The sequence below is a fragment of the Sporosarcina sp. G11-34 genome, assembly GCF_026931025.1.
Genome location: NZ_JAHNZW010000012.1, coordinates 1 through 104,347, shown reverse-complemented (window position 1 = coordinate 104,347; position 104,347 = coordinate 1). Strand labels below are relative to the sequence as shown.

General features: G+C 38.1%; 102 protein-coding genes, 17 tRNA genes, 2 rRNA genes, 1 other RNA gene and 2 pseudogenes. 99 read left to right on the top strand and 25 right to left on the bottom strand.

From position 1 onward, the window contains the following. The 22 genes from KSU66_RS16480 to ytxJ all read left to right on the top strand — a co-directional run. Window positions 1–136, top strand: a 23S ribosomal RNA gene (locus KSU66_RS16480); the annotation flags it as partial. 173 nt (window positions 137–309) lie between these two features. Further along, window positions 310–425 (top strand): 5S ribosomal RNA (rrf, locus tag KSU66_RS16475). A gap of 52 nt (window positions 426–477) precedes the next feature. Then, window positions 478–552, top strand: a tRNA-Asn gene (locus tag KSU66_RS16470). Window positions 553–555: 3 nt separating this feature from the next. After that, window positions 556–647 (top strand) — tRNA-Ser (locus KSU66_RS16465). 31 nt (window positions 648–678) lie between these two features. Continuing rightward, window positions 679–753, top strand: a tRNA-Glu gene (locus tag KSU66_RS16460). Between the two features lie 12 nt (window positions 754–765). Then, window positions 766–841: transfer RNA gene (locus KSU66_RS16455), tRNA-Val, on the top strand. 97 nt (window positions 842–938) lie between these two features. Next, a tRNA-Met gene (locus tag KSU66_RS16450) sits at window positions 939–1,013 on the top strand. A 37-nt stretch (window positions 1,014–1,050) separates the two neighbouring features. Then, window positions 1,051–1,125, top strand: a tRNA-Met gene (locus tag KSU66_RS16445). A gap of 4 nt (window positions 1,126–1,129) precedes the next feature. Beyond that, window positions 1,130–1,205, top strand: a tRNA-Asp gene (locus tag KSU66_RS16440). Between the two features lie 62 nt (window positions 1,206–1,267). Beyond that, window positions 1,268–1,343: transfer RNA gene (locus KSU66_RS16435), tRNA-Phe, on the top strand. 34 nt (window positions 1,344–1,377) lie between these two features. Next, window positions 1,378–1,462 (top strand) — tRNA-Tyr (locus tag KSU66_RS16430). A gap of 79 nt (window positions 1,463–1,541) precedes the next feature. Then, window positions 1,542–1,612: transfer RNA gene (locus tag KSU66_RS16425), tRNA-Trp, on the top strand. A 24-nt stretch (window positions 1,613–1,636) separates the two neighbouring features. Beyond that, window positions 1,637–1,712 (top strand) — tRNA-His (locus KSU66_RS16420). A 23-nt stretch (window positions 1,713–1,735) separates the two neighbouring features. Then, window positions 1,736–1,811: transfer RNA gene (locus KSU66_RS16415), tRNA-His, on the top strand. A gap of 10 nt (window positions 1,812–1,821) precedes the next feature. Continuing rightward, a tRNA-Gln gene (locus KSU66_RS16410) sits at window positions 1,822–1,893 on the top strand. A gap of 8 nt (window positions 1,894–1,901) precedes the next feature. Further along, a tRNA-Gly gene (locus KSU66_RS16405) sits at window positions 1,902–1,976 on the top strand. A 9-nt stretch (window positions 1,977–1,985) separates the two neighbouring features. Then, a tRNA-Cys gene (locus KSU66_RS16400) sits at window positions 1,986–2,059 on the top strand. 41 nt (window positions 2,060–2,100) lie between these two features. Continuing rightward, window positions 2,101–2,181: transfer RNA gene (locus tag KSU66_RS16395), tRNA-Leu, on the top strand. A 1,097-nt stretch (window positions 2,182–3,278) separates the two neighbouring features. Further along, the gene (locus KSU66_RS16390) at window positions 3,279–4,631 is read left to right on the top strand and encodes a sugar porter family MFS transporter (RefSeq protein ID WP_269052546.1); all 1,353 of its coding nucleotides are present in this window, start codon (window positions 3,279–3,281) and stop codon (window positions 4,629–4,631) included. A 443-nt stretch (window positions 4,632–5,074) separates the two neighbouring features. Then, entirely contained in the window at window positions 5,075–5,335 is a 261-nt protein-coding gene (locus KSU66_RS16385; protein WP_269052545.1) for an SHOCT domain-containing protein, read from the top strand. A 62-nt stretch (window positions 5,336–5,397) separates the two neighbouring features. After that, window positions 5,398–5,886, top strand: a complete 489-nt coding sequence (locus tag KSU66_RS16380) for a CueP family metal-binding protein (protein WP_269052555.1) — start codon at window positions 5,398–5,400, stop codon at window positions 5,884–5,886. Window positions 5,887–6,083: 197 nt separating this feature from the next. Continuing rightward, a complete protein-coding gene (ytxJ, locus tag KSU66_RS16375) occupies window positions 6,084–6,410 on the top strand; it encodes a bacillithiol system redox-active protein YtxJ (RefSeq protein ID WP_269052544.1) in 327 nt (108 codons plus the stop codon). Between the two features lie 276 nt (window positions 6,411–6,686). Here ytxJ and KSU66_RS16370 read toward each other — a convergent pair whose 3' ends face one another. Together KSU66_RS16370 and KSU66_RS16365 are read right to left on the bottom strand one after the other, a co-directional pair. Then, complete coding sequence (locus KSU66_RS16370; RefSeq protein ID WP_269052543.1) at window positions 6,687–7,202, bottom strand: hypothetical protein; 516 nt, start codon at window positions 7,200–7,202, stop codon at window positions 6,687–6,689. Between the two features lie 28 nt (window positions 7,203–7,230). After that, window positions 7,231–7,923, bottom strand: coding sequence for a B3/B4 domain-containing protein (locus tag KSU66_RS16365; RefSeq protein WP_443029002.1), 693 nt, complete (start codon window positions 7,921–7,923; stop codon window positions 7,231–7,233). A 57-nt stretch (window positions 7,924–7,980) separates the two neighbouring features. Here KSU66_RS16365 and queG point away from each other — a divergent pair, with 57 nt between their 5' ends. Both queG and trmL read left to right on the top strand, forming a co-directional pair. Further along, entirely contained in the window at window positions 7,981–9,189 is a 1,209-nt protein-coding gene (queG, locus tag KSU66_RS16360) for a tRNA epoxyqueuosine(34) reductase QueG (protein WP_269052541.1), read from the top strand. After that, entirely contained in the window at window positions 9,156–9,629 is a 474-nt protein-coding gene (trmL, locus tag KSU66_RS16355; RefSeq protein ID WP_269052540.1) for a tRNA (uridine(34)/cytosine(34)/5-carboxymethylaminomethyluridine(34)-2'-O)-methyltransferase TrmL, read from the top strand. The genes queG and trmL overlap by 34 nt, the downstream gene beginning before the upstream one ends. Window positions 9,630–9,968: 339 nt before the next feature. Here the strand turns inward: trmL and KSU66_RS16350 are convergent, their stop codons facing one another. After that, complete coding sequence (locus KSU66_RS16350; protein WP_269052539.1) at window positions 9,969–11,270, bottom strand: NCS2 family permease; 1,302 nt, start codon at window positions 11,268–11,270, stop codon at window positions 9,969–9,971. A gap of 159 nt (window positions 11,271–11,429) precedes the next feature. Between KSU66_RS16350 and KSU66_RS16345 the strand changes: the two genes are divergently transcribed. After that, a complete protein-coding gene (locus KSU66_RS16345; RefSeq protein ID WP_269052538.1) occupies window positions 11,430–12,251 on the top strand; it encodes an aldo/keto reductase in 822 nt (273 codons plus the stop codon). 57 nt (window positions 12,252–12,308) lie between these two features. Here the strand turns inward: KSU66_RS16345 and KSU66_RS16340 are convergent, their stop codons facing one another. The 5 genes from KSU66_RS16340 to KSU66_RS16320 all read right to left on the bottom strand — a co-directional run bounded on the left by KSU66_RS16340 (window position 12,309) and on the right by KSU66_RS16320 (window position 16,461). Next, window positions 12,309–13,145: an RluA family pseudouridine synthase gene (locus KSU66_RS16340; protein WP_269052537.1), complete on the bottom strand. Its 837-nt coding sequence runs from the start codon at window positions 13,143–13,145 to the stop codon at window positions 12,309–12,311. Between the two features lie 31 nt (window positions 13,146–13,176). Then, a complete protein-coding gene (locus KSU66_RS16335) occupies window positions 13,177–13,647 on the bottom strand; it encodes a thioredoxin family protein (RefSeq protein WP_269052536.1) in 471 nt (156 codons plus the stop codon). Between the two features lies 1 nt (window position 13,648). After that, window positions 13,649–14,074, bottom strand: coding sequence for a disulfide oxidoreductase (locus tag KSU66_RS16330; protein WP_269052535.1), 426 nt, complete (start codon window positions 14,072–14,074; stop codon window positions 13,649–13,651). 84 nt (window positions 14,075–14,158) lie between these two features. Next, the gene (locus KSU66_RS16325; RefSeq protein WP_269052534.1) at window positions 14,159–15,064 is read right to left on the bottom strand and encodes a cation diffusion facilitator family transporter; all 906 of its coding nucleotides are present in this window, start codon (window positions 15,062–15,064) and stop codon (window positions 14,159–14,161) included. A gap of 56 nt (window positions 15,065–15,120) precedes the next feature. Beyond that, a complete protein-coding gene (locus KSU66_RS16320) occupies window positions 15,121–16,461 on the bottom strand; it encodes a hemolysin family protein (protein ID WP_269052554.1) in 1,341 nt (446 codons plus the stop codon). A 605-nt stretch (window positions 16,462–17,066) separates the two neighbouring features. On the opposite strand from KSU66_RS16320, the gene KSU66_RS16315 reads away from it, so the two are divergent. Next, entirely contained in the window at window positions 17,067–18,806 is a 1,740-nt protein-coding gene (locus KSU66_RS16315; protein WP_269052533.1) for an ABC transporter ATP-binding protein, read from the top strand. 1 nt (window position 18,807) lies between these two features. Continuing rightward, entirely contained in the window at window positions 18,808–20,565 is a 1,758-nt protein-coding gene (locus KSU66_RS16310) for an ABC transporter ATP-binding protein (RefSeq protein WP_269052532.1), read from the top strand. A gap of 42 nt (window positions 20,566–20,607) precedes the next feature. On the opposite strand, the gene KSU66_RS16305 is transcribed toward KSU66_RS16310, so the two are convergent. Then, window positions 20,608–20,742 carry a hypothetical protein gene (locus tag KSU66_RS16305; protein WP_269052531.1) on the bottom strand — a complete coding sequence of 45 codons (135 nt, stop codon included), beginning with the start codon at window positions 20,740–20,742 and terminating at the stop codon, window positions 20,608–20,610. 126 nt (window positions 20,743–20,868) lie between these two features. Here KSU66_RS16305 and KSU66_RS16300 point away from each other — a divergent pair, with 126 nt between their 5' ends. Continuing rightward, window positions 20,869–22,128: an MFS transporter gene (locus tag KSU66_RS16300; RefSeq protein WP_269052530.1), complete on the top strand. Its 1,260-nt coding sequence runs from the start codon at window positions 20,869–20,871 to the stop codon at window positions 22,126–22,128. A 57-nt stretch (window positions 22,129–22,185) separates the two neighbouring features. Beyond that, a complete protein-coding gene (locus tag KSU66_RS16295) occupies window positions 22,186–22,419 on the top strand; it encodes a hypothetical protein (protein ID WP_269052529.1) in 234 nt (77 codons plus the stop codon). 52 nt (window positions 22,420–22,471) lie between these two features. Here the strand turns inward: KSU66_RS16295 and KSU66_RS16290 are convergent, their stop codons facing one another. Then, on the bottom strand, window positions 22,472–22,675 hold the full coding sequence (locus tag KSU66_RS16290; RefSeq protein ID WP_269052553.1) for a YheE family protein: 204 nt from the start codon (window positions 22,673–22,675) through the stop codon (window positions 22,472–22,474). Between the two features lie 72 nt (window positions 22,676–22,747). Here KSU66_RS16290 and KSU66_RS16285 point away from each other — a divergent pair, with 72 nt between their 5' ends. From KSU66_RS16285 to KSU66_RS16275, 3 genes are all read left to right on the top strand, one after another. Beyond that, entirely contained in the window at window positions 22,748–23,137 is a 390-nt protein-coding gene (locus tag KSU66_RS16285) for a ferritin-like domain-containing protein (protein WP_269052528.1), read from the top strand. A gap of 76 nt (window positions 23,138–23,213) precedes the next feature. After that, window positions 23,214–24,362, top strand: coding sequence for a DUF445 domain-containing protein (locus KSU66_RS16280; protein WP_269052527.1), 1,149 nt, complete (start codon window positions 23,214–23,216; stop codon window positions 24,360–24,362). A gap of 11 nt (window positions 24,363–24,373) precedes the next feature. Next, window positions 24,374–24,721, top strand: coding sequence for a YlbF family regulator (locus KSU66_RS16275; RefSeq protein WP_269052526.1), 348 nt, complete (start codon window positions 24,374–24,376; stop codon window positions 24,719–24,721). 166 nt (window positions 24,722–24,887) lie between these two features. Here the strand turns inward: KSU66_RS16275 and KSU66_RS16270 are convergent, their stop codons facing one another. Beyond that, window positions 24,888–25,169 (bottom strand): protoglobin domain-containing protein, encoded by a 282-nt coding sequence (locus KSU66_RS16270; protein WP_269052525.1) that lies wholly within the window; start codon window positions 25,167–25,169, stop codon window positions 24,888–24,890. A gap of 66 nt (window positions 25,170–25,235) precedes the next feature. On the opposite strand from KSU66_RS16270, the gene KSU66_RS16265 reads away from it, so the two are divergent. Beyond that, the gene (locus KSU66_RS16265) at window positions 25,236–26,744 is read left to right on the top strand and encodes a coproporphyrinogen III oxidase (RefSeq protein ID WP_269052524.1); all 1,509 of its coding nucleotides are present in this window, start codon (window positions 25,236–25,238) and stop codon (window positions 26,742–26,744) included. Window positions 26,745–26,815: 71 nt separating this feature from the next. Next, window positions 26,816–27,598, top strand: coding sequence for an enoyl-CoA hydratase (locus tag KSU66_RS16260; protein ID WP_269052523.1), 783 nt, complete (start codon window positions 26,816–26,818; stop codon window positions 27,596–27,598). Between the two features lie 110 nt (window positions 27,599–27,708). Here the strand turns inward: KSU66_RS16260 and mgsA are convergent, their stop codons facing one another. Both mgsA and KSU66_RS16250 read right to left on the bottom strand, forming a co-directional pair. Beyond that, complete coding sequence (gene mgsA / locus KSU66_RS16255) at window positions 27,709–28,113, bottom strand: methylglyoxal synthase (RefSeq protein WP_269052522.1); 405 nt, start codon at window positions 28,111–28,113, stop codon at window positions 27,709–27,711. Between the two features lie 35 nt (window positions 28,114–28,148). Beyond that, window positions 28,149–28,334 (bottom strand): YhzD family protein, encoded by a 186-nt coding sequence (locus KSU66_RS16250; RefSeq protein ID WP_269052521.1) that lies wholly within the window; start codon window positions 28,332–28,334, stop codon window positions 28,149–28,151. A gap of 181 nt (window positions 28,335–28,515) precedes the next feature. On the opposite strand from KSU66_RS16250, the gene KSU66_RS16245 reads away from it, so the two are divergent. The 5 genes from KSU66_RS16245 (at window position 28,516) to yhaM (ending at window position 35,856) form a co-directional block, all read left to right on the top strand. Continuing rightward, window positions 28,516–29,415 (top strand): ABC transporter ATP-binding protein, encoded by a 900-nt coding sequence (locus KSU66_RS16245; protein WP_269052520.1) that lies wholly within the window; start codon window positions 28,516–28,518, stop codon window positions 29,413–29,415. Further along, window positions 29,408–30,667, top strand: a complete 1,260-nt coding sequence (locus KSU66_RS16240) for an ABC transporter permease (RefSeq protein WP_269052519.1) — start codon at window positions 29,408–29,410, stop codon at window positions 30,665–30,667. The genes KSU66_RS16245 and KSU66_RS16240 overlap by 8 nt, the downstream gene beginning before the upstream one ends. Before the next feature lie 138 nt (window positions 30,668–30,805). Beyond that, the gene (locus KSU66_RS16235; RefSeq protein ID WP_269052518.1) at window positions 30,806–32,026 is read left to right on the top strand and encodes a metallophosphoesterase family protein; all 1,221 of its coding nucleotides are present in this window, start codon (window positions 30,806–30,808) and stop codon (window positions 32,024–32,026) included. A 9-nt stretch (window positions 32,027–32,035) separates the two neighbouring features. Beyond that, on the top strand, window positions 32,036–34,918 hold the full coding sequence (locus KSU66_RS16230; protein WP_269052517.1) for an ATP-binding protein: 2,883 nt from the start codon (window positions 32,036–32,038) through the stop codon (window positions 34,916–34,918). Further along, window positions 34,918–35,856: a 3'-5' exoribonuclease YhaM gene (gene yhaM, locus KSU66_RS16225; RefSeq protein ID WP_269052516.1), complete on the top strand. Its 939-nt coding sequence runs from the start codon at window positions 34,918–34,920 to the stop codon at window positions 35,854–35,856. The genes KSU66_RS16230 and yhaM overlap by 1 nt, the downstream gene beginning before the upstream one ends. A 50-nt stretch (window positions 35,857–35,906) precedes the next feature. Here the strand turns inward: yhaM and KSU66_RS16220 are convergent, their stop codons facing one another. Then, a complete protein-coding gene (locus KSU66_RS16220) occupies window positions 35,907–36,782 on the bottom strand; it encodes a peptidylprolyl isomerase (protein WP_269052515.1) in 876 nt (291 codons plus the stop codon). Window positions 36,783–36,926: 144 nt separating this feature from the next. Between KSU66_RS16220 and KSU66_RS16215 the strand changes: the two genes are divergently transcribed. Next, window positions 36,927–37,019, top strand: a complete 93-nt coding sequence (locus tag KSU66_RS16215) for a YjcZ family sporulation protein (protein ID WP_269052514.1) — start codon at window positions 36,927–36,929, stop codon at window positions 37,017–37,019. 114 nt (window positions 37,020–37,133) lie between these two features. Here KSU66_RS16215 and KSU66_RS16210 read toward each other — a convergent pair whose 3' ends face one another. The 5 genes from KSU66_RS16210 to KSU66_RS16190 all read right to left on the bottom strand — a co-directional run bounded on the left by KSU66_RS16210 (window position 37,134) and on the right by KSU66_RS16190 (window position 39,827). Beyond that, window positions 37,134–37,319 (bottom strand): hypothetical protein, encoded by a 186-nt coding sequence (locus tag KSU66_RS16210; RefSeq protein WP_269052513.1) that lies wholly within the window; start codon window positions 37,317–37,319, stop codon window positions 37,134–37,136. Window positions 37,320–37,398: 79 nt separating this feature from the next. After that, a complete protein-coding gene (locus KSU66_RS16205; protein ID WP_269052512.1) occupies window positions 37,399–37,971 on the bottom strand; it encodes an HTH-type transcriptional regulator Hpr in 573 nt (190 codons plus the stop codon). A 135-nt stretch (window positions 37,972–38,106) separates the two neighbouring features. After that, on the bottom strand, window positions 38,107–38,469 hold the full coding sequence (locus KSU66_RS16200) for a YtxH domain-containing protein (protein WP_269052511.1): 363 nt from the start codon (window positions 38,467–38,469) through the stop codon (window positions 38,107–38,109). A gap of 296 nt (window positions 38,470–38,765) precedes the next feature. Continuing rightward, window positions 38,766–39,290, bottom strand: coding sequence for a tryptophan transporter (locus KSU66_RS16195; RefSeq protein WP_269052510.1), 525 nt, complete (start codon window positions 39,288–39,290; stop codon window positions 38,766–38,768). Window positions 39,291–39,401: 111 nt separating this feature from the next. Beyond that, complete coding sequence (locus tag KSU66_RS16190) at window positions 39,402–39,827, bottom strand: HIT family protein (RefSeq protein ID WP_269052509.1); 426 nt, start codon at window positions 39,825–39,827, stop codon at window positions 39,402–39,404. A gap of 147 nt (window positions 39,828–39,974) precedes the next feature. Between KSU66_RS16190 and KSU66_RS16185 the strand changes: the two genes are divergently transcribed. The 17 genes from KSU66_RS16185 (at window position 39,975) to KSU66_RS16105 (ending at window position 58,373) form a co-directional block, all read left to right on the top strand. Next, window positions 39,975–40,724, top strand: coding sequence for an ABC transporter ATP-binding protein (locus KSU66_RS16185; protein WP_269052508.1), 750 nt, complete (start codon window positions 39,975–39,977; stop codon window positions 40,722–40,724). Next, window positions 40,708–41,913 carry an ABC transporter permease gene (locus KSU66_RS16180; protein WP_269052507.1) on the top strand — a complete coding sequence of 402 codons (1,206 nt, stop codon included), beginning with the start codon at window positions 40,708–40,710 and terminating at the stop codon, window positions 41,911–41,913. The genes KSU66_RS16185 and KSU66_RS16180 overlap by 17 nt, the downstream gene beginning before the upstream one ends. Window positions 41,914–42,054: 141 nt before the next feature. Further along, the gene (locus tag KSU66_RS16175; protein ID WP_269052506.1) at window positions 42,055–42,291 is read left to right on the top strand and encodes an IDEAL domain-containing protein; all 237 of its coding nucleotides are present in this window, start codon (window positions 42,055–42,057) and stop codon (window positions 42,289–42,291) included. Between the two features lie 146 nt (window positions 42,292–42,437). Further along, a complete protein-coding gene (gene uvrB, locus KSU66_RS16170) occupies window positions 42,438–44,420 on the top strand; it encodes an excinuclease ABC subunit UvrB (RefSeq protein ID WP_269052505.1) in 1,983 nt (660 codons plus the stop codon). A gap of 7 nt (window positions 44,421–44,427) precedes the next feature. Continuing rightward, window positions 44,428–47,301 carry an excinuclease ABC subunit UvrA gene (uvrA, locus tag KSU66_RS16165; protein ID WP_269052504.1) on the top strand — a complete coding sequence of 958 codons (2,874 nt, stop codon included), beginning with the start codon at window positions 44,428–44,430 and terminating at the stop codon, window positions 47,299–47,301. Window positions 47,302–47,368: 67 nt separating this feature from the next. Further along, a complete protein-coding gene (locus tag KSU66_RS16160) occupies window positions 47,369–48,574 on the top strand; it encodes a DUF4097 family beta strand repeat-containing protein (protein WP_269052503.1) in 1,206 nt (401 codons plus the stop codon). 298 nt (window positions 48,575–48,872) lie between these two features. Continuing rightward, a complete protein-coding gene (hprK, locus tag KSU66_RS16155) occupies window positions 48,873–49,823 on the top strand; it encodes an HPr(Ser) kinase/phosphatase (RefSeq protein ID WP_269052502.1) in 951 nt (316 codons plus the stop codon). 3 nt (window positions 49,824–49,826) lie between these two features. Further along, window positions 49,827–50,633: a prolipoprotein diacylglyceryl transferase gene (gene lgt, locus KSU66_RS16150; RefSeq protein ID WP_269052501.1), complete on the top strand. Its 807-nt coding sequence runs from the start codon at window positions 49,827–49,829 to the stop codon at window positions 50,631–50,633. 21 nt (window positions 50,634–50,654) lie between these two features. After that, the gene (gene ppaX / locus KSU66_RS16145) at window positions 50,655–51,308 is read left to right on the top strand and encodes a pyrophosphatase PpaX (protein WP_269052500.1); all 654 of its coding nucleotides are present in this window, start codon (window positions 50,655–50,657) and stop codon (window positions 51,306–51,308) included. Continuing rightward, on the top strand, window positions 51,305–51,838 hold the full coding sequence (locus tag KSU66_RS16140; RefSeq protein WP_269052499.1) for an acyltransferase: 534 nt from the start codon (window positions 51,305–51,307) through the stop codon (window positions 51,836–51,838). Before ppaX ends, KSU66_RS16140 begins: the two co-directional genes overlap by 4 nt. A 95-nt stretch (window positions 51,839–51,933) precedes the next feature. After that, on the top strand, window positions 51,934–53,457 hold the full coding sequence (locus KSU66_RS16135) for a tetratricopeptide repeat protein (protein WP_269052498.1): 1,524 nt from the start codon (window positions 51,934–51,936) through the stop codon (window positions 53,455–53,457). Window positions 53,458–53,531: 74 nt separating this feature from the next. Further along, window positions 53,532–54,482 (top strand): thioredoxin-disulfide reductase, encoded by a 951-nt coding sequence (gene trxB / locus KSU66_RS16130; protein ID WP_269052497.1) that lies wholly within the window; start codon window positions 53,532–53,534, stop codon window positions 54,480–54,482. A gap of 275 nt (window positions 54,483–54,757) precedes the next feature. Further along, on the top strand, window positions 54,758–55,240 hold the full coding sequence (locus KSU66_RS16125) for an 8-oxo-dGTP diphosphatase (RefSeq protein ID WP_269052552.1): 483 nt from the start codon (window positions 54,758–54,760) through the stop codon (window positions 55,238–55,240). Beyond that, window positions 55,237–56,127: an RNase adapter RapZ gene (gene rapZ / locus KSU66_RS16120; RefSeq protein WP_443029001.1), complete on the top strand. Its 891-nt coding sequence runs from the start codon at window positions 55,237–55,239 to the stop codon at window positions 56,125–56,127. The genes KSU66_RS16125 and rapZ overlap by 4 nt, the downstream gene beginning before the upstream one ends. A gap of 4 nt (window positions 56,128–56,131) precedes the next feature. Then, on the top strand, window positions 56,132–57,115 hold the full coding sequence (locus KSU66_RS16115; RefSeq protein WP_269052550.1) for a gluconeogenesis factor YvcK family protein: 984 nt from the start codon (window positions 56,132–56,134) through the stop codon (window positions 57,113–57,115). A gap of 24 nt (window positions 57,116–57,139) precedes the next feature. After that, window positions 57,140–58,087, top strand: coding sequence for a DNA-binding protein WhiA (gene whiA / locus KSU66_RS16110; RefSeq protein WP_269052496.1), 948 nt, complete (start codon window positions 57,140–57,142; stop codon window positions 58,085–58,087). Between the two features lie 28 nt (window positions 58,088–58,115). Then, complete coding sequence (locus KSU66_RS16105) at window positions 58,116–58,373, top strand: HPr family phosphocarrier protein (RefSeq protein ID WP_269052495.1); 258 nt, start codon at window positions 58,116–58,118, stop codon at window positions 58,371–58,373. A 163-nt stretch (window positions 58,374–58,536) separates the two neighbouring features. On the opposite strand, the gene KSU66_RS16100 is transcribed toward KSU66_RS16105, so the two are convergent. Continuing rightward, window positions 58,537–58,608: transfer RNA gene (locus tag KSU66_RS16100), tRNA-Arg, on the bottom strand. A 192-nt stretch (window positions 58,609–58,800) separates the two neighbouring features. On the opposite strand from KSU66_RS16100, the gene clpP reads away from it, so the two are divergent. Continuing rightward, window positions 58,801–59,400: an ATP-dependent Clp endopeptidase proteolytic subunit ClpP gene (gene clpP, locus KSU66_RS16095; protein ID WP_269052494.1), complete on the top strand. Its 600-nt coding sequence runs from the start codon at window positions 58,801–58,803 to the stop codon at window positions 59,398–59,400. A 62-nt stretch (window positions 59,401–59,462) separates the two neighbouring features. Here clpP and KSU66_RS16090 read toward each other — a convergent pair whose 3' ends face one another. Next, window positions 59,463–59,843 (bottom strand): SET domain-containing protein, encoded by a 381-nt coding sequence (locus KSU66_RS16090; RefSeq protein WP_269052493.1) that lies wholly within the window; start codon window positions 59,841–59,843, stop codon window positions 59,463–59,465. Between the two features lie 71 nt (window positions 59,844–59,914). Next, window positions 59,915–61,000 carry a CotH kinase family protein gene (locus KSU66_RS16085; RefSeq protein ID WP_269052549.1) on the bottom strand — a complete coding sequence of 362 codons (1,086 nt, stop codon included), beginning with the start codon at window positions 60,998–61,000 and terminating at the stop codon, window positions 59,915–59,917. Between the two features lie 187 nt (window positions 61,001–61,187). Here KSU66_RS16085 and KSU66_RS16080 point away from each other — a divergent pair, with 187 nt between their 5' ends. The 13 genes and pseudogenes from KSU66_RS16080 to KSU66_RS16020 all read left to right on the top strand — a co-directional run bounded on the left by KSU66_RS16080 (window position 61,188) and on the right by KSU66_RS16020 (window position 72,922). Continuing rightward, the gene (locus KSU66_RS16080; RefSeq protein WP_269052492.1) at window positions 61,188–61,496 is read left to right on the top strand and encodes a hypothetical protein; all 309 of its coding nucleotides are present in this window, start codon (window positions 61,188–61,190) and stop codon (window positions 61,494–61,496) included. 400 nt (window positions 61,497–61,896) lie between these two features. Then, complete coding sequence (locus KSU66_RS16075) at window positions 61,897–62,385, top strand: hypothetical protein (RefSeq protein ID WP_269052491.1); 489 nt, start codon at window positions 61,897–61,899, stop codon at window positions 62,383–62,385. A gap of 79 nt (window positions 62,386–62,464) precedes the next feature. Beyond that, window positions 62,465–63,958: a DUF2642 domain-containing protein gene (locus tag KSU66_RS16070; RefSeq protein ID WP_269052490.1), complete on the top strand. Its 1,494-nt coding sequence runs from the start codon at window positions 62,465–62,467 to the stop codon at window positions 63,956–63,958. Between the two features lie 96 nt (window positions 63,959–64,054). Next, window positions 64,055–64,732 (top strand): DUF2642 domain-containing protein, encoded by a 678-nt coding sequence (locus KSU66_RS16065; protein WP_269052489.1) that lies wholly within the window; start codon window positions 64,055–64,057, stop codon window positions 64,730–64,732. Between the two features lie 334 nt (window positions 64,733–65,066). Further along, window positions 65,067–66,425 carry an arsenic transporter gene (locus KSU66_RS16060; protein WP_269052488.1) on the top strand — a complete coding sequence of 453 codons (1,359 nt, stop codon included), beginning with the start codon at window positions 65,067–65,069 and terminating at the stop codon, window positions 66,423–66,425. 395 nt (window positions 66,426–66,820) lie between these two features. Then, window positions 66,821–67,165, top strand: coding sequence for an ArsR/SmtB family transcription factor (locus KSU66_RS16055; protein WP_269052487.1), 345 nt, complete (start codon window positions 66,821–66,823; stop codon window positions 67,163–67,165). A gap of 15 nt (window positions 67,166–67,180) precedes the next feature. Then, window positions 67,181–68,479 carry an arsenic transporter gene (locus KSU66_RS16050; RefSeq protein ID WP_269052486.1) on the top strand — a complete coding sequence of 433 codons (1,299 nt, stop codon included), beginning with the start codon at window positions 67,181–67,183 and terminating at the stop codon, window positions 68,477–68,479. 24 nt (window positions 68,480–68,503) lie between these two features. After that, window positions 68,504–68,923 (top strand): arsenate reductase (thioredoxin), encoded by a 420-nt coding sequence (gene arsC / locus KSU66_RS16045; protein ID WP_269052485.1) that lies wholly within the window; start codon window positions 68,504–68,506, stop codon window positions 68,921–68,923. A 205-nt stretch (window positions 68,924–69,128) separates the two neighbouring features. After that, a complete protein-coding gene (locus KSU66_RS16040) occupies window positions 69,129–69,770 on the top strand; it encodes a hypothetical protein (RefSeq protein ID WP_269052484.1) in 642 nt (213 codons plus the stop codon). Continuing rightward, a pseudogene (locus KSU66_RS16035) lies at window positions 69,771–70,554 on the top strand (cytochrome c biogenesis CcdA family protein). Between the two features lie 25 nt (window positions 70,555–70,579). Further along, the gene (locus KSU66_RS16030) at window positions 70,580–71,125 is read left to right on the top strand and encodes a TlpA disulfide reductase family protein (protein WP_269052483.1); all 546 of its coding nucleotides are present in this window, start codon (window positions 70,580–70,582) and stop codon (window positions 71,123–71,125) included. A gap of 39 nt (window positions 71,126–71,164) precedes the next feature. Beyond that, window positions 71,165–71,850: pseudogene (locus tag KSU66_RS16025) on the top strand (response regulator transcription factor). Then, window positions 71,834–72,922 (top strand): sensor histidine kinase, encoded by a 1,089-nt coding sequence (locus KSU66_RS16020; RefSeq protein WP_269052482.1) that lies wholly within the window; start codon window positions 71,834–71,836, stop codon window positions 72,920–72,922. Before KSU66_RS16025 ends, KSU66_RS16020 begins: the two are co-directional and overlap by 17 nt. Before the next feature lie 115 nt (window positions 72,923–73,037). Here the strand turns inward: KSU66_RS16020 and KSU66_RS16015 are convergent, their stop codons facing one another. Then, window positions 73,038–73,949: a helix-turn-helix domain-containing protein gene (locus KSU66_RS16015; RefSeq protein ID WP_269052481.1), complete on the bottom strand. Its 912-nt coding sequence runs from the start codon at window positions 73,947–73,949 to the stop codon at window positions 73,038–73,040. Then, window positions 73,950–74,813 carry a helix-turn-helix domain-containing protein gene (locus tag KSU66_RS16010; RefSeq protein ID WP_269052480.1) on the bottom strand — a complete coding sequence of 288 codons (864 nt, stop codon included), beginning with the start codon at window positions 74,811–74,813 and terminating at the stop codon, window positions 73,950–73,952. A gap of 752 nt (window positions 74,814–75,565) precedes the next feature. On the opposite strand from KSU66_RS16010, the gene KSU66_RS16005 reads away from it, so the two are divergent. From KSU66_RS16005 to KSU66_RS15870, 28 genes are all read left to right on the top strand, one after another. Continuing rightward, entirely contained in the window at window positions 75,566–75,847 is a 282-nt protein-coding gene (locus KSU66_RS16005; protein ID WP_269052479.1) for a DUF5776 domain-containing protein, read from the top strand. Window positions 75,848–75,858: 11 nt separating this feature from the next. After that, complete coding sequence (locus tag KSU66_RS16000; protein WP_269052478.1) at window positions 75,859–76,767, top strand: ATP-binding cassette domain-containing protein; 909 nt, start codon at window positions 75,859–75,861, stop codon at window positions 76,765–76,767. Then, the gene (locus KSU66_RS15995) at window positions 76,760–77,482 is read left to right on the top strand and encodes a hypothetical protein (RefSeq protein ID WP_269052477.1); all 723 of its coding nucleotides are present in this window, start codon (window positions 76,760–76,762) and stop codon (window positions 77,480–77,482) included. Before KSU66_RS16000 ends, KSU66_RS15995 begins: the two co-directional genes overlap by 8 nt. A gap of 34 nt (window positions 77,483–77,516) precedes the next feature. Continuing rightward, entirely contained in the window at window positions 77,517–78,077 is a 561-nt protein-coding gene (locus tag KSU66_RS15990) for a hypothetical protein (protein ID WP_269052476.1), read from the top strand. A 27-nt stretch (window positions 78,078–78,104) separates the two neighbouring features. Next, window positions 78,105–80,198, top strand: a complete 2,094-nt coding sequence (locus KSU66_RS15985; RefSeq protein WP_269052475.1) for an ATP-binding cassette domain-containing protein — start codon at window positions 78,105–78,107, stop codon at window positions 80,196–80,198. Next, on the top strand, window positions 80,182–80,580 hold the full coding sequence (locus KSU66_RS15980) for a thioredoxin family protein (protein WP_269052474.1): 399 nt from the start codon (window positions 80,182–80,184) through the stop codon (window positions 80,578–80,580). Before KSU66_RS15985 ends, KSU66_RS15980 begins: the two co-directional genes overlap by 17 nt. Before the next feature lie 9 nt (window positions 80,581–80,589). Then, window positions 80,590–81,063, top strand: coding sequence for a DUF6568 family protein (locus KSU66_RS15975; protein ID WP_269052473.1), 474 nt, complete (start codon window positions 80,590–80,592; stop codon window positions 81,061–81,063). An 836-nt stretch (window positions 81,064–81,899) separates the two neighbouring features. After that, complete coding sequence (locus KSU66_RS15970; RefSeq protein WP_269052472.1) at window positions 81,900–82,478, top strand: LemA family protein; 579 nt, start codon at window positions 81,900–81,902, stop codon at window positions 82,476–82,478. Beyond that, window positions 82,475–83,263 (top strand): TPM domain-containing protein, encoded by a 789-nt coding sequence (locus tag KSU66_RS15965; RefSeq protein ID WP_269052471.1) that lies wholly within the window; start codon window positions 82,475–82,477, stop codon window positions 83,261–83,263. Before KSU66_RS15970 ends, KSU66_RS15965 begins: the two co-directional genes overlap by 4 nt. A gap of 100 nt (window positions 83,264–83,363) precedes the next feature. Continuing rightward, window positions 83,364–83,591 (top strand): glutaredoxin family protein, encoded by a 228-nt coding sequence (locus tag KSU66_RS15960; RefSeq protein ID WP_269052470.1) that lies wholly within the window; start codon window positions 83,364–83,366, stop codon window positions 83,589–83,591. 144 nt (window positions 83,592–83,735) lie between these two features. Next, window positions 83,736–84,764 carry a sugar-binding transcriptional regulator gene (locus KSU66_RS15955; RefSeq protein WP_269052469.1) on the top strand — a complete coding sequence of 343 codons (1,029 nt, stop codon included), beginning with the start codon at window positions 83,736–83,738 and terminating at the stop codon, window positions 84,762–84,764. A gap of 52 nt (window positions 84,765–84,816) precedes the next feature. Beyond that, window positions 84,817–85,824, top strand: coding sequence for a type I glyceraldehyde-3-phosphate dehydrogenase (gene gap, locus KSU66_RS15950; RefSeq protein ID WP_269052468.1), 1,008 nt, complete (start codon window positions 84,817–84,819; stop codon window positions 85,822–85,824). 169 nt (window positions 85,825–85,993) lie between these two features. After that, window positions 85,994–87,178, top strand: coding sequence for a phosphoglycerate kinase (locus KSU66_RS15945; RefSeq protein ID WP_269052467.1), 1,185 nt, complete (start codon window positions 85,994–85,996; stop codon window positions 87,176–87,178). Window positions 87,179–87,193: 15 nt separating this feature from the next. Continuing rightward, window positions 87,194–87,955, top strand: coding sequence for a triose-phosphate isomerase (tpiA, locus tag KSU66_RS15940; RefSeq protein WP_269052466.1), 762 nt, complete (start codon window positions 87,194–87,196; stop codon window positions 87,953–87,955). Continuing rightward, entirely contained in the window at window positions 87,948–89,471 is a 1,524-nt protein-coding gene (gpmI, locus tag KSU66_RS15935; protein WP_269052465.1) for a 2,3-bisphosphoglycerate-independent phosphoglycerate mutase, read from the top strand. Before tpiA ends, gpmI begins: the two co-directional genes overlap by 8 nt. A 12-nt stretch (window positions 89,472–89,483) precedes the next feature. Beyond that, entirely contained in the window at window positions 89,484–90,779 is a 1,296-nt protein-coding gene (gene eno / locus KSU66_RS15930) for a phosphopyruvate hydratase (protein ID WP_269052464.1), read from the top strand. Window positions 90,780–90,964: 185 nt separating this feature from the next. Further along, window positions 90,965–91,192 carry a preprotein translocase subunit SecG gene (secG, locus tag KSU66_RS15925; RefSeq protein ID WP_269052463.1) on the top strand — a complete coding sequence of 76 codons (228 nt, stop codon included), beginning with the start codon at window positions 90,965–90,967 and terminating at the stop codon, window positions 91,190–91,192. Window positions 91,193–91,263: 71 nt separating this feature from the next. Then, on the top strand, window positions 91,264–92,010 hold the full coding sequence (locus KSU66_RS15920; protein ID WP_269052462.1) for an alpha/beta hydrolase: 747 nt from the start codon (window positions 91,264–91,266) through the stop codon (window positions 92,008–92,010). Between the two features lie 91 nt (window positions 92,011–92,101). Next, on the top strand, window positions 92,102–94,378 hold the full coding sequence (rnr, locus tag KSU66_RS15915; RefSeq protein WP_269052548.1) for a ribonuclease R: 2,277 nt from the start codon (window positions 92,102–92,104) through the stop codon (window positions 94,376–94,378). A 50-nt stretch (window positions 94,379–94,428) separates the two neighbouring features. Continuing rightward, window positions 94,429–94,896, top strand: coding sequence for an SsrA-binding protein SmpB (gene smpB, locus KSU66_RS15910; RefSeq protein ID WP_269052461.1), 468 nt, complete (start codon window positions 94,429–94,431; stop codon window positions 94,894–94,896). A 79-nt stretch (window positions 94,897–94,975) separates the two neighbouring features. Further along, window positions 94,976–95,336, top strand: a transfer-messenger RNA (tmRNA) gene (gene ssrA, locus KSU66_RS15905). 166 nt (window positions 95,337–95,502) lie between these two features. Continuing rightward, complete coding sequence (locus tag KSU66_RS15900; protein ID WP_269052460.1) at window positions 95,503–96,477, top strand: tyrosine-type recombinase/integrase; 975 nt, start codon at window positions 95,503–95,505, stop codon at window positions 96,475–96,477. Window positions 96,478–96,640: 163 nt separating this feature from the next. Further along, complete coding sequence (locus tag KSU66_RS15895; protein ID WP_269052459.1) at window positions 96,641–97,909, top strand: hypothetical protein; 1,269 nt, start codon at window positions 96,641–96,643, stop codon at window positions 97,907–97,909. A 225-nt stretch (window positions 97,910–98,134) separates the two neighbouring features. Further along, a complete protein-coding gene (locus KSU66_RS15890) occupies window positions 98,135–98,308 on the top strand; it encodes a hypothetical protein (protein WP_269052458.1) in 174 nt (57 codons plus the stop codon). Between the two features lie 530 nt (window positions 98,309–98,838). Further along, window positions 98,839–99,804 (top strand): ParA family protein, encoded by a 966-nt coding sequence (locus tag KSU66_RS15885; RefSeq protein ID WP_269052457.1) that lies wholly within the window; start codon window positions 98,839–98,841, stop codon window positions 99,802–99,804. A gap of 22 nt (window positions 99,805–99,826) precedes the next feature. Further along, window positions 99,827–100,165, top strand: a complete 339-nt coding sequence (locus KSU66_RS15880) for a hypothetical protein (RefSeq protein WP_269052456.1) — start codon at window positions 99,827–99,829, stop codon at window positions 100,163–100,165. Then, the gene (locus tag KSU66_RS15875; protein ID WP_269052455.1) at window positions 100,162–100,818 is read left to right on the top strand and encodes a hypothetical protein; all 657 of its coding nucleotides are present in this window, start codon (window positions 100,162–100,164) and stop codon (window positions 100,816–100,818) included. The genes KSU66_RS15880 and KSU66_RS15875 overlap by 4 nt, the downstream gene beginning before the upstream one ends. Window positions 100,819–101,433: 615 nt before the next feature. Next, on the top strand, window positions 101,434–102,363 hold the full coding sequence (locus tag KSU66_RS15870) for an HNH endonuclease (protein WP_269052547.1): 930 nt from the start codon (window positions 101,434–101,436) through the stop codon (window positions 102,361–102,363). 160 nt (window positions 102,364–102,523) lie between these two features. Here KSU66_RS15870 and KSU66_RS15865 read toward each other — a convergent pair whose 3' ends face one another. Next, window positions 102,524–104,047: a glycine betaine uptake BCCT transporter gene (locus KSU66_RS15865; protein WP_269052454.1), complete on the bottom strand. Its 1,524-nt coding sequence runs from the start codon at window positions 104,045–104,047 to the stop codon at window positions 102,524–102,526. Between the last annotated feature and the right edge of the window lie 300 nt (window positions 104,048–104,347).

The window sequence follows — 104,347 nt, the reverse complement described above, 5'->3', positions numbered from 1 at the left end:
AAGCCCCCTTCAAGATGAGATTTCCCATTACGCAAGTAAGTAAGATCCCTCAGAGAAGATGAGGTTGATAGGTCCGGGGTGTAAGCACGGCGACGTGCGTAGCTGACGGATACTAATTGATCGAGGACTTAACCTACTAAAGTTAAAAAGGTAAATGTACGATCTATAATTTCAGGTCTTGATTACCCTGAATTGTGAACATCAATGTCCAATTTATCCGGTTTTGAACGAATGAAATACAACAATTTACAAAAACACTTGATATTTTAATTATGTTTGGTATAATTAATCTTGTCTTGCTAAATACAGTCTAGTGACGATAGCGAAGAGGTCACACCCGTTCCCATCTCGAACACGGCAGTTAAGCTCTTCAGCGCCGATGGTAGTTGGGGGATTCCCCCTGCAAGAGTAGGACGTTGCTAGTCTTTATTCCGCAATTATACGCTGATGGTATAGCGCATTTGTGAATAGTGTTATTCCGCAGTAGCTCAGTGGTAGAGCAATCGGCTGTTAACCGATCGGTCGTAGGTTCGAATCCTACCTGCGGAGCCAATTGGAGAGCTGTCCGAGTGGCCGAAGGAGCACGATTGGAAATCGTGTAGGCGGTTTACGCTGTCTCAAGGGTTCAAATCCCTTGCTCTCCGCCAGATTTACTTCTATACATACTTTTTTTAGTAAGGCCCCTTGGTCAAGCGGTTAAGACACCGCCCTTTCACGGCGGTATCACGGGTTCGAATCCCGTAGGGGTCACCATTTATTTACCCAGGAGGATTAGCTCAGCTGGGAGAGCACCTGCCTTACAAGCAGGGGGTCGGCGGTTCGAGCCCGTCATCCTCCACCAAGTTTTTTAAAACATGTACTCTGTGTTTTAAAGAAACATCATCTAATAACACTCTTAGAGATACTAAAAACACATAAAGTAAGCTATATAATATTGTCGCGGGGTGGAGCAGTGGTAGCTCGTCGGGCTCATAATCCGAAGGTCGCAGGTTCAAATCCTGCCCCCGCAACCAATTTCAAAATATAATAAAATAACTATGATAATATTGTCGCGGGGTGGAGCAGTGGTAGCTCGTCGGGCTCATAATCCGAAGGTCACAGGTTCAAATCCTGTCCCCGCAACCAAAAAGGTCCCGTGGTGTAGCGGTTAACATGCCTGCCTGTCACGCAGGAGATCGCGGGTTCGATTCCCGTCGGGACCGCCATTTTTATTAAACTTATGATTTGAGTTAGATTGAGAACTTCTCAATCGACCCAAATTGACAGTGGCTCAGTAGCTCAGTCGGTAGAGCAAAGGACTGAAAATCCTTGTGTCGGCGGTTCGATTCCGTCCTGAGCCACCATTACAATTTTATTTTACTAGTATGTAAATACTTTGGTGGGGTAGCGAAGTGGCTAAACGCGGCGGACTGTAAATCCGCTCCCTCTGGGTTCGGCAGTTCGAATCTGCCCCCCACCACCATTTTTCTTCAAAGAATTATCAGCACGTATTTCATGTTGGAAACAACATAACAAATGTTTCAAAGTAATATTGTTATTCTAGGGGTATAGTTCAATGGTAGAATAAAGGTCTCCAACACCTTCGATGTGGGTTCGAATCCTACTACCCCTGTTATTTTTATTGTAATTTATTGTGGCGGCTGTGGCGAAGTGGTTAACGCATCGGATTGTGATTCCGACACTCGGGGGTTCAATTCCCCTCAGCCGCCCCATTTTTTCTAAATATTATATTACGGCGGCTGTGGCGAAGTGGTTAACGCATCGGATTGTGATTCCGACATTCGGGGGTTCAATTCCCCTCAGCCGCCCCATTTATATTTTTGGGGTATAGCCAAGCGGTAAGGCATCGGACTTTGACTCCGTCACTCGTTGGTTCGAATCCAGCTACCCCAGTTGTTTTTGCGGAAGTAGTTCAGTGGTAGAATACGACCTTGCCAAGGTCGGGGTCGCGGGTTCGAATCCCGTCTTCCGCTCCATTTTCTTTAGGCGGCATAGCCAAGCGGTAAGGCAAGGGTCTGCAACACCCTTATCACCGGTTCGATTCCGGTTGCCGCCTCCATTAATTTTCTTATTACGAATATAAATAAATATATATCTTTCGCCCGAGTGGTGGAATGGCAGACACGTCGCACTCAAAATGCGATGCCGCAAGGCGTGCCGGTTCAAGTCCGGCCTCGGGTATCAATAGTTCTTATACTTTTAAGTTAAATAAGTCCTAAAACATCTACAAATGTTGAAATAACAACATTTGTAGATGTTTTTTTATTTGGTTCTATAATATTTGTTGGGGTATTGATACAACTCGTGCATATAAATCTTAACATGAATATTCCAGGATTAAAAGATGTAATCATTGAAAATATTGAGGAAGTTGGCGATTGGACTTTTCTTTATGTATCGCTTCATAAGAAGCCACATACTTGTCCAGACTGTGGCCCAAATCCTTTAGGTAAGTTCTTTGCAAAGCCCCAAGTCTGTTCTAGTAAGTACCACAATCTGACCAAAACCCATACCTGTAGATAGAGCAAGTAAAACAATACGTAGTAGTCTAAACCCTTATCTAAACGGCTGACAAGCTCGTTAAATAGCTAAGGTCTTTCTCTTATGATTGCTTCGCTTGAATATTCCACGTTAAAGTAACTTTCCTTGTAAAGTCAAAGTGAATAATCATGTCTTCTACTGCATTACGTATACAAGACCTACAATGATAATTTAATTCCTCCACTGTTTCTTTACTTCGAGTGCTGCCCTAGTAATTAATAAATGCTTGATAATCTTGCCGAGTGATTTTTGGCAGGGGGATATCTTTAAAGTACGCTTCTACTATTTCTAGAGATCGCCCATAATGATATTTTGTTTGACCTTTATATTCATTTTACATAAATCTATCCACTTCTTGAAGTACCCAGCAAAAGGTTGCTCCAAGAAGTTAACTAGAATTCCTTTCCATAAACTTGTTTCAACTTCTACTACTCCCAGAAAGAAGTAGCAAAATCTATGTCGACTCGTCGAATTACTTAATCACGTATGCGAAACTAGTGCAGCTAAATAAGAAAGTTACAGAAATTTTAATATACTGGGTTATTCTTAAATTAAATGTATAGTAAAATAACTATTAATATGGTAAAATTAGTTAGATAATAAAATTAATTAACTAAGTGGAACGAGTACATAATAACGTTATTTATTTTATTAAAAAATCAAAAGACAATTGCAGTTAAATTGACTAATTGGAAACATATTCTGTGATTAATACAAGGCGAGAAGGGGTTAGGTTAATGGGTGGTAATGTTAATAATAAAATAATTTTTATCTTTGGAGCATTAGGAGGCTTACTCTATGGATTTGACATGGGCGTTATTTCAGGGGCATTGTTGTTTATTAAAAATGATATTCCTCTAACAACCTTCACTGAGGGGTTGGTAGTGAGTTCCATGCTATTCGGTGCGATTATTGGTGCAGGATTTAGTGGTCCTTTATCCGATAAATTCGGACGACGTAAGATGGTGTTCATGATATCTATTATCTTTGTAATTGGTTCAATTGCCCTGGCGCTTGCTCCAAATATGGAAATGCTTGTTATCGGCCGATTCATTATTGGTTTGGCTGTCGGGGGGTCAACTGCAATTGTACCAGTATACTTAGCTGAAATGGCGCCAACAGATCAGCGTGGGTCACTTGGTTCACTAAACCAGTTGATGATTACGGTTGGTATTCTTTCCTCTTACCTAGTGAACTACGCTTTCGCAGATGCGGAAGCATGGCGGTGGATGGTAGGTTTAGCTGTTGTTCCTTCATTTATTATGATGATTGGTGTGCTATTTATGCCAGAAAGTCCAAGATGGCTATTGGAGAACCGTAGTGAAAAGGAAGCACGTAAAGTAATGAGGTTAACCAGAAAACCTGAGGATATTGATAAAGAAATTCAGGAAATGATTGAGATTAATAAAATGTCGGAAAGCGCATGGAGTGTGTTGAAATCTGCATGGTTGCGCCCAACGCTCGTAATTGGTTGTGGATTTGCTTTATTACAGCAGATTATCGGTATCAATGCGATTATTTACTATACACCATCAATCTTAAGTGAAGCGGGATTAGGTAGTTCGGCTGCCATTCTTGGCACGGTGGGTATTGGTATAGTAAACGTGGTTGTAACAATCTTTGCAATCATGATTATTGATAAAGTTGATCGTAAAAAGTTATTGGTTATCGGAAATATTGGTATGGTTGCTTCCTTACTGACTATGTCAGCGCTGATTTGGACAGTTGGATTAGATACAAGTTTTGGGGCATGGATTATTGTGGGGTGCCTAAGTATGTTTATTGTATTCTTTGCATTTACTTGGGGACCAGTTTTATGGGTCATGCTTCCAGAATTATTCCCAATGCGTGCTCGTGGAGCAGCAACAGGTATCGCAGCACTCTCGTTATCAGTTGGTAGCTTGCTTGTAGCCCAGTTATTCCCAATGATGTCAAAGGCATTCGGAATTGGGCAGGTATTCTTGATCTTTGCTGCAATTGGTATCGTAGCCATGATATTTGTTATCAAATACCTACCTGAAACCCGTGGAAGAAGTCTTGAGGAAATTGAAGTAGATTTACGTAGACGGGCATCGGCCAAAGGAGTTTAGCTCGTAAAAGACATAGTTAAAAATTGAAAGTATATCTAAATGGCCTTAGCCCCAGATTTAATTGGGCTAAGGCCATTTAATTATTCTCCCCTGACATGGCAAGTAGTGCTACTATAGGAAAATGATACAACCATAATATTCTTTATCCTGTTCATTCTTATTAGGAGCGGTACGTCATTATTATTTTAAAAAGAGCTCCAGTGCAGCACCGGCGCTCAGTAATTACTATAATTATTCCCATGTGTTAAGCTAGCCGTATAGAACCTTCCTGATATAATTAATAAATAGGCGCTTACCCGACATGAATAATAAAGTCCGAAGTTTACAAAGGAATTTAAAGTAAGGGCTAGAGCTAGAATGATGACCAGATATTGGTGAGCAATAGGCAATGTTTTCTTTAATGAACGGGACGGGTCTAAATTATAAATAGAGGAGTGAATTTAATGGGGTTTCGGCATGGACCAGGATCACAACACATGATGGGCTATGGAAATTACGGTTTCTTTTGGATTGTGATTACAGTCGTTCTTCTGTTAATCATTTTTGTGTTAGTTTATAAACTATTTAAAAATAATAAAGGTTTACCAATGGAAATTGAAAAGAGTAATAAGGCACTAAATATTTTAAAGGAAAGATATGCCGGAGGTGAACTGACCGACGAAGAATTCACACGGAAAAAAGATTTATTGGACAAAAACAACTAAAATAATACAGATAGGTAGTGAAAAAAGTGGGATTCAAGAGAATTTCAATACTAGTATTTATTATGGCTTTATTGGTAGGATGTAGCAGTGGAAATAATGAAACAGAGTATGGCAACACAACAGACATTAAGAAATTAGTTAACGATTATACGGTGGGCAACGTAGAAGCTGCATCCGCATCAATTACATCTTCTGAACTTATCGTGACAGATGAAAATGAAGAAGTAACAACATACGAGCTTGAGGGCGAAGAATTCTTTGTATCGATTGCTCCGTTTATCAAACAAACACATCCATGTGATATTCATAGTTTAACTGGGTGTCAGGGCGAGCTTGTTCAAGAAGATTTTAATGTGCATATAGAAGATTCAAAAGGCAACATTATTCTTGATGAAAAGAAACGAACAGAAGCTAATGGATTTATCGATTTATGGCTACCCCGTGATGAGACTTTTAATGTGATTATCACACAGGGTGATAAAGAATCAACATCCAAAATTTCGACGTTTGATGGCGATAACACTTGTATCACAACTATGCAATTAGGATGAGAAAATAAATTTTACACAAGTACTAGAAAAGCAGATGGTTATGGGCTACGAGAATATATCATTGAACTTAAAGGCCGGGAATTAGTATGGGGAAGGGGTTCGGGATAATACTATCCCGATCTCCTTTTCCCTTTTATAGAGTATGCTAGGGGAGTTAGATGTAAAAATAGGATATAATTTTGGAGGTTGAGTACATATTGAAACGTATAAGTTCGGTCGAAGCTTGGCGGGAGTTATTGGAAAAGTCGAATGAACAACCTTTTCTTCTATTTAAATTCAGTATGACATGTGTAAGTAGCTTGTCTGCTAAGAAGGAATTGCAATCACTTGAAACGGAACTACCTATATATATGGTCGTTGTGCAAATGGATAGACCTGTTTCAAATGTGATTGAAACAGATTTAGGTGTAAAACATGAATCGCCTCAGCTATTAATTTTGAAAGACGGAAAAGGAATTTGGCAAGCTACTCACTATAAAATCAAGAAAAAACTTTTACAAGATGCAATTAATACCTACATTTAATGAACAGGATTCTATAGGCTAAATTATGTTCAAATAAAATTTACCAACATCAAAAATAATTCAACCAAAAAAATCGCTCCTAACCGTCGAAACGGAAGGAGCGATTTTCATAGAGGGAGACCAGATGAAGCTACTAAGTGTTTTTATACAATTGCCATGTATGGTTATTAGTAATCGGTCACAAAATAAATGGTAATAGGTCATTGGTTTACCAGCATTTATATATGATTGGTCCCCACTCTACGCCTTGGTGAGGAGTCTCACCTAACCAAGGGGTTAAAAATACTGACTATCATCAAAGGCTAGTGTGACCGAATAGTTTTTAGCATTAATCAAATTAGATAATCGGTGTGCATCCTTTTCAGCTTGTAAGGATTTGACACGATATTGTTCGGGATCAAATAGTGCAACCTGATAGACAGTTGTGTTGTCTGCATAGCCGTATTGGATCTCTTCTTTTTCGGCAGTTGAGAGCTCTTTATAAAAATGAGCTTTTGCTCGAAGTTGAGTTGCCAGTTCAATCGCTTCGACAATAGGAAGTTTTTGATTTTGGAATTCAATTTCATTGTCGATATTTGCACGATACATGAGGCGGTCCAGTACACGATTATCTAAGCGTACGCCGTCTAATTCCATATCTACGACTTCAAGTGTGCGCGTACCTCTAACCGGTGACATTCCCTTTTCAACTGTGGCGAAGGCAACTCGGCGCATTTCTTCTTCAAGTTCGTGAATCCGTGTTCTTAATATGCTTTTTAATTTAACAGCTTCTGCCAGTGTTATGTTAGCCATCTATTAATTCCCTCCAACGAAAAAGATATTAGTTTACTTTAATAGAAACCATCTCGTTATTCAAGACATATGAGTGAACGTCCCCACCGCTTACATTAGTAAACATATTGCCGGCCGCTGTTGTTAATTCAAGCGCTTCGTCAGCATCAAGTGATGGGCGTAGGAAGAACACTTGAAATATATTAGCCGTTTCCTCTGTCACTGCGGTGCGTGTAGAATCGATGTATGGACTTCCAAAAGGACCTGTTTCATCTGAAAGGACAAGCATGTTTTTTAATGAATTAAAACGACCATTTAGCCCATCGTAGCCTGTATCTTCGTTTCCAAGGCTGAGCGTAACGTTACCATTAAGCTTGTCTGCGTCGTAAATACCAATGGGCATTTCATATTGCAGTGAAAAAAAGCTATTTAGATCCACCGCTAAGTGATAGGGTTCTAAGTAGTTTAGCTTTTTAATTCGGCGCATGAGTGCTTCTAGGGAGTGACGATGGCGACTTGGGTCTGAACCGAAGGCTTTCCAAACATCTCGCCATTCCTTAACACCTGGAAAATCGGTAAGTGGTTTATCCGCAAGATCGAAATAAAGGTATTCCTGAAATAATTGTAAACGTCCTTTAATCATTTGAGGCGATTCTGAGACGATAGTTTTGGTATAATGGTTTATACCCAATTTTAAGTTGGGAACTGTTTCAAAAAGTACTGGATCCATTTCAAATTTCACTGTCATCATCCTTTGCATAATATTACTTCATTTTAACATAGAGAAAGGTGATTCTGTATGAACACAATCGAATTACAACAAGCAATAAAAGAGTATGCAGAATCAATTGGTATCGACAAGATTGGTTTTACGACTGCAGCACCGTTTCGAGAGCTAAAAAATCGTTTGGTACGCCAACAGGAGCTTGGTTATCAGTCCGGATTTGAAGAAAAGGACTTGGATAAACGAACGGAGCCCGCGCTACTTCTAGATCAGGCGGAGAGTATCATTGCAATTGCTATCGCCTACCCATCGCGCATGGAAAATTCACCGAGAGGGAAGAAAGGGGAGCGCCGGGGCATCTTTTGCCGAGCTTCCTGGGGAACTGATTACCATACGGTCCTAAGAGCAAGGTTGAGGCTTCTAGAGGCCTTTATCATAGAACATGTGCCGACCGCGAGAGTGAAGTCCATGGTGGACACAGGTGAGCTTTCTGACCGGGCCGTGGCAGAACGAGCTGGCATTGGCTGGTCTGCAAAAAACTGTTCGATAATTACACCTGAATTTGGTTCATATGTCTATCTAGGTGAAATGATTACGAACATACCATTTGAGCCAGACGAGCCAATGGAAGATGAATGTGGAGATTGTACCCTTTGCCTCGACGCATGTCCAACAGGTGCACTTATAGTAGGGGGACAGCTGGATGCAACGCGATGTATTGCATTTCTAACACAAACTAAAACAACAATCCCAGAAGAATTTAGGGATAAAATAGGGAATCGAGTATACGGTTGTGATACGTGTCAGACGATATGTCCAAAGAATCGAAAAAAGCATAATTTACATCAAGAGGTATTTAAACCAGATCCAGAACTTGCGAAACCACTTTTACAACCGATTCTTAGTTTGTCCAATCGCCAATTTAAAGAGCGATTTGGTGAAGTGTCGGGCTCATGGCGTGGAAAAAATCCGATTCAGCGTAACGCGATTATTGCACTTGCTCATTTCAAAGAAGAAGCTGCGGTACCAGAACTTGTTGGAATGCTTCAGAATGATCCAAGACCAGTAATGCGTGGTACAATTGCTTGGGCACTTGGCAAAATAGGGACAGAGGAAGGCTTTGTCGCAATGGAAAAATCTCTTGTGACAGAAGATGATAGTGACGTACGGATTGAACTTGAAAAAGCATTAGATGGATGGAAAAAAAAACAACTGAGTAAATACCAACCTATAATAGAGGACGTGCTGAAATGGCGATACATGTTGCATTATTTGAGCCGGTAATCCCGGCGAATACAGGAAATATAGCACGGACGTGCGCAGGAACAGGAGTTAAGCTACATCTGATTAAGCCATTGGGATTTTCGACAGAAGATAAAATGTTGAAAAGAGCCGGACTTGATTATTGGAGTAGTGTTGATCTTGAGTACCATGACGGGATTCGTGATTTATTTACAGCATACCCAGACGCGGTCTTTTATTTCGTGACGAAGTTCGGTAAGCAACCATATTCTGACTTCGATTATTCTAATGAATCGACGGATATATTTTTCGTTTTTGGGAAAGAAACGACTGGTTTACCAGACGATATCATTGCTGAAAATGAAGAACGGTGCTTGCGTATTCCTATGAATGACAATATCCGTGCACTCAACTTATCAAATACAGCAGCAATACTTATTTATGAAGCACTTCGCCAACAATCATTTCTAGAATTAAGTTAATATCATTTAAAAAGTAATTCTGTTGTGATATATTTTAAAAGTGTTTCTTAATTATTACGTATGCTATTGATGAAAATAAAAAGAGAGAACAAGCCTAGGCTTGTTCTCTCTTTTTTTATTTATGTTGATTGATGACCTTTTTTACTCTTTTGTTTAGTACCAGGCTTGTCTTCGTATCCGCCTGTAAAAATTGCTGTTAGGAATGCAACACAGACACCTAAAACTAATATAAGATTCATTACGCATACCTCCTATTGATTCCATAGTTGATACCTCTAGTATACCTTAATTCAATTGAAATTGAAATGCCTTGCCTTAATCATTAGCCAGAATTTCATTTTAATGAGGCAAGAAAAGTAACTGGTACGTAAACAATATTGCGAAAATGTATAAAAGTAGTGGGACCTTTCTCCATTGCCCTTTTACTACTTTCAAAATAGGATAAGTAATAAATCCAAGTGCAATCCCAGTTGCAATGCTTGATGTTAGGGGCATTGTTAAAATAATAAGGAATGCAGGGAATGCCTCATCAAAGGAATCCCAGTCAATCTCCTTAACAACACTGATCATTAAGCTCCCCACGATAATAAGCGCAGGTGCGGTAATCGCAGATACACCAGATAAAGCAAAGACAAATGGACCAAAAAATGCTGCGACCATAAACAAAATTGCAACGGTCAATGTTGTTAACCCGGTACGCCCTCCAACAGCAACACCCGAAGAAGATTCAATGTAGGCCGATGTAGGACTTGTCCCGAACATTGCACCGACTGATGTTGCAACAGAATCAGCAAGGAGAGCATGACGTGCGCGTGGCAAAGTATTCCCACGCATAAGTCCCGCTTGCTTAGCGACGCCAATCATCGTTCCAGTTGTATCAAACAACGTAACGATTAAAAATGCGAACACGACCCCGTATAGGCCGTGAGAAATAACATCACTCATCGCATTGATAGGGTTCCAAACAAGAATGCCCTCAGGTAAACTAGGCACTGCCCAGAAGCCTTTGGGGAAGGCAAGTTGTTTTGTGAAGACTGCCAGAATTCCGGTTAAAAACATCCCGATAAAAATCGACCCATAGATATTTAATGTCATTAGAATAACCGTTACAATTAACCCGAATAAGGCGAGCAGGACAGGCGGCGAAGTAAGATCCCCAAGTTGAACGAGATTCGTTTCGTGAGCCACAACAATGCCTGAAAGTTTTAACCCTATAAAGGCAATGAATAATCCAATTCCAGCTGTGATCCCGTGTTTTAAATTGTTAGGAATAGATTTAATCAGTTTTTCTCTAAATGGTGTTAATGATAAAATAATGAACAATATACCAGCAATAAACACGGCAGAAAAAGCCGTCATATAATCTAATTGCCCATCAGAGGCGAGGACAACGGATGTGAAATAAGCATTTAACCCCATCCCAGGTGCAATTGCGATTGGATAGTTAGCAAAAAGAGCCATCCAAAGCGTACCAACAGCTGCCGCGATAATTGTTGCAAGGAATACCTGATCGAACGGTACACCAGCTTCCGCAAGAATAAGCGGATTTACAAAAACGATGTAAGCCATCGTTAAAAAAGTAGTCATTCCAGCCAATACTTCAGTTTTAGCTGTTGTTTTATTTTCTTTTAAATGAAACAAGGTAACGCTCCTTTCAATACACGAATAATAATGAGACCACCCTTAATAATATTCGGTTTCCAGTAAAACTGCAACCCTAAGCGGCAAACAGAGAATTAGTCAAATAGCCTTACTACTTGTACAATTAAACTGTATAAACCGAAAGGGGAGACTTGAAAAATGAGCGTATATAATGAGAAAATAATGCTTGCTAATGGGATTGAAATGCCACAGCTTGGTCTTGGTGTTTATAAGATGACCAATCCAGAAGAAACTGTTGAAGCGATAACCTATGCAATTAAGGCTGGATATAGAGCAATTGATACGGCTACCGTATATGAAAATGAGAAGGAGACGGGAGAAGCAATCCGACATTCAGGTTTACAAAGAGAAGACTTATTTATTACGTCAAAAGTGTGGAATACGGATCAGGGCTATGATCAGACGTTGCGCGCATTTGAAACGTCACTCGAAAAGTTGGGCTTAGATTATCTTGACTTATACTTAACGCATTGGCCCGTCAAGGAGAGTTATGTAGAGACGTATCGAGCAATTGAAAGGCTTTATGATGAAAAGTTAATACGTGCAACTGGCGTATCTAATCATCATGCCCATCATCTTGAAAAAGTTCTCGTAAAAGCGAATACACCCCCGATGGTTAACCAAATTGAAGTTCATCCAAGATTGACGCAAGAACCATTACGGACATTTTGTAAAGAACATAATATAGCAGTTACTTCCTGGTCACCACTTGCGCGTGGCGGCCTGTTATCTGAACCAACGCTTCAGAATATAGGAAACAAATACGGAAAAACAGCTGCACAAGTTATTATTAGGTGGCATTTACAAAGTGATCTTATCGTTATTCCAAAATCAGTGACGCCCGAACGAATTTCGGAAAATATTAACGTAGCAGATTTCGAATTGACACTAAGTGATAAGCATGCGATTGATGCGCTTAATTTGAATGAAAGATCAGGTTCAAATCCAGAAGACTTTTAAACGCTACTTTACAAAGATAAAAAAATGCCACGGAGAATTTTATCCATGGCATTTTTATTATTGTTCGATGTTCAGCTGTTCACCGGTTAAAGGGTGAGTAAATGACAACGCTGTTGCGTTGAGGCGGAAATATCCATCTTTTGTTCTACTGCCGTCGTAGAGAACGTCTCCAACGACTGGATGTCCAAGATGTGCTAAATGAACACGAATTTGGTGCGTGCGGCCAGTTTCAAGTTCAGCCTCGACGATTGTCGTATCGGTCTTACGTTCAAGTACTCGGAAATGCGTTACTGCGGATTGTCCGGAAATCGAAACAAGTCGTTTCGAGGGTTGATGACGATCTTTACCGATTGGTAGGTTGATAGTTCCTTTTGGTCTTTTCATCAATCCGTCAGTCTCTGCCTGGTATTTACGAACGATTTCATTACGCTCAATCATTCGGTCAAAGAGCGTTTTTGCGATTGGGTGCTTTGCAATAAGAATGACGCCGGCCGTTCCTTGATCGAGCCTGTGAATATGTTCAGCATACTCACCACCATTTTCTTTTACATAGGCCATGACGTAGTTCATCAATGTCCCAGTTTGATTAGAGTCATTTGGATGTGTCGCAATGCCTGCCGGTTTAAAGACAACCAGAATATGTTCGTCTTCAAATATTACTTTTAGGTTCATCTTTTCTGGTGTATAAGTAGAATGTGCATCAGGAACAGTGAAGGTTAACTCAGTTCCTGCTTTTTGTGGAAACTTCCACTCAACCGGTTCCCCGTCAACACCTGTTACACTTTTTGACATTCTCATGAAATGGACAGTCTTTTTTCCAGCCTCCCATTGTTCACGTAGTAAGTGTTCAATCGTTAAACCATCTGTTGGTACTGTATATTGAAACGAAGTCATTAGTTTTCATCCTTCCAAAAATATCTCTCTGTCAATCTGATTCGTATTCATTAAAAAATGCGCGAATGTTTTCTTCCGGATGGGCACCGACCAGACGGCCTACTTCTTTACCATCCTTAAATTGAACAAGTGTAGGTGTTGATTCAATACCATAAGGTGCTGCTTGCTGAGAATATTCTAGCAAGTTGTATTGTTGTACTGTTACGTCCATATCTTTGGCAATTGGCATAAGTATTGGTGTCATTTCCAAACAGTAAGAACACTCAGGACTAAAGAAATAAGCGGTTACTGATTCGCCGTCTTCAACTTTTTTAGCAAGTTCATCGGGCAAGATAATATTGCTGTAATTTTCATTACCGATTAGGTTCACGGTCGATTGTTCTAATTTGTCCGTATCGTACGGGTTGTCTTTAAGTTTTGATTCGTCAGCTTTGTTGGAAAGCACGATAATCAGAACGAAGATAGCAATAATGACGCCACCAATTAGTAATAATTTTTTCAATTTACTTCTTCTCCTTTTGCCATTTCATCATGAAAAGGCTTGTTATTCCGATAAGTAGAAACGCAGTCAGTGCAAGGAAGGGAATTGTGATGAATCCCAAGTAATTAATATACTCCCCTGTACATGATACACCTCCACAAGATGGTGCACTGTCACTTAGGAACCTAAGTTTTTGAAGTCCATAATGATAAAGGGAGATACCACCGCCAATAAAAGCAAATACAGCTATTGTTAGGGCGATTCTTGCATTTTTTTGAAATAATGCCACACCGGAAATCAGCACGATTGGATACATCAAAATCCGTTGGTACCAACAATAAGTACACGGTTCAAACCCACGTACAATTGAGAAGTATAAAGAACCCAAAGTAGCAACAAGCGAAACAGTCCAAATGAAAATAAGTCCATTTTCTAAGCGTTTTTGCATAAAGTCATCTCCTACGCTGCATATCGGTTATGTCTTTGATTATAAGGTGAAATCGTAAGCAAGTAAATTATTGACCATCACATGTCATTTATTGTCCGTGATATGTGAAGAAGATATGTCAATCAGAAAATCTGGTTCAATGTGAACTAAGATAACGGAGTGTGGAGTACGTGCTCCAATCTTACGTTCGATCTCTTCAGTGATTCGGTGGCTCTCGATGACATTGAGCATTGGATTTACAGTGACGGTTAAATCGACGAACATAAGGTTACCGTGCATCCTTCCCTTGAACTCTTTTAGACTTACAACGCCTTCTACATGGCATACAAGTAAAGATAAGGCCTCAACTTCATCCTCATCAAATCCATCTGTAAGTGCGTGAACACTAGGGTGGAAAATTTTCCACGCCGTATAAATGACAAGAATGCCTATTACGAAGGCAGTAATCGCATCAATGATTGGTAATCCAAGAACCGCCCCACCAATCCCAATTGCAGTCCCCACACTGACGAGCGCATCAGAACGGTTATCATAAGCGGCGGCACGAACAGCTTGACTGCCAATTCGTTGCGACAGTTTCAAGTTATACCGATAGACAAAGTACATGATAATAGCACTTAGGATAGCGATGACAGCCGTAATTATAGAAGGGGACGTTTTGATTGGATTTAGTATTGATTTCCCAGCATTGATTAATATTTGAAAACCGACGAAAGCCATGATGAATGCCGCCACGAGCGAAGCAACTGTTTCCGCCCGCATATGGCCATATTGGTGGTCTTCATCTGGTGGTTTTTGTGAAATACGCAACCCGATAAGAATGGCGATTGATGCGATAATATCAGTGGTATTATTTAGGCCATCTGCTTTCAGGGCTTCCGATGATCCAAGGAATCCGACAGTCAATTTTACGGCACTCAATATCAAATATGTCCAGATACTGAGCCAGGCTCCTTTTTCACCGTCTTTTAAATTTGAATAGAGTTCCATTGGTACACCTTCTTTCCGAAGAAAAGCAACCCTCAGAAGTAGAGAGTTGCTTTAGTTTAGGATTCCACCGATATCTCCAAAAGTTCTTTGGCTTCTTCCTCTTCATGTTTTAATACTTCTAAGTACAGTATATGGTGTCCTTCCATATCCTTAATCATAAACTCATACCCTTGTTCGATTATTTTTTCACCTGACATGGCCTCGAAACGTTCAGTCATAAACCAACCGCCAATTGTGTCAATATCTTCTTCATCAATCGAAATACCCAGTATCCCATTGACATTTTCAATGAGAAGTTTAGCATCGAAAATATAATGATCTTCTCCAACTTTTTGAATTTCAGGTATTTCATCCATATCGAATTCATCTTGAATATCTCCGACAATTTCTTCTAAAATATCTTCGATTGTCACAAGGCCCGAAGTACCTCCGTATTCATCCATAAGGACAGCCATATGAATGCGTTCGCGTTGGATTTTCAACAGTAATTCACCGATTGGAATTGTTTCAATCACACGAATAATCGGCTGCATATACTCGATAACGAGTTTCTCGCCTGTTGTTGGGTCTTTTATATATTCGGTTAATAGATTTTTCATATTAATAAGTCCGATAATATGGTCTTTATCGCCATCGGTAACAGGATAGCGTGTAAATTGCTCAATGCCAATTAAATCAAACACTTCGCGTGTTGTCATTTCTTTGTCAATTGTGACCATTTCCGTACGCGGAGCCATAATTTCTTTTGCGATACGGTCATCGAATTCAAAAATCTTATTAACATATTTATATTCAGCCTGGTTGATTTCTCCGCCTTTTAAACTGTCAGACAAAATCATTCGTAGCTCATCTTCAGTATGTGCAACATCTGAATCAGACATTGATTTAAATCCGAGTAATCTAATTAGAATGAGCGCGGAGCCATTCATACCTTTAATTACTGGATACATTAATTTGTAAAATAAAATAAGCGGTTTTGCGAACAGCAGCGTAATTTCCTCGGCCTTTTGAATTGCAATTGTTTTTGGAGCCAACTCACCTACAACAACATGCAAAAATGTAACGAAAGTGAAAGCAATAATAAAGGAAAGTATGCTTGCTACACTTGGGGTAACTTCAAAATAAGCAAATACTGGTTTTAGCATGAGTTTGACTGTCGGTTCCCCGAGCATACCTAAACCAAGGGCCGTAATCGTAATGCCTAATTGGCATGCGGATAAGTACTCATCTAAATTACTCAGTATTTTTTTGGCGCTTTTGGCGCGTGGGTTACCTTCAGCGACAAGCTGATTAATACGTGTGACCCTTATCTTTACAATTGCAAATTCACTCGCAACAAAAAATGCGGTGAGGGCGATCAAGACAGCAAATGCTGTCAATCGTATGGGAATGTCCAAATAATTACTTTGTTCCAAACCCTAAATGGGCGAGGAGCAAAGTATCCACCTCCTATAATGGTAAAATCGTTAGTTAAGTCTATGATAAATTATAAACAAGAGAAACACAATTAGTTACACCTATTTATATAGTATGAAAATATAAATGGGAAGCGTCATACTATTCATTTCTGCGTAATATACAGATTATACAAGACGGATAAATTTACTTTTCGAAATGTATTGACAATACGGAAAGGTAAATGGTAATCTGATATTATTCGGAAGTCGAAATAGATTGGGAGGTGCGGAGGATGATTAAAGTTCAGGGAGCTTATAAGAAACTTCATAGAATACCGTGCCTAATCGATTATTATCGATAATAACTTAATTTTACGGAAGGGCACAAATGCCGTTCCTATATTATGAGCACACGCTTATGTAAAGGAGGCGTGTGCTTTTTTGTGCCCAAAAAAGTTTTAAAATGATTGAAGTTTTCAAAGTGATTAAAAAATGAAAAGAAGTTCAGACGATGTTTAACAGAAAACAGCCAAGAAAAATATTGAGGAAGGAATCCCTAGAAAGTAGTTAGTGAATTTTGAAATGGAAAGAAGGTATATTGACTTATGTTTTCTGTTTTATTTAAATTAAAATGGTTTTTCAAAGAAAATAAAAAAAGGTATACAGTTGCAATAGTCCTATTAATGTTTACGACTCTCCTTGTTGTTATTCCACCTTGGTTAATCGGTGAGGCGATAGATTCAATCTATACGCAAACGTTAACGGCGAAACTGCTATCACTTATTATCGGGGCCATGGTTTTGATTATAGTTGTCAATTATGTAAGTAACTATGTTTGGCAATACCAGTTGTTTGGTGGGGCTTATGTCGTGGAGCGCCAATTACGGGGAAGGCTCATGCGTCACTTTCTAAAGATGACGCCAACATTTTATGAGAAAAATAAAACGGGCGATTTGATGGCAAGGTCAACGAATGATTTACGTGCAATTTCAGAGACTGCTGGGTTTGGGATAATGACACTTGTCGATTCCACGGCTTACTTACTAACACTCATTTTGACGATGGGTTTTCTAGTGTCGTGGAAATTAACGCTTGTGGCAATTTTGCCACTTCCGATTTTGGCGTACATTATGCAAGTGTTGGGAAAGAAGATTCACAAAAGATATGTAGTGGCTCAACAGGCGTTTGGAGATTTGAACGATAACGTGCTAGAAGCAGTGGCTGGTGTGAGAGTAGTTCGTGCCTACGTTCAAGAGCGTGAGACCGAAAAAAGGTTCGCTGACATGACAGAAGATGTGTATCAGAAAAACATGCATGTTGAGAAGATTGATGCGCTGTTCATGCCTGTATCAAAGATACTTACAGGGCTGACGTATATGATAGGGCTTGGTTACGGAGCATACCTTGTGTCAATTGGTGATATGACACTTGGAAAACTTGTTACTTTTAATGTCTATTTAGGGATGATTGTTTGGCCGATGTTTGCAATCGGTGAACTGATTAACGTTCTACAACGAGGTAACGCCTCGCTCGACCGTGTGATGGAGACGCTTGACTACGCAGAGGATGTGAAAGATCCTGAACGACCGTTACAAGTAGTGAAACCAGATAGTCTAGGTTTTCAAGATGTTACCTTTACGTATCCTACTTCGCAAACGGTTAATTTGGACAAAATTCAACTTCACTTGAAGCGTGGAAGTACTCTTGGGATTGTCGGCAAGACGGGAAGTGGGAAAACCACGTTTGTCAAACAGCTCCTACGAGAATATCCGCCAGGTGCAGGAGAAATTGTATTTTCAGATGTTGCACTGCAGTCGCTGACAAAAGACCAAGTTCGTAATTGGATTGGCTATGTGCCGCAAGATCATATCCTATTTTCAAGATCAATTAAAGATAATATCTTATTTGGGCGACCTGATGCGACAGAGGCGGATATAGTGGAAACCATTCGTCTGTCCGATTTTGAGAAAGATCTTGAAATGCTTCCGGAAGGATTGAATACGCTTGTGGGAGAAAAGGGTGTCGCGTTATCCGGTGGACAGAAACAGCGGATTTCGATTGCGCGTGCACTAATAAAAGATCCAGAAATACTAATTTTAGATGATTCACTTTCAGCGGTCGATGCAAAAACGGAAGCAAAAATAATAGAAAATATTCAAGCGGAACGTTCTGGGAAGACAACAATTATTACAACTCACCGCCTGTCAGCGATTCAGCATGCTAACTGGATTATTGTTCTTGATGATGGCCTAGTTATTGAAGAGGGAACGCATGAGAATCTATTATCTGAAAATGGCTGGTACAAAGAGCAATTCGACCGTCAGCAGATTGGGGAGGTTGAATAATATGAGTACCGGTAAACGATTACTTCATTACGCACTTAGTTATAAAAAGTTACTAATCACAGGTCTTGTTCTTCTAAGTTTTGCAGTAGCAGCAGATTTAATGGGGCCACTCATTGCAAAGAGAATTATTGACGAGCATATCGCTGGCGCTGCGTATGGGGGCATTGATTTTGAGCCCATTATTACATTACTTGCGATTTTCTTCGGTCTTTCCGTTGTGACAGCAATATTGAGGTATTTCCAGTATCTTTTATTACAAACTGCAGCAAACCGCGTCATTCAGAAAATGCGAAATGATTTGTACGAACATATACAAACGCTGCCGATAAGCTATTTTGATAACTTACCTGCTGGGAAAGTCGTTGCGCGTATTACAAATGATACTGAAGCAATTCGAAATATGTATGTTACAGTTCTTTCGCAATTTGCAATTAGTGGAATGTACATTTTAGGAATCTTTATCGCGATGTTCTACTTAGATCCAAAAATGGGGGCAGTTGTTCTGTTCGTCTTGCCAATTCTTTATATTTGGATGAAGACCTATAGAAAATATGCTTCGAAAGTGAACCATATTATTCGCGGTAAGGTGAGCGACATGAATGCAATGATCAACGAGTCCATTAATGGGATGACCATCATTCAGGCATTCCGCCGTGAAAAGCAAATGGAAAACGAGTTCGCCGAATTAAACGATGAATATTTTCGCCAACAAAACAAACTGTTGAAAGTGGAAGCGGCAACGTCCCATAATCTTGTCGATGTCATTCGCTCGCTGACATTTGTACTATTCATCTGGTATTTTGGCGGGGCATCACTTTCCACTGAAAGCGTGATTTCAGTCGGAATGCTTTATGCATTTGTTGACTATATTACAAGATTGTTCAATCCAGTAACTGGTATCGTAAATCAGTTTGCACAGCTTGAACATTCACTAGTTGCGGCGGAACGTGTTTTCAACCTGATGGACCGTGAAGGTGAACCAGTAAGCGATGAAAAACTAGCACGCTATGAGGGAAATATCCAATTTGAAAATGTATGGTTTGCTTATAATCATGAAGAATATGTCCTAAAAGATCTGTCATTCGAGGCGAAAAAAGGTGAGACCGTTGCACTTGTTGGACACACAGGTTCAGGAAAAAGTTCGATTATGAACTTGTTGTTCCGCTTTTATGATGCTTCTAAAGGGATAATAACGATTGACGGGATGAACATAGCTGACATGCCGCGCCAAACCGTGCGAGGTCATATGGGCATTGTTTTACAAGATCCCTATTTATTCAGTGGGACAATTGAATCTAACATTAGTTTAGGAGATCCACGAATTACACGTGAAAAAGTCCAACAGTCACTGGATGCTGTCGGTGGAGATCGTGTGCTAAAGAATTTATCCGGAGGAATTGATGAGCCAGTCGTTGAGAAGGGCAGCACACTCTCATCTGGACAACGTCAGCTCATTTCATTCGCACGGGCGCTAGCGTTTGATCCAGCGATTCTAATTTTGGATGAAGCGACATCCAACATCGATACAGAGACAGAAGAAATAATCCAGCACGCGATGGAAGTATTGAAGAAAGGGCGAACAACATTTATCATCGCCCACAGACTATCCACAATTAAAAATGCGGACCGCATTTTAGTAATGGATCGCGGTGAAATTGTTGAACAAGGGTCTCACGATGAATTACTTGCGTTAGACGTTCAATATGCACAAATGTATAAATTACAAGCGGGAACGTCCTTCAAACCAGATATTGGTTGAGGGGAGTTCCCTTTTTGGTTAAGAAGTTTGAAGGGGGGAGGGTCAAAGGTCCCGACTTGCAAGCAAACTATTTGTAAGTGCAAGCAAATGGCCAGCGAGTGCAAGGAAACTCCCACTGAGTGCAAGCAAATCCATAACCAGTGCAAGGAAACCGACAACGAGTGCAAGCAAATCCAATCCCTCACAGAATTAAAATATTTACTCATCATTAGCTAATTAAAACTTCGCAAACACGTTGTAAAACTATTCTGATACACGTATAATTCGAGTAACGAAGTATTAATGCGTGAAAGTAGGAATGCTATGGGGAAGTGGTTGGCAGATTGGAAGAAAAAGATTCTTTCATTCAATAAGAACGTAAGATTATTCATGCTGGCGAATGTGCTTATCCAAATAGGGATGGGCGTTTTTATGGTGATGTATAATCTATACATAAAAGAACTTGGCATGCCGGAAACAATTAATGGAAAAGTTATATCCATGACTGCGATGGCCACGGCAATTATGTTAATTCCGGCGGGATTTCTAAGTGATAAGTTTGGCCGAAAGTGGATGATTGTCGGCGGTGCGGTATTTGGTGGCATGACGCTATTTTATAGAAGTATTGCTGTCGCTGAAACGCCAATTATCTATGCAGCATTTTTAACGGGCTTATTTATGGCGTTTGTTCAAGTTTCGGGAGTGCCATTTCTAGCGGAAAATTCAAATGTTAAAGAGCGCGTGCATATGTTTAGTATCCACTTTGCGTTAATGACTATCGCGAACGTCATCGGGAGCTTATTTGGAGGAGTTATAGCAGATGTGCTTGAGGTTGGGTTTTCAATCGGGGCAGAGGAATCAATTCGATGGGCATTACTAATAGGAGCTGCAATCTTTACTGTGGGGTTAATCCCATTATTTAAATTGCAAAATAACCCACCTGTGCCTGTCCAAATAAGGGATTTGGCTTATGATCCACAGCCGAAAATGGATAATAGTTTACGACGAAACTTAATACTTATTTTCCACTTTTCGTTTGCAGCGCTTCTCATTGGGCTTGGATCGGGACTTGTTATTCCATACTTGAATTTGTACTTCTCAAACCGGTTTGACGCTTCTAATGCATTTATTGGACTCATTTTGTCGCTAGGGTCCGCGATGACCGCGGTGGCAATGATTATAGGGCCAGTTCTAGTTAAAAGAGTTGGAAAAGTGAAAGCTCTTATTTTATTTCAACTTTTATCGATTCCATTTTTAGTTCTCACTGCTTTTACATCATCCTTATTGCTTGCTTCAATTGGTTTTTTGATGCGACAAGCGTTAATGAATGCCGGAAATCCAATACAAAGTGCCATCGCGATGGAAATTGTTGCGGACAAATATAAAGGCTTAGCGAATTCTGTGAACCAAATGGTATTTAATGTTGGATGGGCTACAATGGCGCCTGTTGCAACTGGTCTTGTCATTACGTTTGGTTCTTATTGGGGTTATGCCTATGCATTTTCGATTACCGGGGGGCTTTATGTCTTGGCGTCAACATATTATTACTTTATTTTTGGGAAAAAAGAACTTCTGGAAGAATAAGTAGACTCTATAAATTGGAGACGCAATGATATACTAAATATAAAGAGGTGTACTCACATGTGGCAAGGTAGTCTGATCATAATATTTGGGCTTGGTATGTTACTGCTAATCGGATTTTCCATGTACAGAGCACTCCGCAGTAAAAAGGATTTAGGGGAAATATATACACCGTATGACGACATGACACGAGGAACGAATGATGCAAATACCGATAAATCCTTGAAAGAGGATACGCGGCATAGAATTCCTTTCGAACAAACACAAGAAGTTGAGGAAGAAAATAAATTGTGAATTTATTAAAAGGGACTAAAACCTATGTGGTTTTAGTCCCTTTTGATATTTCTTAATCGTAGACGTGGAAAATCATTAATTCATGAATCATCTTTTTCAATTTGTCCTCTTCGGGCGGCGTGTCTCCTGTCCACTTAATATCGCCGTCTGGTAAATATTCACCTGTGTACCTTTTGTTTTTAAAGAAAAAAGAGAATGTCCAGCCAGGTAACTGCGTATTTTCGTACATTGATTTATAACTAAAATGTTGTAACAATTGATTAACCCCTCTCATAAGACGCAACCCTCCCGCATAAAATTGGGCAAAGACGAGCGAAAGGATGCTGACTTGTTTATTGATAATTTAAAGCAGGCCATCGAAGATGAATACAAAGATTATTATTTTTATAAATCTATGTATGATTTAACGAATGATCCGCTTTGGAAAGATTTCATAAAACATGCTTATGAAGATGAAAAAAGTCACTATGAAATGTTTCAACAACTCTATTATATGCTGACTGGGACATTTGTACAAAATCCGAAGAAACGACTACCGTGTTACGAATTAAAAGAATGTGCAAAGCTAGCGTTATTAAATGAGCTCGATTCCATTGAATCGTATAAAGTTATGTTGTTAACCATCCCGATTCAACAGGCATATAACCCAATATTTATCGCGCTACATGATGAAATGGAGCATGCCATTCGTTTTTCAACGATCTATAATGCACTTTGAAAATGCACCTGGTTTTTCGGTTTGATACTGTTCTGTTATAATAGGGACAGAATCAAACGAGAAAAGGTGAAGCGATTTGGATTTTATATGGACATTAGCATTTATGGCGTTTATTGGCGCATTAATTGGAGGGTTTACAAACCACCTAGCCATAAAAATGCTTTTCAGACCTCATGAGGCAAAATATATTGGCTCGTGGCGTGTACCCTTTACGCCCGGACTTATTCCGAAGAGACGTGATGAATTAGCAGTCCAATTTGGAAGAACGGTCACGAACTACCTCTTGACCCCTGAGACATTTAAGAGAAAGTTATTAACCCCCGAAGTAGAGGCTAAGGCTGAGACTTTTCTACAAGAAAAACTAGATGAACATATCTTGCGTTCAGATAAAACATTGAACGACTGGCTAGCAGTCGCAGGGGCTACGGGTGTTGCTGACAAAGTGGAACTGCAAGTATTGGGTGTACTTGATGATCAACTAGATCGTCTGCGTATAAAAGTAACCACAGGCACAGTTGATGAAGTGTTGCCTGAAAAATGGCGTGCAGAAGCGGCGGAGCGCATACCGCAAATAACGGGATACATTCTGAGTCAATCAGAAAACTACTTCGAATCTGAAGAAGGAAGAGCCATGTTCCGAAAGCTTATCGATGATTTTCTTGCTTCGAAAGGAACACTAGGTAGTATGGTGAACATGCTATTCGGTGAATCGGAATCACTCGTTAGTAAAGTACAACGGGAAGCATTAAAGTTTATCGGGGCCCCCGGTACTTACGATCTGGTTAACACGATTATACTAAACGAATGGGAGAAACTTCAGAAACGACCAGTCAATGAACTACTCTCAGAATTTGATTGGGACGGACTATTTCATTCAGTTAGGTCCTATGCCAAAAGAGAGATTGCAATCGAATCGCGACTGGACAAAACATTATTTGATTATTGGCCTGATGGTGTAAATTGGACAGCCGTTAACGTGACACCGGCATTAACTAGTTTTGCATTTCAACAAGCGGAAGTACAATTAGAGAAATCACTTCAAAAATTAAAAATTGGTGATATGGTTAAAGAGCAAGTCGATTCATTTCCAGTATCAGTTTTGGAGGATCTTGTGCTCGGCATTTCCAAACGCGAGTTTAAAATGATTACCGTACTTGGTGCTGTACTCGGGGGCGTAATTGGAGTCGTGCAAGGTCTAATCGTATTTGCAACAAACTTATCTTAGGAGGAATTCACATGACAGTTAATATTTATGACGATTTAAACAAATTGGAATCCACATTCAGAAAGACAGCAGAATTTGCAGAGGTTCAGGAAGCAGTTTCGGTTGTTATCGCGGACGAAGAAGCTCTAGCACTATTCAAGAATTTCCGTAAAATCCAATTAGACATGCAAGAGAAACAAATGGCTGGAGAAGAAATAAATCCAGAGGAACTTGAATATGCACAAAAAACAGCCCAACTTGCACAAACGAACGAGAAGATAATGGGGATGCTCGAATCGGAAATGAAGTTAAGTGGACTAATCGAAGAAGTTAATCGTGTCCTTATGAAACCTGTACAAGAAATTTATGAATCGATTTAACTTAATAAACGGCCTACGGCCGTTTTTTTATTTTTGCATATTTGCTATATCATTCGCCGAAGCTGAGACTTCTTCGGTACTTTGGTGAATAGAGTTGAAGTTTAGAAAAACTCTTCGAACATCCTCACGTAATTCACTATTACTCACTCAACCTCAACCAAGTCGTTCATTTCCTAATAACACTGTTTGTATTGAGGATTATCGATAGCAACGATTCATTTTCGAGATTTACATAAAAATTTGCTACAATAGACTTCACATTCTCTTGTAAGTGAGGAATAGGTTCGGGTAACACTGATAGGTCATCTTCAGTGAATCCAATCATGGGTAGTTGTTTTTCTATATCCTTGTCTAGGTCATTTAAAATCTGGACATTTGGCTTTTCTTTCATGGCCAATGTTGTAAGCGGTGGCAAAACAGCTTTTTTTCTTTTAAATAAAATGGTCAATGTAAAAATCCTCCTAGTACCCATAGTATCGGGGGTCAATTATAAAATGGAAAGTTGGAAAGAAAAATGCAGAAAATAAAGATTGAAAATACATTTGCCGAGGACTGGATTCGGATGTTCGCTCATCTAGCTAATCTCTTCTTTGAACAATGTGAAATTGTTACGGAAGACGAACCAGGTGCGATAAAAGCCGATTTCACTTTGGAGAAAAGTGAAGCAGGCGAACTACTTGGGAAAGTACAACTTTCACATGAAGGAAATAATTATAGTGCAACGTTTTCTGAACAGGAAGAAAACGGGGACGAAAAAGTAAAATCTCGTCAAATTAAGCGGATTTATTCACACGTCTTCCTGGAAGTACTTGAACAGGCAACGGGAATGGAACAATCATGGGGTATCTTAACAGGCATAAGACCAATGAAGCTCTATCATAAGTATCGACAGGAAGGGCATAGTTCTTTAGAGGCAATCGAAAATATAATGAAAAAGTATCGCGTATCTCAAGAAAAAAGTGAACTTTTAGCGAAAATCGCTGCGATACAACTACGATCTGTCCCGGACTTATACGATTTAAGAGATGAAGTAAGTATATATATCGGGATTCCATTTTGCCCAACAAAGTGTGCGTATTGCACGTTTCCCGCATTTGCAATTCGACGGAAAAGCGGTCGGGTCGAATCATTTTTAGACGGCTTACACGAAGAAATTCGTGAAATGGGTAAATGGCTTACTGAACGCAATATGAAAATTACCACAATATACTTTGGTGGGGGAACTCCGACGAGTATTGAGGCTGAAGAGATGGACGAATTGTATGAGACGATGTACGCTTCGTTTCCTAATATGAAAGATGTTAGGGAAGTTACCGTTGAAGCGGGGCGTCCGGATACAATTACACCTGCGAAAATTGACGTGTTGAAAAAATGGGATATTGACAGAATAAGTGTCAATCCACAGTCTTATACGGATGAAACATTGAAAGCAATCGGGCGCCATCATACTGTTCAAGAGACTGTGGATAAGTTTTGGTTGTCCCGCAACATGGGCATGAAAAATATTAATATGGACCTTATAATAGGCCTGCCAAATGAAGGCGTGGAAGAGTTCAGACATTCACTAGCTGAAACTGAAAAAATGCAGCCGGAATCACTTACAATCCATACGTTATCCTTTAAGCGTGCATCTGCGATGTCTCAAAACAGAGATAAGTACAAGGTCGCGGACCGGAAAACTGTTGAACAGATGATGAAACTGGGAGAAGAGTGGAATGTGACGAACGGCTATGATCCCTATTATTTGTACCGTCAGAAAAACATTTTAGGAAACTTGGAGAACGTCGGGTACGCAAAGCCAGGTGAAGAAAGTATTTACAACATCATTATGATGGAGGAAGTCCAGACAGTGATTGGTGTTGGGTGCGGGGCTTCTAGCAAATTTATTCATCCAGAAACAGGTAAAATTAAACAGTTTTACAATCCCAAAGATCCAGCAGCGTATATAATATCCTATGAAGAATCAATTGAGAAAAAGTTAGCGCATCTTAATGCAATATATCCTGCACCCATTACTAAATAAAGGAGTTACGACAAAAGCGTCGAATAAGAATAAGTGAATGGCAATTCATTTATTTGGAAGAGGTGGCAGTTATGTCGTATCAAACAGTGAAATTGGAAAAAGAGGGACGTCTCGCACGTCTAACACTAAACAGACCCGAAGCAATGAACTCAATGGATGGCGTTATGATGGGGGAACTTGCAGATGTCTTTGAATCATTGAAACAGGACATTACCGTACAAGTATTATTAATTCAAGGAGCGGGGCGCGCATTTTCCGCAGGCGGAGATATAAAAGCTATGCTAGATCCTAATAATCCAATGGAAATCGGAGATGTAATGGGGGATGTGTCACGCTTGGCAAGAGCGCTTTACACATTGCCACAAATAACAATTGCAGCCGTTCACGGCGCAGCAGCAGGGCTAGGATTCAGTTTAGTACTAGGTTGTGATTACATTATCGCTGAAGAGGACAGTAAGCTAGCGATGAATTTCATTGGCATAGGTCTTGTACCTGACGGTGGAGGTCACTTCTTCTTGAAAGAGCGAGTTGGGATTCCAAAAGCGAAGAATCTTATTTGGTCGGGGAAAGTAATGAACGGCAATGAGGCATTGGCAATTGGGCTCATTGAAGAGGTAGTTACAATCGGTAGGGCCGCCGAATATGGAAATGCTTTTGCAGATAAACTACTTAGCTCTCCAATTGCGACTATGCTCGCATCTAAAAAGATCTTGCATGATCAGAAAACGAAAGAACTTGATCGCATCCTAGAATTGGAAAGTGAAACACAAGTGGCAATGCATAAAACGGCCGATCATCAAGAGGGCATTCAAGCATTTGTTGAAAAAAGAAAGCCTGTGTTTACTGGAAAATAATAATAATGAAAAATAATTATTTTGGCCGAAGTATTCCTTTCTAAACAAGTTCCATAATTAAAAAACTAAGCGCCTACTTAATGTCAAATTAAGTAGGCGCTTAGTAATTATTAAATATATTTTTTCGCGGTTTCACGCCAGGAGAAATAACCTTTTTCAACAGAGCGAATTAAAAGTTCAGCCGTAGCGATATTCGTTGCGAGTGGAATCCCGTAGACATCGCAAAGTCGAAGTAGAGCACTAACGTCTGGCTCATGGGGCTGTGCAGTTAACGGATCGCGGAAGAAAAGAATCAAATCCATATCCCCTGTTGCAATCATTGAGCCTATTTGCTGGTCGCCGCCTAGAGGTCCTGACATAAGTCTTTCGATAGACAGATTTGTTTCTTCCATAATTCGCTTACCTGTTGTACCTGTTGCGTATAAGGAATGCTGGGCAAAAATATGTTCATAAGCGATGCTGAAGTTTACCATTTCATTTTTCTTTTCATCATGTGCAATTAATGCGATTTTCATTCTACGCACCTCATCCATTCGTATAAAATCATTTTTTATGAGTGAAATAATAATAGTTTTCCAGCGGGTGAAGCAAGGCGGTGTGTTGTTTCAAGCAGTTTTTTTTCTTCCAAAATAGCAAGTCCTTTTACTTTAGCTTCCTCGTCTGTAGAAGCCTCTAGAATGTCATCTATGATTACTTTTCCTTTGGGTTCATATGCAGTCAATTTGTACACTCTCATGTCGATTCTCCTCTAGTATGTATTTGATTCATTATACTATGAAAACTCTGGGAAGTGAAATTAATAATGACTGTCTAATTAGGTTTGAAGACCGGTTTAATCAGAAAAATAAATTTAAATGAAACTTCATTGATTCAGGCTCGTATAGACTAGTAGTAAGAAAGAGGAAAGGGGAAACAACATGGCTTTAATACTTGAAAATGTAACGAAACGATTTGGGGATGTTACTGCTGTTGATGGGCTAACATTAACGGTTGGCGAAGGGACGATGTATGGATTTTTAGGTGCGAATGGGGCTGGTAAAACAACGACATTCCGTATGATTCTTGGATTACTGAACGCGAATGAGGGGCGCATTACTTGGAACAATAAACCGATTGGTTATGAAACGAGTCCCGAAATTGGGTATTTGCCGGAAGAACGTGGCCTATATCCAAAAATGAAAGTACAGGACCAGCTCATTTTCCTAGGGCAATTACGGGGCATGAAAAAGAATGACGCAAAGCTTTCATTGAATAAGTGGTTGGAACGTATGGAGATTTCTCATTATGCAAATAAAAAAGTAGAGGAGCTTTCCAAAGGGAACCAGCAAAAAATCCAAGTTATTGCGTCACTAATGCATAATCCAAGACTGCTAATTTTGGATGAACCATTTTCAGGTCTGGATCCTGTGAACGTTGAAATGTTGAAAGAATCTATCCTGGAATTTAGGAATGATGGGGCGACGATTGTATTCTCAAGTCACCGCATGGATCATGTCGAGGAATTGTGTGAGCAATTAAGTATTATTCACCATGGAAAACAGATTGTTAGCGGCACGCTTCGTGATGTAAAGCGCTCCTTTGGTAAACAGAACGTCCGCATTCATTCCGATAATGATCTTTCGCAACTTGGAAAAATTTCAGGTGTTACTTCAGTGGCTAAATCTATTGAAGGCGCAGTGTATCAGGTTGAATCTGAAATTATTGCCGATAAATTACTGAATGCCGCCTTAAGAGCGGGTCCAATTCGTCATTTCGCGATTGAAGAACCGTCACTACAAGACATTTTCATCGAAAAGGTGGGGAAAGTGCATGCGTGAATTCATGATTATTTTTAAACAGGCCTTTATAACGAAAGCGAAAACGAAATCATTCATCGTTACTACAGCAATTATGATTGCATCAATATTTCTATTTGCAAACCTCTCCTCCATTATTGATTCGGTCAAAAGTGTGACAGGGGGGGATTCCGAAGAAGTCCTTTATGTTATCGACGATAGCGGTGTACTGGCCGAACAGTTAGCGACCCAATTTAATACGAATGAATCAGGAATTATCATAGAAGAGAGTAAGGAATCGGTACAAAAACTAACGCAGCAAGTAAGTGAAGGAGAAATTGATTCATTCCTTGCCGTGGGACTAAGTTCGTCGAATACAATAGAAGCAACTTTCACATCGATGAATGCAATGGAGTTGAATCTTCCAATGATGATTGGAGACGCATTGCAGTCAATTCAAACAGAAATAAAAGCGGAGGAATTGTCGTTGTTACCTGATCAAGTACAAACGCTCTTCGCACCAATAGAATTTAAACAAGAAGCGGTGTCAGCATCAGCTAAATCTGAGGAGGAGCTGAACCAAGCACGAGGTCTCGTCTATGTACTGATGTTTTTGATATACTTCGCGGTCATTTATTACTCGAGTATGATTGCAACAGAAGTGGCAACGGAGAAATCTTCACGCGTTATGGAAATTCTTATTTCGAGCGTTTCGCCGGTGAAGCATATGTTTGCTAAAGTTTTAGGCATTGGATCTCTCGGTCTTTTACAAATGGCACTTTTGGGTATTTCCGGATTTATAGCGATGCAAACGACATCCTCGGACTTGGCCGATGGGGCAGCTTCCTTTTTGGGTTTCTCTGATATGAAAGTGACTACAATTATCTATGCAGTTGTGTTCTTTTTACTTGGATATTTCCTTTACGCAACTCTTGCGGCTTTATTAGGATCGCTCGTTAGTAGAACAGAAGACGTCCAACAGGCAATTATGCCAATTATGATTCTTGTTATCGTTGCATTTATGATTGCAGTTACCGGACTTAGTAATCCGGATATGACTTACGTAAAATATACTTCCTTCGTTCCATTTTTTGCACCTCTGGTAATGTTCTTGCGTGTAGGGATGCTTGATCTACCTATGTGGGAGCCATTATTGTCAATTGGCATTATGCTCGTGACGATATTTATACTTGGTTGGTTTGGTGCACGCGTTTACCGCGGCGGTGTTCTAATGTATGGCCCGTCACGGTCATTGAAAGACATTAAGAAAGCCATTCAGCTAGGGAAAGAATAACGGATTGGATTTCATACCCCCGCGACTGGTTACATTAGTTGCGGGGTATTTTGATTTTATTAATATTAGTCTCCTACTAATATTCAAATCTTTGTGATAAAATAGGAACAAGTATTCGTTCTATGGAGGAGGGTTTATATGTCGACGATTCGTTTTATTCATGCGGCTGATTTGCATTTGGATAGCCCGTTTAAGGGAATGACTGAGCTACCTATGGACCAATTAACAAACTTGCGTGCCAGTACATTTACCGCATTTGATAGGCTAATTGAACATGCTCTTCAATCAACCCCAGATTTTGTTCTCATCGTGGGGGATATTTACGATGGAGAAAATCGTAGTTTGCGTGCCCAATTGAAATTTCAAGAAGGAATGGAAAAATTACATGAAGCAAATATACCTGTCGTCATCTCTTACGGAAACCATGATCATTTAGGCGGAAGGTGGACCCGATTTGATTTACCGTCCAATGTGCATGTATTTTCGGAAAGTGTCGGGAAGAAGCAGCTAAACATTCGGGGGCAAGACGTATTTATTTATGGATTTAGCTATAAAGAACGTCATATTCGTGAAGCGATGATAGAACACTATCCGGTAGCAGATAACCATGATGTATTCCATATCGGTACGGTGCACGGTAGTCTAGCCGGTGATGAATCGCATGCGGTTTATGCTCCTTTTAGGAAAGAAGAATTGCTTGCGAAACATTATAATTATTGGGCACTTGGCCATATACATCTTCGCCAGCACATACACGCTGAACCACCGATTGTTTACCCTGGTAATATACAAGGGCGGCATCGGAATGAGCGTGGTGAAAAAGGATTTTATGAAGTGGAACTTTCAAAAACTGGTGCATTACTTGAATTCATTCCAGCTTCGGCGCTTGTCTTTGAACGATTAATAATCTCGTGTGAAGGCATACGTCATGCCAATGAATGGCTAAAGGCTTGTACAGAAGCACTTGATTCATTTAGGGCAGAGCGAGGGGCTGCTATTGTTGAATTGACAATGGTTGATGTAGATATAGAAACTGCATCTCTGTTTAGTCAATCGACTAACGAGGAATGGCTTGGTGTGCTTCGGGAAGCTACCGGAGAAGGAGAGCCGTTCATTTGGGTGCAATCGATATTATTGACGCAACAGGGGGCGGCAGGGGCAGTATCTAGTGCACTTCAGCAGTCTGTGCTTGGAATGATGGATGAATGGACTGAAGAAGATTGGAAAGAGATACTGAACGACGTTTATCAACATACGGCAAGCGTGAAGTATTTAGAGTTATTAACGGCAAATGCAATAGCCGATGTAAAAAAAGAGGCTGTTTCGATATTTGCAGCGGAAAAGTTGGAAATAGAATGAGGTGGCACTGTGAAAATTGAACAGCTGATCATTTATGGTTTTGGAAAACATGAAAATGTTACTGTTGAATTAGGGTCTGGTATGAATGTGCTCTATGGTTTAAATGAAGCCGGCAAGACGACAATTCAGCAGTTTATACTCCATGTGCTATTTGGGTTTCCACAGCGTAATAGCGCGACACTTCGATATGAACCGAAAATGGGTGGGAAATATGGTGGAAAGATTGAACTATTGGATGACATTTACGGTCGATGCTCAGTCGAACGAGTACGTGGAAAATCCGCGGGCGATGTCACGGTCCGTTTTGAAGACGGGACGCGGGGAGGAGAAGAGGCGTTAAAGGAGCTTCTTCGTCACTATGATCGCACCTCGTTTGAATCGATTTTTTCGTTTTCACTTCTACAATTACAAGGCTTTGAGAAAATGAATGAGGAAGAACTAAGCCGAACCCTACTTGCATCTGGAACTACGGGCGTTGATTCACTTTTACAAATGGGTAAACAGATGGAGAAAGAGATGGGCGAGCTATTTAAAAAGTCAGGCAGAAATCCTGCTATGAATGTAAAAATTAAGGAACTCCGAAATCTGGAAAAAGAAGTAAACGAAGAACAGCTAAAAGTGGCGGAGTACATGCCGTCGATTGAAAGGATTCATGAGATAGATAAGCAGCTTTCTTTATTAAATGAAAAAGAGAGAGCCCTGAAAAAGCATTTACAGCACTTAACGATTTTGCAACAACTACTTCCGCTAAAAAAGAAGAAAGAGGTTCTTGAGAAAGAGCTTGCTCAATTAGGTAAAAGTGATTTTCCTTCGGATGGTATACGCCGTTTCGAATCGCTTTCTGGAAAGCTAAATGAAACAAAGGCAACGAAACAAAGAATAGAAGAAGAATTGGCTGAGATGGAAGCGAGAATTCCGACAAGCCATCAGCCTGAACGTATTAAGGCAATTGAATTATTGTTGGCGAAAGAAACAGAGTGGCACGGATGGCGGTCGGCTCTAGTCTCCGGACAGGATGAGATGCGGCGTTTAAATGGTTTAAAACAACGCCTTTTCGACCGTTTGGGCGTGCGAGAGAAAGAAATAGAAAAGGTTCTTTTCGAAGCTGACGTGTCGATTAGAAAAGAAGAAGAAATGCACGAGTTGCTCAATGGAATGAATGAAACGAATAATCAACTTGGTTTTTTGGAAACTCAACTTACGGATAAGAAAGAAGAATTGATCAAAGCAAGGTTAAAATATGCAGCATTGGAAACACCAAGTGACGAGGAAATCAAACAAGCACGCGAGTGGCCAAGTATTCGACAACAACTTGCTGAAGCAAAAGCCTATGTTTCATTTGGGCGAAGCGGAACGAAAAATAAAATGCACATATCGCCAATTATATTGTTCATTACTGCACTAATTTTCATAGCTGTAGGTATAATACAAAAAGGATTGCCCATTGTCGTTATAGGCGTTATCATAGGTGGGATTGGTGCTTTCCTTTATTCGAAAAAGGGTCCTGAACATGACTCGAAACTTCAGGAAATGAAGCAATTTATTTCCAAGTATGAGGGGCAAGAGCATGGGATGGAGAAACTGATCGCCCACCTTGAATTGTATGGGCGGGAGAAAGAACGGTTTGAAGAAGTAATCCAAGAACTAGAGTTGTCATTGGCATCACTCGAAATGAAACACGATGAACTTCATATCCGAGGTCGTCAAGCAGAGTTGATGTTTGATGTGTTTATCCAAAACTATGGTTTCGATGGGCTTCCATCGCCGGGGATTGTTCCAGAATTATTTAGAATGATTCGCGATGTGCAAGAAGTTGGTCGCGATCTAAGTGAGGTTGACAGACGTCAACAAATAGTTGAGAAAAATCTTGTTAAGCGAACTGAAGAAGCGGAAAAGGTATTGCAACATTTTGTACCACCAGAAGCAGTTTATGAATTGATGAGGAAAGAATACAATCAGTTATCCGAAGAATCCGAGACGATGAAAACGATAACAGCGAATATGCAGCGATTGAGACCGATGCTTGAAGAAACCACCGCATTATTGAGCCTACAAGAGGAAAGTTTATCCGCACTATTGACTGAGGCCGATGTCGAAACTGAAAAAGATTATTATAAATTGTATGATATCCATCAGAAAGCCAGCGAGTTAAAAGAACAATTATCGGCTGTTGAAATACAAATGACAGCAAGTGATCCACAGGATTTGGAAACATTTACAACTGAAGAAGAGTTGACTAAGAATGTTGCTGAATTTGAAGGAGAATTGTCAACCATCGAAGAAAAGTCTACTGGGCTTATTTATGAGAAAGCAACACTTGCTAATAAAACAGAGGAACTATTAACAGATGAGACATATGGTCATAAGATTCAGATGTTTGAAATGAAAAAAGCTGAACTTGCAATGCTTGCTAAGGATTGGTCTGCACGAAAAGCAATATCGGAAGCAATTAATCGAACGATGAGTGAATTAAAAGAGGAGAAACTTCCAGAAGTACTTCTGCGTGCTGAAAATATGTTTAAAAAGCTGACGAATGAGAAGTACGATGGACTAGTTGTGACTGGAGATGGGATTTTTGAGGCTGTGTCGGCAAGTGGTATGCGCTATCCGATTATAGAACTTAGTCAGGCCACAAAGGAGCAGGCGTATATATCCTTGCGCCTTTCGCTTGCGGAATCAGTATTCAAATCAGCACCATTTCCAATCATAATGGATGATCCATTCGTTCATTTTGACGAAGAGCGACTTTCGCGTATGATTGAGTTACTCGATTCTTTAAAAAATCAACAATTTATCTATTTTACTTGCCATAAAAAGATGAAGGACAAGTGGATAGATGGTAAAGTTATTAACGTTTCTAATATTGGAAACGAAAAGGGGGCGTTCGTTTAATGAAAAAATTAATGGACTACAAAGTAGGAGAGACTTTTGAACTTTACCTACTAATCAAGCAGGCAACGACAGGTGTGACAACACAAGGAAGTTCATTTATGACACTCATTTTACAAGATAAAAGTGGGGATCTTGATGCGAAATTATGGGATACGACTGAGAAACATGTGAAATTGTACCCATCTGGAACAATCGTAAAAGTAGGTGGGGACATACATGAATATCGCGGGAAAAACCAAATGCGTATTAAAAGTATTCGTCCAGTGAAAGAAGAGGAAGGTATTTCGATTTCGGATCTTGTTCCTTCCGCGTTAAAAAGCAAAGAAGTTTTGTTTGAAGAGCTTATGCAATTTTTCTTTGAAATGGAAAACCCGAACATCCAGCGAATTACAAGGCATGTATTGAAAAAGCATGAAGCAGAATTTAAAACGTATCCGGCGGCAACGAGAAACCACCATGACTATGTTTCAGGGCTTATTGATCACGTCGTTTCGATGTTGAAGCTTGGCAAATCCATAGCAGATTTATATCCATCACTGAATAAAGATCTATTGTACGCGGGAATTATCCTTCACGACGTAGGTAAGGTAATTGAACTCTCGGGCCCAATAGGAACGCAGTATACGGTGGAGGGTAATCTTATTGGACACATTTCAATCATGGTCAATGAAATCACTAGAGCAGCGGATGAATTGGAGATTTCTGGGGAAGAGGTAATGCTGTTGCAACATATGGTATTATCACACCACGGGAAAGAAGAGTGGGGAAGCCCGAAGCGACCAATGTTAAAAGAAGCGGAAATGCTTCATTATATTGATAATATTGATGCAAAGATGAATATGCTTGACCGGGCACTCGGCAAGACAAATCCTGGCGAGTTCTCTGAACGAATATTCCCATTGGATAATCGCTCATTTTATAAACCTTCATTTGAATAAAACAAAAAGGCTATCCACAAGTTTTTATGTGGATAGCCTTTTACTTATACTTATTTTTCTTCTGGTTTAAGAAATTCATCAAGAGAACCTTTAAACGATTCGTCTTTAATTTTTACATCTGCATTTTTCAGAAGTTCGGTAAGCTTATCTTCAAATAGTGTAGCTTTAATGCCTTCTTCAATTTTAGGAGTTAATTCTTCTAGTGTACCTTCGATTTCGGCATCTCTTGATTCTAGGACCTCGATAACGTGGTAACCAAAGCTTGTCTTAACTGGTTCACTAATAACTTTTTCTTCAAGAGCAAATGCTACCTCTTCGAATTCAGGAATCATTTTACCTAGACCAAACCAGCCAAGGTCTCCGCCGGTTTCTTGTGCAACTTCCTCTGTTGAGTATTCTTTCGCTAATTTAGCGAAGTCCCCACCGTCTTTAAGATCAGCAATTACTTTATTGGCTGTTTCTTCATCTTCTAGAAGAATGTGACGTGCGTGAATTTCTTTTTTCATTTTATCGTATTCAGCTTTGATTTGTTCTTCAGGAACTTCATCCAATGAGTCAATCAGTTTCTTTTGAAGTAAAGAAAACTCGAATTGTTTTTCGAAAACATCTTCTGTAATACCGCTTTGTTCAAGGTAAGCTTTAAAAGCAATCTCATCGCCAATCTCTTCTTTTTGTTCTTTAATAGCTGCTTTTAATTCTTTGTCAGTTACTTTAAATTCATTTTCAATGGCCTTTTTTAGAACCAGGTTTTGGAATACTTGAACACCGATAGAGTCTTTCATTTCTTGAACGAGTTCTTCACTTGTTATATCTCCAGCTTTTGTTGTAGCGAGTATTTCATTAGAGCCTTTTACGTCTTTGTCACTGCATGCTGATAATGCAAGGACAAAAGCCGCCATAGTTAGTGCTAATATTGTTTTTCTCATAATATCTTCTCTCCTAACATTAGTGTGCAACAGTAGATACTATACCATAAATACGCTTTCAAAACAAAATCTATTATCGGTTTATTTGCCTATAAGCCTGAGGATGGTACGCATAGGATAGATAGAGAGAGAGGGGGTGCTCCCGTGAGCGGATCTTACCAAGGTTCTTCCGGTTTTGCGTTAATTGTGGTGTTGTTTATTCTTTTGATTATTGTCGGCGCAGCATATGTTTATTAAGCAGTGAAAATCGACATAAGTGTCTGGTTTTAAAAAAAGTCCACAATCCCTCTAAGGGATTGTGGACTTTTCTTAATGAGCTTAATATGCGTAAGTTTTAAGGCTCATGAATCTTTACAAAGCTAAGAACACCTGAACGAAAAAAGATAACATTAAAACAGTGACAAGAATATTTACCGTCCCGTATATTTTAGGTTGTTTCTCTTCAGGGATTTCCTTGGATTCACAAAGTGCGAATGTCATTCTATTTATTTGATATAAGTAAAATAATGAGAATAGAACTGTAACTACAAGGATCAAACTGATTTCCTCCCCTTTAACCATCTAGTTTTAATAGTAGCAGAGTATAGCCCGAAAAGGAATACATCCATGCTCAAGATTATTCATTATCTGTAGATTTTACCGTGCTGGATAATTCCCCAATCGAATCATCGAATGTTTTTTCTATGTTTTCAAAACCACTTTCAAATATCTCCATGAAGTCTTCGCCGTAAATATTACGGATTACAGACATGACTTCTAGGAACTCGGGGAATTTACCATGTAATTGTTTAAGTGGGAGGGAACCGTCTAAAATACCGTGTTGCGTATCGTAATAATTTTTGTTCATCTCGAGAATTAGGCTTTCTCCGGCTTCAGTTACTGAAACATATGTATTTCTCCGGTCATCATCTTTTTTATAAAATAATAAGTAACCACGTTCCTCAAGCTTTTTTGAGAAATTGAAAGCAGTCGAAACATGCATCACGCCGAATTTCGCAATTTCCGAGATGGTTGCTCCTTTAAGGTGATAAGAAATCCATAAAATATGGTGCTCATTAATATTTAAGTCATAAGGTTTAATCCACTTTTGCCAATCTTTCTCTACTGCTTTCCAAAGTGCTTTTGACATCTGCGCAACGCGTTGACTGAAGATCATTGCCTCTTTCATTGAATAATTTTCTTCCGACATGAGAAACACCCGCTTTCGAAAACCTCTTTCTTATATTATAGCAGGAAAGCAAACGAGAAAGAAGTGCGAATAGCAAAAATACTATAAAATTAAACAAAAGGTTATCCAAGTGGAGATGGATAACCTTTTGTTTAATTATTTCTGCTGTGCAGCAATTGTTTGTTCAAGGTTTTCGAGTGCATCTTGAATTGCAGAAAGTTCTTGTTCTAGACGATTCTTATTTGGTTCTGTTGTCTGTTGCCATTTATCGAAAGATTGTTTAAAGCCATCCACCGCTTCGGGGATAGTTTCTTTCGCTTCTTTTGTAAGTTTTGAAATAGATCCTTTTAACTTGATAATTTTCACCTTTACGTCGTCACACATCTCCAATAAATCTGTAGATGCGTCTTTAACGGTTGTTCGGATTTCACTCCCCGATTTAGGAGTCGAATAAAGAACGGTGACGGCTGCTGCAACAGTGCCAGTTGCAATGCCAAGGAAAAAAGTAGAAGCTTTCATAAAATAACGCACTCCTTTCATTAGAAATAGTATTCTCTATACTATATAGGTTGAACTAAAGATTTTCACTAAATATGAAAGAAGTTGAAATGAAAAGTGGAAAGTAATCTTCCACTCATCATCTCGGCGCTCCCTCTTTTGTGGACATCGCCTTATTGAACGAGATTATGGAGTGTGCTCAAATGAGATGTCAGACACATTAGTTCAATCTATATAGTGTAATTAAACCACGCATTCATGAGATGAGCAAACAAAAAAAGTTTTCCGCAACATGGCGGAAAACTTTATGTCTTTATTTAATTGGTAATTGGCTTAGAAAATGATGTTCGATCCATTACTTTTATAACGATCGGTTTGATGACGAAGAATGCAACTGCGTTTAAAGCCATTGCTGGAAGTACAACAGTTACAAAAAGCGGACCGAATGGAAGCTCTACACCTAGGATGAATATTGCGACTGATAAAAAGATTGTTCCAGATAACAGTGTGCCAAATCCAACAAGGACTGTAGATGCAATTAGGTTACTTGTAACATTTTTAACAATCACAACAATTGCAAATATCACAAATGCCGTCACAAACTTATCGATAATGTTTGGGAAAAGCCCCATTGGAAAGGAAGAGAATAATCCAGAGATTACACCTGTTGTGATGGCTAGCAAAAATACGCTGCGCACATCCGGGAATAAGAAAATTCCTATGAACATCATTGTTAACATGAAATCTGGTTTCATTCCACCATTAATTCCTGGAATGACTAAATATAAAGCAGCACCTACGGCAACTAACATCGCCATTAAAACTAAATTCTTTGTTTTCATTTCTATTCTCTCCTCAGCTCAGCTCATTTTTTATTTCTCCTATCGTATCCTCATGATCGATAGCGAAAAACTTATCTTTGATAATACAGGAAGCCTAGCTACCATGCAAGCTTAATTTTGTAGCTTAGCACGAAGTACAGCGGCTAGTTCTTGGATTCGTTCTGGTGTATATTTACTTTGTTTAGTTTCCCAAGTCGGTTGGAATCCATCTGTTTCATCGTAACGCGGGACGAAATGTAAGTGGAAGTGGAAAACACTTTGTCCGGCAGGTGCTCCATTATTATTTAATAAGTTCATGCCTGCTGGGTTAAATTCAGCTTTCAGCACATTTGCAATTTTTGGTGCTGCCGCAAATAAACGCGCCGCTTGCTCCTCAGAAAAATCATAGATGTTTTCTATATGTTTTTTTGGAATAAGAAGGACATGACCTTTCGTTACTGGCATAATGTCCATAAAGGCGTAAACGTGTTCATCTTCATAAATTTTCGCGCTCGGAATTGTTCCTTCGATAATCTGACAAAAAATACAAGTAGACAAATCAGCACTTCCTTTCATTATTTAGATAATTGTAGCATATTTTAACTTGAATCGAAGATTAGATGTAATTACGGATGATGAATATGCAAAGGACAAGACATTTAACTCGCGTGTTTGCTAAAATGAAATAAAGAATGGGGGATTGACATGCCAATTGTTGAATTAAAAGAAGTGACAGGAGGATATTCTCGTAAACCTGTCTTACATGATTTGTCGTTTGAAATTGGAAGAGGTGAACTTGTTGGCTTGATTGGGCTAAATGGGGCCGGGAAGAGTACAACAATTAAACATATTATTGGCTTGATGAATGCCCACAGCGGTGAAATCCGTGTAGACGGTGTCACTTTTAAAGAGGATCCAGAAAAGTATCGAAAATCATTTACGTATATTCCAGAAACGCCAATTCTTTATGAAGAATTAACTTTACGTGAGCATCTTGAACTGACTGCGATGGCTTACGGTCTTGATAAAGAAGTGTTTGAAGCTCGCTCGGCATCCTTATTACGTGAGTTTATGATGGAAAAAAGACTGCGTTGGTTCCCAGCGCACTTCTCAAAAGGAATGCGACAAAAAGTAATGATCATGTGTGCCTTTCTTGTGAACCCACCACTGTATATTATCGACGAACCGTTTGTTGGTCTTGATCCGATTGGTATAAAGTCACTTCTAGAACAAATGTCTGAGCGAAAAAAAGAAGGTGCATCCGTACTGATGTCGACACATATTTTGTCTACAGCTGAAAAACACTGTGATAGAATCATCCTGCTCCACGAAGGAAGGTTGCGCGCGAAGGGAACAATGGATGAACTACGGGAAGCGTTCGGAAGACCAGACGCGTCGCTAGACGACTTATACATTGCAATGACAGAGGATAATAATCATGAAGAATTTGCGTGAGCTATGGGGAGCCAGATTCCTTCATTACATGACCGAATTTCAAAAGTATATGAAATATGTGTTTACAGGTCACCTCGCTATTGTTTTTGTTTTCACAATAGGTGCAGGAGGTTACGCCTATAGTGAATGGCTAAAAGAAGTACCGGCAGACTTTCCGACTGCACTGTTAATCGCTGTTCTCATAGGGGCGGCAGTAACCTATTCGCCCGCAGTAACCTTACTGAAACCCGCGGATGCTGTTTACTTTTTACCTATGGAGACAAAACTCCATAACTATTTAGGGCAAGCATTGCGATGGACAACTTTTTCGCAGCTTCCATTGCCCTTTATTCTCTATGTTATTGCATTGCCACTTCTAGCCGCGACGGAAACAGGGTCGAAAATGATTCTAATTTGGTTGGCGGTTTTCATCTTTGTCTTAAAGTGGATCTACGTTGAAACAGAATATTATGTACGACATGCTCTTGGTGGGGAACGAATTTGGCTAGACCGCACAATTAGGTTTTTATTGGCGGCGCTACTTATTTATAGCTGGTTAAGTCAGTATCCGTACCTCATTTTATTAGTGAGCGTACCTATTGGAATTTATGGGACGTATTGGCGAAGGATGAAGAGTTACAAGCCGTTCCCTTATGATCACATTATATCCTTGGAACAGAATCGAATGATGCGTTTTTATCGTTTTGCAAACTATTTCACAGATGTACCACATTTGAAAGGTTCGGTAAGTCGTCGTGTGTGGCTAGGATTTTTAACAGGATCCCCGAAATTTGGAAATGATGATACCCAGTCATATTTAGTTAAACGGACACTTATTCGAACCGATGATATTTTTTGGTTATGGGTGAGACTTACGGTGATTTCAATAGTCGGTGCATCGTTCATTTCAATTCCAATGGTAATCTATATTTTTTCCGGAGCGCTTGCATTTGCTTCGGCAATTCAACTAATCTATGCGCTGCGTGCGGGAGAAGAATTCCGAATGGATATGCTATTTCCTGAACGGAAAAATACGCGTCCGGCGGCGATTCGGAAAACGGTTCGATTTGTGCAGTGGATCCAAGCTCTATTGCTTATGATTGCAGCATTCATCGCATATGGGATAACGCCAACTCCCTTCCTCCTCGTCGTCATTGTTTTAATTGTTTCTGAAGGAACAATCCAATTAACAAAAGAGAAACAAGAATAAAATAATGAATACCGCTTAAAGGAAATTCCTTGAAGCGGTATTTATCTTTAACACAATAAAAATAAAAAGAAAATTCGAAAAAGTCCTTGCAACTTACCCACCATGTTATATAATAATTAAAAGGCCACAGGGGTGAGCGGAGTGGAAAACAAGTATTCGTATGCTAAGTTCATAATGGCAGTTGGAAGAAATAGTTCTACGGTCCAGGCAGAAAAACTGTTAAGTGAAATATATATGGACCTGTTTTTGAAAGGCATTCACCGTGAACAAATCAAAGAACGTCTTGTTACCCTAATTGACCAATCACTCGATAATCGTGATGAAAATGGATTTCTAGAATATTCTAGGCAATTAGAGAAGTTTGAAGATGCAATTTGATATAGAAAAACGCTGCAGATTGCGTCAATGCAGCGTTTTTTTTTGTAAAAAACAAAATAAAACAAACGTTCGCTTTTCGTTCGTGTAATTAAGGGGAACATGATAAGATAGATACAGTAGAAACAATTCTTTTTGGGAGGGAAAACATGACTCAAAATTTTGATTTGCAATCCCCATATAAACCGGCAGGAGACCAACCACACGCAATAAAAAAATTGTTGGAAGGGTTGGAAAAGGGTGAGAAGCACCAAACACTTCTTGGGGCAACTGGGACCGGAAAAACATTCACCGTTTCGAATGTCGTCAAAGAAATTAATAAACCAACACTCGTAATGGCCCACAATAAAACGTTGGCCGGGCAACTATATAGTGAATTCAAAGAGTTTTTCCCAAATAATGCAGTTGAATACTTTGTAAGTTATTATGACTATTTTCAGCCGGAGGCGTATGTTGCGCATACCGACACCTATATCGAAAAAGACGCAAGCATCAATGATGAGATAGATAAACTACGTCACTCGGCGACAGCAGCGTTATTTGAACGATCTGATGTGTTAATTGTTGCATCTGTTTCCTGTATTTATGGCCTAGGTTCTCCAAAAGAATACCGGGACCTCGTTGTTTCTGTTCGAAAAGGGATGGAAGTCGACCGCAACGAGTTATTACGGAAATTCGTTTCCATTCAATATGTACGTAATGATATTAGTTTTACCCGTGGGACATTTCGTGTACGGGGCGATGTAGTTGAAATATTTCCAGCATCACGTGATGAACGGTGTATCCGCATCGAGTTTTTCGGTGATGAAATAGACCGGATTCGAGAAGTAGATGCGCTAACAGGAGAGGTTACCGGCGAACGGGAACATGTCTCCATTTTTCCAGCATCCCATTTCGTAACACGTGAAGAGAAGATGGAGGAAGCGGTTGAGAATATTGAGGCCGAACTCGTAGAGACTTTGGAACAATTAAAGAGTGAAGACAAACTACTAGAAGCGCAACGACTTGAACAGCGTACACGCTACGATTTAGAAATGATGAGGGAAATGGGTTTCTGTTCGGGCATTGAGAACTACTCACGGCACCTAACGCTAAGGCCCGCTGGAGCTGCGCCCTATACATTAATCGACTATTTCCCGGATGACTTCCTACTAATTGTAGATGAAAGCCATGTGTCGTTACCGCAAGTCCGTGGCATGTTTAACGGAGATCAGGCGCGGAAGAAAGTGCTTGTCGACCACGGATTTCGTCTACCTTCTGCTTTGGATAACCGTCCATTAACATTTGCGGAATTTGAGGAGCGCGTGCATGAAGCAATTTATGTTTCGGCAACTCCTGGTCCTTATGAAATTGAGCATACGCCCAATATGATTGAGCAAATTATTCGTCCAACTGGCTTACTCGATCCGACAATAGATATTCGTCCCATTAAAGGTCAAATTGATGATTTAATTCACGAGATAAATGAACGAACAAAGAGCAATGAACGCGTCATTATTACGACTTTAACGAAAAAAATGTCGGAAGATTTGACCGACTACTTAAAGGAAATCGGCATAAAGGTGACCTATCTTCATTCTGATATAAAAACGCTTCAAAGAATTGAAATTATACGAGAGCTTCGCCTTGGTACGTATGATGTTATCGTTGGCATTAACTTACTTCGAGAAGGGATTGACATACCGGAAGTTTCACTCGTGGCGATACTCGACGCAGACAAAGAAGGTTTTCTCCGTTCTGAACGAGCACTCATCCAGACAATTGGACGTGCGTCCCGTAATTCGAACGGACATGTCATCATGTATGCTGATAGAATGACGGATTCGATGACCAAAGCAATTGATGAAACGAAACGCAGACGTGATATTCAGCGCACGTACAATGAAAAACATGGCATTACACCAACGACAATTATAAAAGAAATTCGCGACGGTATTCGCGCTACTGAAGTGGCAGAAGAAGCCGAATCATATATTGAAAAAATCACCCAAGGGAAAAAGCTAACGAAAGAAGAGAAGAAGTCATTGCTTGATGTACTTGAAAAAGAAATGAAGGCTTCGGCTAAGGCACTTGATTTTGAACGTGCCGCAGACCTAAGGGATTCGATTTTGGAACTAAAAGCAGAAAGGTAGAATGCGCATGAGAAATAAGGAAATCGTTATAAAAGGTGCAAGAGCACATAATTTACAAAACATTGATGTGAATATACCTCGTGATCAACTGGTCGTTGTGACTGGGTTATCTGGTTCTGGAAAATCCTCGCTTGCTTTCGATACAATTTACGCGGAGGGTCAACGACGATATGTAGAATCACTTTCGGCATATGCACGACAGTTTCTAGGCCAAATGGACAAGCCGGATGTAGATTTAATTGAGGGCTTGTCACCAGCGATTTCCATTGACCAAAAAACAACGAGCCGAAATCCGCGCTCGACAGTAGGAACCGTTACGGAAATATATGACTATTTACGACTTTTATATGCGCGAGTAGGAAAACCGATATGTCCGATTCACGGGACAGAGATATCATCCCAAACCATTTCACAAATGGTCGATCGGCTGATGGAACTCCCTGATCGCACGCGTATTCAAATCCTTGCCCCAATTATTTCAGGACGAAAAGGAACACATGTGAAGTTGTTCGAGCAAATAAGGCAAGAGGGGTATGTTCGGGTACGTGTGAATGGAGAGATTATCGACCTTGATGACAATATCGAACTAAATAAAAACAAGCGCCACAATATTGAGGTCATCATTGATCGGATTGTTATAAAAGATGATATTGCAGCACGCTTAAGCGACTCGCTTGAATCCGCACTTCGTCTTGCAGATGGCACAGCCCTGGTCGATGTCATTGACGGGGAAGAGTTACTGTTTAGTGAGCACCATGCTTGTCCACTATGCGGATTTTCAATTGGTGAACTTGAACCGCGTATGTTTTCATTTAACAGCCCATTTGGCGCTTGCGGAGAATGTGATGGACTAGGAACGAAATTGGAAGTGAATCCTAAACTAATTATTCCAGATGATTCATTATCATTGAAGGATCATGCGATTGCGCCGTGGGAGCCAACAAGTTCACAATATTATCCCGAGTTACTTAAGACGGTTGCCAAACATTTTGGGATTTCAATGACGGTCCCTGTAAGTGAACTTCCAGACGATCAACTTGCGATCATCTTAAATGGTTCAAAAGATGAGAAGATACGCTTTCGGTATACGAATGAATTTGGCGGCACACGCGACAGTGACATTTATTTTGAAGGCGTTTTGTCGAACGTTGCACGCAGGTATAGAGATACGTCATCAGATTATGTACGTGATCAAATGGAAAAGTATATGGCGCAACGTCCATGTCCATCCTGTAAAGGTTATCGTTTGAAAGAAGAAACCCTTGCAGTGAAAGTAAATGGTGTGCACATTGGGAAAGTAACGGAATTATCGATAGTAGAAGCGAACGATTTCTTCAACGAACTTCAACTATCTGAAAAAGATCAGCAGATTGCAGAATTAGTATTACGTGAGATTGGGGAGCGCATCGGATTCCTTATTAATGTGGGCCTTGATTATTTAACGTTGTCAAGAGCTTCCGGAACGCTTTCGGGCGGAGAGGCTCAACGTATTCGTCTTGCCACACAAATTGGATCAAGACTAACAGGTGTCCTTTATATATTGGATGAACCCTCTATTGGGCTTCACCAACGCGATAACGACAGACTTATTGGGACGCTGAAAAATATGCGGGATATTGGAAATACGCTCATCGTTGTGGAGCATGATGAAGACACCATGTTGGCAGCCGACCATCTAATTGATATGGGGCCAGGTGCGGGTATTGATGGGGGTAAAATCGTTTCCCAAGGGACTCCGGAAGAAGTGAAGAATGATCCGAATTCGCTGACGGGACAATACTTAAGTGGTAAAAAGTTCATACCGCTCCCACTGGAACGACGGAAGTCCGATGGCCGTAAGATTGTCATAAAAGGTGCGGCTGAAAACAACTTGAAGCGTGTAAATGTTGATATTCCTTTGGGCCAATTTATCGCTATAACGGGGGTATCTGGTTCAGGAAAAAGCACATTGGTAAATGAAATACTTTATAAAGTGCTTGCCCAAAAATTAAACCGTTCCCGCCAGCAACCTGGTGAGCATAAATCGGTAACAGGTGTGGAACAACTTGAAAAAGTAATTGAAATTGATCAGTCACCAATCGGACGCACGCCAAGATCAAACCCAGCAACCTACACGAGTATGTTTGATGATGTGCGGGATGTTTACGCATCAACGAACGAGGCGAAAGTTCGTGGCTATAAAAAAGGGCGCTTTAGTTTTAACGTAAAAGGTGGTCGCTGTGAAGCGTGCCGTGGTGACGGCATTATCAAAATTGAAATGCATTTCCTACCTGATGTCTACGTGCCTTGCGAAATTTGTAATGGTAAACGTTATAACCGTGAAACTTTAGAGGTACTCTATAAAGGAAAAAACATTGCAGATGTCCTTGCGATGACGGTCGAAGATGCGCTTGTATTCTTTGAAAATATACCAAAAATTAGCCGTAAGCTTCAAACTATTGTGGATGTAGGTCTTGGCTACATTAAGTTAGGGCAATCGGCGACTACTTTATCGGGCGGTGAAGCGCAGCGTGTCAAGCTAGCTTCTGAATTACACAAACGCTCGTATGGAAAATCATTTTATATTCTAGACGAACCGACAACAGGTCTTCATACGCAAGATATTGAAAGGTTACTTGGTGTATTACAACGGCTCGTTGATACGGGAAATACAGTGCTTGTCATCGAACATAACTTGGATGTTATCAAGACAGCTGATCATATTATTGACCTTGGCCCCGAAGGCGGGGATAAAGGCGGACAAATAATTGCGACAGGAACACCAGAAGAAATTGCAAAATCTAAAAAGTCCTATACAGGACAGTATTTGAAACCAATTCTCGAGAGAGACCGAAAACGAATGGAAAAACTAATTAAAGAAGCCGAATCAGTCGAGAAATGAAACCTTTTACTCTTGGAACCGTATATATACTAATGGCATTGAGAAATCCAAATTAGGAGGCGGAAACATGCAAAGTAAGCGAAAACGTATTTTAACAATGTTGGAAAACGGTACAATTACAACTGATGAAGCACTCACACTGCTTGAAAACTTAAGCAGTCCGCAAGCAGATATGGAAAAGGAAATTCAAGAGCCTACAGTAGAAATGCCACAAGCTGAAGAAGTAGAGGCTAAGGAACATAAAGAAGAGCCAACGAAAGACAAAGGTTCATCAGAACAGAAGGCTGATGGGGCAGATTCATCGGAAAAAGAGGAGCAAACGATGGATGAATTCCTCGAAGATCTTCGCAAAGACTTTACAACAGTCGGCGATCGATTCATGCAGTTTATGCAAACAGCCGTACAGAAAGTAAAAGGTTTTGATTTTGAATCGCCATTTGGTCACGCAACAACTTTTACGCATACAATTACGAAACCGATGAAAAAAATAGACGAGTTGATCATAGATATAGACAACGGTAAAATAGCAATCCATTGCGTAGACGAAAAAGAGGCGCGTGCGGAATTTACCGTAAAAGCCTATAATAACGAATCAGAAGAAGCCGCAAAAGCAGAATTTCTTGAGAAAATCCTGTTCGTGACAGACGAGAATAAATTAAGAGTTTCAAGTGCTATGAAAATGACACAGGTAGATGTGGATTTATATGTGCCAAAGAAAAAGTATGCGAAACTATCTGCGCGACTTATGAACGGTGCGTTTGAAATGAGAGACACAGACGTGGACAATACTCGCGTAAAAACTTCAAATGGTAAAATTGATGTTGAAAACCTAACATTCAAAGATGCAATTTTTGAAACTGCAAACGGGTCAATTAGGCTAAATAAAATTAGCGGCGATACACTCTCTGCGGAAACATTAAACGGGCGGGTGTATGTTGATGGCAGCTTGAAAGATGTTAAAGCACAGTCGCTTAGTGGACATGTGGTCATCACAACAACGAACGCGGAAGCGGAAAGCATAAACGCGAAATCAATGAGTGGCTCAGTAGAACTCTATGTTCCGGCAAACAGTGCTTTGTCAGGGGAAATTGCATCGAATATGGGCAGACTCGATCTTCAATTAGATGATGTCAATCGTACTGCAGAACACGAGCAACTGCTTCAGCGAACTATTCGATTTGAAAAAGAATTTGATGACAAAACACCGCTTCGAATTTTCGGAGAAACAAAAACAGGTTCTGTGCTAATTTGTTATAACGCTACGGCACAATGACTTATAGAATTGGAAAAGGGACAGTCTAACAATCTGGAAGTAATTGGGTTGTTGGATTGCCCTTTTCTTTTATTTGTGGAGTCGCTAGAGTTAGGTAATATCTCCTCGGAATTTCGGATGAAAATAGGTAGAGTGGGTTCACGCACCCTTTCCAGTTTCAACGGTTAGCTTATTTAGTGAGTACCTTTAATCAGACTTAATTATAGTTGGATATAAACATGTAAGGGGCGACAACTTTCTAAATTATGTTAAAGTAAAGACAGGTAGGTAATGAAATCGAAGAAAAGGTGGAATGTTTATGTCTCATGTAACAGCTAGAGAAGTCCAAGATAAATTAGACCTAGAGCTCTGCGCGGGTGAAAGAGGATTAGATAGGAAAATACATAAAAGTGATATCTCAAGACCAGGTCTTGAAATGGCAGGATATTTTAATTTTTATCCTGCTGATCGTGTTCAACTTCTTGGTAAAACAGAGCTGTCTTTTTTTGCAATGCTAGACGAAGACAAGCGTATTAGTCGTATGGGAAGACTTTGTGCTGAAAATACTCCGTGTATTGTTATTGCACATGGAATGGATGTCCCTGTTGAGTTGGCCGAAATCGCTGAAAGAGTTGGAATACCGGTATTTAAAACGAAAACGGCATCCACTCGTTTTTCAGGTATGTTGACGAATTTCCTTGAGGGCAAGCTAGCGCCTATGACAACCATCCACGGAGTACTCGTAGATGTGTATGGCATTGGAATACTAATTACAGGTCAAAGCGGCGTTGGGAAAAGTGAAACGGCACTTGAGTTGGTCAAACGTGGCCATCGACTTGTTGCGGATGACCTCGTAGAAATTAGGGAGGTTTCCCAAAACGTATTGATTGGAAATGCACCGCCACTCATTGAACATATGTTGGAAATTCGTGGCGTTGGGATTATCGACATTATGAACTTGTTTGGCGCAAGTGCGGTTAAAAGCGATAAACGTGTTTTAATCGTTATCGATCTAGAGCTCTGGGAACCTGAAAAGATGTATGAAAGACTAGGGCTTGATGAAGAGAAGATTCAAATTATGGAGACGAAATTAACAAAACTGACAGTCCCTGTTCGTCCAGGACGAAATCTATCTGTAATCATCGAAGTTGCTGCAATGGATTATCGTATGAAACGGCTTGGTATCAATGGAGCACAAGACTTTTCAGATAAGCTAAATCGTGTTATTGGCGAGAGTCCTGGTCAAAATAAGAATGAGGGGAAAGATTGATAAATGGTTGACTTACTCGCTATAAACCCAATCGCATTCTCACTTGGCGGACTACATGTTCGTTGGTATGGCATATTAATTGCTACTGGTATTATCCTTGGATTTATTGTCGTACAACGTGAAATGGTTAAAAGAGGGATGCATCCAGACTTTCTAACGGATTTACTCGTATGGGCAGTCCCAATTGCAATCATTAGTGCGCGAATATATTATGTTGTTTTTTCCTGGGGCTATTATAAAGATAACCTAGGCGAAGTTATTCAAATATGGAATGGCGGTATTGCCATTCACGGTGCACTTATTGGTGCATTCATTACTACTTATGTATTTACGAAACGCCGCGGCATTTCATTTTGGAAAGTTGTGGATATTGCAGTTCCAGGTCTCCTTATAGGTCAAATTATCGGCCGATGGGGAAACTTTATGAACCAAGAAGCACACGGTGGGGCTGTTTCAGAAAAATTCCTTAATACAACAATTATTCCAGACTGGATAATGAACCAAATGACAATTGAAGGCGTGACATATCATCCAACATTTTTATATGAATCCATGTGGAATCTAGTTGGTTTAGTCATCATAATACTGCTACGAAAAGTCGCGCTTAAACGAGGCGAAATGTTCCTGTTTTACCTCACTTGGTATTCATTCGGGCGTTTTTTCATCGAAGGTATGCGAACAGATAGTTTATATGGTGGAGTTTTGCGTGCAGCGCAAGTGGTGTCCGTCGTTACAATCGTCATTGCTGTCCTATTATTCGTGACTAGGCGCTATGTACAAAAAATAAAAACAACCTACCAAGATAAATAACTAGAGAGGATACAACCAAAGATGACAAAAAAAATAACGGCACTATTATTTGATTTAGATGGCACGTTACTTGATACGAATGAATTAATTATCGGGACGTTTGCCCATGTATTAAACAAACACTTCCCAGGGCAATATGGAAGGGAAGAAATCCTTCCTTTTCTAGGACCGACTTTACATGATACATTTAATAAAGTAGATCCAAACAATGTAGAAGCACTTGTTGCAGAATATAGGGAATGGAATATTGCAAAGCACGATGAGTTAGCAAGTGAATTTGATGGTGTTTCTGAAACTCTTCACTTATTAAAAGCACAGGGCTTCAAGATGGCGGTTGTTTCAACTAAGAAAAACGATATGGTAATGAGAGGGCTTGATCTTCTCGATGTCGATGGCATTTTCGACGTTGTTATTGGATTAGATGACGTTACAAATCCAAAGCCGGACCCAGAACCAATCTTACTTGCGCTTGACCGATTAGGCGCAAAGAAAGAAGAAGCGCTTATGATTGGAGATAACTTCCATGACGTCGAGGGCGGCCAAAATGCAGGAGTACGAACGGCAGGCGTTGCATGGACCATTAAAGGTGAGGCATTTTTACAAGCATTTAACCCAGACTATATGTTGCAACATATATCGGACCTACTAAGGATTGTTGAGGAAACAAATAAGTGAGACGGACAGAGCGACATCCCGCGGAGGGCGGAGTGAATTCACTTTGGCATATTTATAAAACGGTGTCGTTTTTTAAAGTGGCAAAGAACTTTGCGGTCATCCAACTATCCAGGTATACGCCGTTTATCTCAATGAAAAATTACTTGTTTCGAGCGTTTTTAAAGATGGAAGTAGGAAAGACGACTTCCTTTGCGCTGATGGTCATGCCAGATGTGATGTTTCCAGAAAGAATCAAGGTGGGTAATAACTCGATAATTGGGTACAATACGACGATACTTGCACATGAATATTTAATAGATGAATACCGGGTTGGTGATGTCATTATTGGCGATAACGTCTTAATCGGGGCGAACTCAACAATTCTTCCAGGTGTTAAAATTGGAGATGGCGCTATTGTTTCAGCGGCAACCCTTGTTAACAAAGATATCCCGCCGGGCGTATTTGCTGGTGGCAATCCAGTAAAGATTATATTCACAAAAGAGCAGATGGAAAAACGTCAAGCAGAATCATTACTTGAGGAAAAAAGTTGAAGTTGGCTTGAATCTGTCCGCTTTATGTTATAATAAGCATAACTAAGAGAAGGAACGTCTTGGACGTTCCTTCTTATTTTTTCGGGGGAATTTGATTGAACAACAAACACTCAACAAATGACAATAAAATAATTTCGTTTATTCCAGATGGCCAATTTTATTATAAAAAGGCGATACAGGAATTGGAACGAGACCGTTTTGAAGAGGCGCATAAGTTTTTAAAAAGGGCTACAGAACTAAGTCCAAATGACCCGCTCATACTTATGCAATATGGCGTGGTAATTATGGAAGATGGTCGTTTTGACGAAGCCCATGAAGTGTTGATGACCTCTCATACATTGGATCCGAAGGCATCGGAAACAATCTTTTATTTGGCCGAAGTATATGCGCATCTAGGCTTACTTCGAGATGCGAAGGAATATGCGAAAAAATATCTTGTAATAAATCCAGACGGTCATTTTGGCGACGAATCAAAAGAAATTATTGATTTCGTTGAACAAAAAGAATCGTTTTTTGAAGAAGATGAAGGTGTGGATGGGGAAGTCTATTTTCTTCAAGAAAAAGCACGCAGACTTATGGAAGCCGGTGAGTTCCCAAAGGCTGTGGAATTGCTGGAGTCAATTATTCTCGACAATCCGGAATTTTGGGCTGCTCATAATAATTTGGCGCTTGCTTACTTTTACATTGGAAAAAAGGAAAAGGCCCTCACGCTACTTCATGATGTGTTAAAAGAGAATAAAGGAAATCTACACGCGCTATGTAACCTCTCTGTCTTTTATTATTATGAAAAGAAGGAAGAGGAGTTAGAATCAATTCTAAAATTACTTATGAAGATTAAGCCATACTTAATTGAACACCGATATAAACTAGGGGCAACATTCGCGCTTGTGGGTAAACACCACGAAGCTTACAGTCTACTTAGAAGTATTCAAAAGCACGGTTTTGAGGGCGATGCAGGATTTTACTTTTGGCTTTCCCACTCGGCTTATTTTACCGGACGCGAAGAAAGTGCAAGGGTGGCGTATGCAAAGCTAATTGAAATCGATCCAATGAAAGCAGGATATGAGCCTTGGAAGGGTGTTTCCGAGGTCATCAAACCAGATTCAGTTGAACAAGATCGTGAGTTTTTACTTGCTAAAATTAGAAATGAATATCGAAGTGAACGGATGCTCGGTTTTTATTTACTTGGAAAGTCTGCACATAAACAAGAAATAATTTCACATCCAACATATATTGATATTGATGAGATAAGTTCACTGGAACGCTTATTTTTGGCGAAAGGATTTAATTATGAATTTGCTCCTGAAACGAACTTTGACAAATCATTTATGCTTGCACTTGAAACGACGGAATTGCTTTACAAACAATATAAGCCATTAAATTATGAGGCAACCCACCTATTTCAAATGTGGTTCTCCCTTTGTGAGGAGGCACTTACTCGTTCTTATGGATTTCCAAATCCCGCTGGACTTGCATCTGCTGCAGACTATATGTTTCAATCATCACGCTATCAAGGTGTGACAAAAATAGCGCTCGCGCGTAAATATGGGATTTCGACCCCAACGTTGACGAAGTATATAAATGAATTGATTGAATTTTTGCCCCATCTAAGGGAGTAGGCAGAAAAGTTGAAGGGGCAACCCTAATATTATACGATTTAGAAAGTGTTAATGTTACGGAGGAGGAAATTTAAATGAAGACAGAAGATATATATGATGTAATTATTGTTGGTGCAGGACCTGCTGGATTGACGGCGGCTGTATATGCTTCACGAGGTAATTTGTCTACACTAATGCTTGAAAGAGGAGCGCCGGGTGGACAAATGGCAACGACTGAAGATATTGAGAACTATCCAGGATTCGACCATATACTAGGACCAGATTTATCCACAAAAATGTTCGACCATGCACGTAAATTCGGTGCAGGATATGCATATGGTAATGTAACGAAAGTAGTCGACGGAGAAGAGTATAAAACAATCTTCTGTGGAGAAAAAGAGTATAAGGCTCGTACGATTATTATTTCAACGGGTGCAGAATATACGAAAATGGGAATTCCTGGTGAAGAAGAGCTGACGGGAAGTGGCGTGAGCTATTGTGCTGTATGTGATGGCGCGTTCTTCAAGAGCAAGGAAATTATAGTTGTCGGCGGTGGCGATTCTGCCGTTGAAGAAGGAACTTACCTCACGCGATTTGTAGATAAGGTAACGATTATTCATCGTCGTGATGAGCTGCGTGCTCAAAAGATTCTTCAAGAACGTGCATTTGCAAATGACAAAATAGAATTCATTTGGGATACAGTGGTTAAAGAAGTAAATGGCAAGGACGGAAAGATTGATTCTGTCACACTTGTTTCAACCAAGGATGGTACTGAAACGGAGCATAAGACTGAAGGTATGTTTGTTTACGTTGGTATGGATCCATTGACAGCTCCATTCGCAGATTTAGGTATCCTTGACGAAAATGGATACGTTGAAACGAACGACATTATGGAAACAAAAGTACCGGGAATTTATGCTGCGGGCGATGTTCGTGAAAAACTACTTCGTCAAATTGTAACAGCTACAGGTGACGGCAGTGTTGCGGCTCAAGCGGCAGAAAAGTATATTGAAGAACTTAAAGAGAAATTCAGCGTTAACGCTTAATCCTATTTAATGTATCCTTAATATGCCTGTAACAGTAATGCAACATGAATAGGGTATGCTATAAAAGTAGTATCAATTGACCCCCCTTTTGATATAGTACCCTTTAACGGTCAGCTACTGGATTATTCCGGTAGCTGGCCTTTTTGTGCGCATTGTTACATATATTAAAGCTCTTAATGCTAAAATGAAAAGGAACTTATTTCTTTCTAATAACGTTTTTAATAATTAAGATGTATAATGGTAATAAGCTAACAAATTAGGGTGGGGATGTAATGATGCAACAAATCGCAAATTTACTCGTCATAAAAGACAATCAAGTTTTATTATTAAAAAAGCCGAGGCGTGATTGGTATGTTGCGCCAGGTGGTAAGATGGAACCTCGGGAATCTGTTTATGAAGGTGCAATCAGAGAATTTACCGAGGAAACAGGAACTAAACCAGTTAATCCACATTTAAAGGGTATCTTCACAATGGTAATAAAAGATGATGCCAATGAAAACATACTAGACGAATGGATGCTTTATACTTTTGTAGCCTACGACTTAATAGGGACCCCTTATAAGGAGACGGCTGAAGGTATACTTGAATGGCATCCTGTTGAAAGTTTAAAGGTCCTTCCAATGGCAGAAGGGGATCGAACAAATTTATTGTTTGCAGTTTCGGAGTTGGGAATACAGTACGGAACGTTCTATTATACGGAACAATTTAAGCTGTTAAACGAAGAAATTCAAAAATCTTTGGAGGGCGATATACATTGACTGAAAATAATACGCATGATAAAGATATAGAACTTGTGATTATTACGGGAATGTCAGGTGCTGGTAAGACTGTAGCCATGCAAAGTTTTGAGGATCTTGGTTTTTATTGCATAGATAATTTACCGCCGGAACTACTTGTAACATTTCTCGACTTAATGGTGAAGTCCGATAATCCAAAGAGAAGAATTGCAGCAGTGATGGATACGCGTGGCGGCGATCTTTTCGATTCGTTAATAGGTGCACTTGATGATTTATTGCAAACTGAAGGTGTATCATCGCGGATATTATTTTTAGATGCTGATGATGAGGCGCTTGTTAAACGTTATAAGGAGAGTAGACGATCGCATCCGCTAGCTGAGGGCGGTTTACTTTTGGAAGGAATTCGTAAGGAACGACATTTGTTATCAGAACTAAAAGGGCGGGCTCGCTCTATATATAATACTTCAACGCTTTTACCACGTGCATTGAAGGAAAAGATAAGCGCAGAATTTGCAACTAGTCCTAATTCTGTATTCACTGTGAATTTCATTTCATTTGGCTTTAAACACGGTATGCCGATTGATGCAGATGTTGTTTTTGATGTGCGTTTTCTGCCGAATCCTTTCTATATTGCAGAACTTAAACCGAAGACGGGCTTGCAAAAAGAAGTATCCGATTATGTGCTAAAATGGGGAGAAACAAAGCTACTTATCGAGAAACTTACGGACTTGTTTAAGTTTCTTATTCCACAGTACAAAAATGAAGGGAAATCCCAGGTCGTGATTGCCTTTGGTTGCACTGGTGGTCAACATCGTTCAGTTACCCTTGCCGAATCTTTTGGCGCGCGATTTAAAGAAGACTATAGGACATTAATAACTCACCGGGACATTGAAAAAAGAAAGGGCTGAGACTATGCCGCACGCCGGAGAGAAAAAGAAAATAGTTATCTTTGGTGGTGGGACTGGACTTGCCACACTAGTTAGAGGTCTGAAAGAATTTCATGTCGAAATTACCGCTGTTGTTACTGTAGCAGACGACGGGGGAAGCTCAGGAAGACTGCTAGATGAATATGACATTCCACCTCCAGGCGATATTAGAAATGTAATGGCGGCAATGTCAGATGTTGAGCCACTCATAGAAAAAATGTTTCAATATCGTTTTGCAAGTTCGGAAGATTTAAAAGGGCATTCGCTTGGCAATTTGATGTTGGCTGCTCTGACAAATATTACAGGAGACTTCGCCAATGCAGTTGAGAAGATGAGCCTTATCTTGAACCTAAAAGGAAGAGTTCTACCAGCAGCCAATCAGCGGATTACATTGCATGCTGAACTTGAAGATGGCACGATTGTGACAGGGGAATCTAAAATTCCTGTATATGGTTGCAGAATTAGGGAGGTATATTTATCTCCGGAAGAGGTTGAACCGTTACCCGAAACGATTGAGGCAATCATGGCCGCAGATTTGATTGTGTTCGGACCAGGGAGTTTATATACCAGCATTATGCCGACAATCCTCGTTCGAGCAATCCGTGATGCGGTACTCAAGTGCACTGCAAGGAAGGTATATATTTGTAACCTAGTAACCCAAGCGGGAGAAACAGCCGACTATTCAGCTTCAGACCATCTTAAGGCTTTGTATCATCATGCGGAAGCTTCATTTATTGATACGATTTTATTGAATAACGGGGATTTTACCTCGCTATTTGCGCAATACGAATACCAAGGACCTACTTGGCCTGTTATACATGATTTGGATGTATTGGAAAAGATGGTACCTGAAGTTGCATTAGAAGATATTGCAACGGTCAATGATGGGCATATATTACACGAATCGAAAAAAGTCGCATCATGGCTCATGGCATATATGGAAAATGCGATTGAATCAAACAAGACGTGAACATCGCAGGAAAGGAGTGATAACATGTCATTCGCATCTCGAACTAAAAAAGAATTAACACAAATTGAAGATGAGGATTGTTGCACGCGTGCGGAAGTCGCTGCATTTATACGAATGAACGGTGCTTTGTCCTTTTCAAATAAGAACTTAAGCTTCGATGTCCAAACTGAAAACGCTGCCATTGCACGCAGACTCTATTCGAATTTGAAAAAGCTTTATCCTTATAAAGTCGAATTACTCGTACGGAAAAAAATGCGCTTGAAAAAAAATAATGTATACATTTGTCGGATTCGAGAGGGCGCAAAGCCGATATTGAGGGACTTACTTATTCTTACGGGAACATTTGAATTTAAAAATGAAATCTCTCCAGAATTAATTAAGAACGACTGCTGTCAACGCGCATATTTACGCGGAGCATTCCTTGCGGGAGGCTCAGTAAATAATCCGAAAACGTCTTCTTATCACCTTGAAATATTTTCAATTTATAAAGAACATAGCGAGGCGCTTGTAGATTTGATGAATGACTTCCAATTAAATGCAAAATCAATTGAACGTAAAAATGGCTATATCGCATATTTAAAGGAAGCAGAAAAAATATCCGATTTTCTAGGTATAGTGGGTGCACATGTTGCATTGATGAAATTTGAAGATATACGTATTTTACGCGATATGAGAAATAGTGTAAACAGGCTTGTCAATTGTGAAACAGCGAATATGAATAAAACAATTGGGGCGGCACAGCGTCAAGTGGGAAATATTGAATATATAAAAAATACAATTGGGTTAGATCAATTACCGGATAGGCTACAAGAAATTGCACAGCTCCGAGTTGATAACCAAGATGTTACACTGAAGGAACTCGGCGAACTTGTTTCTGGTGCAACAGTAAGTAAGTCAGGGGTAAATCACCGCCTACGGAAAATAGAAGAAATCGCAGATAATCTACGCAATGGTGGAATCGGCATTTCGTAAAGTATATAAAAAAGGAGCATGTTGGAAAATGATGGAGAAAGTAGCAGTAGTAAAAATGAAACCTGGACTTCAGGCGAGGCAGGCGGCATTATTTGTTCAAGAAGCAAATCGCTTTGTGGCAGACATCTTCTTAAAGAGAGACGACCGGCAAGTAAATGCAAAAAGTATCATGGGGATTATGAGCTTAGCGATTGCGCAGGGAACTGAAGTTACACTATTAGCAAAAGGGCATGACGAGGAGCAAGCGCTTACGTCACTTGCTGCACTCATTGAAAATGAAAATTAAATAACAGACACAATATACGTAAAGCCGTTGTAGCCGTCTGTTTGACAGCGAGAGACGGTTTTATTTATGGAATAAAAAAATGACCACAGAAAATTTCGCTGTGATCATTCTCAATATAAATCATACTACTAACTTCATCAGACCTTGCTACAACTGACTCTAATGCCCTCGGCGGGAGTCGAACCCACATCTTAAGCTTCGGAGGCTTACGTGCTATCCATTGCACCACGAGGACTCATAAATGCTGTTGTTATCTTTATAGCAACACTATGTATCATACTCATTTTTGTTTGTGAATGCAAGGTATTTTTCTAAGCGTTTAATTTGACCTATCTTGACCATGCTATGTTATGATAAAGCTACAGTTGAAACAGAAAAAGGTTTCAACGAACTTAACGAGAACATCCACCTTGAAGGAGGAATTGGAATGCATCTAATACCAACAGTAATTGAACAAACAAGCCGAGGAGAACGTGCTTACGATATCTACTCGCGTTTGTTGAAAGACCGGATTATAATGCTGGGAAGCGCAATTGACGACAGTGTCGCAAATTCGCTTGTTGCACAACTTTTGTTTCTAGAAGCTGAAGATCCAGAAAAAGATATTTCAATCTACATCAATAGCCCAGGCGGAAGTATCACAGCTGGAATGGCAATCTTTGATACAATGCAGTTTATCAAACCTGATATTCAAACAATCTGTATCGGGATGTCTGCATCGATGGGTGCTTTTCTTCTTGCAGCAGGTACAAAAGGGAAACGCTATGCGCTTCCAAACGCAGAAGTAATGATTCACCAACCGCTTGGCGGAGCACAAGGGCAGGCAACTGAAATTGATATCGCAGCGAAGCGAATTCTTTTCCTTCGTGAGAAACTCAACTCAATTCTTGCAGAGCGTACAGGACAATCGATTGAAGTAATTGGCGCAGATACAGAACGCGATAACTTTATGACGGCGGAACGTGCAAAAGAGTATGGTCTAATCGATCACATTATTACACGCAGTGATATGAAACTCGATAAATAATTAATTATCAAAACCCTTCTCTGTAAAAAGAAGGGTTTTGATTTTTTTTGTCGTTTAAAAAATTAAACTAAAACTTCAAACCATAATGGTGAATCATCTTCAGAACTTTCATTATAATTGATAGTGATTTCCTGACCATCAGTAATGTCAGAAATTGCATAAAAATCGATTGACAGATTGTCTATATTATACTTATACTCCGCATTAGGAGTATAAGAGTGATTATATAACGATCCATATCCAAGGGCAATCGCTGTATGTTCGTAATTTTCACCCCAGGAGAAACAGTAATTATATAGTACTGTTTTCTTCAGATACTTCCAGTCATTTTTAGATGATGTTAATACAGGTGATACCTCAATAAGTTCGCCAGTTTTAATATCACGTGTGGCAAATATCCCTCTTCCGTACTTTCCTGTTTCTTTTATACATATCGGAAACACTGAAGTATCTCCTTCCGGTAACACTTGATTAATTTATTTATTGAATTAAGGATAATAAAGCGAGTACTTATTTAAGCAAAATTTACTAGATGATGCTTCAAATAACTGCTGCGATCTTGAATGAATTGACAGATAAAATCGGGTTCGCTGTTGAATATCTCAATCGTCTTCTTTTTATATGGATCAAGAAGAATGTGTGGTCGTAAAGCTTCATGTAGTGTGTTAATTTTACTATCCATATAGTCGACAGTAAACTTAGTTTCCAAAATTTCCTCTAAGATGCTTCTATAAAGTTTACGAAAATCTGGGATGCGCATTAAAAGATAGCAGAGATGATTGCTCTTTTTACCTTCCATTGGTACGTAATTGTATGGCATGATTCCTCCGTTAATCTTTCGTCCCCACGTGGCATCATAATCCCAAGGAATAATTTCAAATAAACCTGTCTCACTATTGCGGTACAACGCATAGTTATGTGTAAACCCGTCATTATTCATAGTGCAAACAGCTACAGCAAGCCAGCGCAAAAACGAATCAACATTGATATAATTGGCAATTTCCTCTTGAAAACTATATAAGGGGATAGTATTGATCTTATTTATGAAATCTAGAAGGAAATCATCGTCTGAATCGGTTCCAAACGCCCGTTGGTAACCAGCCAAAAGAGACGTCTTCGTTTTTTCATCTCTTATCAAGGAAAAGTTAGCGTTATTGTTGACGGCGTAAAAAATAGGACCCATTGGTAGACCCCTCTTTTTTAAGAAAAATTCATCGACGGATTCCAACTGTAAATAAAGCCCCTTATGGGAATCGTTGCGTGATAAATTAATATGTTGACTTTCTGGTGATAATACCCCTAAATCATGGAAGAAATCAAAAGAAAGTTTATTTCGGATAAAAGAAGGATCCTTGTATTCTGCATTTAGATGAATTTCGCGGACACCAGAGAAAAACTTTGGGGTGATGAACTCGATTCTATAAGATCTTTTACGGAATTTCCGTGTATAAGAGCCGCGATAAGCAATATCGATGTCATATTTGGAACCATCCACAATCAAATCTGCAGGAACAGGGTCATTGTTCCATAAATCGCTCCGTAATTCTTTTAAATTATTGTCTTCGATTTTTAAAGAATAAGATGGAATAAGATAGGACATAAAAATTCTTTCCTTTCTATTATTCACTTCGCCCGTAAATCGAAAAGCTAACTTTGTTTTGATAATGATAAATGCTTCCGCTCAATCAATCAGATATTGATTGATCAAGCGAAAGTAGTTAGTTTATGTTAGTTAAGGACGTCTTTTCCCAGGTCCTTTTCGACGGCCTTTTCGGCGACCTGATGAAGTGCTTGACGATGAACAGCCTGATGAAGAGCCGGACGACGATCGACCTGGTGAAGAGCCGGACGACGATCGACCTGGTGAAGAGCTTGACGACGATCGACCTGGTGAAGAGCCGGACGACAATCGACCTGGTGAAGAGCTTGACGATGAACAACCTGATGAAGACCTCGATGATGAACAACTTGAACAACGTGACCACGAGCCTGACGTTGAAGAACATGAACAATATGAAGATGAAGAGCCAGACGTTGAACAGCCTGATGAAGATGAACGACTAGTTCTAGCTTTCTTTCCTTTTTTCGGCATTTAATTCCCACCTTTTTTTATAGTCTAATGTCATTCTATTCAAAACTACTATTACTGATTGGGCAACCTGCAAAATACAATTTAGGAATCTGTTAAGTCGGCATTGTATTTATCTACGACATAATTATGATTAACCAAATATATAAGAAGCTAAGTGCTACCTATTGATAATCATCAGAGGGTGCATAGATTAAATTTACCTACAAAAGTTTTTGGAGCCAAGAAAAATTCTGAAACAACTTAGGGGCGCTTTTGTGCTTCCTTCTATATATTTGCTTATACAATTTTTGATGTTAGAGACATTTGTACTTGACCCATTATTCAAAGCTGGGCTTTTAACCTTGGCAATGCTAACTCATGATACATATAGATAACAGGACACTAAAAAAGGGGGTTGGAAACATATGAATACCGAAATGATGCACTCGCTTGTTGATAGAGTCATTAAAGTCGATAGAGGTGGACCTGAATCACGTATTGGTAAGTTGCTGGCGGTAGCGGAGGATTACATCACATTGCTTAACGCAGACGAGGGGATTATTTATTACAATACACATCACATTAAAAGCCTAACTTATAACGCGAAGGACCAAACGGAACTAGACGTGGATATACCAAGAAAGTTTTCGTACATTCAAGCTAAAGATTTTCAAAGTGTTTTGGGGAAATTGACACTTCGATGGGTAAAAATTAACCGTGGGGGACCAGAAACACTTGAAGGTTTAATGAACATTGGTAATCCTACTGATGATTTTGTAACGATTGTCGCGAATGAAGAAATAATTCGCGTGTCCCTGTTTCATATCCGCAACATAAGTTATGGAGTCAAAGTTGATAAAGTAAATAAAGACGGAAAAACAAAGGAAAACAATAAACAAAAAGACTCAAAATAAAATAGAAAACACTATTTGATACATTCGTCGCTTCTGTTAGTTGGGAGCGACGTTATTCTATAAAGGAGGGCCATAAAAGTTGAATGAGCTAAAATTTCAAAAAGCATTAGGCGACCTTATAGATACAGAGATTGGTTTATGTTTAAATGATTGTCAATTTTTTGAAGGTTTTTTGTTAGATGTTAAATCAGACCACATTGTTGTCGATGTAAATAAAACTGTGTTTTATTTTCCCCTCCAACATATCCAGACTATTTCAAGCAATACTAAAAGTTTACTGGTTTCGACCGAGATTGTTCATTATGTCAATAAAAATTATTTAGTAGATGTATTGAAATCGTCCAGAGATTACTGGGTGTCCATCAATAGTTTGAGTGACCAGGGAATTTTCGGTGTGTTAAGCAAAATATCCGATGATTATGTCACTGTAATAAATAATTCGGAATTGCTCTATGTTCCAAGATGCCATATATCTAATATTACGAGCCATATACCAGAAAAACGGATTATAGTAATAAATAAGCATGAACAGCTAGCAATCGAAGCTAGTCAAAATGAGCTACAGATTATTAATGAAAGCACCCTCAAAAATATAGAGCTTGAAACGAAAACGAAAAAAGAGGTACCTATTTTGGATATTTCACCTGGAGAAGTAGTAGAAGATGAATACCTTGTTAATGAACGACCAGAAGTTGATCCACAGACTAGATTGGAAATATACTTCACATTAGTAAAGTTGCTAAAGAATAAATTATCGAATAGGAATGTAGATAAAGAGGGACGTGAAAATATTATTCAAGGCTTTATTAATCATTCAGCCGATGAAGAAAAGGAACTAATAGACTCCTCAGTAGGAGATGCAGCAGATTATCAGGTTGAAAAACAGGTGGTTGTGGAAAATCCACAACCAATAAACGAAATCAAGCCAATAAAGAATACTGAAGTTCCAATATTGGAGGCTTTAGCTGAAGATCAAACGGAATTGCAACTGGATTTTCAAGAAACGCCTGGAGATACATCACGTTTTGTTAGACCTGATTTATTGGAAGGTGAAAAAGTATATTCGTTTGAAGCGGATCGTTTAGGTGTATTAGATTTAAAAAATAGATTTAGTTTAGAAAGGCAATTTTTACCTGTGGAATCAAAAGCTAAACGGAAGAAAACACTTTTAACCGCATGGAATACTCTGAATAATGAACGAAACCTTTTAACAAATCCCAATAACCCCACCATAGAAAATGAATTGCTAGACAATGAGGTTGGAACTATAAAACTAGAAGAGTCCCTTGATTCGGATAATGTATTAGTGCAACTAGTATCTGATCAGAATCCAAGTAAGAACATTGGGCCTTCGGATGAAAAATGTGAAGCCACTGAAATAATCGCTTCCCAATTACCGATAGATCCAAAAGTAGTAAAAAAGATATTAGAGAAACAATACTTATCTCTCATGAAGCATGCTGAAACAAATGTCTTTCTTTTGGCCCAAAGACGGTTAAATCAGTCAGAGGAAGCTCAGTATCTAGCTTTACTGAAGCATGCAGAAAATATGTACCGTGAACTTAAAAGTTAACTAAACTATTTGGGCTTGTGAATGTTGTGAAAATATATCCAATGTATCATTCGACAATTACTAATGGTGATAGTGAGATGTATAGGAGGTGTGGATTTGAATAAAATCATTCAAAGTCTTGTCAAACAGGTTGTACAGATTGAGGTTTCTGGTAAGAAAATAATTACTGGTACTCTTATAGATTTAGGAAGCGACATGATTGTGCTTTTTACTGGGAAAGAATTTGTATATATCCCATTAAATCATGTTCAAAGTTTTAAGGTTGATTCTGATATTGAAGATGAAATAGAGGACCCTACTGAGTTTCCTAGCTTTACCACGGAAGATGATAAAGGAAACTTATCTTTTGGGGAGGTTCTTACACAAGCGAAAGATAAATTTGTTGAAATTTATGTCACAGGCGGTCAGTCTCTGCATGGTTGTATTACAAGTGTCATGAATAACTATTTTGTATTCCAATCGCCTATTTATAAGACGATGTATATTACAATTGAACACTTGAAATGGCTGATACCTTATACAAAAAATGAAAAACCTTATGGCATGGATAACCATTGCGTTTTGTTACAAAAGGCTGATAAATTGTTAGCCTCTAACTTTGCTGCTCATGTTGAAAGTCTTAAAAGTGAGCTAGTTGTATTTAATATGGGTGGGGATAAAAGCCATATTGGTAAGATAAATAATGTTGATGCCAATATCGTTGAAATTCAAACAGCAAGAGCAACGTCTAATTATCTAAACCTTGATCATATTAAAACGGTCCACCAAGTGTAGTTCTAATTAGTATACTGTTAATTTTAAGAGTGCGTTGGGTAATTCAAACTTCGTATTTATATGAAATAAAAAGAAGGGTATAACCCCTTTTAGGCTGACGAGAAACTTTCGACAGCCTATTTTTTTTTGGACAAGTACTTTAAATGGTTAAGTTTTAATATTAATTGTTATTTTGAACGGTTGTCCATTTAAAGGGGGAATTATTAAATATACATTTTGATGAGAGTGGACAAACATCTCGCTCCTATTCCTTCGAAATGAATATACATACAAGGAGAAGGACAAACAATAAAAGGATAGAATCCTTAAAAAAAAAGGAAGGAAATGTATAGGTATGAGTTTTCAAATTGTAATAACCGTTTTAGTGTTCCTAACAACTATGTCCATCATATTTTGGAGACCTAGAGGAATGAACGAGGCGTGGCCCGCGTCAATTGGGGCGGCAATAATTTTATTGACAGGTATTGTTTCACGAGCAGACATTGTGGATATCATCGATAAAATTGGTGGTGCATCCATTACAATTATAGCGACAATCGTAATGGCTGTTATATTAGAGAGTTTTGGTTTCTTCCATTGGGCGGCTGCGCTGCTCGCGAAATTATCGAAGGGCTCTGGTCACCGTCTATATTGGAATATCCAGTTACTATGTTTTTTGATGACACTTTTGTTTAATAATGATGGGAGTATCTTAATTACAACGCCTATCTTAATTTTATTACTCAAAAACCTCAAGTTAAAACCCCATCAACAAATCCCCTATCTATTGAGTGGAGCACTCATTGCAACGGCTTCAAGTGCACCAATAGGAGTTAGTAATATTGTGAACTTGATTGCCCTGAAAATCATTGATATGTCTCTTTGGATGCATACAGCTATGATGTTTGTTCCAGCAACAATAGGTTTATTATTTATGTCAGGCTTGATGTATTTTATACTAAGAAAGAAACTACCAAAAAGATTACCCAGTTCTGCAGAAGATATTGAAGAAGTATTTTTCAGTAAAAACTTCCACCCGTTAAAAACAAATATTTCTGTTGACACAAAACAAAAACGTACTAAATTCATGATGAGGATATTACTATTTGTCTTTATGATGCGTTGCCTACTTTTTGTAGCCTCTTATGTTAACATCCCTATTGAACTTGTAGCTGTACTCGGATCTGCTGGCCTGCTTTTGTGGAGATGGTATCATTTACGGACTAACCCTATAGATATCCTGAAGAAGACCCCATGGCAAATACTTATTTTCGCCTTCTCCATGTATGTGCTTATATATGGTCTGCATAATGTGGGACTTACAGCGTTGTTAGTAGAATTGTGTGAACCAATTGTAACCCAGGGGTTATTTCAAGCAAGCTTTATCATGGGAGGATTAGTTTCAATACTTTCCAACATCTTTAATAATCACCCTGCTTTAATGGTTGGGACGATTACCTTAACTGAAATGGGATTAGATCCAATCACATTAAAGACTATCTATCTTGCGAATATAATAGGTAGTGACATGGGATCATTGCTGTTACCTATCGGAACGCTAGCATCACTTCTGTGGATGCATATTCTAAGAAAAAATAAAATTAAAGTTACTTGGAAAGATTACCTAAGCGTATCGTTGATAGTCATACCGATATCAACAATCGTAACGTTGACATTGTTATACTTTTGGGTGCAATTGGTTTTTGCTAATTAAAAATCTAAAACATGGCACTCAAATAACAAGAATGACTAGGATTAAACATCAAACATTTGGTATGGAATAACTGTCTCAGATCAATCTATGTATATGTTGTAGTCGGAAGTAAGGGAACGAAAAATCGAATACAATAAAATTTGTGGTAAATGATAGTGAATTTAAGTATTCCTCATATCTTTGAAAATACAAGCATTGGGGCTGTAAAGTTCAATTGTATTAAGACTGACGAAGAAGATAGTTTGTGAATAAAATGATTACAGGAGATAGTTCTTGTGGTCATTTTTTATTTTATATCTATTGTATTTAGAGTAAACTTAAAGATTAATAATAAATGAGCTCTTGCACATATAAGGACATGCTTATATACTGTTAAAGGAGTGGAGGGATGATAGATGGTCACAACTACGATTGAACTGCAACGAGCATCACAATTGTTAAAGTTGCTTGGGGATCCGACCCGTTTAAAGATGATGAAATTACTGAAATCACACGAATGCTGTGTGTGTGAATTTGTTGAAATCTTTAAAATGAGTCAGCCGGCGATTAGTCAGCATCTACGTAAACTGAGAGATATTGAGTTAGTCAAAGAACAGCGTAGGGGACAATGGATTTTCTTTTCTATTAATGAAAGTCATGAAGATTACCCTTTTATTAAAAGCATATTGGAACACCTACCAGAACAAAATGAATCAATAACAGAACTTGAGGCACAAGGACTTCGGGTTTGTTGTGAATAAGGAGGAGAAAGTAAGTTGGTTTCAGCTACTACTGCATCATTAATTTTTATACTTACACTTGTTTTCGTGATTTGGCAACCTAGAAATTTATCGATTGGTTGGTCTGCGTGTATTGGGGCAGTAGTTGCTTTGATAGCAGGAGTTGTCAATTTTCAAGACGTTATCGATGTAACGGGAATTGTATGGAATGCTACACTCGCGTTTATTGCTATTATTATTATTTCATTAATATTGGACGAGATAGGATTCTTCGAGTGGTCTGCTTTACATATGGCGCGATTAGCAAAAGGCAGCGGAATTCGTATGTTTGTCTACGTCACTCTTCTAGGTGCAGTGGTTGCGGCCTTGTTTGCAAATGACGGGGCTGCTCTTATACTTACGCCAATTGTTTTAGCAATGGTACGAAATTTGAATTTCAATGAAAAGATGATTTTCCCATTTATAATTGCCAGCGGTTTTATAGCTGACACGACTTCAATACCATTGGTCGTAAGTAACTTAGTGAATATTGTTTCCGCAGACTTTTTCGGTATCGGATTTGTGGAATACGCATCTCGAATGATTGTCCCGAATCTATTTGCACTAGTTGCGAGTATTTTAGTGCTGTTGTTATTTTTCCGTAAAAGTATTCCAAAAGACTATAAAGTATCGGATTTAAAAGAACCGAAAGATGCTATCAAAGATATAAAGTTGTTTCGACTAGCTTGGGTTATCCTAGTTGTACTACTCGTAGGGTATTTCACTAGTGGGGTTACGGGATTGCCTGTCTCTATTATTGCTGGGCTAACGGCTATCTTCTTTATGCTTATGGCACAAAGAAGTCCTGCAGTCGAAACGAAGCAAGTACTTAAAGGGGCTCCTTGGGCAATTGTATTCTTTTCAGTTGGGATGTACGTGGTCGTTTATGGATTGCGGAATGCAGGTCTGACAAGTGTCTTGGCGGATGTCATTCAGCTGGCGGCCAATCAAGGAATTTTTGTCGCAACGATTTCGATGGGCTTTATCGCGGCAATATTATCATCAATTATGAATAATATGCCCACAGTTATGATTAACGCTTTAGCGATATCGGAAACGAACACATCAGAACCGATTCGTGAAGCATTGATTTATGCAAATATTATCGGATCGGATTTAGGTCCGAAAATAACACCAATCGGTTCATTGGCCACTTTATTATGGTTACATGTCTTGTCTCAAAAAGGCGTCAAGATTTCTTGGGGTAGCTATTTTAAAATCGGTATTATTTTAACGGTACCTACACTTCTGATCACACTAATTGGATTGTATTTATGGCTTTCGTTCATACAATAAAAAGTTGAAAAGGGGATTTTTATTATGTCGAAAAAAACACTCTATTTCTTATGTACAGGTAACTCATGTCGTAGCCAAATGGCTGAAGGATGGGGAAAAAAGTATCTTGGTGAAGAATGGCAAGTTCTTAGTGCGGGAATTGAAGCGCACGGGGTCAATCCAAGTGCTGTTAAAGCGATGAATGAAGCCGGCGTTGACATTTCGAATCAAACTTCAGATATTATTGACCCGCAAATCTTAAATAACGCAGATTTTGTCGTCACGCTTTGTGGCGATGCGGCTGATAAATGTCCGATGACACCAGCTCATGTCAAACGTGACCATTGGGGATTTGATGACCCTGCAAGAGCAGAAGGAACGGACGAAGAAAAATGGGCGTTCTTCCAACGTGTACGCGATGAAATTGGCGCAAGGATCGAACACTTTTCTAAAACTGGTGAATAAGTAAATAATGCATTTTTAATAAAGAAAGTAAACGGGACCTTAATGGGTCCTTTTTCTTTTGGAAAAATTATCAACATCATTGTTTACATATTCTAATAAAAAAGAAATAAGAGAATAACCTCTAATAAAATCTGGCTTTCGTCAAACCTTCATAAAGCAACAGTATGATAATAATTGAGTGATTTTGTACTGGAGGAAAGAATCTATGGCAAGTGTACAAACTTCAATCGCAATAATGGTACTTAGCTTACTTATGGGGTTTCTATCTTTTTATTCGCTAAGTAATTTACCGAAAAAGATAAAGAAAATTTATATGGAAGAATTAATGTCACAACTTACGAACTTCGTCATATTTATGTGGGGTAGTAAAATCATCTTAAATTTCTTAGTTTTCATAAATGATCCATTGGCAATCTTAGCCTATCCTGGCGATTCAAAATCTTTTTACTTAGCCGTGCTTTTTACAATTGTAACAACTGGAGTAAAAGCTAAACGAAAAAAGATTGACATAGCTACTTTTTTTACTGCTTTTATTTTTCTGTTTTTAACGACATCGTTTGTATATGAATTTATTCAAGTTGTGTGGAATAAGAATACATACTTCGTCAACTACCTGGGTTTACTTGCCGTACTTATTGTTGCACTGGTAATCATGCGTGACCGAATAGTCGAAGATAGGTTAAGTGTAATCATATTTATCAGTTGGACTGTAGGCACGCTAGTTTTAGCCGTTACGATGCCATTAATGATGATATTAGGCTATACAATATTACCTTGGTTTTTGGTTTTACTATTACTGTTTACGTTGCTAATGAACGTTATTTATAAAAGAAGGAAGGTAATATAAATGGGTGGAATTGAGACAGATACGATGTTGGTAGTAGGAATGTTTTTGGCGTTAGGTGCAGGGGCGCTATCTTTTTTATCACCTTGTGTATTACCAATATTTCCTGCATATTTATCATATATTACAGGCATCAGTGTAAAAGAGCTGCAAGGAAATCAAGATGTTAAAATACGTAGTCAATTATTAAGTCACTCAGTGTTCTTCTTGTTAGGTGTTTCACTTATTTTTATTAGTTTAGGTGTCGGGGCTTCATTTTTGGGGCAATGGATCCAAACGTTATTAGTAGGTGACACAGGTCTCCTAATCCAACGCGTAGCCGGTGTCTTTATCATATTTATGGGGCTTTTTGTTGGCGGTTGGATTAATGTAACGGCGTTGCGGTTGGATTAATGTAACGGCGTTAATGAAAGAAAAGCGTTTCCAATCAGCAAAGAGACCTGTTGGCTATTTAGGTACTTTTTTTGTAGGTATGGGATTTGCTGCTGGGTGGACACCGTGCATCGGTCCGATTTTCGGATCTATACTCTTTTTGGCCGCAAGTAATCCAACACAAGGAATTGTGTATACGGTCATGTATGTCATCGGTTTTGCACTGCCCTTCCTTATCTTGACATTTTTCCTGGGATCAACCAAATGGATTGTACGTCGTAGTCAAATCATTATGAAAATCGGTGCCGTCATTATGATTATTATGGGGTTGATTTTATTTACAGGTCAACTGCCTCGCATTACAGAATTTCTTCTTAAGTTAGTACAAGTTACATGGTTTGAAAAGTTAGGCTGATGACTAATAAGGGAGGAAATAAAGAATGAAGAAAATGATTTTTATTGCGGTGGTATCGGTTATGCTGGGCTGGGCGGTGTATGAATTTGCGTTTTCATCAAAAGAGCAGGCTGATAGTAGCGTGCATGTAGTCGAGGAATCCGATGAGATTGGAATTCGAAGAGGTGAGCTGGCTCCTGATTTTGAACTTACAACATTAGACGGTGAAACGGTTAAGTTGTCGGATTACAAAGGGCAACGAGTTATGCTGAACTTTTGGGCAACATGGTGTCCTCCTTGTCGCGCAGAAATGCCGGATATGCAAAAGTTTCAATCAGAAAAAGATGTGCAAGTTTTAGCAGTGAATTTGCTCGAAACAGAATCGAGTCCAGATAAAGTTCAAAATTTTATAGATGAACTGCAGCTAACTTTGACAGTTCCATTGGATGAAGTATCTGCTGTTTCAAGTGAATATGAAATCATGGCTTATCCAACATCATTTATGATTGACTCAAATGGACGAATCCAATTCATCGTGATGGGTGCTTTGAATTATGATTATATGGTCCAGCAGTTTGAAATGATGCAATAGGTCACTTCCGTCATGTAAACTAGGAATGGGGTGAGTCTAATGAAGCAAACAATAATGGTTGTCGAAGATGATAAAATGATTCGACAACTCATCGTAATATATTTAAAAAATAGCGGCTATGAAGTTGTTGAGGCAGCAGATGGTGAAGAAGCAAAAGCCGTTTTTCTAGAGCATCATCCATGTTTAATAATCCTCGACTTAATGCTTCCTAAAATAAGTGGTGAAGACTTTTATGCGTGGATTATTGAGCAAAAAAGAAATGATGTTTCTGTTATTATGCTTTCAGCTAAAGTCCAAATAGATGATAAAATATCAGGTTTAAAATTAGGTGCAGATGCTTATATGACAAAACCTTTTGATCCCAATGAGCTTATTGCACAAGTAGAGGCAGTACTTCGCAGAACTGGCCACATATGTCTAAAATTGTGACTGATGGTTTGTGTATTATGCCAAACAAAGGAGAAGTATTACTTTACGGAAAAGACATACAACTAACAAAGTATGAGTTTAGTTTACTGCATCATTTTATGCAAAACCCCAACATAGTGTTGTCGCGTGAACAACTTATTAATCAAATATATCCTTATGGAGAACGTGATGTTATGGACCGAACCATTGATGCACACGTTAAGAAGCTTCGGGAAAAAATTGAAAAGGATACATCAGAACCTAAACGAGTTCAAACCGTCAGAGGAATGGGGTATAAGTTTGTCACGAATAAATAACTTATATAAAAAAATAATGCCCTCTGGATTTCTTTGGCGTATCACAGTTTTAAATATTATAGTTATTGTATCGGCAACCGCTATTAGTGGTTGGGCATTATATAATACAGCTTGTTTTCTTGCTGCTGGAGTAGGAAATTTAGATGTTCACCGTCAACAACAATTTAATAGTGTATTAAGGAATTACTTATGGATATTTATGATAACTGTAGCTTTTCTTTGGAGTTTTCGACATTACTATTTTATGAAGCGTTTAACAAAACCAATTAGAAGTTTAATAGAGTCAACTCAACAATTAAGGCATGGTCATTATCCTGAACTTGTTAAAGTCTATAAACAGGATGAAATAGGTCAATTAGTTATAGAATATAATGGACTTATTACACAGTTAGAAAATAATGAGCAGCAACGAAAAAAAATTGTAACAGATCTATCCCATGAAATAAGAACACCTTTAACGAACTTAAATGGTTATCTACAAGCGTTAAAAGATGGTGACATAGTTGGTGATACTGAACTATTTGGATCTCTTCATCAGGAATCCAATCGGTTGTCTCAAATGATTAACCAGTTCGAGCAATTAAAAGAATGGGATTACATAGCGGCAAACTCTATAGTGAAAAAAGAAACTCATGAAATTACTGAAGTACTTAGTCAATCTGTTGCCATGTTTAATAAAGAATGGAAACAGAAGAATATACCAATAAAACAAAATATTGAACCGTGTAAAATATCAGTAAATCTCGAAGGAATGCAACAGGTTATTAATAACCTATTAGATAATGCTATTCGCTATAATGAAGGAATGGCCCCAATTTTATTAACAAGGGAAACCCGGGGAGAAAGTTATCGTATTTCTATTACTGGGCAAAGCACACCTATCCCAGAAATAGAAAAAGACAACATATTTAGAAGGTTTTATCGGCTTGACGTCTCTCGAAGTCGATTGACAGGTGGTTCAGGTTTAGGGCTGGCTATCTCTAAGGAAATCATTGAACGGCATCATCAAGGTGAGATAGGTGTTGAAACAACTGATAACAGCAATACGTTTTGGGTGCTAATACCTTTATAATAAATTAATAGAGAAAAGCGTTGGAAAAGGTCTTATACCTTTTCCAACGCTTTTTTAGTCAGTAATCTTTAGATGAAAAATCAATAAACATAAAATTGATATATGTTATTTCTATTTAATAATTATTTATATTTTGTTCAACAGTATATAATTTTTTCTTAAAATACTTTTCATATTTATCTGCACTTACTTTCATATTTAAAACTTTAAAAATATCTATCGATTTAACAGCCATTTTTTTGCCTTCTATTACGTTTCCATTTTGCATCAAACTGATTCCAGATAAAAATTCTAGTAGATTCTTTTCAAACATTAAATTTAAAGTTGTAAGCTTTCTTTTTGCGATATTTAGATAATAGTCGGCTTCTTCTAATCTATCGTTATTTAAGCAAGTCTCAACAATCCTAATTAATACGGTAATAATTTCTTTTTCATATGTTTGTAAATCGGAATAAAATCGTAAGTTGTTTAATAACTGATTAGCCAAAAGTAAGAGTGTATTTATATCCATCTCTAAAACTAAAATACAAATACCAAATAATTTAATTTCATAATATCCCCATGTATTGATAGATAATAAATATTGTTTGAGAGGCTCTACTATTTTATCATCATAGCTTTCAGACTTAACATTTTGAATTGCACAATATAAGACAATAGACAAACGTTGGTAAAATTTTTTTTGTGTTTCTTCATATATATTATCTACTTCATCTTTCATATCGATAAGTTCATTGATATTACCTTCTAAATATATTTGTTTACATTTATTTGTAAGTTCTTCTTTCTCGCCTAAAGAATAGTCATTATATATATACCAGAATTCATCTAAACTAATATTTAACTGCTCAAGTAATTTAAATAGCAATTCCGTTGATATATTACTAAGGTTTTTTTCTACTTTTGAATAAAAAGATGTTGATATTATTCCGCTAGCTATTTTACTTTGTGATAATCCTTTGTTTGTTCTAATTAATTTTAATGCATCCCCTAACTGCATCAGCATAACCTCTATTCTTAAACTCATTTACTCACTAAAATTTTTGATTGTTTCTTCTAAATATTGTTCATACTGTGTAGCCATTCCATTCATATTCAAGGAATTAAAAATGTCAATTGAAGTCATAGCAATTAGATAGCCTTCATCACTTTTAAGATGATGAATTAAACTAATACCAAAAAGATAGTTGATTAGATTTCTTTCAAACATTATTTTTTCTGAAGTTAATCTTTTTTTAGCAACAGCGATGTAATAGTCAGCTTCTTCTAATCGATTATTATCGAGACAAGTAATAATAATATTAATTAAAACAGTAATAATATCTCGTTCGTGAAAATTATAAGTGGAATAAGGTTTTAAGTTGTTTAATAACTGATTGCTTAATAAAAGAACTGTATCAACTTCAAAAGCTTTTATACAAGTAGTGAATAGTCTTATCTCATAATGTCCCCAGGTTTCGACAGAGAATAAATAAGATTGAATAGGATTTATAATTTCTGGATCATATTTTTCTGAGTTGTATGTTTGTATTAAGCAATAGAGCAAAATTGCTAATCTATTATAAAAATCATCGCCAGTTGATTTGTAAATCTCTTCAACTTCATTTTTCTTTTCTTCAAGTTTGGTTATATCGCCAGCATAGTAGATTTGTTTACACTCATCATCAATTTTTTTCTTAGATGTGTGGGAATAATCATTATAGATATACTCAAACTCTTCTAAAGCAATATCCAAATTATCCAGAACTTGAAAAAACAAATCCGCAGATATATTACTGTTTTCATTTTCGAGTTTCGAATAAAATGACGTAGAAATAATATCAGCTGCAACTTCTTTTTGCGAAAGCCCCTTGTTTTTACGGATAATCTTAAAAGCTGCACCCATTACCATAAGAAATCCAACCCCCAATATTAAATTAATTATACCTCAATTGGCAGAAAAGTCTAGAAATCCAAAATATTACAAGGATATTTATTATTAACCTCTAATTTAATCAGTTGATAGATATTTTTTAGAATGCAGTTTGTTCTTGTATTTGTAACTCTCTTCTATAGATGTATTTAATTAGTGTTTTTCTTTTAAGATATGTTTTTAATATTGTTCGAAATCCACTATAGGATAAAAGAAAATAGGATATGACTGAAATTGAGAACATAGCTATTAATGACGATAAGCTAAGGTTAATTAAAAGATAAAGAATTTAGATTCAAACTAAATCTACTAAATTTACTAAGAAAAGAAACTATGTAGTGTATATTCCTAAATCCACTATAGGACATAAGAAACTAAGATATGACTCCAAAAGAAAATAGAGCAACTAAAGCAGGTAAGCTTAGTTTAAATTAAGTAACCAATAGAAGGAGGTAAACGTAATGCTAAACCTAATTGATCTAGTCAATACAATAACAGGAATAATTCTTTATATGTAATAAGAAATCCACTATAGGACATAAGAAACTAAGATATGGGCACAAAAGAAAATAGAGCAACTAAAGTCGGTAAGCTTAAAATAAATGTACTAACAGATAGAAGGGGGTAAAGGTAATGCTAAGTTTAATTGATTTTGTAAATACTATATCAGGAATTATTTTATATATGTAATTAGAAGTTGTTATTTAACAAAGAAGTGGAGCGATTCTCTTATGGACTTTCAACTAGATAACGTCAATAAAAAAAATAAAAGAATTAATTATAATAATTATTATATTAAGAATCCGAAAAGAGTGAAAACGCTAGTCCCATTAAATGTTTATAAAACAACGGAATTCATAGATCGTTACTTAAAAGAAGAAGTTCCTCTGAATACTTACTTTGAAGTAAATGATATTGAATTGTCTTTTGATGGTTATCCAAGACTAAAAATAAAAAAAGGATATTGTTCTGCTAATAAAGTATTCGTTAAGCAAGTATTTGAAAAAGAGTAGGAGAGAATATTATGAATACAATTGTTTCTGAAAATATACTTTTAAGTACAAATAAATTAGTCAAAACTTACAAAGACTACCATGCTGTAAATGAAGTGTCTATGACTATAAATAAAGGTGATATCTATGGGTTTATCGGACAAAATGGTTCAGGAAAGACAACATTTATTAGGTTGCTAACGCAATTAATAGAAAAAAATTCAGGAAGTATTAATTATGTTGCTAAGGAACAAATAAAAATAGGCGCTGTAATTGAGGGACCTGTTTGTTATCCCTACTTATCGGCCAGAGACAATCTCAAGTACTATGCGATTCAAATGAATATTAATGATAAAAATAGAATTTCTGAGGTTTTAGAGTTTGTAGGTCTTGAAGACACTGGTAAAAAGCCATTTAGTAATTTTTCTTTAGGAATGAAGCAGCGCTTGGGTTTGGCATTAGCAATTTTAGACAATCCAGATTTTTTAATTTTAGATGAACCTGTTAATGGACTAGATCCACAAGGAATTGTCGAAATCCGTAAAATAATTCAACGTCTTAATACAGAATTTGGGACAACTGTTTTAATCTCAAGTCATATATTGACTGAGCTTTCCATGCTTGCGACAAGGTACGGAATTATTAATGAAGGCAGATTAGTGAAAGAACTGACTAAGAGTGAGCTGGAGCAAGAATGTGAGCATTATATTATTTTAGAAACATCTGATGACAAACGAACGATAGATATTTTAACAGGGTTAGGATATGACGTGAAAAAAAATCAAGATGTTCTTACTTTGAAAGAAGAGAATTCAACTATGCCTAAAATCTCAAAGTTATTATTCGATCAAGCGATTTATATGTTGAACTTTTATCATAAAGAAGAAAATTTAGAAGATTATTATTTAGATTTAATTGATAGAGGTGTAAGTGATGTTTAATATTTTAAAATCAGATTTTTTCAGAATTATTAAAGGTAAATTATGTTTTTATTCTGCAGTTGGGATGGTTGTATTAGGTGCATTCTTTAGTTTTCTCGGCTCAGATAAACCTGCGTTTGAAATTGTTCAATCTGGTTTATCAAGTAGTTCACTTTTTCTTCCTATATTTCTTACAAATATACTAGTTATCGTTTGGGGACATGAGTTTAGTTACCGTGTAGTAAATAACTCCTTAATTTCTGGAATAAAAAGATCTACCTTTTTCCTAAGCAAAACGATTTTAACTTTTATACTTACTATTTTATTTATTTTGATATACTCGCTTAGTTTATTTGCGACAACTTATGCTCTTCAAGGTGGGTTTGATCCGCTACCATTAGTAAAAATTGTTTTAGCTCAAATACCTTTATATTTGACGGCAAGCGCTTTAGGGATTTTATTATTTAATACCATTAAGTCTACGTATGTATCTGTAGCGGCATTTATTTCAATTGCATTTATTGGAGATAGTTTTATTTCAAATATTATAGCGACTTATTTGCCTAAACTTGAATCAATATTGGATACTCTTTTCTTTACCAATATTAGAAGTGTGACAAATCTACCGGATCTATCTACAAACCTTTTACTTACAATTTTTACAAGTAGTATCGCATATGCTTTATTAGCATTATTTGTTAGTTACTCGTCATTTAACACAAGAGAATTCAAATGAAAATTAAAAAAAGGAAAAAAAGGAGAGGTTTATTTTGAAGAAAAAATTTATTGTTATAGGCGTTGTATTACTATTTGTAGGGGTTTGGGGTTACACATCTGTTTCGCAATCGAATACTGATATTCAAGTTGGTGAAACCTGGGAGCTGAATTCCAAGCAGCTTCAAAACATTTCATTTAATAAAGTCTCTCAAAACATTAAGACTGAAATTAAAGAAAGTGATAATGAAATTACAACGATAACATTAAGTGGGAAAGTTTCTGAAAAAACTAAAACAGCATTAGCTACATCGGTTTTAACGGAAGATAGTGCAGCTATTAACTTTTCAAAAAAAGGTGAAGTGAAATTATTTGTTACTAGTGAAGGCAAAGATGAGTTAACACTTTCGGTTAATCTAGCGAAGGATGCGACATTCAAAGAAATGAACTTTGCAATGGATGTTGGGAGCGTAGTGATTAATTTACCTGAGAGTTTTGATGGTAAGTATGAAACGAAAGCAGAAGGCGACGGAGAAGTTAGTGTTCCTGAAACAGGAGAGAGTATGGATAGTTTGATTCAAGTAAAAACAATTGGAAACATTGAAATAAATAAGTAGGGAGATAAGGATATGTATGCTCATTCAATGCAAAAATCTAGCACTGACTGTGGAATAGCTTCCTTAAAAACGATTTTAAAACAGTTAGGTTTCAATTTGAGTAGCGAAAGTGATTTATATAAAAATTATAATATCAATAATGATCAAGGCTTATCCTTATATGAATTAAATCAAATTTTAATCAATTACGGAGTGTTATCTGATTCATATGAGGTCTCTGATTTTGAACAACTAAAAAAAGTTGAAAAACTTCCAATGATGATTGTAGTTGAAAATGATGGGTTAGCACATTATGTTGTTGTTCATAAAATAGATAAGAATAAGTTCACTATTTCAGATCCATCAATGCCTAACATTATAGAATGCGAAGAAGATTATATTAAATCTATTTTTTTGGGATTTGCATTATGTATAGATAATATTGACATTATTCCTCGAGAAATAGGAAAGGAATCGAAGAAGAAAAAGAAGGAATATAGTTTAGGTGAAGTTTTATATAAAAATATAATGAAAAACATTTCAATTAAAATAAAGATGAAAATGGTCCTATTGATGTTCCTCAAGTATATGTTACCTATGGTTTCAACGATTTTTATTCAAAGTTTCATGCAGGCAAACAATGACCATATAACAATACAAAATATGGTGTTCCCATCTATATTTACATTTGTGATCATCCTGTTATTTTACTTTATAAATATAGAGGAAGCACAGCAGAAAGTTATTATTGAAAATAAAATGCAGGCCACTATTTTATCTAAATATTATAATCAAAAAATTAATGATTTAGATTCAGGAAAGAATTTAGATAATGTGACAGGTTATTTCTGGAATCTATTGAATTCAGTTTCTGGATTGCTTCAAAAATTTTATTTTAAATTAAATATTGTTTATGTTTTATTCTTATCAATTTTACTATATCAATTTAGTTCATTATTAACATTCTCATTAATTTTCTGGTTTATGATTTTCTCGATTTATTTAAAAAAGCAAATTCCTAAAATTAGAAATGAAGAGCGAAACATTGTAGGGAAATCTTCCAGCTTTTCATATGCGATTGAAAACAATATAAAAACTTCATTAGATATTAATTTGTTTTCTAAAAATGTAGAATCAGAAGACTTTGTCAAAGAAAAAATGAACGATTTTCTAAAGAGTAAAATAAATAGAACGAAAATCGAGTCTAAGATATCATCTACTTTTCAATTGATTATTACGCTAATGACAATTACCTCCTTCATTATTTTTGGTCTTTTATCTTTAAAAGGAGAATCAAGCGACTTAATTAATACTTCCAATAGTATTTTCCTTATATCTATAATACTAAGCAGTCTTTCTCCAGTAGTTCAAACTTGGCTCGTCTATCAAAAAAGTACTATAGCAATAGACTACATACAAAGTAGTGAAGATTATAGCGAGGATCAGGTTCTTAAAGAGAAAGAAAAACTAAATCTAAAAAATATAAAAAAGCTTTCTATTGATCAACTAAATTTTAGTTATGAAGAAAACAAAGAAATAATTAAAAACTTTTCCGCTAAATTTGAATCTGGTAAAATCAGCGCAATTACAGGAGAAAATGGATCTGGAAAATCTACTTTAATTAAAATAATATCAGGAATTTTAGAGCCGAGCTCAGGTTACATAAATATTAATAACTCAATATCAAAAAGCTCCTTAAAAGATATAGATATTAATGATTATATTAGTATGTATTCGCCTGAATTTAATATTTATGGAAGTACGGTTGGGAGAAACATTCGTTACAAAGTATTTAATGAAAAATTAAAAGATGACGAAAAACTCAAATATGATGATATTTTCAATTTAAATTTGCCTAATCATTATTTGCTACAAAGTAACGGAGTTAACATTTCACAAGGACAAAAGCAGAAAGTACTACTAATGAGGGCGATGAGCCAAGAAAAAAGTATTTATATATTTGATGAACCTTCAGGAAACTTAGATAGTAAATCAAAAATAGTATTAATGGAGAACATAAAAAAGTTAGCTGTTGAAAGAAATAAAATTGTGATTTTGATTAGTCATGAAGAAGAATTATTAAAATATGCAGATAATATTATTAATGTTGAACAGGAGGTCAGCAATGAGAAAATTAATTAATGGAATTATCGCTTTTATCATCTTAGCGCTAATTGTCTTAGTTTTTGTAAATGTCACTTCGGATAATATAACAAATAATAAAATCTCGATTACAAAGATCAATGATGTGTTAGAGAATGATGAAAGTACGTTTGTTTTTGTCGGAAAAAGATCATGTCAAGAATGCAAAAAATTTCAGCCCATTCTAGAAGAAGCTGCTAAAAGGACTGATACTTCCGTCTATTATTTAGACACAGAGAACGCTAAAAATGAGTCGTTTTTAATTGAACATAATATACAAGGAACTCCTACATTATTAATTATTAAAGAAGGAGTTATTGAAAGGGTTGAAGGTTATCAAGAATATAACGTAGTTGAAAATATATTATTAGGTAAAATTTAATATATTGGAGTGATTATTATTAAGAGAAAAGCTTTGCGGAATATTTTGTTTTCTGTAGTAGTAATCGGTATTTTTTTAATAGGTACTACCGTCTATTCATTTAAAAACGAAGACGAAAAGTATTTAGCTGTATACGATACTGTAGATTTTATTACTCATACATCGTTTGAAGGGCTGGTATCAAGCGGGGAAGACTTTTATGTCTATATCAGCATACCTACTTGTGATGAATGTAATATTTTTGAACCTAAAGTGATCAACTTAATAAATAATAATAAATTAGAATCACCAATATTTTATTTAGATGCAAAAGATCTTATAGAAAATGAAGAAAAGTGGGAAGAGTTCAAAGAACTATATGATGTTCTGCATACGCCGGTTATGGCTAGGTATTCAAAGGGAAAGTTAGTAGATAAAGTAGAATGGACAAGTGAAACAGGTATATCTATTAAAGATGTTGACTCATGGATAAAGAAACAATAAATTTTATTATCATTCAAATTTGAAGGGAGGTGAACACATGAAAACTTTGACACAAGCAAAAGCGAAAGAAGTTAATGCAGGTTTCTGTATCTTTAAGATAGGATTCGTTGGTATTTTCTGTTGGTAAATAGATAAGAAGAATATTTGAAGAGAGGTGAAAAAATGAAAACTTTGACACAAGCAAAAGCAAAAGAAGTTAATGCAGGTTTCTGTATCTTTAAGATAGGATTCGTTGGTATTTTTTGTTGGTAAATAGATAAGAAGAATATTTGAAGGGTGGTGAACACATGAAAACTTTGACACAAGCAAAAGCAAAAGAGGTTAATGCAGGTTTCTGTATCTTTAAAATCGGATTCGTAGGTATTTTCTGTTGGTAATTAGATAAAAAGAATACTTGAAGGGTGGTGAACACGTGAAAACTTTGACACAAGCAAAAGCAAAAGAAGTTAATGCAGGTTTCTGTATCTTTAAAATCGGATTCGTAGGTATTTTCTGTTGGTAATTATTAAAAGTAAGAGTGCATTTATCTATAAATTTAGCAGTGAACAATAAATAGAGCTGTCTCAAAAGCCATTATTATGACTTTTGAAACAGCTCTATTATTATGTTGGGGACCAATACTTATATTTGAAAAACAATAAAAATTTTACAGTAGTGAAATGTAAAACCAATTTTATATACCTTCTATTAGTTTTATATAAGATAATTTTTAAACTAGTTATGAAATACATGAAACTTTTTGTTGAGTAGACTAGTATATATTAGTATCGACGAAAGTTTTAACTAATGACATAGGTGGGTAGAGTAAACAATAAACTATATTAAGGGGCGATAGCATGAAGAAGATATTAGGACCAATAGGGATTATTGTAGCTATACTTGTAGTTATAGGAATGATACTTATACCAAGCTACAACAAATTTGTGACTGCGGAAGAAAACGTTGACCAATCATACGCGCAAGTGGAGAACCAATTGCAAAGAAGAGCTGATTTAATACCAAATCTAGTAAGTACTGTTAAAGGATACGCAAGCCACGAAGAGAAAGTGCTTAGTGACATCTCTGAAGCGCGTACTCGATTAGCCGGTGCAAGTGGACCTGAGGACCAGGCGGCAGCAAACGATGAATTGTCTGGTGCACTGAGTAGGCTGTTAGTCGTTGTTGAGAACTATCCGGATTTGAAAGCAAACGAAAACTTTATACAGCTTATGGATTCATTAGAAGGAACTGAAAACCGGATTGGTGTCGCGCGGAAGGATTACAATGACGAAGTGGCATCGCTTAACCGACAAGTAAAGCGTTTCCCAGGAAAAATAGTAGCATCTATTTTTGGATTTGATGAAAGAGAGTATTTTAAAGCGGACGAAGCTGCGAAAGAAGTACCGAAAATTGATTTCGGGGATGACACTGATTGATTCGACAGTGGGCACGTTTTTTAACGATAGCGTGTTTAGTCTTCCTATCTGTAGTCATAACGTCCACGTCTGCAGCTGACGCGGCTGTTCCGATAGTACAAGACTCTGCGGATGTTTTAACATCTGAACAACAATCAGAAATTGAACAACTTGGCATACGATTATACAACGCAACAGAATCTGAGCTAGCGGTTTTGGTTATTCCGAGTATTGGCGATGAGCCAGTAGAACAATATGCGGTTGAAAAATTGAGGGAGTTTAAATTAGGCGCGGCAGATAAAGATAACGGAGCCTTGCTCGTCGTGACAACCGAGGCTAATTCAAATGGGAATCGACATTTTTACTTGAGTGTTGGGTATGGATTAGAAGGAGCGCTTCCTGATGGGAAAGTGGGGCGTGTGATTGATCAGGTTGCCATTCCATATTTGCAAGATGAGCAGCCTGATATGGCAATTATGGAAGCTTATAAAGCATTTTATAATGCGATTGCTTCCGAATATGGATTAGAAGGAGATCAATTACCTGTGGATACTGTCACGGGCGAATTTAACGATACAGAAGAAGGTTTTCCGTTCTTTATAATTATTGTTATTGCGATCATTATCATTAGTGCTATGAGAAGCGGTGGCGGTGGTACAGGTGGCGGTCCAGGCGGGCGTCGTCGCGGTGGCCCGGTCATATTCCCGGGTTCATTTGGCGGTGGAAGTTCTGGCGGCGGTGGAGGATTTGGTGGTTTCGGCGGAGGTGGTTCCGGAGGTGGCGGCGGAGCAGGTCGAAGCTGGTAAATCTATTCTAATACGAACGAGATGTGCAAGGGCAAACTTGTGCATCTCGTCCGTTTTTCAATTATGATGAAGTTATTATGAAAAAAGCGTGGTGTATTGAATGCATATCACTTTTTATACAAAGCCCGGTTGTGCACTGTGTGACGAAGCAATGTTAATGATGAAGCTTGTACAAGAGGATTATCCATTAACGTGGACGGAAATCGATATTCAAACCGACGATGAAATTCACGAAAAGTATTTACTCATGGTGCCTGTTATTGAGAAGGATGGTAACGTGGTGACCTACGGCAACATAGGATATGTAGATATTGTCGAATTATTTTGAGTGCTCGGTAGGTAATAAAAGTTGAATTATTCAAGAATTTGAGTTATGCTATTTGTAGAAGTAATAGGCATTCATATTTTTTTGGTCTCGGTGGGACGTTTTCGGTCTTAGTGGGACGGTGGGTGTCCAGGGGGTGGTAAGCCTTTGAAATATTCAATGGAAGCACAGAGTAAGCTAGTTCCTGAAATGATGGACGTTTTACAAGAGAGATATCGGGTATTGACATACGTGGAAATGGCTGGGCCTGTTGGCAGACGACCACTTGGTGAAATGGCTGGGTTGTCGGAGCGAGAAACACGTACGATGATGGATCTTTTGCGAAAACAACAACTCATTGATATTGCGAAAAATGGAATGACAATAACGAATGAAGGTAAAGAAGTACTAGAGTCACTTAAGCCGACAATGGAACAGTGGTCAGGGCGGTTATCTCTAGCAAATCGACTCAAGGCATCCCTTGGGATTCATGCCGTTAAAGTTGTTGCGGGGAATAGCGATATTGATGTTGCAACGAAGAGTTTACTTGGTATGGCAGCAGCAAAAATGTTTGTTACACATATAAATAAAGGTGAAACAGTTGCTGTTACAGGTGGGAGTTCAGTTGCGTCAATCCCTGCCTATATAGATATAGAGAATGATGCAAGTAACTTGTTGTTCGTTGCGGCTAGGGGTGGTGTTGGTCAGGATATTGGATTGCAGGCGAACGTCATTGCGGCTTCTTTTGCAGAAGCATGCGGCGGATCTTACAGCCCATTTTATTATCCTGAATCACTTAGCGCGGAAGCTCATGAGGCATTTCGCAAAGACCCTTCCGTTTTAAAAATGATTGACCTTTATGATGAGGTGGATTGTGTGTTGCATGGAATTGGCGATGCGCAAACAATGGCCACAATGCGAGGTTCCTCAGAAGAGGAAAGGGTCATGCTGAAAAAAACAGAGGCAAAAGGTGAAGCTTTCGGTTATTATTTCAATCGTTATGGGGAAGCTGTACATCGTATACGGACAATTGGTATACAGACTGATCAGATAGAAAGAGTGCCACTTCTGATATCAATTGCGGGTGGAAGTAGTAAGGCTGAAGCGATTTTATCGTATATGGCTACTGCGCCAAAGCAAACCATTTTAATAACGGACGAAGGCGCAGCAATTGACATGGTGAATAGATTAACATAGAAACCACATTTTATTAAAAAACTAAGCAACATAAAACTTGGAGGGATTTTTAATGACATTGAAAATGGCTATTAACGGATTTGGACGGATTGGACGCGTTGTATTTCGCGAAGCACTAAAATCAGAGGAAGTTGAAATTGTAGCAATTAACGACTTAACAGATGCAGCAATGCTTGCACATTTACTGAAATATGATTCAGTACACGGTGTCTTTGACGCTGAAGTTAGCTCAGACGGAGACTATCTGATTGTAAATGGTAAAAAAGTACGCGTATACGAAGAAAGAGACCCTGCAGCATTACCATGGGGAGAACTTGGCGTTGACGTAGTAGTTGAATCAACAGGAATCTTTACTACACAAGAAGCACTCTCTAAACATCTTGAAGCAGGAGCGAAGAAGGTTATATTGTCTGCACCTGCTAAAGGCGACATCACAACACTTGTTATGGGTGTTAACGAAGAATCGTATAACCCAGAAAAAGATAATATCGTTTCAAACGCATCATGTACGACAAACTGTCTTGCGCCGATGGTAAAAGTATTAAATGATAAGTTCGGTGTAAAACGTGGTCTAATGACGACAATTCACTCTTACACAAACGATCAAAACCTACTTGATTTACCGCATTCAGATTACCGCCGTGCACGTGCAGCAGCTGAATCAATGATTCCAACGACGACTGGTGCAGCTTCGGCAGTAACGAAAGTAATTCCATCACTAGAAGGAAAACTTGACGGTATGGCAGTTCGAGTACCAACACCAAACGTATCACTTGTGGACTTTGTTGCTGAACTTGATAAAAACGTAACAGTTGAAGATGTGAATAACGCATTCAAAGAAGCATCAGAAAACGAATTAAAAGACATCTTAGTATACAGTGAACTTCCACTTGTATCAAGAGACTACAATGGCAACCCATCTTCATCAACGATAGACGGTCTGTCAACAATGGTACTTGAAGATAATATGGTAAAAGTTATTTCATGGTATGATAATGAAACAGCATATTCAGCACGTTGTATCGATTTAGCGCTTTATATGTATGGAAAAGGATTGTAATCATAGCCAGAATGAACAATACCTCTTATAATTAAAGTGGGTAAAGAGGAGCGGGGAAACCCGTTCCTTTTCTTTAATTTTATTCTAGGATTTAGACCTGAATAAAGTTAAAAATGCAATCATGCTTAGGCGTGATTCATTTAAATAAAACAGGAGGTGGGCATTTTTCATGAAGTCAAAAAAGACGATGAAAGATATGCAGCTTGAGGGGAAACGTGTATTTTGTCGGGTAGATTTTAATGTACCGATGGAAGAGGGAGCCGTAACAGATGACACAAGAATACGTGCTGCGATTCCAACAATAAACTACTTAGTAGATCACGGTGCGAAAGTAATCCTGGCGAGCCATCTCGGACGTCCTAATGGAGAAGTTAATGAAGAATTAAGGCTTACTGAAGCTGGAAAGAAACTTGCAGAACTAATCGGAAAGCCAGTAAATAAACTGGATGAATCGATTGGAGAAGAAGTAGTAAGCGCTATTTCCGCAATGAAAAATGGTGATATTACATTACTTGAGAACGTTCGATTCCATGCTGGAGAGGAAAAAAATGCTCCAGAATTGGCGAAAGAATTTTCAGAACTAGCAGACGTCTTCGTGAATGATGCATTTGGTGCTGCACACCGTGCGCATGCTTCGACAGCAGGGATTGCAGAGTATATTCCAGCAGTATCTGGTCTTTTGATAGAAAAAGAACTAGACGTGCTTGGAAAAGCACTTTCAAAACCAGACCGACCGTTTACAGCAATTATCGGCGGCGCGAAAGTGAAAGACAAAATAGGTGTCATTGATCATTTATTAGATATCGTGGATAACCTAATTATCGGCGGTGGACTTGCGTATACCTTCATGAAGGCACAAGGCCATGAAATAGGGAAATCTCTTCTTGAAGAAGATAAGATGGATCTAGCGCTATCATTTATTAAGAAAGCTGAAGAAAATGGCGTTAAGCTCTACTTGCCAATTGATGTAATCGTCGCGGATGATTTCTCCGCAACAGCGAATACAAAGGTTGTGGAATTGAACGCAATGCCGAAGGATTGGGAAGGTCTTGATATTGGACCTAAAACTGCAGACCTTTATGCAGATGTCATTGAAAACTCGGAACTGATTATTTGGAATGGACCGATGGGCGTGTTTGAATTAGAACCCTTCGAAGGTGGAACGAAGCGTGTCGCTGAAGCAATGGCCAATACAAAAGGGTATACAGTTATCGGTGGCGGCGATTCTGCAGCAGCGGTAGAAAAATTCAATGTAGCTTCAGAAATGGACCATATTTCAACGGGTGGCGGTGCTTCTCTTGAGTTTATGGAAGGGAAAGAGCTACCAGGCGTTACAGCACTTGATGATAATTAATAGGAGGGGAAAATTTTGCGCACACGTATAATTGCAGGAAACTGGAAAATGTATAAAACTGTGGAAGAAGCGAAAAGTTTTGCTGAGGAAGTAAAAGGAAAAGTATCTACTTCAAGCAAAGTGGAGGCAGTAATTTGCCCACCCGCACCATATCTATCAACACTTGTTCAAATAACTGAAGGATCTGCTCTAAACATCGGGGCACAAACAATGCATTACGAAAATGAAGGCGCGTTTACGGGAGAAGTAAGCCCGTCAATGTTGCAAAGTATCGGAGTTGGCTATGTTATTTTAGGTCACTCAGAGCGTCGTCAATATTTCAATGAAACAGATGAAACGGTTAATCGTAAAGTTCATGCTGCGTTTACTGCTAACTTGACACCGATTGTGTGTGTTGGGGAATCGCTTGAAGAACGCGAAAGCAATTCTACAGTCGAAAAAGTAGCGCATCAAGTGAAGGAAGCTTTCAAAGCTGTTGACAGTAACCAGGCTGAAAAATCGGTAATTGCTTACGAACCTATTTGGGCAATTGGTACTGGGAAAACTGCAACTGCAGAAGATGCGAATGAAGTATGCGGAGCTATCCGTTCGACAATTGGTGAATTATACGGACAAGAAGTGGCTGATAAAGTTCGTATCCAATACGGCGGTAGTGTTAGCCCTGCTAATATCGTAGAACTACTTTCGATGGAACATATCGATGGTGCTTTAGTTGGCGGTGCAAGTTTACAACCTGAATCATTTGTTAAGCTTATCGAGGCGGGTGCAAATGCGTAAAGGTCCAGTAGCATTAATTATATTGGATGGCTTTGGACTGCGTGATGAGAAGCAGGGAAATGCCGTCGCACTAGCAGACAAGCCTGTTTATGACCGTCTATGGAATGAGTATCCACATACAACGCTAACGGCCAGTGGTGAAGCTGTTGGGCTTCCTGATGGGCAAATGGGGAACTCCGAAGTAGGGCACTTAAACATCGGCGCAGGTCGTATCGTTTATCAAAACCTGACGCGCATAAATAAATCGATTCGGGAAGCGGATTTCTTTAAAAATGAAACGTTTCTTCGGGCGGTCGCGCATGCTAAGGAAAATGATTCTGCACTGCATTTAATGGGACTGCTCTCAGATGGCGGAGTACATAGCCATAATGAACATCTATATGCTTTGCTTCAGTTAGCGAAATTGAACGACATTAAAAAAGTATATGTCCATGCCTTTCTAGATGGACGGGATGTAAATCCACAATCAGCTCTTGATTATATCGAAGAGACTGAAACGAAGATAAAAGAAATAGGTGTAGGTAAAATAGCCACAGTCACGGGTCGTTACTTTGCGATGGACCGCGATAAACGATGGGACCGAGTCGAGAAGACTTACCAGGCCCTTGTAAACGGAGTCGCATTAACTGCGGTTACGCCTTCTGCCGGGATCCTTGCCTCGTATGAACGGAATGTTCATGATGAATTCGTCGAACCGTTTATTATTGAGGAACTTGGTAAACCTGTTGCAACAATTGAAGACAACGATGTCGTCATTTCCTTTAACTTTCGACCGGATCGTGCAATTCAGTTGTCACGTGCATTTACAGAAGAATCGTTCCATGAATTCGAGACTAAGAACTTTAAGAATTTAAAATTTGTTACGTTTACACATTACAGTGACGAGGTCGTTGGAGATATCGCATTTGATAAGGTAAACTTGGAAGATACGTTGGGGGAAGTCATTTCTAACAATGGGCTAACGCAAGTGCGTATTGCGGAAACAGAAAAATACCCACATGTAACATTCTTTATGAGTGGTGGCAGAGAAGAGACATTTGCAGGAGAAGAGAGAATACTGATCCCTTCACCGAAAGTCGCGACTTATGATTTGAAGCCTGAGATGAGCGCATATGAACTGACAGATGCATTAGTCGAGGGAATTCAAGCAGACCGTTTTGATGCCATCATTCTCAATTTCGCAAATCCTGATATGGTTGGACATAGTGGACTTCTTGTGCCAACGATTAAAGCGATTGAAGCGGTTGATGAATGTCTTGGTAGAATTATCGATGCTCTCCATGCCAAAGGCGGCAAGGCTATAATTACAGCAGATCACGGGAATGCAGATGAAGTGCTAACATTGGAAAACACTCCTATGACAGCACATACGACAAACCCAGTACCCGTTATTGTTACGGATAAAGAGGTTGTACTTCGCGATGGCGGTATACTTGCTGACCTAGCGCCAACGATGCTTAAATTACTTAAACTGAAACAGCCTGAAAGAATGACAGGAAAACCATTATTTAAATAAGGGGAGATTAATATGCCAATCATTAGACATATTCAAGCAAGGGAAGTTCTAGATTCACGAGGAAATCCGACAGTAGAAGTGGATTTATTCACAATGAGTGGAGCATTTGGACGTGCAATCGTTCCATCGGGTGCGTCAACTGGTGAGTATGAAGCAGTTGAACTACGTGATGGCGATGCAAGTCGTTACTTTGGTAAAGGCGTTTTAAAAGCAATTGAACATGTGAATGAGGAAATTGCAGACGAACTAGAAGAGACTTATTCCGTTCTTGATCAGGCGACAATTGACAAAGCATTAATCGACCTTGATGGAACACCGAATAAAGGAAGACTCGGCGCAAACGCAATTCTTGGAGTATCTATGGCGGCAGCACATGCGGCTGCAGATTACTTAGACATGCCGTTATACCAATATCTTGGCGGTGTTAACGCGAAGCAATTACCAGTCCCAATGCTGAACATTTTAAACGGCGGAGAACATGCAGATAATAACGTTGATATCCAAGAGTTTATGATTATGCCAGTAGGAGCAACAACATTCCGTGAAGCCCTACGTGTGGGTGCAGAAATTTTCCATAGCTTACGAACAGTTCTACAGGAAAAAGGATTGAATACAGCTGTTGGAGACGAAGGTGGATTTGCTCCGAACTTAGCTTCGAGTGAAGAAGCGATTGAGACAATTATTGTAGCGATTGAAAAAGCAGGTTACAAAGCTGGAGAAGAAGTTCTTCTTGCAATGGACGTTGCAGCTTCTGAATTTTACAACAAGGAAGACGGCACTTACAACTTGAAGGGCGAAGGCGTTGTGAGAACATCAGCTGAAATGGTTGATTGGTACGAAGCGCTTTGCGAAAAATACCCAATTGTGTCAATCGAAGATGGATTTGACGAGGATGACTGGGATGGTTTCAAACTTCTAACTGATCGAATCGGAGACCGTGTCCAACTTGTTGGAGATGACTTGTTCGTAACGAATACAGAGAAGTTAGCACGAGGTATTAAAGAAGGAAATAGTAACTCGATTCTAATTAAAGTTAACCAAATCGGTACATTGACAGAAACGTTTGATGCGATTGAGATGGCAAAACGCGCTGGATACACTGCAGTTATATCTCACCGTTCAGGTGAAACAGAAGATACAACGATTGCAGATATTGCTGTTGCAACAAATGCTGGTCAAATTAAAACAGGTGCACCTTCAAGAACAGACCGAGTGGCGAAGTATAACCAATTGCTTCGTATTGAAGACCAACTGGCAGAAACTGCTGAATATTTAGGAATGAAAACTTTCTATAACCTGAAGAAGTAAGGATTTACAAGCCCCGCTACAGCGGGGCTTTCTGTATTTACTGGAAAAGAAATAGAAAACGAGTGTTATTATAAAGTGTAACCACAGGCGGGTTATATGACTAGTCAAATAAAAAGGTTGTAAGAACAGGCTCAATTTGGTAAAATGATACTTGTTGTGAAGTTCGGATCAGGGGGTGGAACAAAATGCACGCATTGATGATGACACTGCTTGTAATAGTAGCAATTTCATTAATCGTAGTCGTATTACTGCAATCAGGATCGGCTGCGGGTCTCTCAGGTGCCATCTCTGGTGGAGCTGAACAGCTTTTTGGAAAACAAAAAGCACGCGGGCTAGACTTAGTTCTTCAAAGGGTAACGCTTGTGTTGGCAGTACTATTTTTTGTACTGGCAATTATAGTCGTAAAAGTCTAAATAAATATATACTAACTGCCTGACCTTCCAATTCTGAATGGTCAGGCTTTTTTTTAAGGAGGGCATTCAAAATGAGAATTGCACAACCAAAGCCATTCTTTTTTGAACAAGGAAAACGTGCAGTTTTGTTATTGCACGGGTTTACCGGAACGTCAGCAGATGTACGTATGTTAGGGCGTTTTCTCGAGAAAAAAGGATATACATCGCTAGCGCCTCATTATAAAGGGCACGGCGTTCCACCAGAAGAGCTAATCCAGACAGGACCTGCCGAGTGGTGGGAAGATGTACTTGCTGGTTATAATAAATTAAAAGAAGCTGGATATAATGAAATTGCAGTCGCAGGATTGTCACTTGGTGGCGTATTTTCGCTTAAATTAGGGTATAACATACCATTGAAGGGTATTGTTACAATGTGCGCACCAATGTCGATGAGAACGACGGATATAATGTACGAAGGTGTACTTGAATATGCAGCGGAATATAAGAAGTACGAGGGTAAAGATGCGGAGACCATAAAGCGGGAAGTTGAAACTTTGCGTGGACAGTCGATGCCTTCACTTTCTGAATTAAGAGAGCTGATATATGATGTTCGCGAAAATGTTGATCATATATATGCACCAATTTTTGTAACCCAAGGCTCACTTGATAAAGTTATTGACCCGGATTCTGCAAACGTGATATATGATAATGCGCAATCCTCGGAAAAACAAAAGAAGTGGTACGAACAATCAGGGCATGTTATTACGCTAGGACCTGAAAAAGAACAATTACACGAAGATGTTTACACATTCCTTGAATCACTTGATTGGAACGTGTGAAAATGACTAGAAATGGTCATGCTTTAGAAGAAATGGAGGGATTCAATTGAGTAATATTGATCAAGAACTACGAGATAAGATACTATCTCTCATGAAAGATGATTCATATAAACCGCTTACTGTACAAGAAATACAAGAGTTGCTTGGTTTGGAATTGGCTGATGACTTTAAAGAGCTTGTAAAAATGCTTGTCCAACTTGAGCAAACTGGGTATTTAATCCGTTCAAGAACGAACAGATATGGTGTCCCAGAACGAATGAATCACGTGCGTGGGAAATTTATAGGACATGCTAAAGGTTTTGGTTTTGTTGTACCAGAGACAGACGGAATGGACGATGTCTTCATACCGCCTCACGAAATAAATGGCGCGATGAACGGGGACATTGTTCTTGTTCGTGTTTCGGGTGATATGACAGGAGAACGTCGAGAAGGAACAATTACCCGAATCGCTGAACGGAAAACAACACAGGTTGTCGGAATGTATCAAGACAATAAAGGTTTTGGATTTGTTATTCCCGATGACAAAAAACTGCCAATGGATATCTTCATCGGTAAAGGTGATTCGCTAGATGCAGTTGATGGTCATAAAGTGGTCGCAGAAATTACGAAGTTTCCCGGTGAGACAAAATCGGCAACAGGTATCGTTAAACAAATACTTGGACACCGAAACGATCCAGGTGTAGATATACTTTCTATTATTTACAAACATGGAATTGCAATTGAATTTCCAAAGGAAGTACTCGACCAAGCAAATAATATTCCCGATGAAGTACAAGAGAAAGATTTAGTCAATCGTCGCGATTTACGTGAGGAAATGTCAATCACAATTGACGGAGCAGATGCTAAAGATCTTGACGATGCGATAGCGGTGGCTAAAAATGACGATGGCACATACACACTGTCAGTTCATATCTCTGATGTCAGCTATTATGTAACAGAAAACTCACCGATGGATGAAGAAGCTTATGATCGTGGGACAAGTGTTTATTTAACTGATCGAGTTATTCCGATGTTACCGCATAGACTTTCAAATGGAATTTGTTCCTTAAATCCAGGCGTAGACAGATTAACAATGTCATGTGTTATGAAGATAGATGGAAGCGGAAAGGTAATCGAACATGAAATCTTTGAAAGTGTTATTAATTCGAAACAGCGAATGACATATGATGAAGTTTTCAAGATTATTGAAGAAAAAGATGAAGAACTGTCAGCAAAGTATGAACATATTGTGCCTATGTTGAATGATATGGCTGAACTTGCCGGCATCCTTAAAAAGAAACGAATCGACCGCGGTGCGATTGATTTTGATTTTAAAGAGTCGAAAATACTGGTTGATGACGCCGGATGGCCGACAGAAGTGGTTGTTTTGGAGCGTACTATTTCAGAAAAGTTAATAGAAGAGTTTATGCTTGCAGCAAACGAAACAATAGCAGAACACCTTCACTGGCTACAAGTACCCTTCATTTACCGAATCCACGAAAATCCAAAAGCGGAAAAGTTACAACGTTTCTTTGAGTTTTTAACAAACTTTGGAATCGTCGTAAAGGGAACAGGTAATGATGTTCATCCGCGTGCATTGCAAGAAATCGTAGATTCAATCAAAGGGTTACCTGAAGAAGCAGTAGTTTCAACAATGCTTCTAAGATCAATGCAACAGGCAAAATACTTTGACGAGAGTCTTGGTCACTTTGGTTTGTCGACGGATTATTACACGCACTTTACGGCACCAATTAGACGATATCCTGACCTGATTGTTCACCGTTTAATTAGAACTTATTTAATAGAGAAAGATGTTACGCAACAAACGGTTGAGCATTGGGGTTCTGTATTATCTGAAATTGCCGCACATACCTCTGAGCGGGAGAGACGTTCAGTTGAAGCGGAACGTGATACAGAATCATTGAAACAAGCACAGTTTATGCTTGATAAAATTGGTCAAGAATATGAAGGAATTATTTCATCAGTGACGAACTTTGGTCTATTTGTCGAACTTGAGAACACCATTGAGGGACTTGTACACGTCAGCATGATGACCGATGATTATTATCGATTCGATGATCGTCAAATGATGATGATTGGTGAACATACGGGAAAACAATTTAGACTAGGTGCAGAAGTTACTGTTAGAGTTGCTGCTGTTAAGCCAGAGGAATCAGCAATTGACTTTGAACTCGTAGGCATGAAGCAATCCTTCCACAGAACAAAAAAGGATTCGCCGAAAGTGATTAATGCAAAGGGTTCAGGGAATTCAAAGGCTAAAACAGATAAACAGTCTGGAAGAAAAAGGTCAAATACAACTGACGATAAGAAAAAATATTTCGAAGGCGTCGCCAAGAAGAAAAAGAACAGAACAAGAAAAAGAAAATAAAGCCGGAGTGACACCTGTTGTCCCCGGTACTTGTAAGGGGGGATGAACCCATGGCAAAAGGGAAAGGGAACATTCTTGCCAGAAATAGAAAAGTGAATTATGATTATGCAATTGAAGAAACGATTGAGGCTGGAGTCGTCCTACAAGGGACGGAAATAAAATCAATTCGTGCGGGTAAAGTGCAACTTAGAGAAGCATTTATTCAAATACGGAATAATGAAGCATGGATTGTTAACATGCATATCAATCCGTATGAACAAGGGAATCGATTTAACCACGATCCAACTAGGTCAAGAAAACTTCTTTTACATAGAAGACAAATCAGCCAACTAGTTGGAAAGACTATGCAACAAGGATATTCAATTGTTCCGATCCAAATACACTTGAAAAATGGCTTTGCAAAGGTACTTATAGGCGTCGGAAAAGGAAAGAAAAACCATGACCGCCGAGAAGACCTTAAACAAAAAGAAGCCAAACGTGATATGGCTCGAGCTCTAAAAGATAATCAGCAATATTGATATTTAGAGAAAAATAGGATATACTTAGTTTGTATGAATAGTTCAGAAACCTTTAACTAGGTTATCCTGACATCCTTTCGGGGGCGTTACGGATTCGACAGGGGTGGTCTGAGCTTGAGTTGCGCGTCGGAGGGCTCGGCTCCGTCAGAAACGGCACTTATAATAACAGGCAAAACAAACAACAACCTAGCATTCGCAGCGTAAGCTGACTGAATCTGCCTTATAGTTTCATCGCCCATGTGTGGCTATAAGGCTCAAACTTAAGTGGGATACGACGGCTGTTGCTTCCTGAGGCAGACGGAAGAGATTCGCAGGATAGCGCCCAAGACGCCGTGATTGCCGGCATAATGATGCGCGAAACCCAAATAGGCAAAATATACGCGTAGACGCTTGAGTGTAGGAGCCTTTGGACGTGGGTTCGACTCCCACCGTCTCCATAGAGATATGGTTGATAAATTTAGTCGTATCAAGGGTTTTGATGAGTAGGGGTATTGAACGGGAGTTGAACTCTTGTTGAATATCCCTATTTTCATCCCCACATATTTTTAATAGAATTTTTGTTCGTAGACCTTCTAATTCAACTAATGAATTGGGAGGTTTTTTTGTATGTCTAGAAGTAGAAAGCATGGAGTGTTTGCTGTGAGTGGTGATGTGGTGGTATTACCTTCAAAAAACCACGAGACGAAACGGGATAGTTTAACAATCAGTGACGCATTAGATACAGTGTTTCAGCAAATGAGGATTTCAGGAAACCGTCAAAGAACGATTGAAAGCTATCAATACATCTTTCAACAGTTCATGAGTGTGAACAAGTTACAGTACGTTGAGGATATTACAGTAGAGTCTCTATATCACTATTTAGATGTACTAGAAGTCAAGCCGACAACGAAGTTAATCCGCTTAAAATCAACGAAAGCAGTTCTTAGCAAATTCTTTAATAACGGTTGGATTAAAGAAAAGTTTTGGAATAACATTCATATCAAAATTGATAAGGAAGTTAAGAAAGGTGCAAAGGAATCTGATATAGATAAACTACTTGAATTGATTGACCAGAGTTCATTTGTTGGTTTTAGAGATGCGGTGGCAATTAAGTTGATGTACAAGACAGGCATTCGCATTCGCACGTTAGGGGAGTTAAGAGAACGTCATATCGACTTTGAGAATCTGTGCTTGAGTTTAGATGGTTCAACTCTTAAAAATCACAAGTTCTTAAAGTTACCAATTGATGAAGAACTAGCAGCTATGTTAAAAATGCTAATCAAATTAAATGACGGTATCCGCCGCCACTTCGGAACTGATAACAGAAATGTGTTCATCACCCAAAATGGTTCAGCAATGAATACTAGCAAGTCATCTAACTGTGCCATTTCCAAGCAGTTAAACAAATATGCGAAGCGGTTCGGTCTGGAGAATATCAATGCACACGCTATTAGAAGGGCGTATGCAAAGAACTTATTGAACAAAGGGGCAAGTATCGCACTGATCAGTAAAGCGTTAGGTCACTCTGATTTAGCGGTCACAACGCAGTATTTAGATATAGATATAGAAGAAGTAGCAACCAACTTGAGAGATTTTTTGTAGGTCATGTCCTAAAAGTGACGATATTTGCAAGTGAAGATGTACGGGCAATAAATCTTAAAGGGATTTTAAAGGAATTGAATTTTAATTGTCCTAAAACATGTTGAATTTGCAAGTACCTTGTTGAGGGGTAACCTTCAAACATAAACTGAAAGGATATGGCAATATGAAAAATGTCTTTGTAAAGAGAAATGAAATGATTGTAGTGGATTCTATTATGGGGAGTGGCAAAACAAGTTGGGCGATTCAATATATCAATGAAAGTCCAGCCGCAACAAAAATAATCTTTATCACACCGTATCTAACTGAGATTGAACGTATCATTGAACAGACAACGAAATCCTTTGTTCAACCAGAACAGAATGGTAGAAGAAGTAAACTTGATTCACTTAAACATGCAATTGCAAGTGGAAAGAATATCGTTTCTACTCATGCGTTATTTAAAAGATGTGATTCCGAACTCATTCAGCTAATTGAGGCGGAAAATTATGTTCTAATCTTAGACGAGGTATTAGATACACTTGATGAAATTAACATGACAAAAGATGATATTAAGATTTTATTAAATTCTACTGATGACAACGGCGATCCAATTGTATCAATCGGTACTAAAGGCAAAGTGAAATGGAATAACGGGAAATATGATTCAGGTAACTACCAAACAATTCGTAACTTAGCTAATGCGGGAAATTTAGTTTTATTTGATGAAAGTAAATTGTATTGGTTATTCCCAACTGAACTATTTAAAGCGTTCAGCAAGGCATTCATTTTAACGTATATGTTTGAGGGGCAAATTCAGTGTTATTATTATCGCTTATTTAAAATGAGTTTTTCGTATCGATCCGTAGGATACAATACTAAAATTGGTTATCATTTATCGGAATATCGAGGAAGAAGCGGGGAAGACCGTCAGCGATTCAAATCACTAATAAACATCTACTATTCATCGCCAAGTGATAACAGAGATATGAATAAGGTTGGCGAGAAACATAATGCTTTTAGCAAAAGTTATTTAGCCGTTAATCTTAAAAGTAAACACTTCAAAGATATGATAAAGAAAAATAGCTACAACTTTTATAGGCACAAAATGAACTGTTCAACCAAGCATGTAATTTGGACAACATTTAAAGATAATCAAAAAGTATTAACACCAATGGGATTAAAGAAAAGTTTTGTGCCATTAAATGCAAGGGCTACAAATGAATATGCGGCGGCGACTACTTGTATTTATTTAGCTAATAGATACATGAACCCAATGATAAAACGATTCTTTCATACACATGATATTAAAGTTAATGAAGATTTATTTGCACTGTCAGAATTACTGCAATGGTTGTTCCGTAGTGCTATCCGAAATGATGAACCGATTAACGTTTATATTCCATCTGCAAGAATGAGAACTTTATTAGAAATGTACCTAAATAACGAGATTTAATTGCATAAAAAAACTAGCAAACAACCCTGCAAACGTTGAGATAACAAGGTTTTATAAACATTTCCTTAAAGAAAGAAAAATACACAATACACATTCCGAGGGATACAAACTATCCCTCTCCATGTGATTAGTGCATGAATAGAAATAAATACTGTATTAGCTATCAATGGTGGGAGTGAAGCGATCACATACGTAGCATAGCGGAGTATAGAGAGGAGTAATGAAATGAAACACAATAAAAGTGTAATGGATAGCAAAATTAGATTAGCGATGAAATATCAATCTGATATCGAAGGCAAACGAGTAACAAAAGATGAAGTATTAGTATTAGCGTTGCATGAATTTATGAAAAGACAAGAAAAGATACTTAGTAAAGGTTGTGCAAATATAGGCAAATAAAAAGTTCTATAGTAAGGGTACACCATGGGGGGCGGTGGGTTACAACACCCTCGACAGGTGTCTGCACAATATACGCGATGGTTTCATAACTTTTTTATGCACAAGCTTACATAATCTAATAAACAGTGATATGGTTAAACTATTACTAACTAAAAGTTTAGGATGTTCTATTGTTATCTGGCAGACGTTCCACAATGGTTATATGTGGAGTAATTATTGTTGAATTATTTATCATATCTCTAACCGTTAGTATTTTTAAACAAATAAAGAATCTGTCAAACCTTTGGATCTGCTAATCTTGTTGCATAGAGATTGATTTTATTTGTCATATTGAAGACTTCCTAAATTAGTGTACTATTAAAACATTCAATAAAGAGAAGAATTAGGGCGTGTACTGTTTATGCGGTTACACCAAGTAATTAAATTAAGTACAATATTCCAACCTACACTAGATTTACTTTTCCAAAATTAGGTGAAGTGTTTAATATTTTAATTAGTTGACTTCCAAATATTTAGAATGAGGTGTTTTTGTGGATAAAAAAGGCGTCGTTATTTCGTTTATCAATATGAAGGGTGGGGTGGGTAAAACTACTCTAAGTATAGGTATAGCAGATTATCTGGCTAAATTAGAAGGTAATAGGGTCTTGATGATTGATATTGATCCTCAATTTAATGCAACACACTCTTTAATAGATGCATATAAAAAGAAAAGTGCTATTGACGATGCGGTTATTGACGATGAAAGTCTGGATATTAGAACTACTATAGAAGAAGTTATCCAGGGGAAAACAGATTATGATGATGAAGATGAAGAAGTTAGTGATAATTTCTATACTTTAGAAGTATTGAAAAATAATAAAACAATTTTTCAATTGTTTAAACCGCAACTAGATATGTCTAAAAGGTATGTATTACCAAAGGCGGAAGACTTAATAATTAACTTGAAAAATGGTTTAGATTTAATATCAGGTGACCTAAATTTAGTTTTGGCAAATAAAAGTAGTGATTTTAGTCTAGTCAAGCGTTTAAAAAATTTTATTTCAGAAAATAGATTACGAAGTGAATATGATTATATAATAATAGATTGTCCACCTACGTTAACTATTTATACAGATAGTGCACTTTTAGCCTCTGATTTTTACATAATTCCTAATAGGATTGACCGGTATTCTATTATAGGTATTGATTCCTTACAAACCGCAGTAGGTAATTTAGTAGACTCGGAAGGAATTGATTTAAAATGTCTGGGGATTGTTTATACAATGGTAAATAAAAATATGAATTTAAAACAGATGAAAATAAAAACTGATTTTGAATCCAAGAAATCTGTTAATGATATAGATATTTTTGACTCGGTGAGTCATATAGTTAATCATATTCAGTATGGGTATAGTGGAACTTTACCTACAAAATATAAATCATCATTAGAAGATATTGAGTCAATTAGTCACGAAATGTTAAGTAAAATTGCGTTTACATTAGAATCAGTTAAATAATTAGGTTTTGGAGGATTGAAATATGGAAAGTTTAAAAATTTATAGAAATGAATTGAAGAATACTAAACCTCCCAAATACAAGATGATAGGAATTGTTAGTGAGATAATACTATCGGAAGAGTTATTTAAAAAAAATATTGAAATTAAATCTTTTTTAAGTGAAGTTTTTAATATAGAATTTAACGAATATGTTTATTCTTCAAGAACATTGATAGTTTCAAGAACAATAAGATTGATTGAAAAATGTGATGATAAGAATTATATAGATTATAAAAACAAGTTGTATAAATATGTCGTTGGTAAAATAAATTATTCTAATTTTAAAAATAATAATACTTTTGATGGATGGATAAAAGTATGAATAAAGTAGGCTTGGAAATTTGTAAAGAAGAAATCAATGGATTTATATCTTATATTGAACAGCAATACTCGTCATTAGATAAACAAACAGCTGAGTATTATAGAGTGATTGCAAAACAAACATTATTTTTTAAATATATATTAAACGCATATCCAGAAACTTATTTTGTTAGAGTGCTAATTTCGGATTTCTTTAATTTTATTTTAAATGATATAGATGAATCTACAAGGTATCTCTATTTAAATGAAAGATCTATTATAGAAAATTATATTAGGCTAATTTTAAAAAATGATGAATATATAACTCATATTACTTCACAATCATTTAAAGATTTAAAGGAACAAAATAAGTTGACCTTAAATGACGCAGAGTTCGGTAAAATAATGAATGAGTATAAAATTTCATGTTCATATATCCATGGAGGATATAACTTAGAAAATCATTTAGTTGATAACTTTGAAGAATGTGTCCATGGTGTAAATATAATTTCCAATAGAAATAAAAAGAATCGAATGAGGCAAACACTAGAATTATTTAAAATACTGAATAAATTATTCATAATCAATAATACAGAGGTAGTTGACAATTCATTTCACAGAAACAAGTATGCTTTAAATTATTTATTAGGAAAGCAATATTCACTGCTATCTTAATAGTCCGGACTGAAAGATAACAATTGCAGTTACTATTTAAACAGCAAAATCAAAAAAACAGAATTTAACTTCACTATAAATAATTGACGTATGATTACGCAATCGGTAGCCTTGTCAATCGGCGGTTTAGCTTCTGTATACTCTAGGATATTACTAGAAAAAATTACTGTACCTCTTATAAACGAAGTAAAACACTTTAGCTGGATGCTTATGATATTACGCTAAAGTCACCAACAACGATTAAGTGGGAATGTTATATGAAGATTTATTTAATGAAAATCTAAAAACGATATTTTTATTTTGCAATTCTATGGTATATACTAGTCCACAGAAGGTCTTTGAACCAAGTTCGTGAATATGTAATACTCCCTAACGAGTAAAGCCTTGATATATCAACACTTGTAAGTATATATACTTAATTATGCTTATCTTTGGACGTGGGTTCGACTCCCACCGTCTCCATAGAGATATGGTTGATAAATTTAGTCGTATCAAGGGTTATAAGAAATAGGGATTTTGAATGGGAGTTAAACTCTTGTTCAATATCCCTATTTTTATTCCGTATTATGATTAATGAAATATGAATGGAATGATTATATAGGAGGTGTTTTTGAAATGAAATGTTTCGTTGTTATGCAAGGGAGCACTTATCAAGAAGAGAAAGAACTGGGTTTTATTTGGGCGTCAAAACTGGATAGTAGTGGGATGGTCTCACATTCGTGGGAGCGAATGACTGAAGTTAATGAAGGCGATCGAGTATTTCATTATGTAAAAAGGAATATTGTAGCGGTAAGTGTTGCTACTACAGGATGCCAATTAGCATATAGACCGGTAAATCTTCAAAACTATGAAAGTTGGAATAACAAAGGCTACTTAGTGGAATTGGATTATCATGAACTCGAAATACCAATAAATATTCCTTCGAATTTCGATAATATTTTACCACATTTGCCAATAAAATATTCACCATTTCAAACTAATGCAGATGGTAATCAAGGCTATTTATACCCCTGCAATGAGGAATTATCAATAGAGTTATTGGAATTGATCGGGGATTTAAATATTTACCAAGAAGATGATGTGCAACTAGAATTAGCGATAGGTACGGTACGTCCAACTGAAAGGAATACCTTCATACCGCTGATTTTTGAAACGGAGTCGGAAGCGAAAGCAATGATTCGTTTAGGTAGAAAAAAGTTTAGGGAAAATCTAATTCCGCTATGGGAACATCAATGTGCACTTTGCGGAATTGAATTGCCTGCGTTACTTCTAGCAAGTTATTCAAAACCGTGGAAGGACAGCACTGAGCTTGAAAGGCTGGATCCTTATAACGGAATACTCCTTTGTAGTAACCACGGTATGCTCTATGAAAAGGGCTTTATCGCTTTTGATGGGCAAGGTAGATTACATATTTCAACTAAGGTTCCGCCGGGGGACTATGAAAAGTATGGAATACATACAAAAATGAAGATTGCTCGAAAAGAGGAAAACAAACCTTATTTTAGGTGGCATAAAAGACATCTGTTTTTAAGTCAAAATAAATAGTATGGATTTCTTAAAGGTTAGCTTCAGAGGTGTAATCAATTCAAGAGTATACAGGAACTAGAAAACCACATTTCAAATTAGTGAATCCAAGGGAACAAAAATAGGGGCTGTCACAGAAAATTAGTTTGCACTGATTTTCTGGACAGCCCTATCTATTTATTTATTTATTTCTGCGTTTCGGTTTCGGATTAGGTTTAATCATTAAACCTAGTTCCTTACGCTCCTTGTCCAGCTCCTTATAAAGCGAAACCATCATAAGTATTATGATGAAGGAGAAGGGGAGTGCAGCTATAATTAGTGCGTTTTGTAGGGCATCTAATCCTCCGGAAGAAAGTAGGATTATAGCGACAGCTGATTGTGCTATACCCCAAGTAAGTTTTACCATATTGGGTGGATATAGTGATCCATAAGTTGTTTGCATTCCGAGAACGAATGTAGCAGAGTCTGCGGAAGTTATGAAGAACGTTGAGATTAAGATGACGGTGATAATAGAAAGAAGCATCGACATCGGCAACTCATTGAACACTGCAAAGAGCGTCTCTTCTGTTAATAGACCAGTTAAATCTGTGCCTGCTTTTTGTACGTGCATTGCAGTAGAGCCGAAAGCGGCAAACCAAAAGAAACTGACTATTGTAGGGAGAAGTAAAACGCCAACTAAGAACTCTCGGATTGTTCGTCCACGTGATACGCGAGCGATGAAAACACCTACAAAAGGTGCCCAAGAAATCCACCAAGCCCAATAAAAAATTGTCCAACCATCAATCCATCCTCGAAGTTCACCATCGACAGGTGCGGCTTGGAAGCTCATTTTTACTATGTTCTGTAAGTATGCCCCAATTGAGTCGGTAAATGTATTGAAAATCAGTAGTGTTGGACCAATAATAACAATGAGTACAAGTAAAATACCTGCCAATAGTATATTCATATTCGACAATATTTTAATGCCTTTGCTTATGCCTGACCATGCCGATGCAAGGAACAAGATGGTTACAATGATAATAATAATAACTTGTACAAAGAAACTAATCTCTATATCGAATAGATAAGCAAGTCCACCGTTAATTTGGATAGCTCCAAATCCTAGGGTAGTTGCGACACCGACGACGGTTGCGAAAACAGCCAGTACGTCAATAACCGTTCCCAAAGGTCCGTTAACTTTGTCGCCGAAAATTGGTTTCAGAGTTGCAGAGATAAGCCCTGGTGCCCCTTTACGAAACTGGAAATAGGCCAGGGACATTGCAACTACAGCATATATCGCCCACGCATGAATACCCCAGTGGAAGAAGCTGTAGCGCATAGATTCAACAAAGGCTTCTTGACTTCCCGGTGCTGCGGTTGCTGGGTCGATAGCGAAGTGAGATAGAGGTTCAGCGGCACCCCAAAAGACTAGTCCGATTCCCATACCTGCTGAGAAAAGCATGGCGAACCAGCTTATTCGTGAAAACTCAGGTTTTTCTTCAGGCTTCCCTAGTGTGATTTGTCCAATAGGACTGAAGATGAAGTATCCACAAAATAGAACAATTGCTGTGACAATCAGTAAGTAATACCAGCCGAAAGATGTTGTTATAAAGGCTGTTATATCACCGGTGACTGCTTTAAAACCTTCAGGAGTTAGAGCTCCAAATAATACTGCTAAAATTACAAGAACAAGGGTAATCCAAAATACACTCGATACTTTTCGCATAGTTCCTCCTATATACTTATTGGGATAATTGGTTAGAAAACGGCTATTATTCATTTTCCCCTTAACTGACCTTCTTAAACACTATAAGTTAGTTAAGCATAAATCAACTTAAAAGCGCGATTCCTTATTAATAAAGGAATCGCGCTTTTTGGGTGCGCCCAGCATGGGCGTAATCTATAGGGTGTAAGTCCCGAACTGTGAAGGTAGAAGTAACAGTTAGCTTAACGCAAGGGTGTCCACGGCGACGTGGAATCTGAAGGAAGCGAGCGGCAAACCTCCGGTCTGAGGAACACGAACTTC

Coding starts and splice junctions, on each gene's coding strand:
- KSU66_RS16390 (WP_269052546.1), top strand. CDS start 3,279: ATGGGTGGTAATGTTAATAATAAAATAATTTTTATCTTTGGAGCATTA.
- KSU66_RS16385 (WP_269052545.1), top strand. CDS start 5,075: ATGGGGTTTCGGCATGGACCAGGATCACAACACATGATGGGCTATGGA.
- KSU66_RS16380 (WP_269052555.1), top strand. CDS start 5,398: ATGGCTTTATTGGTAGGATGTAGCAGTGGAAATAATGAAACAGAGTAT.
- KSU66_RS16370 (WP_269052543.1), bottom strand. CDS start 7,202: ATGGCTAACATAACACTGGCAGAAGCTGTTAAATTAAAAAGCATATTA.
- queG (WP_269052541.1), top strand. CDS start 7,981: ATGAACACAATCGAATTACAACAAGCAATAAAAGAGTATGCAGAATCA.
- trmL (WP_269052540.1), top strand. CDS start 9,156: ATGGCGATACATGTTGCATTATTTGAGCCGGTAATCCCGGCGAATACA.
- KSU66_RS16345 (WP_269052538.1), top strand. CDS start 11,430: ATGAGCGTATATAATGAGAAAATAATGCTTGCTAATGGGATTGAAATG.
- KSU66_RS16340 (WP_269052537.1), bottom strand. CDS start 13,145: ATGACTTCGTTTCAATATACAGTACCAACAGATGGTTTAACGATTGAA.
- KSU66_RS16330 (WP_269052535.1), bottom strand. CDS start 14,074: ATGCAAAAACGCTTAGAAAATGGACTTATTTTCATTTGGACTGTTTCG.
- KSU66_RS16325 (WP_269052534.1), bottom strand. CDS start 15,064: ATGGAACTCTATTCAAATTTAAAAGACGGTGAAAAAGGAGCCTGGCTC.
- KSU66_RS16315 (WP_269052533.1), top strand. CDS start 17,067: ATGTTTTCTGTTTTATTTAAATTAAAATGGTTTTTCAAAGAAAATAAA.
- KSU66_RS16310 (WP_269052532.1), top strand. CDS start 18,808: ATGAGTACCGGTAAACGATTACTTCATTACGCACTTAGTTATAAAAAG.
- KSU66_RS16300 (WP_269052530.1), top strand. CDS start 20,869: ATGGGGAAGTGGTTGGCAGATTGGAAGAAAAAGATTCTTTCATTCAAT.
- KSU66_RS16295 (WP_269052529.1), top strand. CDS start 22,186: ATGTGGCAAGGTAGTCTGATCATAATATTTGGGCTTGGTATGTTACTG.
- KSU66_RS16275 (WP_269052526.1), top strand. CDS start 24,374: ATGACAGTTAATATTTATGACGATTTAAACAAATTGGAATCCACATTC.
- KSU66_RS16265 (WP_269052524.1), top strand. CDS start 25,236: ATGCAGAAAATAAAGATTGAAAATACATTTGCCGAGGACTGGATTCGG.
- KSU66_RS16260 (WP_269052523.1), top strand. CDS start 26,816: ATGTCGTATCAAACAGTGAAATTGGAAAAAGAGGGACGTCTCGCACGT.
- mgsA (WP_269052522.1), bottom strand. CDS start 28,113: ATGAAAATCGCATTAATTGCACATGATGAAAAGAAAAATGAAATGGTA.
- KSU66_RS16250 (WP_269052521.1), bottom strand. CDS start 28,334: ATGAGAGTGTACAAATTGACTGCATATGAACCCAAAGGAAAAGTAATC.
- KSU66_RS16245 (WP_269052520.1), top strand. CDS start 28,516: ATGGCTTTAATACTTGAAAATGTAACGAAACGATTTGGGGATGTTACT.
- KSU66_RS16240 (WP_269052519.1), top strand. CDS start 29,408: ATGCGTGAATTCATGATTATTTTTAAACAGGCCTTTATAACGAAAGCG.
- KSU66_RS16235 (WP_269052518.1), top strand. CDS start 30,806: ATGTCGACGATTCGTTTTATTCATGCGGCTGATTTGCATTTGGATAGC.
- yhaM (WP_269052516.1), top strand. CDS start 34,918: ATGAAAAAATTAATGGACTACAAAGTAGGAGAGACTTTTGAACTTTAC.
- KSU66_RS16220 (WP_269052515.1), bottom strand. CDS start 36,782: ATGAGAAAAACAATATTAGCACTAACTATGGCGGCTTTTGTCCTTGCA.
- KSU66_RS16205 (WP_269052512.1), bottom strand. CDS start 37,971: ATGTCGGAAGAAAATTATTCAATGAAAGAGGCAATGATCTTCAGTCAA.
- KSU66_RS16200 (WP_269052511.1), bottom strand. CDS start 38,469: ATGAAAGCTTCTACTTTTTTCCTTGGCATTGCAACTGGCACTGTTGCA.
- KSU66_RS16195 (WP_269052510.1), bottom strand. CDS start 39,290: ATGAAAACAAAGAATTTAGTTTTAATGGCGATGTTAGTTGCCGTAGGT.
- KSU66_RS16185 (WP_269052508.1), top strand. CDS start 39,975: ATGCCAATTGTTGAATTAAAAGAAGTGACAGGAGGATATTCTCGTAAA.
- KSU66_RS16180 (WP_269052507.1), top strand. CDS start 40,708: ATGAAGAATTTGCGTGAGCTATGGGGAGCCAGATTCCTTCATTACATG.
- uvrB (WP_269052505.1), top strand. CDS start 42,438: ATGACTCAAAATTTTGATTTGCAATCCCCATATAAACCGGCAGGAGAC.
- uvrA (WP_269052504.1), top strand. CDS start 44,428: ATGAGAAATAAGGAAATCGTTATAAAAGGTGCAAGAGCACATAATTTA.
- KSU66_RS16160 (WP_269052503.1), top strand. CDS start 47,369: ATGCAAAGTAAGCGAAAACGTATTTTAACAATGTTGGAAAACGGTACA.
- hprK (WP_269052502.1), top strand. CDS start 48,873: ATGTCTCATGTAACAGCTAGAGAAGTCCAAGATAAATTAGACCTAGAG.
- lgt (WP_269052501.1), top strand. CDS start 49,827: ATGGTTGACTTACTCGCTATAAACCCAATCGCATTCTCACTTGGCGGA.
- ppaX (WP_269052500.1), top strand. CDS start 50,655: ATGACAAAAAAAATAACGGCACTATTATTTGATTTAGATGGCACGTTA.
- trxB (WP_269052497.1), top strand. CDS start 53,532: ATGAAGACAGAAGATATATATGATGTAATTATTGTTGGTGCAGGACCT.
- KSU66_RS16125 (WP_269052552.1), top strand. CDS start 54,758: ATGCAACAAATCGCAAATTTACTCGTCATAAAAGACAATCAAGTTTTA.
- KSU66_RS16115 (WP_269052550.1), top strand. CDS start 56,132: ATGCCGCACGCCGGAGAGAAAAAGAAAATAGTTATCTTTGGTGGTGGG.
- whiA (WP_269052496.1), top strand. CDS start 57,140: ATGTCATTCGCATCTCGAACTAAAAAAGAATTAACACAAATTGAAGAT.
- KSU66_RS16105 (WP_269052495.1), top strand. CDS start 58,116: ATGATGGAGAAAGTAGCAGTAGTAAAAATGAAACCTGGACTTCAGGCG.
- clpP (WP_269052494.1), top strand. CDS start 58,801: ATGCATCTAATACCAACAGTAATTGAACAAACAAGCCGAGGAGAACGT.
- KSU66_RS16085 (WP_269052549.1), bottom strand. CDS start 61,000: ATGTCCTATCTTATTCCATCTTATTCTTTAAAAATCGAAGACAATAAT.
- KSU66_RS16075 (WP_269052491.1), top strand. CDS start 61,897: ATGAATACCGAAATGATGCACTCGCTTGTTGATAGAGTCATTAAAGTC.
- KSU66_RS16060 (WP_269052488.1), top strand. CDS start 65,067: ATGAGTTTTCAAATTGTAATAACCGTTTTAGTGTTCCTAACAACTATG.
- KSU66_RS16055 (WP_269052487.1), top strand. CDS start 66,821: ATGGTCACAACTACGATTGAACTGCAACGAGCATCACAATTGTTAAAG.
- arsC (WP_269052485.1), top strand. CDS start 68,504: ATGTCGAAAAAAACACTCTATTTCTTATGTACAGGTAACTCATGTCGT.
- KSU66_RS16040 (WP_269052484.1), top strand. CDS start 69,129: ATGGCAAGTGTACAAACTTCAATCGCAATAATGGTACTTAGCTTACTT.
- KSU66_RS16030 (WP_269052483.1), top strand. CDS start 70,580: ATGAAGAAAATGATTTTTATTGCGGTGGTATCGGTTATGCTGGGCTGG.
- KSU66_RS16015 (WP_269052481.1), bottom strand. CDS start 73,949: ATGAGTTTAAGAATAGAGGTTATGCTGATGCAGTTAGGGGATGCATTA.
- KSU66_RS16010 (WP_269052480.1), bottom strand. CDS start 74,813: ATGGTAATGGGTGCAGCTTTTAAGATTATCCGTAAAAACAAGGGGCTT.
- KSU66_RS16005 (WP_269052479.1), top strand. CDS start 75,566: ATGGACTTTCAACTAGATAACGTCAATAAAAAAAATAAAAGAATTAAT.
- KSU66_RS16000 (WP_269052478.1), top strand. CDS start 75,859: ATGAATACAATTGTTTCTGAAAATATACTTTTAAGTACAAATAAATTA.
- KSU66_RS15995 (WP_269052477.1), top strand. CDS start 76,760: ATGTTTAATATTTTAAAATCAGATTTTTTCAGAATTATTAAAGGTAAA.
- KSU66_RS15985 (WP_269052475.1), top strand. CDS start 78,105: ATGCAAAAATCTAGCACTGACTGTGGAATAGCTTCCTTAAAAACGATT.
- KSU66_RS15980 (WP_269052474.1), top strand. CDS start 80,182: ATGAGAAAATTAATTAATGGAATTATCGCTTTTATCATCTTAGCGCTA.
- KSU66_RS15970 (WP_269052472.1), top strand. CDS start 81,900: ATGAAGAAGATATTAGGACCAATAGGGATTATTGTAGCTATACTTGTA.
- KSU66_RS15960 (WP_269052470.1), top strand. CDS start 83,364: ATGCATATCACTTTTTATACAAAGCCCGGTTGTGCACTGTGTGACGAA.
- gap (WP_269052468.1), top strand. CDS start 84,817: ATGACATTGAAAATGGCTATTAACGGATTTGGACGGATTGGACGCGTT.
- KSU66_RS15945 (WP_269052467.1), top strand. CDS start 85,994: ATGAAGTCAAAAAAGACGATGAAAGATATGCAGCTTGAGGGGAAACGT.
- gpmI (WP_269052465.1), top strand. CDS start 87,948: ATGCGTAAAGGTCCAGTAGCATTAATTATATTGGATGGCTTTGGACTG.
- eno (WP_269052464.1), top strand. CDS start 89,484: ATGCCAATCATTAGACATATTCAAGCAAGGGAAGTTCTAGATTCACGA.
- secG (WP_269052463.1), top strand. CDS start 90,965: ATGCACGCATTGATGATGACACTGCTTGTAATAGTAGCAATTTCATTA.
- KSU66_RS15920 (WP_269052462.1), top strand. CDS start 91,264: ATGAGAATTGCACAACCAAAGCCATTCTTTTTTGAACAAGGAAAACGT.
- rnr (WP_269052548.1), top strand. CDS start 92,102: ATGAAAGATGATTCATATAAACCGCTTACTGTACAAGAAATACAAGAG.
- smpB (WP_269052461.1), top strand. CDS start 94,429: ATGGCAAAAGGGAAAGGGAACATTCTTGCCAGAAATAGAAAAGTGAAT.
- KSU66_RS15900 (WP_269052460.1), top strand. CDS start 95,503: ATGTCTAGAAGTAGAAAGCATGGAGTGTTTGCTGTGAGTGGTGATGTG.
- KSU66_RS15895 (WP_269052459.1), top strand. CDS start 96,641: ATGAAAAATGTCTTTGTAAAGAGAAATGAAATGATTGTAGTGGATTCT.
- KSU66_RS15890 (WP_269052458.1), top strand. CDS start 98,135: ATGAAACACAATAAAAGTGTAATGGATAGCAAAATTAGATTAGCGATG.
- KSU66_RS15880 (WP_269052456.1), top strand. CDS start 99,827: ATGGAAAGTTTAAAAATTTATAGAAATGAATTGAAGAATACTAAACCT.
- KSU66_RS15875 (WP_269052455.1), top strand. CDS start 100,162: ATGAATAAAGTAGGCTTGGAAATTTGTAAAGAAGAAATCAATGGATTT.
- KSU66_RS15870 (WP_269052547.1), top strand. CDS start 101,434: ATGAAATGTTTCGTTGTTATGCAAGGGAGCACTTATCAAGAAGAGAAA.
- KSU66_RS15865 (WP_269052454.1), bottom strand. CDS start 104,047: ATGCGAAAAGTATCGAGTGTATTTTGGATTACCCTTGTTCTTGTAATT.